Consider the following 90,106-nt stretch of genomic DNA (forward strand, 5'->3'; position numbering starts at 1 on the left):
GCGCCAGACCACGGCATCGTAGATCGCCCGCACCACCGCGTCGGTGAGTCGGCTCAGCCGTTGTGCACAGGCAAGTCCGTCCCGCTCCTTCATCAGGAGTCGTTCGGCATCCCGGTGCCCGGTCTCGATCACCTTGCGCAACTCGGGCACAAGCAGCCCACGCAGCTTGGTGGGTTCGCGCGCGTCGCGGTCGAGAGAGGCGACGATCTTTTCGAGGACGGGAACGGGGTCGAACATGGCCGTCCCGTTAGCATGTAAAGCCGGTGGCGGCATCGGGCGGTTGTTCGCAACCCAGCCGTTCTGTTCGGCGAATTTTTTGTTTGACGAAAAGAACGTGACTGTTTTAGCCATCGTGTCGATCCAGGCGACAAGCCGGGCCGACGAGGGAGACAGCCATATGATCCGACGCCGCTATGTCCTGTCCGCATTCGCCGGCTTGTTCGGCCTTCTCGCGGCCGGATCGGAGTTGCGGGCCGACGAGGTCTCGGAAATCCGGCTCGATTGGGCGACCTACAATCCGGTCAGCCTCGTCCTGAAGGAGAAGGGCTTTCTCGAAGAGGCGCTGAAGCCCCGCGGCATCAAGGTGCGGTGGGTCCAGTCGCTCGGCTCCAACAAGGCGCTGGAATTCCTCAACGGCAGCGCCATCGATTTCGGTTCGTCGGCCGGCGCGGCGGCACTGCTGGCGCGGATCAACGGCAACCCGGTCAAGGTCGTCTACGCCTATTCCCGGCCGGAATGGACCGCCCTCGTCACTCGCAAGGAGACGGGAATCGCGAAGCCCACCGACCTCAAGGGCAAGCGCATCGCCGTCACCCGCGGCACCGATCCACACATCTTCCTCATCCGCGCGCTGCAGAGCGCCGGGCTTACCGAGAAGGACGCCAAGCTCGTCCTGCTGCAGCACGCCGACGGCCGCACCGCGCTCGATCGCGGCGACGTCGATGCCTGGGCCGGGCTCGACCCGATGATGGCCGCAGCCGAGATCGAGAGCGGCGCCGTGCTGTTCCACCGCGATCCGAGCGCCAACACCTGGGGCGTGCTCGACGTGCGCGAGGATTTCGCCAAGGCCCATCCCGACCTCGTGCGGGTCGTGATTGGCGCCTACGAGCAGGCCCGCGCCTACGCGATCGCCAACCCCGATGCCCTGAAGAGCGCGCTCGTTTCCGCCACCAAGCTGCCCGAGGCGGTCATCGCCAAGCAGATCGAGCGCACGGATCTGAGCCAACCCGCCGTCGGCCCGGCCCAGGCCGAGAGCATTCGCGCCGCCGGCCTCGCCCTGCAGCAGGCGGGCGTGATCCCGGCTTCCACCGACGTGGGGGCGGCGGTGGACGGGTTGATCGACCCGCAATTCAACCCGGCCCCGGCTCGCTGAGCCTGCCCGTGCCGGACGCCGCGCACCTCGTCGCTTTCGCCCAGGTATGCCTCGGCATGGTGCCAGTGGGGCTTGCGCTGCGTGGCGCTGAACGCCCGATCCGGTAGGACGGGGCGAGACCACGATGCAGACACGGCGCGGCCCCTTCGCATGAGCCTCACCACCGTTCTCTCCGAAGAGCCCGCGGCGACGGCCGCTCCCGCGCGTCGAGCCGCCCTTCTCGGCGGCGGCGCGCGGCTTGCGCTCGGCCTGCTGCTGCCCCTCGCCCTCGCGTTCGGCTGGGAGATCGCGGTTGCGGCCGGCTTCTCCTCCGGGCGCCTGCTGCCGCCGCCGAGCCGGGTCGGTGCCGCGCTCTGGACGCTCGCCGCGTCCGGCGAACTCTGGACCCATGTCGAGGCGACCCTGATCCGCGTCGGCCTCGGCTTCGCCTTCGGGGCAGGCGCCGGCATCCTCGCGGGTGCGCTCACCGCGACGCTGCCCCCCTTACGCTGGCTGGTCGATCCGAGCCTCCAGGCCCTGCGTGCGGTGCCCTCGCTCGCCTGGGTGCCACTGTTCATCCTGTGGTTCGGCATCCTGGAGACGCCGAAGGTGGCCCTGATCGCAGTCGGCGTGTTCTTCCCCGTCTATATCGGCGTGGCGGGTGCCATCGCCTCGGTCGATCGCAAGCTGGTGGAGGTCGGCCGCATCTTCCGCCTCTCCAAGGCCGCGCTCGCCCGTCGCATCCTCCTGCCGGCGGTGCTGCCGGCAACGCTGACGGCTTTGCGCACCGGGCTCGGCCTCGGCTTCCTCTTCGTTGTGGCCGCCGAGCTGATGGGCGCCTCCGAGGGCCTCGGCTACCTGCTCCTCGACGGCCAGCAATTCAGCAAGCCGGATCAGATCCTGGCCGCGATCATCAGCTTCGCCGTCGTCGGCAAGGCGGCCGACGCCGTGCTCGTCGCGCTCACCAGCCCGCTGGTACGCTGGCAGGACACCGCGCGGGAGACGCTGTGAGCCTGCCATGCTGAGCATCCAGACTCTCTCCAAGACCTATGCCGACGGCACCCGCGCGCTGGAGGGCATCGACCTCGCCGTGCCGAATGCCGAGATCGTCGCGCTGATCGGCGGCTCCGGCTGCGGCAAGACGACGTTGCTGCGCCTCATCGCCGGGCTCGACCGGCCGAGCGCCGGCCGGATCGCGCTCGACGGCGAGCCGATCACCGGGCCGCATCCCGGCGTCGGCCTGGTGTTCCAGGAGCCGCGCCTGCTGCCCTGGCTGACAGTGGCCGACAATGTCGGCTTCGGCATCGAACACCTGCCCAAGCGCGAGCAGCGGGAGCGCGTCGCCCACGCCCTGGAGCGGGTCGGTCTCGCCGAGCATGCCGGGCGCTGGCCCCGCGAATTGTCCGGCGGACAGCAGCAGCGCGTCTCGATCGCCCGCGCCTTCGTCGCCAGCCCACGGGTGCTGCTTCTCGACGAGCCGTTCTCGGCGCTCGACGCCTTCACCCGCAAGGACCTCCACCGCCATCTCCTCGCTCTTTGGGAAGAGGTGCGGCCGACGGTGCTGATCGTCACCCATGATGTCGCCGAGGCGGTGGCGCTCGCCGACCGCGCCATCGTCATGCGCCCGCGCCCCGGTCGCCTCGACGAGACGGTGGCCCTGCCGTTGCGCCGGCCGCGCGACCCGGCGGCACCGACGAGCGAGGCGGCGACGCGCGCGATCCTCTCTGCCCTCGATCATTCGCTGCGCCCGCGCGACGCCTCCCGTACACCGGAACTGACTGGCGGAAGCTCGTTCTGAGATGACGCGGGGACGTGAAAGCCGCTAAGCCCGGCCCGTCAGAAGAAACCGGAGGAACTCCATGGACGCCAACGCCCTGCGCGCTCTCCAGGCCCCGCTCAAGAACAAGTACCGTGAGACGCCGGATTCCGCCGTCATCACCCTGAAGGCAAAGGGCGCGCTCGACGACACCAGCATCGCCTGCAAGGTCGAGACCGGCCGCGCCCTGGCGGTCGCCGGCCTGCACCCCGCCACCGGCGGCTCGGGTGCCGAACTCTGCTCGGGCGACATGCTGCTCGAAGCCCTCGTCGCTTGCGCGGGCGTGACCGTGAAAGCGGTGGCGACCGCGCTGGAGATCCCGCTGAAGGCCGGTACGGTCAGCGCCGAGGGCGATCTCGACTTCCGCGGCACGCTCGGCGTCGACAAGGAGGCGCCGGTGGGCTTCCGCGCCATCCGCTTGAAGTTCGACCTCGACACCGACGCGCCCCAGGAGAAGCTCGACCAGCTCCTGAAGCTCACCGAGCGCTACTGCGTCGTGTTCCAGACCCTCAACCACAAGCCGGAATTGTCGGTGAACGCCTCGCGCTCCTGAGCGGCGAGGCGTATCTGACGGGCGTCATGCGCCTGCTCATCATCGAGGACGACCGCGAGGCCGCCGCCTATCTGGTCAAAGCGTTCCGGGAAGCCGGGCACGCCGTGGACCATGCCGGCGACGGTCTCGACGGCTACGCGCTCGCCCGCGAGGGCGATTACGACGTGCTGATCGTCGATCGCATGCTGCCGAAGCTAGACGGACTCTCGCTCGTGCGCTCGCTGCGCGAGCAGGCGATTACGACGCCGGTCCTCATCCTCTCGGCGCTCGGTCAGGTGGACGACCGGGTGAAGGGCCTGCGGGCCGGCGGCGACGACTATCTCCCCAAACCTTACGCCTTCTCCGAGCTTCTCGCCCGCACCGAGGTGCTGGCTCGCCGCCGCACGGCCCCGACCGGCCACAGTGAGGCCACCGCCTACCGCGTCGGCGACCTCGAACTCGATCGGCTCTCGCATCGGGTGACGCGGGCGGGCCGCGAGATCGTGCTGCAGCCGCGCGAGTTCCGGCTGCTCGAATACCTCATGCGCCATGCCGGGCAGGTCGTGACCCGGACGATGCTGCTGGAGCATGTCTGGGACTACCACTTCGATCCGCAGACCAACGTCATCGACGTTCACGTCTCGCGGCTGCGCGCGAAGATCGATCGCGGCTTCGAGCATCCGATGATCCATACGGTCCGCGGCGCCGGCTACGTGATCCGGCCGGACGAGCCGCAGGCCCCGTGAGCCCGGCCGCATCACCGCCGGACGGGCTCCTCGCGCGTCTAGGGAAGATCTTCCGCACGACGGCGTTCAAGCTGTCGCTCGCCTACCTTGTGCTGTTCGCGGTGCTGGCCTCGCTCGGCCTCGGCTACGTCGCCTGGAACGCGCGCCGCGTGCTCGACGATCAGATCGTCTCGACCATCGATGCCGAGATCAACGGCCTGTCGGAGCAGTACACGGCGGGCGGTCTGCGCCGGCTCATCGCGGTGGTGGAACGGCGCGCCAAGGAACCCGGCGCCTCGCTCTATCTCGTCACCACGCCGGCCGGCGAGCACATCGTCGGCAATGTCAGCCGCGTCTCGCCCGATATCCTCGCCCGGCCGGGCCAGTACGAGGGCTACTACGGCCGCGGCTCAGAGGCGGACCAGGGCGAGCATCGCGCGATCATGCGCGTCTTCAACCTCGCCGGGGGCTTTCGCCTCCTCGTCGGCCGCGATACCGAGGAGCGCGACCGCCTGCGCGCGGCGATCGGCAACACCTTCGGCTCCTCGCTCGCGCTGGTGGTGGTGCTCGGTGTGCTCGGCGGCTGGTTCGTAGCCAGCCGCGTGCTGAAACGCGTGGACGACATGACCGAGACGACCCGCACGATCATGGCGGGCGATCTCGACGGACGCCTACGGGTGGCCGGCACCGGGGACGAGCTGGACCGACTCGCGCAGAATCTCAACCTGATGCTGGAACGCATCGGCGAGCTGATGCGCGGCATGAAGGAGGTCTCCGACAATATCGCCCACGACCTCAAGACGCCGCTCACGCGCCTGCGCAACCGCGCCGACGAGGCCCTGCGCACGGCCGAGACGCCGCAGGCGCTGCGCGCGGCGATGGAAGGTGTGATCGAGGACAGCGACGGGCTGATCCGGGTGTTCAACGCGCTGCTAACCATCGCCCGCCTGGAGGCCGGCAACGCGCCCGAGAGCGTGCGCCGGTTCGACGCCGGGGAGGTGGCGCAAGAGGTGGCGGAACTCTACGAGCCTCTGGCTGAAGACAGGGGCCTGAGCCTGACCGTCCGCACGGAGCCCGACCTGATCCTCGACGGCAACCGCGAGCTGGTGGGCCAAGCCATCGCCAACCTCCTCGACAACGCCATCAAGTACGGCGCGCAGTCACCTGAGGCCGGGCCGCAGGCGATCTCGATGAGCGCTGTACGGGCCGACGGCGCCGTGCGGATCACCGTCGTGGATCGCGGCCCCGGCATTCCGGAAGAGGAGCGCGGACGGGTGCTCGACCGCTTCGTGCGGCTCGACGCGGCCCGTTCTCGCCCCGGCTTCGGCCTGGGGCTGAGCCTCGTCAACGCCGTCGCACGGCTTCACGGCGGAAGCCTTGAGCTTGCCGACAATGCGCCGGGACTCGCCGTGACGCTGAGCCTGCCGGCGAGCACGACGTAGCGGTTTCGGTCAGTTCAGGAAGTTGCGCACGCCATCGGGATCGGCGAGCGTCATTTGCGGACTGCCGGGCAGAGCGAACACCACCAGCAGGACCGCGAGCGTGACCGTGGTCAAACCCAGCACCGCCCCGAGCCGCTGCGGATCGAATCGGCGGCTCGCGATCAGCGCGCAACCGAGCGTGAAGATCGCGGCCTCGGCGAAGGGAACCAGGGTGCTGCTGCTCATCGATCCACTTTCGTCCTTGGTGGCCGCATCGTCCGTTGGAGGAAGCTCGGCAGTCTGCCGCCTTCGCAGGCCGGGGTTCAACCGATAAGCGGCCGGACCGCTCCACGGCTTCTCATGACGGCACGGTGGGCAGGTCTCGAAAATGGCTTGCCGGCGGCCCTGCGCCGGATCAGCCGTCGGAACAACCTGTTTTCATGCAGCCGCTGCCGGGTCTGATGCGCGTCGTGGCTCGCCGACGACTCGACAGCCCGCGAGGCTCGAGACTTTGGGGCCTGTCGCCGGCCGCCTCGCCCCCGATGCTCCGATTGCCGTTTCCGGCGAAAGTCCCTTGGCAGGAACTGATTTGCGCGTTTGATGGGCAGAACCGGCGATCCCGTGACAACGCGAGCGCTTCGAAGCGAAGAAGGGACGGCATGGTCAGGCGAAACGACGGGCTGGCTGCCGGTGATGACGGCACGGCGCCTCTGATCGCGCGGCTGAAGCAGGCGCCGCCGCTGTCCGATGCCGAGGCGGCGCGGGCGCGGTTCGAGGAGATTGCCGACGCACTTCCCCCCGCCCTGCGGGAGGGGACGGCGCGGGACCTTCTCACGGCGCTCGCCGACCATTCGACCTTCCTCTGGTCCCTGGCCTCGCGCGATCCCGCGCGGCTCGTCCGCCTCTTCGATGAATCCCCGGAGGCTGCGGACGCCCGCATCATCACCGGCCAGCGCGCCGCCGGACGGACGGGGGAGGGGGCGGCGCCCGATCTCGAAGCGGTCGGCAAGACCCTGCGCCGGAACCGCGCCGAGCACGCGCTCCTCGTGGCGCTCGCTGATATCGGCGGGGTCTGGCCGCTGGAGCGCGTGACCGCCGCGCTCTCCGATTTCGCCGACGCCTCGGTCTCGGCGGCCATCGATGCCATGCTGCTCCAGGCCGCCACCTCCGGCCGCTTCCTACCGAAGGACCGGCACGAGCCGCAGGCGGGTTCGGGGCTGGTCGTGCTGGGCCTCGGCAAGCTCGGCGGGCGCGAGCTGAACTATTCGAGCGACATCGACCTGATCGTCTTCTTCGATCCCGAGGCCGTGCCCCTGAAGGAGGGGCTGGAGCCGACGCCGTTCTTCACGAAGCTGGCGCAGGGCGCGGCCAAGCTGCTGCAGGAGCGCACGCGCGACGGTTATGTTCACCGGGTCGATTACCGCCTGCGCCCCGATCCCGGCTCGACGCCGACGGCGATGAGCCTCGCCTCGGCCTACGTCTATTACGAGACCACGGGGCAGAACTGGGAGCGGGCGGCCTTCATCAAGGCCCGCGCCATCGCCGGGGACATCCAAGCGGGCCAGGGCTTCCTGGCCGACCTCACGCCGTTCGTCTGGCGCAAGTATTTCGACTTCGCCGCGATCGCCGACGTGCACGCCATGAAGCGGCAGATCCACGCCGTGCGCGGGCACGAGGCGCTGGCGGTCGCCGGCCACGACATCAAGCTCGGCCGCGGCGGCATCCGCGAGATCGAGTTCTTCGTCCAAACCCAGCAACTCGTCTTCGGCGGCCGCCGCCCGATGCTGCGCGGGCGCTCGACCGTGCCGATGCTGGCCAGCCTGCACGAGGACGGCTGGATCTCGGCGCAGGCGCGGGACGAGCTGGCCGAGGCCTACGCCTTCCTGCGCACGATCGAGCACCGCCTTCAGATGGTGCGCGACGAGCAGACCCAGCGCCTGCCGACCGACCGGGCCGAGCTTGAGAATTTTGCGCGTTTTGCCGGATATCCGGATCTCGCCGGCTTCGAGGCGGCCCTGCTCGCCCATGCCCGCCGGGTGCAGGCGCATTACGCTCTGCTGTTCGAGGCCGGGCCCGATCTCTCCTCGGAGGTGGGCGACCTCGTCTTCAGCGGATCCGCCGACGATCCGGCCACGCTGGCGACACTGCGAAGCCTCGGCTTCCGCGATCCGGAGCGCGTGACCGACACCGTGCGCGGCTGGCATTTCGGCCGCCGCGCTGCGGTGCGCAGCCCCCGCGCCCGCGAGGTGCTGACGGAACTGGTCCCCGCCCTCATCAAGGCGCTCGCCGGCACGCCCGATCCGGACGCGGCTCTGGCCAATCTCGACCGTGCCTTCGGCCGCATGCCGGCGGCGGTGGAGCTTCTGACCATCCTGCGCGAGCACGAGCGCCTGCGGCTGCTCTTCGCCGATTTGCTCGGCAGCGCCCCGCGGCTGGCGGCCACGGTCGCGTTCTCCCCGCACGTGCTCGACGCGGTGATCGACCCGGACTTCGTCGATCCGACCGTCGATGCGGCGGCGGTCGCCGCGCATTACCAGGCGCTGCTCGGCCGGCCCGACAGCCACGAGGTGTTCCTCGACCGCAGCCGCGACGCGGCGCGCCAGCTCCGCTTCCTCACCGGCGCCCGGATGCTCTCGGGCATCCTGACCCCGCAGGCGGCGGGCTGCGCCTTCTCGGCCATCGCGGATACCGCCGTCGCGACCGCCCTGGAGGCCGTCTCCGAAACCTTCTTCGCCGATCACGGGGAGATTCCGGGAGGTCGCATGGTCGTGCTCGGCTACGGCCGGCTCGGCTCGCGTCAGCTTACGGCTGAATCCGACCTCGACCTCGTCGTGCTGTACGATTTCGACCCGGAGAACCGGACCAGCACCGGCAAAAAGCCGCTCGACGCGGCGATGGCCTATAACCGCTTGACCCAGCGCCTCGTGGCCGCGCTCACTGCCCCGACCCGACGCGGCCTGCTCTACGAGGTGGACCTCCGTCTGCGCCCCGGCGGCGGCCAGGGCGCGACGGCGGCGCAGTTCCGCAGCTTCCGCGCCTACCAGCGCGAAGAGGCCGAGCTGTGGGAGCACATGGCGCTGACCCGCGCCCGCGTCATCGCGGGCGACGAGAGCCTCGCTGCCGACGCCCAATCCGTGATCCGCGAGGCGCTGATGCAGCCCCGCGATCCCGTCGCGGTGAACCGCTCGGTGCGGAACATGCGCGCCACGGTCGAGGATGAGAAGGGCGATCAGGGGCCTCTCGACCTCAAGCTCAGCCTCGGCGGTCTGCTCGATCTCGATTTCCTGGCGCAGGCTCTCGTCCTTGGCCATGCCCACGCGCATCCCGAGCTGATCGGTCACGATGCCCCGGACGTCATCGTGCGGGCGGCGCAAGCCGGTCTCATCGCCGCCGACGAGGCGGAACAGCTCGACGGCGCCTACCGGCTCCTCGACGACGTGCACCACTGGCAGCGCCTAATGGTCGAGGGCGACCCGACCCAAGCCTCCGACGTGGCCCTCGCCCGTCTTGCCCGCGCCGCCAACCTGCCCGATGCGCGGGCGCTCACCGCCCGGCTCGACGAGGAGCGGCAGACGGTGCGGACGATCTTCGACCGCCATCTCGGCCAGCCGGATGCGGGGTGAGCCGATCCGCGCCTTGCGAGATCGGTTCCCAGCCCCTTAATCTGAGGGGCATGAGCGTCGTCGCGATCGATTTCGAGACCGCCAACGAGCGGCGTGACAGCGCCTGCGCGGTCGGGCTCGCCTGGATCGAGGGCGGCCGGGTGGTACGGCGGGAGACGCGGCTGATCCGCCCTCCGCAGATGCGGTTCTCCCCCGGCAATATCCGCGTCCACGGCATCCTGCCGGCGGATGTGCGCGATGCGCCGACATTCCCCGAAATCTTCGCCGAGTTCCTGCCCGATCTCTCGGGCCGGCTGATGCTGGCGCACAATGCCGGTTTCGACATGGGCGTTCTCGCCGCCTCGCTCGCGGCCTGGGGCGAGACGGTGCCGGACATGGCCGGGCATTGCACCCTGCAGATCGCCCGGCGCATCTTCCCCGATCCCGGCGGCCATGGGCTGGCCAAGGTGGCGGGGCGCCTCGGCATCCGCTTCGAGCATCACGATGCCGGCGAGGATGCCTATGCCTGCGCCGAGATCGCGCTGGCGGCCCTGCGCGAGACCGGTGCCTCAGACATCGCTGACCTTGCCCGCGGCCTCGGGCTGACGCCGATCCGGGCGGTGGCCGGGCCGCGGCGCGATTTCAGCCGCTCCACCTCCGCCCATGCCCTGCGGGCCTCCGGCATCGTCGATCTGCGGCCTAAAGGCGACCTGCGCTTCGCCATGCGCGGCAGCACCGGCAGCCGCTACGTGCTGGAGTTCGAGGAGCGGACGGACGGGCCCTATTTGCGCTGCTCCTGCCCGGCCGGCACGCATCGCCGCCGCTGCCGCCACGTCGATGCGCTGGTCGAGGGCGACGTCACCGATCTCACCTCGAACAATTTCGAGGATGTCGAGCGCCTGCGACAGTTGCTGGACGGCAAGAGCGTCGGACCGGTGCGGACGAAGGGCGTGGCAGCCGCCTGACACGGTCTCCGGCTGATCACTTCGGTCCCGCCTCTCCGTCAGGCCGGGGCCGCGCACCGAAACTCGGGATCGCCCCGTAATGCGACGCTGGGCATGACGTCGAGGCCCGGCGTAAATTGCACGCCCTCGGCTCGCTCCGTCGGGTCCGCCGATCAGCCCTCGGATTAACGAAGAGAGGCGGGCAGAAACCATCGACCAGGCGACGCATCCGGTCCTGAAGCGGTACAACCTTTTTGTGTCGCGGACTTGTGACACCGATCATTGTGAGCGCGACGTGGGCGTGGAATGCATCGCCTGATGCGTCACGGCGGGTGCCGACGCAGTCGACTTGCTGTCGCGGTGCGCCGAATACGCTGACAATACGAACGCCCGACGCGCGCCCCGCGGCCTCCGTTGCAAGAGGTATCGCCATGGATCACGATACGATGCGTCGGACGACCGCCGAATTCTTCGGCACCTTCTGGCTAACCTTCGGCGGGTGCGGCGCGGCCGTTCTCTCGGCGGCCTATCCCGAACTCGGGATCGGCTTCCTGGGCGTTGCCTTCGCCTTCGGCTTCACGGTGCTGACGATGGCCTACGCTGTCGGCCATATCTCCGGTGGTCACTTCAACCCAGCCGTTACGATCGGACTCTGGGCGGCGCGCCGCTGCGCCAGCCGGCACGTCCTGCCTTACATCCTCGCCCAGGTGATCGGTGCCATGGTCGCGGCTTTCACCCTCTACACCATCGCCTCCGGAAAGGCGGGTTGGGTGCCGAACGGATTCGCCTCGAACGGTTACGGTGCACTCAGTCCAGGCAAATACGGCCTTGCCGCCTGCCTGATCACCGAGATCCTGACGACGTTCATCTTCATCTTCATCATTGCCGGCACGACATCGAAGGGTGCCGCCGCGGGCTTTGCCGGCATTCCCATCGGCTTTGCCCTCGTGCTCATCCACCTGATCTCGATTCCGGTGACGAACACGTCGGTCAATCCGGCCCGGAGCACGGGTCCGGCCCTGTTCGCGGGCGCGGAGTACGTCGCGCAGCTCTGGATGTTCTGGTTGGCGCCGATTGCCGGAGCGATCGCCGCCGGGATCGTGGCGCGATGGCTCTACGAACCGGCCGACATGGTGGACACGGCAATCGTCGAGCGAGGCGCCGAGATCTGAAGCCGATGCACAAGCGACGACGAGGTCTGTCGAGACCTCGTCGTCGGCGCCATGCGAGGCTTTTGCCCCTCTACAAACGCTCTTCCTCGAAAGCCCGCACCCATTCCGCGCAGATGCCGGAACGGACGATGTCGTCGAGGGTAAACTCGACGATCGGGATCGCCATCATCCGGCTCTTCACGAGGTGGATCACGGTGCGAAGCCCGGACGTCTCGCGCAGATCGGTCTGCGAGACGTCGCCGTTGATAATGACCTGGCAATCGTCGCCGATGCGGGTCAGGAACATCTTGATTTCGGCCGTGGTGGTGTTCTGCGCCTCATCGAGGATCACGAGGCAGTTCTTGAAGGTGCGCCCGCGCATCACCTCGAACGGCACCACCTCGATGTCGCCGGCCTTCACCGCGATATCGAAGGCGGCCGCGCCCATCCGCTCCTTCATGGTCTCGGTCAGGGGGGCGACCCAGGGGGCGATCTTCTCTTCCAGCGTGCCGGGAAAGAAGCCGAGCGAACGGCCGGAGGGGACGTTGGGGCGGGTAATCACGACTTTTGCGATCCGGCGCTGCCGAAGCAGATCGGCAGCGCGGGTACCGGCGATGAAAGTCTTGCCCGTGCCGGCCGGGCCGAGAACAATGACTTGTGAAGATGACGCGAGGGCGTCGAGATACTGACCTTGTTTATCCGTCAGGGGTTGGATCGGTGCGGGGTTACGTTCCTCGTCGAAGCGTGTCCGATGCATCCGGATCGGTCGGTCCTCAACCAGTTCAAGCCGTGCGCGTCGTCTCTTCATGGATCAACACTCCACCTTGACTCGTGCGTGACTCTCGCGAACTCGACTTTCTCAACCAATCTCGACTATTCGCTTCCCTCTTCGATTCGGCGAAGACAATCACGATCTTCGTTCATCTTGACGCAAGAGCAAAGCCAAACCCCATGAGTCGGTTCCACGGCGCGACGCGAAGGCTGTGGAACGCGGCTTTACGGCAACGCTTCGCTCGCCCTGCGAGGGTTGCAAGCGCGCGCGACGGGGGCGTGACGATTTTCAGAAGAAGCGATGACCCAGGCGCCTCTTGGCGCTGCCGGCGGATCCTGACAGGGTCCATCGCGGGCGTCGCCCTCCCGGGGCGGCGGCGCAGCCGGCGGAGGCCGCCGGCGGGACGCTTCAACCGGGCTGGAGGAAGCTGTCGAGCACCATCTTCCGGCCGGCCTTGTCGAAGTCAACGGTGAGCTTGTTGCCGTCGATGCCAGCGACCGTGCCGGGGCCGAACTTGGTGTGGAAGACCCGTTGACCATGCTCGAAAGAAGACGGGGCGCCCGTCGATTTGGCAATCAGCTCGCCTTCGATCTCTCGTGGCCCGCCCGATCGGCCACCGCGTCCCTGCCCGAGTCCCCCGCCGAATCCGCCGGAGGTGTTGGCCTGCGCCCGCTGCCAGCCCGGCGTGCCGTAGGAAGAGCCGAATGGGGCCGGGTTGCGATCGAAGCGGGAGGCGCCGGCCGAGAAATGCGCGGGCGCCTCCACCACATCCACGGCCTGGGGCGGCAGCTCGTCGATGAAGCGCGAGGGGATGGTCGAAGACCAGAGGCCGTGGATGCGCCGGTTGACGGCAAAGGACAGCTTGGCGCGCTTGCGGGCGCGGGTGAGCCCGACATGGGCGAGCCGCCGCTCCTCCTCCAGGCCGGCCCGCCCGCTCTCGTCGATGGCGCGCTGGTTCGGAAACAGGCCGTCCTCCCAGCCGGGCAGGAACACCGTGTCAAACTCCAGCCCCTTGGCGGCGTGCAGCGTCATCAGTGAGACACGGTCGGCGCCTTCCGCCTCGGAGGCTTCCATCACCAGTGAGACGTGTTCGAGGAAGGCGGCCATGTCGGGAAATTCCTCCATCGAACGGACGAATTCCTTGAGGTTTTCGAGCCGCCCGGCGGCGTCGGCCGAGCGGTCCTTCTGCCACATCTCGGTGTAGCCGGATTCCTCCAGAATCGTCTGCGCGACCTCCGGATGAGGCTTGGCCTCGACCAGCCGCACCCAGCGCGAAAAGCTTTCGACGAGACCGCGCAGCATCGAGCGGGCACGGGGCTTCAACTCGTCGGTCTCGATCAGCTTTCGCGCGGCGGCAAGCAGAGGAATGCGGTCGGCGCGGGCATAGGCGTGCAGGGTCTGGAGCGTGGCATCGCCCAGGCCGCGCTTGGGCGTGTTGAAGATGCGCTCGAAGGCGAGGTCGTCGGCGCCGTTCATGGTGACGCGCAGGTAGGCCAGCGCGTCGCGGATCTCGGCCCGCTCGTAGAAGCGCGGGCCGCCGATGACGCGATAGGGCAGGCCGACCTGAACGAAGCGATCCTCGATCTCGCGCATCTGCGCCGAGATCCGCACCAGCACCGCGATCTCGGACAGCGCATGCCCTTTGCGTTGGAGCGACTCGATCGATTCGGCGACCTGTCGCGCCTCTTCCTCCGAATCCCATGCGCCGGTCACGGTGACCGGCTCGCCCTTCTCGTCCTCCGTCCGCAGCGTCTTGCCGAGTCGCCCCTCGTTCTTGGCGATCAGCCCAGAAGCGGCGGCGAGGATGTGGCCGGTCGAGCGGTAGTTGCGCTCCAGCCGCACCACCGTCGCGCCGGGAAAATCGTGTTCGAAGCGCAGGATGTTGTCGACCTCGGCGCCGCGCCAACCGTAGATCGACTGATCGTCGTCGCCGACGCAGGCGACGTTTTTCCGAAGTTGCGCCAGCAGGCGCAGCCAGAGATACTGCGCGACGTTGGTATCCTGGTACTCGTCGACCAAGATATATTTAAAACGATCCTGATAATTTCTCAGGATGTCGGGGTTCTCGCGCCACAGCTTGAGGCACAGTAGCAGAAGATCACCGAAATCGACCGCGTTGAGGGTGGCAAGCCGGGCCTGGTAGGCAGCGTAGAGCTGCCCGCCCTTGCCGAAGGCGAAGGCCTGCGCCTCGCCCGGCGGCACCTGCTCCGGCCCGAGACCGCGGTTCTTCCAGCCGTCGATGGTGTGGGCCAGTGAGCGGGCGGGCCAGCGCTTCTCGTCGATGTTCTGGTCAGCGATGACCTGCTTCATCAGGCGAAGCTGGTCGTCGGTGCCCAGAATCGTGAAGTCGGATTTGAGGCCGACCAGTTCGGCGTGGCGGCGCAGGATCTTGGTGCCGATGGCGTGGAAGGTGCCGAGCCAGGGCATGCCTTCGCCCGCCGGGCCGATCAACCCGCCGATGCGGTGCTTCATCTCGCGGGCGGCCTTGTTGGTGAAGGTCACCGAGAGGATGTCGTAGGGCCGCGCCTTGCCCGTGGCGATCAGGTGGGCGATCCGCGTCGTCAGCACCCGCGTCTTGCCGGTCCCCGCGCCCGCGAGCACGAGCACCGGGCCTTCAGTGGCCTCCACGGCGCGGCGCTGCTCCGGGTTCAGGCCGGAGAGGTAGGACGCGCTCTCGGGCCGAAGGGCGGCCATGGCGCGGGCGGCGATGGAGGTCGGGGCCGACGGCGCATCGTCGTCGGACGGGCGCGGCCGGATCGCGTCTGGCTCTTGCATCATGCGCGCATCCCTGGACCAAAAGGCGAACGCCGTCGAGACCTGATCCGGAACCGGCGGGTCCCCTCATGCGTCACTTCGGAAGCCTGAAGCCGCCACCGATGAAGGATACGAGGCCATGCGCGCCCCGTCGCTCGCCCTCCTGACCCTGCTCGCCGCTCTGACCCCCGCCTTCGCGCAGAGCCCCGGAAATCGCGGCGCCACCAGCCGGCAGAACGAGGGATTCGAGTACCGCAACCAGAACCGCAACTTCGAACAGCGTCAGACCCTGGAGAACAGCGCGATCCGCAATCAGATCCAGCGGGCGCCGCTCAACGTCCCGCCCCCGGCCGGCCCCGCCTACGGCATCCGGCGCTGACGGAAAACGCAAGCTTAAGCGTGAGGTGCGGGCGGGCCGTGCCCTGTGCTATGGCCGCAGGAGCTTGGTTTCGCGCGCTTCGACCGGCTTGTGCCCATCGAACGCACGTGAACCGCGAACGAAGCCCTGCGGCCCGCAGGCCAGGCGGAAGCGATAACGGTGCGTGATTTCCTGACCGCGCTCGCGGGCGCCGTCGTGCTGGTTCTCGTCGCGGCCCTGGCCGTGCCGCCCTTCATCGACTGGTCGGGCCATCGCGCGCTGATCGACCGCACGCTGAGCGAGTCCCTCGGCGCCGGTGCCCGCAGCGAGGGCACGATCGACCTGCGCCTGCTGCCGTCGCCGCATCTGCGGCTCGCCCGGCTGCGGCTCGGTACGGAGGATGGGCCGGCGCTCGACGCGCAGAGCGTCGATGCTGAGATCGCCCTGGCGCCGCTGCTCAAGGGCGAGGTGCGCTTCGTCCAGACCACGATCGAGCGGGCACGGGTCACCCTGCCGGTCTCCGACGAGGCGCTGCTGCTGCCGCGCGAGCCGCAGACCCTGCGCCGCGACATCGCGATCGACGACCTGCGCATCCGTCGCCTCAGCCTCGCCACGGCGCGCAGGGGCGAGGCGGCACAGGAGCAGTTCGCGGCCGAGAACCTGCGCCTGCGGGCTCCGGCGCTGGCCGGCCCCTGGCTGGCCGAGGGGACGGCGAAGGGCAGCCCGTTCCATCTCGCGACCAGCACCGCCGGCCGCGACGGCAGCGTCTCGCTGAAGCTCACGGGCGGCGGCGACACCATGCCCCGCCTCGAACTCGACGCCCGCATCGCCTTCGTCGCCGAGGACGCGCCGGGCGGCGACCCCACCCATCGCGGCCTCGTGCCGGAGGCAGAGGGTGCGGCGCGGCTGACCGTCGGGCCGCCGGTCCAGCCGGCCGGCGCGATGGTGCCGTTGACGCTGGCGGCCAAGTTCGAGTCGCGCGGCCCCGTGGCGCAGGCCAAGACGGTGGAGATCGAACTCGATCCCGGCGGCAGGGCGGCGCGGCTTTCGGGCAGCGGCCGCCTCGACCTACGCGAGGCCCGGCTCGGCCTGACGCTGCGGACCCGCCGCCTCGATCTCGACGGGCTGATGCTCTCCGGCGGCGGTCGCGGACTCATCGCGCAGGGGCTGTCCTCGGGTGCCCTGACCCCGCCGATGCTCCTCGATCTCGACATCGCCGCCGAGAGCGTCGCGCTCGGCCTCGACGACTGGGCCAACGTCGCCTTTCGCGGCACCTTCGACCGCACGGGCGGACTCGTATTGCGGCGCTTCGAGGGCACCGCGCCGGGAGCGGCGAGCGTTGCGGCCACGGGCGAGGCCGAACTGTCCGGGTCGCCCCGCTTCACCGGCCATGTGGATGTGGCCGCGCGCAACTCGGAGGGGCTTGGGCGCTTTCTCGGCCGCATCGGCGCTGAGCAGAGCGTCGCGGCAATCCTCGACGGACGCGCGTTCGAGCTCGGCACCGACCTCTCGGCGGCCGGCGGCGACCTCTCGCTGCGCAACCTGCGGCTGGCCCTGGGCGAGGCCCGCGTCACCGGCAATGCCCGCTACGTCCGGGCCGATGCGAACGGGCGCGGACGCTTCGACGCGCAGCTCTCCGCCAGCGGCATCGACATCGCCGAACTGCCGCCGCTGGGCGACCTGATGTCCGGCCTGCACCGGCACGATCTCGGCCTGACCCTGCAGGCGCGGGACGTGCGCTACGGACCCTCCGGCGCCCATTCCGGCAACGGCACCATCGCGGTGAGTCTGCAATCGGACGGCGCCAGCCTCGTCGTCGACACCCTCGACATCGCCGACCTCGCAGGCGCGAGCGCTCAGCTCGCCGGGCGGATCGCGCCGGACGGCTCGGGCCGGATCGAGGGCCGGGTCACGGCGGGCAAGGCCGCGCCGCTGCTCGCCCTGCTGGAGCGCGGCGTCCTGCCCGAGGCCCGCTTCGTGCCGGCGAGCGTCCGCCAGAGCGGGCTGGCCCTCGAACTGACCCTGGAGCGGGAATCGGGCGAGGCGGACGCGCTGCGGGCGCGCGCCAAGGGTAAGGCCGGCGAGGGCGATCTCGACCTCGCGCTCTTGACGCGCTCCGGCCGGATCGACCGGCTCGACGCGACGCTGACGACGCCGAAGACCGGCCGCTGGTTCGGCCGTGACGACATCGCCGCCTTGCGCCGGCCCGGCCACCTGCGGCTGAGCGGAGCCCGCCCGGCCGCCGGAACTGGGCCGGACGGTGCGCCGCTCGCGCTCGAGGTCGAGGGCGATCTCGCCGGCCTCGTCCTCTCGACCGCGCGCCCGATTCTGCTCGCCGGCCTCGATCGCCCCCCGACGGGCGGCGCGGTGCGGCTGCATTCGCCCGACCTCGCGCCCTTCCTCGCCCTCGCCGGAGCCGCCGCGCCGGCGGAAGGAGCGCTTCCCGCCTCCCTCAGCCTCGACCTGTCGCGCCGGCAGACGGCGCTGCATGTCGATATCACGGGGCAGGTGGCGGGAAGCGATCTGACCGCCGCCCTCGACCGCGCCCCGGACGGCGCGCTCACCGGCACCGCGACCCTCACCCGGTTGTCCCTGTCGGTACTGGCTGCGGCGACGGTGCTTCCCACCGAGGCCGGTGGTCGCTTCGCTCCGGTGCCCGCCCAGCCGCGGGTCGATCTCAGCCTCAGGATCGCCCAGCTCGATCTTGGCCGGGGCCTGATCGCCGACGGAGCGAACCTGATTCTGATGCGCGAGGGCGATGCGCTGAGCCTGCGCGACCTCTCGGCCGGGCTCGCCGGCGGGCGGCTGAGCGGCAGCATCACGCTGGCTCGGCCGACGGGTGCCGCGGTGGTGTCGGGCGAGGGCAGCCTCGACGGCGCCGATCTCAGCCGTTTGATCGGGGCCGGGCCGATCGGCGGCCGGCTCTCGGCGGCCCTGCGCTTCGGCGCCACGGGCGTGAGTTTCTCCGCCCTGGGCAACGACCTCTCGGGCAATGGCGAGATCCGGCTTGCCGACCTCGTGCTCCCCGGTGCGGATGCGGGCGCCCTCGATCGGGCGCTCGGTAAGGCCCTGGCCGAGGACGATCCGCTGCGCGAGGGCCGGCTCCAGACGCTCGTGTCGGACGAGCTTGCGGCCGCCCCCCTCAAGGCGAAAGGTCCGGTCACCGCCGCCTTCACCCTGTCGGGCGGCGCCCTGCGCACGGGTCCGTTCACGATCGATCTCGGCCCGGCACGCTGGAACGGCACGCTCCAGGTCGATCTGCGCAACCGCAGCCTCGACGCCCGCGGCGCCCTCACGGCGGCGGCCGGGCCGAAAGGATGGTCCGGCGCCGCGCCCGCGATCCAACTCGGATTTGGCGGCTCGCTCGCGGCGCCCGAGCGGCGGCTCGACGTGGCGCCGCTGACCACGGGTCTGGCCGCCCTCGTGCTTCAGCGCGAGCTGGAGAAGATCGAGCTGTTCGACGCCGACCAGAGCGAGCGCCAGCGCCGCCGCGCCCGCATCGAGATGGACCGTGCCCGCGCCGCCGCCGAGGAGGCGGCGCGCCTAGCCCGGATCAAGGCGCAGCAGGCGGCGGAGGAGGCGGCGCGCCAAGCCCGTCAGCGGGCCGAGGAGGAGGCCGCCCGCCGCGCCCGCATGGAAGCCGAGCCGGCATCGCCCGCGCCGGACGCGCAGCCGCTCGATATCAGCCCGCCCACTGCCCGGCCCTAACGGACGGCCAGGGCAGGAGGGACCATCTCCGCCCGCATCGAAAAGCGGTCACGTTCCACGGGCGTCGCAGGGCACGAAATCGGCCTATCGGACGACAGAGAGAGTGCTACTCTCTCCAACCGATCCCACGGCTTCCATGTCCGCTCCTCGTTTTGACGCCCCCTACGCTCCGGACGACGCGGCGCTCGCCGAAATCCTGCTGCGCGAAGCGGCGCTGCCGGCCGGCACGGAGGCGGCGGTCGATCGGCTCGCCTCGGACCTGATCGAAGCGATCCGCGCGGATGCCGGCCACGGCGCCGTCGAGGCGCTGCTGCGGGAATACGCCCTGACGACCCGCGAAGGGCTGGCGCTGATGAGCCTCGCCGAGGCTCTGCTGCGGGTACCCGACGCGGCCACCGCCGACCGGCTGATCGCCGACAAGCTGCGCGAGGGCGATTTCGCCCATCACGCCGTGCGCTCGGATAGCGGGCTCGCCCACGCCGCCTCCTGGGCGCTCGGCCTCGGTGCCCGCCTCGTCGGCCCGCAGGACACGCCCGAGGCGACCCTCGGGAGCATGGTCCGCCGCCTCGGCCGCCCGGCCGTGCGCGCGGCGGCCCACCGGGCGATGCGGGTGATGGGCGGGCAGTTCGTGCTGGCCGAAGAGATCGACGCCGCGCTCAAGCGCGCCGGCTCCGGTAGCGCCCGGCGCTCGCGCTACTCCTTCGACATGTTGGGCGAGGGCGCCCGCACCGCCGAGGACGCGGAGAGCTACCGCCAAGCCTATGCCCGTGCCATCGCGCGGATCGGCCGGGAGGCCGGCAACGCGCCCCTTCCGGCCCGGCCGGGCATCTCGGTCAAGCTGTCGGCGCTGCATCCGCGCTACGCGCCCACGCAGGCGGCGCGGGTGATGGCCGAGCTGGTGCCGGTGGTGCGCGATCTCGCCCGCGCGGCCCGCGCCCACGACCTCAACCTCACCCTCGACGCCGAGGAGGCGGAGCGGCTCGAACTCTCCCTCGACGTCTTCGCCGCGGTGCTGGCTGATCCGGCGCTCGCGGGTTGGGATGGGTTCGGGCTGGCGATCCAAGCCTATTCGAAGCGCTGCCTTCCGCTGATCGACCACGTCGCCGCGCTCGCCGAGCGGCACGACCGCCGGCTGATGGTGCGACTCGTCAAGGGCGCCTACTGGGACACCGAGGTGAAGCTCGCCCAAACGCAAGGGGCGGCCGATTATCCCGTCTTCACCCGCAAGGCGATGACGGACCTGAACTATCTGGCCGCCGCCCGGCGGCTGCTGGCTCACCGCCCGCAGCTCTACCCGCAATTCGCGACCCACAACGCGCTGACGGTGGCGAGTGTGCTCGGCCTTGCCGGGCTGGCCGACGCTCCAGCCAGGGAGGAGGCCGGTTTCGAGTTCCAGCGCCTGCACGGCATGGGCGAGGCGCTCTACCAGCGGCTCGCCGAGCGGGTCCCCGGCATCGGCCAGCGCGTCTACGCGCCGGTCGGCGGCCATCGCGAGCTGCTCGCCTATCTCGTTCGCCGGCTTCTCGAGAACGGGGCGAATTCCTCCTTCGTTGCCCGCGCCGCCGACCCGGCCGTGCCGCTTACCGAACTGCTCGCCCGGCCGCAGAACCTGGTGGCGAGGCCCTCCCAGGCCCGGCATCCCAGCATCCCGCTGCCAGGCGACCTGTTCGGGTCCGAGCGGCGCAATTCGCCGGGGCTCGCCTTCGGTGACGGCGCCGCGCTGAGGCGGCTGACCAATACCGTTGCCGGGGCCGCCGGCCCCGCCGAGGCCGCGCCGATCATCGACGGCGCCCCCCGAACCGGTCGCGCCCGGCCGGTGGTCACTCCGATCGACGCGAGCGTGATCGGCAGCGTCATCGAGGCGGATTCCGCTACCGCGTCGCTCGCCATGGAGGCGGCGACGCGCGGATTTCCCGGCTGGATGCGGACGTGTGCTGCCGAGCGCGCGGGCTGCCTGGAGCGGGCGGCGGAGGCCTTCCGGCGGGAGAAGGGTCGGTTGCTGCACCTGCTGCAAGTCGAGGCCGGCAAGACCCTCGATGATGCCCTGGCCGAGTGGCGCGAGGCGATCGACTTCCTACGGTATTACGCGGCGCAGGGGCGCCATCTCTTCGCTGAGCCGCAGAGTCTGCCCGGCCCCGCGGGCGAGGTCAACAGCCTGCGCCTCGTCGGGCGGGGCGTGTTCGTTGCGGTCTCACCCTGGAATTTTCCGCTCGCCATCTTCACGGGGCAGGTCGCCGCCGCGCTGATGGCCGGCAACGCCGTGGTCGCCAAGCCCGCGCCGCAGACGCCGCTGGTGGCCGACCTCGCCGTGCGTCTGCTGCACGGGGCCGGCATTCCGAGCGGTGCCCTGCACCTCGTGCCCGGCGGCCCCGAGATCGGCGCCGCGTTGATCGGACATCCGGCCCTCTCCGGCGTCGTCTTCACCGGCTCGACCGCCACCGCGCAGCGGATCAACCGGGCGCTCGCCGCCCGCGACGGCGCGATCCTGCCGCTGATCGCCGAGACCGGCGGCATCAATGCGATGATCGTCGATGCCACGGCGCTTCCCGAGCAGGTGGCCGACGACGTCGTCACCTCGGCCTTCCGGTCCGCCGGCCAGCGCTGCTCGGCCCTGCGCCTGCTCGTCGTGCAGGAGGACGTTGCCGACCGGATGATCGCGGCGGTGGCGGGCGCCGCGCGAGAACTCGCGATCGGCGATCCACGCGACCTCGCCACCGATCTCGGGCTGGTGATCGATGCCGAGGCGAAAAAGCGGCTCGACGCACATATTGCGGCGATGAAGGCCACGGCGCGTACGCATTTCGCCGGGGTGGCGCCGGGCGGATTGTACGTGGCGCCGCACATCTTCGAGATCGGCGCCGTCGCCGATCTGCGGCAGGAGATGTTCGGGCCGATCCTGCACGTGGTCCGCTACCCGGCAAACAGCCTCACCCGCGTCATTGAGGAGATCCGGGCCGGCGGCTACGGACTCACGCTCGGAATCCACTCGCGCATCGAGGAGGCGGCGGAGCGGATCGCCGAGGCCCTGCCGCACGGCAACGTCTACGTGAATCGCAACATGATCGGCGCCGTGGTGGGGAGCCAGCCCTTCGGCGGCACGGGCCTGTCGGGCACCGGCCCGAAGGCCGGCGGCCCGCATTATCTCTTCCGCTTCACCACCGAACGGACGCTGACCGTCAACACCGCGGCGGCGGGCGGCAGCGTCGGGCTCATCACCCTCGACGGGTGAGGCTTCAGTCTTCCACGACCCGCGCCACCGGACGGTCGTTGCCCTGCGCGGTCTCGTCGTGCCACTGCCCACGGCCGTCCTGATAGCGTATTCCCTCGGTCGAGCCCGGCACCTGCTGCTCGGCCGCCGCCGCCTGCGCGGCCTGAAGCGCCTCCTCCCGGCTCGGGAAGGGCTCGGAGAAGACGTCGCCGACCTTGTAGGCGAAGCCGCCATCGTGCTCGACGATGTGGTAGGTCACTTCGGTCATCGCGAAAGATCCCGTTCGTTTCCGGCGCGCATTCCCCGCGCGATCTGGAGCCCGAACCGATTGAGATGCCGGAGGTTCCGCCTCGCGGCCTCAATGCCGTGTCGGCGCCCGGCGCGGAATCCGCGCGACCGCAGCCTCGCAGCCGGCGATCAGCGAGCCGCGCACATCGTCCGGATCGAAGCCGACGCCGTCGGGGAAGGCGACGACATGCGCCTGCGCGCTGTCTACCGGCCGGATGCGGGCGACCCACCCGTCCGGCGTTCGCTCGAAGCTCACCTCGTAGACGATGCCGTCCTGTTCGAAGCTGTGCGGTTCCATCGCTCGATCCCTGGCCCGGCTCTCCGGCCGCAATGATGACGCGGCTCGGTGGCATGTGGGGACGCGCCCCGTTCAGGCGCGAGTCGCCACCGATCGGAATCTCACCGCCGATGCGTCTGAGCACCGTCTTCGCTGTTGTTGGCCTCTGCCTCGCGGCTTCGCCCGCCCCGGCCCAGGGCGTGCCGCCAAACCCGTTTGCGTCGAACTACCCGTCTGCGCCGCCGCGCGCCGTGGAGCGGGACGGGCGCCTTCCGGCGCCGCGTGCCCGGCGCCCGCTGCCGTCGGAACGGGTCGGGCGAGGCCTGCTGCCGCCGGCCGACAATCCGGGGCGTTGAGCGCGAGAGACGGTGAAGGGATTCGGCATCAAGCCTGCCCCAGCTCCGCGACGATCGCGCTGACGATGCGCGGGTCGCTGGGATCGACCTGGGTCGCGAAGGCGGCGCGCAGGGTGCCGTCGCGGCCGATCAGATATTTATGGAAGTTCCATTGCGGGCTCTGCCCCGGCTTCTGCTCGGCCGCCCAGCGGTAGAAGGGATGCGCGGCAGGCCCCCGGACATGGGTCTTGTCGGTGACGGGGAAGGTGACGCCATGGTTCTTTCGCGCGGCGTCCGCGATCGCCGTTCCGTCGAGGGGCTCCTGGTTGCCGAAATCGGGGGAGGGCACTGCGATCACCGTCAGGCCGCGCTCGCCAAACCGGGTCCAGAGGCCCTGAAGGCCGGCAAATTGCGGGGCGTAGCCGCAGGCGGTGGCGGTGTTGACGACGAGCACCGGCTTGCCGGCATAGGCCGCGAGCGGAAGGCTCCCACCCTCCGGCTTGTCAAAGGCGAAGGCGGCGGCCGGCCCAGCCTCGGTGGCATGGGCGTCGGTCGTTGCGCGGCCCGCCGCGAGAACGGCGAGCAAGGCGAGGCAGTCGCGGCGGCGAATCGTCATGGCGTTGAATCCTCCGCCCCGGAGGCTGCCACAAGCGGCCGTCCACGGGGTACGAGCCCGATCGTCGCGGATTTGAAGCGGCGAAGCGCGTCTCAGATGGCGCGGGCGGCCAGCGCCTCGCGCACCGAGGAGGCCACCGCCTCCTCGTTCGGGCTGGACACTAGCAGCGCGTCCGCCGGCACGAGGTCGGCGCAATCGCGGACGGCCGAGTCGCAGGCGACGACGATGCCGAGGTTCGGGCGCAAGGCCCGCGCCTCCGCGGCGAGTTCGCTGAGCCCGAGAGAGCCGTGCAACTCGGCATCGGTCACGAGAACGTCGACCGGAAGTCCGAGCACGAGCACGGTGAGGGCATCGACGGCCGAATCGACCGTAATCGCGCTGTAGCCCGCGCGGCGGATCTGCCCGTTGATTTCGTCGCGCCACTGCTTGCGGCGCCCCGCGATCAGCACTTGGACGCCGTAGCAACTGCGCGGCGCGCCGCTTGCCCCGATCGGGCCCTCCGCACGGACGGAAGCCTGGGTGATGGTCGCGTCCTCACGATCTTGGGTGCGCTGCATCATTCTAGGTTACGCAGATCGCACAATGCATACAAGCGCCGGTCAGCGATCAGCCCCCCGATGCGCCGCCCGGGACGCACCTCCAAGACTCGTTGAGACCGGTCGTCATCCTGTAAATTGCAAGTTGTGCGGCGAGTGCCCCGCGTCTTGAACTTGCCGGAAGCATGCCTGCCCTTGGTGGATGCCGGTCCGCGGAGGAGCGCATCAGGAAGGATTCCTGCGGTCGCCTGGGCGAGCGGCAGGGCTGTGGCGGCTTTCACCCGCGCGGGCCATGCTCCGCGAGTTGACGTGGCGCTTTACGGGCGCAAGACAGCGGCCCGCGACCTTGAGCTTCATGCCCGTGTCGCCTCCGCGTGCGAGGCCGCGCTTCCCGACGCGGCCGAATGGGCGAGAACGGGTACAAGACGGAGCCGACGACCAATGTCATCCACCGAAATCTCCCCCCTGGCCCCGGCCGTGTCGCCCTCGCTGCCAGACATCGCGGGCGTGCGCCTCGCCACGGCGCAGGCCGGCATCCGCTACAAGAACCGCACCGACGTGCTCTACGTGGCTCTGGCCGAGGGGACGCAGGTTGCGGGCGTGTTCACCCGCTCGCGCTGCCCTTCGGCGCCGGTGGATTGGTGCCGCGACGCGCTGAAGGCCGGCAAGGGCGCGCGGGCGCTCGTGGTCAATTCGGGCAACGCCAATGCGTTCACCGGCTTGAAGGGCCGCGAGGCGGTGGCGCTGACCGCCGAGATCGCCGGCCGGGCCGCCTCCTGCGCCCCCGAGGCTGTGATGATCGCCTCCACCGGCGTGATCGGCGAGCCGCTCGATGCTCGCAAGTTCGAGGGCGTGCTGGCCGATTGCGCCGCCCGCGCCGAGAGCGGCGCCGAGGCCTGGGCGCAGGCAGCCCATGCGATCATGACCACCGACACCTTTCCGAAGCTCGCCACCCGCCGGGTCGAGATCGACGGCGTGCCGGTGACGATCAACGGCATCGCCAAGGGCGCCGGCATGATCGCGCCCGACATGGCGACGATGCTCTCCTTCGCCTTCACCGACGCGGCGCTGCCGCAGGACGTGCTTCAGGCGCTTCTGAGCGAGGGCACCAAGACCTCGTTCAACTGCGTGACGGTGGACGGCGACACCTCCACCTCCGACACGCTGCTGCTCTTCGCCACCGGTGCTGCGGGCAACGCGGCCGTCACCCGCGCCGACGATCCCCGGCTCGCCGGCTTTCGCGCCGCCCTCGACGACCTCCTGATCGAGCTGGCGCAGCTCGTCGCCCGCGACGGCGAGGGGGCCAACAAGCTCGTGACCGTCGAGGTCGAGGGTGCAGAGAGCGACGCATCCGCCCACCGCATCGCCATGTCGATCGCCAACTCACCGCTGGTGAAGACGGCGGTGGCCGGCGAGGATGCGAACTGGGGCCGCGTGGTGATGGCCGTGGGCAAGGCCGGCGAGCCCGCCGACCGCGACCGCCTGGCGATCTGGTTCGGCGACGTGCGTGTCGCGGTGCAGGGCGCCCGCGATCCCGATTACAGCGAGGAAGCGGCTAGCGCCGTGATGCGGCGGCCCGAGATCACCGTGCGCGTCGATCTCGGCCTCGGCCAGGGCCGCGCCCGCGTCTGGACCTGCGATCTCACCAAGGCCTACGTCGCCATCAACGGAGACTACCGCTCGTGAAGTCCTTCGCGCGCGCAAGCGCCCTCCTGCTTCTCGTCGTCGCGACTGTACCCGCCGCCGCCGATGACGAGCTGGGCCGCATCCGGGTGATCGGCCGCGCCTCGCAGGAGGTTGCGCCGGATTTCGCCTCCGTCGAGATCGGCGTGGAGAGCCGCGGCGCGACGCCGGCCGCCGCCCTCGATGCCGCGAGTCAGGCAGCGAAGGGCATCGTCGCGACGGCCAAGGAGATGGGTGTGGCGGAGGCCGATATCGGCACCTCCGCGATCACCCTGCAGCCGCGCATCAAGAACGTCCGCCAGTCCGACGGCACGACCGCCGAGCGCGAGGACGGCTACCTTGCGAGCAACCGCGTGCGCGTGCGGCTGGCCGAGATGGGCAAGCTTGGCGAACTGATGCGGCGCACCCTCGATTCCGGCGCCAACCGGATCCAGGGGATCAGCTTCGGCCTGCGCGACCCGGCGGCGGCGGAAGCCGCCGTACAGGTTGCCGCCGTGAAGGACGCGAAGGCACAGGCCGAGCGCATCGCCGAGGCGACCGGCGTCAAGCTCGGCACGGTGATCTCGATCGACGCGCCCCCGCGGACCGAGTCGGCCCGGCCCATGCCCTACGCCATGGCGATGAAGGCGCCGGCCCCGCGCGGCCGCACCGCCGTGCCGGTGGAAGCCGGCTCGATCGAGACCTCGGCCGAAGTCGACGCCGTCTTCGCGATCGGCCGATGAGCTTGCCCGTCAAGCTCGTCCTCGTCGTCGCCGCGGCTCTCGTCGACACGGATGGCCGGGTGCTGATGGCGCAGCGCCCGGAGGGCAAGGCGCTGGCCGGCCTCTGGGAGTTTCCCGGCGGAAAGATCGAGCCCGGCGAACGACCGGAGGAGACGCTGATCCGCGAACTCGCCGAGGAGCTCGGCATCGCCGTGAAGGAGCCCTGCCTCGCGCCGCTCACCTTCGCCAGCCACGCCTACCCGTATTTCCACCTGCTGATGCCGCTCTACATCTGCCGGCGCTGGGAAGGGGTTCCGCAATCACGCGAGGCGCAGGCGCTCCGCTGGGTGCGTCCGGGGGCCTTGCGCGACCTCCCGATGCCGCCGGCCGACCTGCCGCTGATCCCCTTCCTGATCGATCTGCTCGGACCCTGACCGGGCCCGAGGGCGGAGGGGGGACGGACGCGATGGCGCGACGGGCGAAGGCGGCGGTCGAGAGTGCGGCGTCTGCGAAGACGCCCGCGGAATCGAAGCCGCCCAAGAAATCCCGCAGCACCACGCCGACGGCGGAGAGTCTCGCGGCGCTCAGCCCGGAGCGGCTCATCGCCCTGATCCTCGAAGAGGTCGGCCAGAGCGCCGCCTTCAAGAAGCGGGTGAGCGCCGCACTCGCCGCGCTTCAGGGGCCGGACCGCGTTGCCGCCCTGATCGACCGCCGCCTTTCGGCGCTGGAAAAGGCGCGCGGCTACATCGACTGGCAGAAGCGCAGGTCCTTTGCCGCCGATCTCGACGCCACGCTGGCGACCGTCCTCTCCGACCTGAAGCCGCTCGATTCCGAGATGGCCCTCGACCGGCTGCTGCGCTTCCTCCGCAGCGCCGATGTGACCCTGGAGCGCGTCGACGATTCCAGCGGGCAGGTACACGGCATCTACGAAGCCGCGGCGGAAGCCGCCGCCGGTCTCGCGGCGGAACTCCCGGCGCAAGCCGCGCTCGGCTTCGCGACCCGCGCCGTTGAGGGGCTCGACCGCGACGGTTTCGGCCTCGTCGGTGCGCTCCTGATCGATCTCCTGCCGAAGCTGCCGAAGGCGGCGCTCGAACCGCTCGATGCGCGGCTGGTCGAAGCCCTCGCCGCGCTGCCCGCCCACCCCAAGAAGAAGTCCGGCCCGGCCGCCTTCGAGATGGCCGGACAGGAATGGGAGCGCCGCTATCACCGCCTCAGCTTGAACCGTCTGCGTCAGGTCATTGCCGATGCCCGCGGTGACGCTGACGCCTTCATCGCCCTCGAACTCGAGATGTCGCCCGAGCGGCCCGACCGCGTCGCCGTGGCGGAGCGGCTGCTCGCTTCGGGCCGCGCCGCGGAAGCCCTCGACTGGATCCGCCGCGAGCAGAAGCGCGGCGTGGTGGTGATGACCCGCGAGGATCTGCTCGCCGGCGGCCACGATTCGCAGGGCCCGGAGCGCGAGCGCGAAGCCGTGGAGATCCGCATCCTCGACGCGCTGGGCCGCAAGGACGAGGCGCAGGGACTGCGTTGGACGCGCTTCGAGAAGAGCCTCGATCCGCAGGCCCTGCGCGACTACCTCGCCCGCCTGCCGGATTTCGAGGACGAGGAGGCGCTGGAGCGCGCCTTCGCCCATGCCGCGAGCCTCAAGGATCCGCATGGCGGCCTCTACTTCCTGGTGCGCTGGCCGAACCTGGACCGCGCCGCGCGGCTGGTGCTCGACCGGCGCAGCGAGTGGTCGGGCCGGATCTGGGAATTGCTCGCGCCGGCCGCCGAGGCGCTGGAGCCGGACCATCCGCTGGCGGCGAGCGTGCTCTACCGCGCACTCATCGACGACATCCTCGATCGCGGCCGCTCGCCCGCCTACGGCCACGGCGCCCGTCACCTGACACGCCTCGGCGAATTGGCGCGGGAACTGGCGCCGGGCGACCTCGCGCCGAGCCACGCGGATTACGTGGCGCAGCTTCGCAAGGCGCACGGGCGCAAGAGCGGGTTCTGGTCCCAACTGGCGGGGTGAGACCCAATCCGGTTGATCGCTTCGGTTTCTGCCCGGCGGCGTCCTCGCGAGGCGAAGCCGAAGCGATCCAGATCTCGACATCTTCGGAAAGTGCGGAGCCCTGGATTGCCACGGCTTCGCCTCGCAATGACGAAGAGACACCGAAGCGATCAAGCGGAAACCGTATCAGACCGAAGCCGATTGAGGGCCTCGGTGTCGCCTCCGCCATGGCGAGGAGATCGAGCCGAGCCCTACGACTCGATCGCTTCGACCCGGTCCGGATAGAATGCGACATGGCCGCGGATGCGAGCGACTGCCGGAAACGGATTCTCGTAGGACCACGCTGCCGCCGCGCTGGACGGTCCGCCGGCCGAGAGATCGAAATAGAAGGCCTCGCCCTTGTAGGGACAGAAGCTCCGCCGCGGATTGGGGACGAGCACGCCCGCGGCGAGATCTTCGCGGGGAATGTACAGAACGGGCGCGTAACCGGCTTCCCGCAGTTCCAGCGCCCGCCGTGTCTCGGCAATCACGCGCCCTTCGCGCCGAACCCGGACGGGACCGGGATGGGGCGTGATGGTGATCGGATGGGCGGGGCCGGGCTCCTTCATGACGTCTCCCCATCGACTGGCAGCCGGTGCTCGGCAGCGCCGAGGGCGTCGGCAAGCCGCGTCTTCGCGCTGCCGGGCCGCAGCGGCTTCTGCTGGCTCTCGTGCGGCGCCCAGCCGGACAGCCACAGGATCTCGAAGGTCGCCCGCAGCCGTCCATCGGGATCGGAGAAGCGCTCGGCGTAGATCGCGGCGGCCCGCATCAGCGTCGCCCGCCGCAGCGGCGTGCGGCGGCGATCGTGCAGGGCGTTGGCTAGGCCCATGGCGCGCAGGTCGCGCATCAGCGAGAAGGGGTCGCCGTAGCGGACGGTGACCGTGTCGGCATCCACCACTGGCAAGGCGAACCCCGCCCTCTGGAGTAGGCCGCCGAGGTCGCGCAATTCGGCGAAGGGGGCCACGCGTGGACTCACGCCGCCCTCCGTCTCGCTCTCAGCCTGGAGGAAGGCTTGGCGCAGCTCGGTGAGTGTCGCGCCGCCAAGGAGCCCGGCGAGCAGAAGGCCGTCGGGCTTGAGCGCCCGACGCAGTTGCAGCAGAGCGCCGGGCAGATCGTTGACGTGCTGAAGCGAGAGCGCCGACACGGCGAGATCGAACCCGGCGCCTGCGCCGAACGGCAGCAATTCGGGATCACCGACCACCGATCCGCCCGGTTCGGCGGTGGGGCTGAGGCGGATCATCCGCCCGACCCGGCCGCTCGCCCGCAGCCGTTCCGTCAGCGCTGGCACAGGCGTGCCGAGATCGAGGCCGAGGGTGAAGGAGCGCGTCACCGCCGCGAGACGATCCTCCAGATCTTCTGCGACCCGTTCCACGAGGAAGCCGGCATAACCCGCCTCCCGCGCACGCGCGATGCGACTGCGGATCAGAGCGGGATCAAACAGGGGAGGTGACTCGTTCATCGGATAGGCAGATGGGGCTTCGAGCGCGCTGCGGCCAGGGCACATTCCCGGTCCGGACCGCGCGCCGAGATGGCTCCGTCACACGGGAATGGAGCGGTTTCGTCAACCGGTCGGACGCGCGATCCTTCGGCGGCGAAATGACCCGGAACGGAATCGAGGCCTTTCCGTTTTTGCTCGTCGATCGAGGAGGTTGAAGATGACACGGATCCTGATCCGCGCCGCGCTGATCCTTGCCGCCGTCGCCATGGCCGGCGCGGCGGAAGCGAAGGGCTGCCTGAAGGGCGCCGCGGTGGGCGGAATTGCGGGGCACATGGCCGGACATGGCGTCGTCGGTGCCGCTGCGGGATGCGCCATCGGACGCCACGAGGCGAACAAGAAAGACAAGGCGGCGCGGCAGAGCGACCAAGTCACCCCGGTGCGCTGACGGCGCCCTCTCGAACCGCTCGACCGCGGATGGTGGGATCCGCCCTCGATTCAGGCCTGCGTCGCCTCGCCGCGACTGCCATCGGCCTGATCTATCCACCGACCTGCATCGCCTGCGGGGCGGCCACCGGACAGCCCCACGCTCTCTGCGCCGCCTGCTGGAGCGGACTGCGCCTGATCGAGCGCCCTTATTGCGAACGGCTCGGCACACCCTTCGCTCTCGACCTTGGCGTAGGCAGCCTGATCTCCCCCGGCGCCCTCGCCGAACCCCCGGTCTTCGGACGCGCCCGAGCGGTCGCCGTCTATGACGGCACGGCGCGCGATCTCGTTCACCGCCTCAAGTTCAGCGACCGTCTCGATCTCGGCCGGACCATGGCGCGCATGATGGCTGCGGCCGGCAGCGAATTGCTCGACGAGGCCGACCTCATCGTGCCGGTCCCCCTGCACGGCCTGCGCCTCTGGCGACGGCGCTTCAATCAATCGGCTCTGCTGGCGCGCGAGATCGGGCGGCAGAGCGGCAAGTCCTGCGACTTGCGGGCGCTGGCCCGCGTGAAGGCGACCCGGCCTCAGGTCGGACTGACGCGCCGCCAGCGCGCCGAGAATCTTCAGGGCGCCTTTCGCGTCACGGACGCGGGGCGCGCGCGTATCATCGGCCGGCGCCTCGTTCTCATCGATGACGTGGCGACCACGGGCGCGACCGGCAACGCCGCTGCCCGCGCGCTGTTGCGCGCGGGCGCGGCGAGCGTCGATCTGCTGACCTTCGCCACGGTGACGCGGGACGGGCTCTGAGCCCGTCCAGCTGCGACCGTCCGAAACGGGAACGGGGGCCGCGAGGGCCCCCGTCCGACGACATTTCGGTGCGGCGCCTCTCAGGCGTTTGCCGGTTCCATCCGGCCGGTGGCTCGAACCTGCGCCTCGGTCGGCTGGTCGAGCACCTTTCCGCGGGGCCCGACCCAGGCTCCGACCCACTTGCGCTGCCACAGGAACAGGCAGCCCAGCACGAGGGCCGTGAACAGGGCATAGATCACGAAGCCCGAGGCGAAGCCGCCGGTATATTGCTTCGAGAAGCCCATCACGTTCGGCAGGATGGCGCCGCCGAGCGCCCCGACCTCGCCGATCATCGAGCCGGCGACGGCGGTGTTGGTGGGCCAGCGCAAGGGCACGAGCTGGAACAGCGCGCCGTTGCCGGCGCCGAGCGCGGCGAAGCACAGCATGAACAGCAGCGTCGTCACGGCCAGCGAGGGCGTGGCGGTCAGCGCCAGGAAGGAGCCGATCGCGGCCAGCAGCACCAGGGAGAGGACGAGGATGCCGCCCATCCGGTCGGCGTAGTAGCCGCCGACGATGCGGATGCCCGACCCCATCAGGGCGGCGAGCATCGTCAGGCGCCCGGCCTCGACCTTGGTGACCGAGAACTGCTCGTAGAAGAAGGTCGGCAGGAAGTTCGAGAGGCCGATGAAGCCGCCGAAGGTGATGACGTAGATCAGCGAGAAGGCCCAGCCGTCCTTGGTGAACAGGCAGGAGACGTGCTCCTTGAAGGTCTGGCCGTGGCAGTCCGGCGGCTCCTTGGCGAGAAAGATCATCACCAGGATCGGCACGATCATAACGAGGCCGGCGAAGCCGTAGACCGCCTGCCAGCCGAAGGCCTGGGCCAGCGGCGGGGCGAACAGCACGGCGAGCACGGTGCCGGAATTGCCGGCACCGGCGATGCCCATGGCGAGTCCCTTGTGCTCCGGCGGAAACCAGCCCGAGCCTAGCGAAAGCGCCACGCCGAAGGAGGCGCCGGCGATGCCGAGCAGCACGCCCATGGCGAGCACGTCGTTGTAGGAGGAGACGAAGAAGAAGCCGTAGGCCATCGCGAGCACGATGACGCCCATCTCAGTCAGCGCCGCGTTCTTGCGGCCGATATACTGGGCCAGGATGCCGAGCGGGAAGCGCATGATCGCGCCGGCCAGGATCGGCAGCGAGATCATGAAGCCGGTCTGGGCCGGGCTGAGCCCGTAGGTCTCGGTGATGAACGGACCCATGGCGCCGTTGAGCACCCAGATCGCGAAGCAGAAGTCGAAATAGAGGAACGCGGCGAACAGGGTCGGGGGGTGGCCCGACTTCATCACGGTCTTGAAGGAAGCCATCGGCGTTCTCGTTGGGCTCGAAGACCTGCCGTCCGGCGAAGCGCCGTGCGGGGCCGTTCATGCGGGAGAGTGTGTCCGGACACGCGCCGTCCGAGCGCGAGGCGCCGTTGCCCCGCCCGCCGCCCAGGGGCAGCGCTCGAAGCTATGCAGGGGGCGTGCCAGTTTCGAGGTCACCGCGAACTGGGCCGGACGGCTGCCCGACAGAGGCTTCCGGAGCCGACCGCCTTTCCCGCCCCGACGAAGTGGAGTCCCGCATGTCCGAAGGATATCGGCGGATACGGCAGGATCGATGCCGTGCCACTGCACCGTGCCGTCGAGGGATGCAGTGCTGCCTATGAACGAAGCAGCGGCTGCATGGCCTCAATCGACGGTAGCGCCGCGGTCCACGACGCGGACCACGCTACGCCCGGAGCCGCGCTTTTCCACGCGGATCTGCACGGCGATGCGCTCCATCATCCCCGCGACATGGGTGATGACGCCGACCTTGCGGCCGCGGCCCTGCAGCATCTCCAGCGCGTCCACCGCGAGATCCAGGGTTTCGGCGTCGAGCGAGCCGAACCCTTCGTCGATGAACAGCGTGTCGACGAAGGATTGCCGCCCCTCCAACCCCGAGAGGGCGAGCGCGAGAGCCAGCGAGACGAGGAACCGCTCGCCGCCGGACAGGCTGCGTGTCGCCCGGCGCTCGTCGCCCATGTCGCGATCCACGACGTGGAGGGCGAGGTCGGCGCCCGCGCTCCGGGCGAGGCGGTAGCGGGGGCTGAGCGCCCTGAGCTGATCGTTTGCGAGGTGGACGAGGTGATCGAGCGTCACCCCTTGCGCGAAGCGGCGGAAGCGGTCGCCGCCGGCCGAGCCGATCGCCTCCTCGACCCGGTGCCAAGTGGCGAATTCGGCCTTCGCTGCTTCGATCGCGCGGGCGAGGTCGGCCGCCTTGGCGCGCGCAGCCTCGTCGCGGAGCAGTTCCGCGTCCAGGGCACCGAGGCGCTGCTGGGCCTGCGCCGTCGCCTCGGCGAGCCGTGCCGCCTCGGCCTGCGCGGCGGCGACGTCGATCTCGACTTCGGTGCTCACGGTCGCGACATCGGCGCGGCGTGTGGCAAGCGCCGTCAACGCCTCGGCCTCGTCGCGGGCGAGCCGGTCGAGGTGCCCGCGCAAGGCCTCGCGCGGTTCAACCGGGACGGCGAGCAGGGCCGCCACCGTCTCGCGGCCCCGCTCGCCGCAGGCCTGCACGAAGGCGGCCTCGGCCGCGTCGTGGCGGGCAGCGGCCCGCTCCAGGGCGGCGGCCGTCGCAGAGGCCTCGGTGAGGACGCCCGTGAGCGCGCGGGCGGCCTCGGCGCCAGCGGCCTGCGCCAGTTGAAGCGCGTCGCGTGCCGCGCGGCGCTCGTTGTTGAGCCGCGTGCGGTGCGGGCCGGTCGCCTCCCCTCCGAGCAGGCCGGCGCGGGCTGTGCGCGTCTCGGCGAGGCGGGCTTGCCGCTCCGTCGCCTCGGCGCGGGCTTCGGCGGCGGCGCGCGTCTCGGTGTCGCTCAAAGAAGCGGCGGCTGCCCGTTCCGGCGCCAGGGCAGCGAGTTGTGCTTCGTAACTGGCCTGCTGCGTCCGTAGGGCCGCGTAAGCCTGCCCGAGGGCGAGGATCCGGTCGGCGCCGGCCTCTGCCGCGCGGTCGAGATCAGGCAGGCCGAGATCGGCGGCACTGAGGGCCGGAGCGATTTCCCCCGCAAGGTCCGTCATCCGCTGAAGGAAGGCGGCGTGACCGTTCTCCGCCCGTTCGGCCGCAAGGCCCGCCGCGCCGCGGCGGCGCGTGAGCGCATCGAGGGAGCGGGCTTGCGCCTCGATCCGCGCCTCGACCGCGTCACGATCCCGGATCAGGCCGTCGATCTCGCTGCGCAGAGACCGCGCCGCGGCGAGCGTCCGCTGGGTGGCGTCGCGCTCGGCCCGCGCGGCGGCGCCGGCGGCGGCAAGGCCGGACAGATCCGGTTCCTGCGGTAGAGGTACGGCAAGCCCGGACGCTTCGAGCGCGGCGGCGAGATCGGGCAGGCCCGCGCGGTAGCGGGCGGCGGTCGAGGCAGCCGCCTCGGCGGCCGCGGCACCGCGCTCTTGCGCATCGTCATGCCGGCCTTCGGCCGCGGCGGCATCGCCCCTAGCCCGGTCGTGGGCCGCCTGATGGGCGGTGATTTCGGCGTCGAGTGCTGCGCGGCGGGCGCGCATCTCCTCGGCGAGACGCCCGAGCGCATCATCGGATCCATGGGCATGCGGATGGTCGCGACCGCCGCAGACGGGGCAGGGCGCACCCGCGACCAGAAGGCTGCGTAGCCGCGCCGCCTCGCGCGACGCGCTTTCCTGGGCGAGTTCGGCGAGCGGCGCGATCTCCGAGCGGCGGATGCCGGCTTCGTGCAGCACGCGCTCCTCCGCCGCGAAACGGGCGGCGGCCTCGGCGAAGGCCGCGCCGGCTTCGGCCTCCGCTTCCGCCGCCGCCGCCCGGTCGGCCAGCGCCGTGCCGTGTCGCTGCGCCAGGGCGTAGGCGTCGCGAAGCGCATCGAGCAGACCTTCGAGAGCGGTGGCGCGGGTCTGCGCGGCAGGCTCGGCGAGCGCGTCGAACGCTGCCTCCCGCTCGGCGCGGGCGGCGGTCAGCGCCTCGCGGCGGGCACGAAGCTCGGCGAGGCGAGTGGTGCCTTCGCTGGCCTCTGCGTCGCAGGCTGCGATCTCGGCTCGGCGTGCGGCGGCCTCCTGCGCCGCCGTCTCCGCTTGCCCGCGCAGCCGCGCCCGTTCGCGGATGCGGCGGGCGAACTCCTCGCCGCGCTCGGCCAGGAGGGCGTGAGCGCGGTCGGCGTCGAGGCGGCGGGCCGCGGTGTCGCGCGCCTCCCGTGTCTCTGCGAGACGCTGGTCGAGCGCGGCAAGTCTGGCGAGCGCCGCTTCGGCGGCCTCGGCGGCCCGGACTGCCTTATGCCCGGCGCCTTCGGATTCGAGCTCCGCGTGAGCGATGGCGGCGTCGAGTTCCGCTGCCCGGTCCCAGAGCGGGCCGAAACGCTTGAACACGACTTCCGCGGCCTCGTCCGCCGCGCCGGCCTCCACCCGCTTCGCCTCGGCGGCTTCTGCGGCCATGCGCGCCGCCGCGACACGGATCGCCACCGCTTCGGCCTCAGCCTGCGCCGCCTTCCGCTCGCGGGCGGCCTCGCCGAGGGCTTCCGCGCACCCGCGCAGCGGCTCGACCGCGTCGAGTTCGGCCCAACGCGCTCGCTCCGGTTCCGCCGCTTCCGATGCCGCGCGGGCCGCCGCAACGCGCTGCTCGGCCTGCACCAGCGCGAGCCGGGCGGCCTCGATCCGGCGCGCGGTCTCGAGGATGCGACTCACCGCCTCCTGCTCGGCATGCCACGCCGCCACCTCGGCGAGGCGCTCCGCGCGCTCCGACCGGCGCGCCTGCAACCCGGCTTCGTCGAGCAGGCCGATCTCGCCCTGCCGCAGTTCCAAGGCTTCGACCGCGCGGCGATGCTCCTCGTAGCCGAGATGCACCCGCTTCGAGATCTCCGAATAGATCGCGGTGCCGGTGATCTTCTCCAGAAGCTCGGCCCGTTCGCCCTCGGCCGCGAGGAGGAAAGCGTCGAATTCGCCCTGGGCCAGTAGCACCGTGCGGCGGAACTGGTCGAAGGTCAGGTCGGTGAGCGCGACGACCTTGTCGAGCACCTGCGTCTTGCCCGCCGCCACCGCGCTGCCGTCATCGAGCCGGTGCAGGCGCCGCCGCTCCGCCTGGAGCTTGCCCGTCGCCCGGTTGCGGGCGCGATAGGCCTCCCAGCCGACGCGGTAGGCCACGCCGTCCTGGCCGATGAAATCAACCTCGGCGTAGCCGGACCCGGCACCCCGGCGCAGTATCGCCCGCCCGTCGCTGGCGCTCAGCGCCTCGCCGCCGGGATCGGGCACGTCTTCGCGGCGGCTGACCGCGACGCGGGGATAGCGGCCGTAGAGGGCGAGGCAGAGTGCGTCGAGGATCGTGGACTTGCCCGCGCCGGTCTCTCCGGTGATGGCGAACAGGCCGGTGGCGCCGAGCGGCTCGGCAGCGAGATCGACCGCGAAGGGCGCGGCGAGGCTTGCGAGGTTCTCGCCGCGGATCGCGAGGATGCGCATGGCTTGAAGCTCAGGCCTCCGCTCGCGCGCGGTGGAACACGTCGAGATGAGCGGGCTCGGGCTCTTCGTCCCATTTCGCGCGGTAGGCGAGGCGGAACAGCTCCTCCGGGTCGCGCTCCGACAGGCGCGGCGGCGGGGCTTCCGGTTCCACGATCTCGATCGCGGCCCGCGGCGGCACGCTCACCCGCACATCGACCACGCGCACGGGGAAACTCTCGGCGATGCGGTCCACCTCGGCCCGATAGCCCGGAAGCAGACCCTCGCGGGCGAGCCGAACCTGGATGTAGGGCCGTGCCTCCAGCGGCAGGTCTGGGGCGAGCGCGAGGGCCGCGAGATGGTCGCCGAGATCGGCCAGCGGCATGTCGCCGGAAGCGGGCAGGCGCAGGAAGGGGACGGGGCGCGGGATCTCGATATGCTCGATCTCCGCCGCGCCGGTGCCGAGCGTCACCAGGGTGACGCCGTGGCGGTAGGGCTGCTCGGCGGCCGAGAGTGGGATCAGCGAGCCGCAATAGCGCACTTGCCCGCCGCCCAGCCCCTGGGCGCGATGAAGGTGGCCCAGAGCCACGTAGCGCGCCTCCTCGGGAAACACGTCGGCCGGTACCGCGTGCTCGCCGCCAACGAGAATGCGCCGCTCGGCGCCTTCCGATTCGAGGCCGCCCGCGACGTGGAGATGGCCGGTGACGAGGAGCGGCAGGCCAGCGAGCCGCGGCCGGGCCGCCTCGAAGAGCTGGCCGTAGAGGTCGCGCACCGCCCGCACGATCGGCGAGGTCTCGCCGATGCGCCGCTCGGCTCCCAGCGACGAGAGCGGCGGCAGGCAGGCGGCGGTGGGATAGGAGACGGCGAGCACTTGCGCCGCCACCTCGCCGCCGGCCGAGCGGACCGGCACGAGATGGCGTTCGAGATCGATCGCGCCGTCGCGACGCCGGACATTGCCGACGACGTGGACGCCGATGGCCTCCAGCAGTGGGCGCGGCGCTTCGAGGCGTCCGGCGGCATCGTGGTTGCCGGCGGTGATGACGATGGTCATCGCCGGCCGCGCCGCGTGCAGGCGCGCCATCAGCGCGTAGAAGCGCGCCTGGGACTCACCGGACGGGTTCTGGCTGTCGAACACGTCGCCCGCCACCACGAGAGCATCGACCTCGCGCTCGACCACGATGGTCTCGAGACGGGCGAACACGGCCTCGTGCTCGCTCTCGCGGGAGAAGCCGCGCAGGGTCTGGCCGATATGCCAATCGCCCGTATGGAGAACGCGGATCACTGAGGACGCCACTCACCGAGACCGGGGCCGCGACCGTCGCCGCCTCGAGGCGGCTTGTAGCGGGTTGCGTCGCCGGCTTCGAGTGTATCCCGGCGGCAGGCCGGGATCTCCTGTGGCTTGCGGCCCCTGGCCTCAATGGCAGACGGTGACCGTCTTCACGATCCAGCCTTCCTCGGCCTGCCACAGCTTGCGACGTACCCTGCCGCAATTGGCGGGTTCGGCCGCGGTCCACGCCGTCTGCGGTGCCGAGGGCGGCAGCTTCGCGTCCGGCTGCGCCACCTTCGGCTTGACCATTGTTTTGGCCGGGCGAGGGGGAGCCGCCTTGCGGGCAGCCATGGCTTCGCTGGGGAGAACCAGGCCGAGGCAGAGCAATCCGAGCGAGAGGCGGAGGAGCGAGGCGCGCAAGGGAGGAGGTCCGTGGTCGGGGCCGAACGGCTACGCTTGATCTAGGGATGGGTCCCGCCAAAGCAATCGCCGTCCGCCACGATTCGCCTCGCAATCCGCACATTTTTTGCGAAATCGTTAAAGCCGCCTGCGGCGCGCATGGCGGCTCCGCGTGTAACCTTTCGGACACAATGTTCGCACAGTTCGCGGTGCAGGAGCCATGACGGTCGCGACCGGCCCTGACGCCCGTGCGCTTCCTTGCTAGGGAACAAGCGGGGCAGTTCAGCCGGCCCGGACGATCGTGACCGTTCTTCCGTATTCCGGAGACGTTTTCGGCCCGGCCCATTCGATCGAGCGATCCATGTCACTTCAGAACCGCCGTACGCTTCTTTTCGGAGCCGCGACGAGCCTCGGGCTCGCCATCCTGCCGGCGCACGTCCTCGCCCAGACCTTCGATGGGTTCGACGATGACCGCCTCTACCAGGACAGCAACGGCAATCTCTTCCGTCGCCGCGGCGGTCAGTACGTCCCCTATAACGGCCGCGTCAGCAACGGGCGCCCGGTGCCCGACGCGCAGACGGATCTCGACGCGGAAGGCTATGCCCGCCGCCGGGCCGAGCGCTACGGCGAGCCGCCCCCCGCCGCCGAGGCCCCGAACCAGACGCCGCGCCAGCAGCAGGCCGGCTATCCGGTGCCGCCGCAGGAGCCCGATAACGGCCCGATCGACTACGCGAAGGCCTACGCGGCCATCGCCAATGAGCCGTTCCCGGTCCAGGCGATCGCCTACAAGAAGTTCAACCCGATCTACCTGCGGCAGGAAGTCGATTTCCGCACCAACGAGCCGCCGGGCACGATCGTGGTCGATCCGAAGGCGCGCTTCCTCTACCTCGTCTTGCCGAACGGCCGGGCGCGCCGTTACGGCGTCGGTGTGGGCAAGCAGGGCTTCTCGTGGTCGGGAACTGCGACCGTCAATTCGAAGCAGGCTTGGCCGGACTGGTATCCGCCCAAGGAGATGATTGCCCGCCGGCCCGATCTCGCCCGTGAGGTCGACAAGCTGCAGAGCGGCCTCGGCGTCCCCGGCGGCAGCCGCAACCCGCTCGGCGCGCGGGCCATGTATCTCTGGCAGAACAACAAGGACACGCTGTTCCGCATCCACGGCACGCTGGAGCCGCATTCCATCGGCCAGAGCGTGTCCTCGGGCTGCATCCGCATGATCAATCAGGACGCCATCGACCTGTTCAACCGCGTCGAGGTCGGCGCCAAGGTGGTGGTGCTCGGCTGATCCCGCGATAGTTTCCTGGAGACCCGAGCGCGTCGCCTGTTCGCGGCGCCGCCGGATCTCGAGGAGACACCATGGTCGATCTGATCCCGCGCGAGCACCTGTTCGGCAACCCGACGCGCTACGGCCATCAGATCAGCCCGGACGGGCGCCGCCTCGGCTGGGTGGCGCCCCACGAGGGTGTGCTCAATATCTGGTCTGCGCCGATCGACGACCTCGACGCGGCCACGCCCGTCACCAATGATCGGCGACGCGGCATCGACGCCTACGCCTTCGCCTATGACGGGCGGCACCTGCTCTACGTGCAGGACGCGGACGGCGACGAGAATCACCACCTCTACGCCGTCGATCTCACCACAGGCGAGCGGCGCGAACTGACGCCGATTCCCGGCATTGCCGCAGCAATCGTCGGCCTCAGCCGCATCGTGCGCGACCGGGTGCTGGTGGCGATCAACGACCGCGACCCGCGCTTCCACGACTTGCACAGCATCGATCTCGCCACCGGCGAGCGAAGCTTGGTCGCCGAGAATCCCGGTTTCGCCGGCTTCCTGATCGATGAGCGCTACGCGGTGCGCTTCGCCTTCCGCAACCTTCCAGATGGTTCGAGCCAGTTGCTTGCCCCGGACGGCGCCAACTGGAAGCCGTGGCTCACCTTCCCACCCGAGGATGCTCGTGTTTCCGGCGCGGAGAACCTCGACGCCGCCGGTACGGCTCTGTTCTGCCGCGACAGCCGCGGCCGCAACACCGCTGCGCTAACCCGGATCGATCTCGCCACCGGCGAGACACGCGTGCTGGCGGCGCACGAAGAGGCGGATATCGGCGCCGTGCTGCAGGATGCCGAGACGCACGAGCCCGTGGCCTACGCGGTCACGCATGCCCGCAAATCCTGGCACGTGCTCGATCCGCGCTTCACCGACGATTTCGCCTTCCTCGAAACCCAAGGGCTCGGCGACTGGTATCCGGCAAGCCGCACCGAGGACGATTCGCTCTGGATCGTCGTCGCGCGAGCCGACACCCGCGTCAGCGAGGCGGCGATCTACGACCGGCGGGCGAAGACGCTGCGCTCACTTGGCAGCGCCCGGCCGGAACTGGAGGGGGCGCCGCTCGCCGCCATGAGCCCGGCGATCATCCGCTCCCGCGACGGGCTCGATCTCGTCTCCTACCTCACCCGTCCGCTTGGCGCCGAGGGCCCAGGCCCGCTGGTGCTTCTCGTCCATGGCGGTCCGTGGGCGCGCGACAGCTTCGGCTTCGACGGCATTCATCAGTGGCTGGCCAACCGCGGCTATTCCGCGCTCAGCGTCAACTTCCGTTCCTCGACCGGCTTCGGAAAGGCGTTCCTCAACGCGGGCGACCGCGAATGGGGCCGGCGGATGGACGACGACCTCAGCGACGCCGTCGCCTGGGCGTTGGGAGAGGGCGTGGCCGACCCGGCCCGCGTCGCGATCATGGGCGGCAGCTACGGCGGATACGCCACGCTGATGGCGCTGACCCGCAACCCGGAATCCTACGCCTGCGGGATCGACCTCGTCGGCCCGGCCAACCTCGAAACCCTCGTGCGAACCATCCCGCCCTACTGGGAGGCGATGCGGGCGCAACTCCACCGCGCCATCGGCGATCCGGACACCGAGGAGGGCATGGCGCTGATCCGCGAGCGCTCGCCGGTCTACTTCGCCGACCGGATCAAGGCGCCGCTGCTGATCGTGCAGGGGGCGAACGATCCGCGGGTCAAGCAGGCTGAGTCCGATCAGATGGTCGCCGCGATGGAGCGAGGCGGCATCCCGGTGACCTACCTGCTGTTTCCCGACGAAGGCCACGGACTCGTGCGCCCGGCGAACCGCCTGGCTTTCTTCGCCCGCGCCGAAGATTTTCTCGCACGCCATCTCGGCGGGCGTTGCGAATCGATCCGCGAGGCGGAGTCGGCCGGAACGTCGATGCAGGTGGTGCGGGAGGGATGATTTGCTGCGGCGCTCGAAGCGGCGAGCGTTGCGCTCTGGATTGCTTCGGCTTCGCCTCGCAATGACGCGACAATAGTCTTCCAGGTCACTGCGAGCGGAGCGAAGCAATCCAGCCGCGCTCCGCTTCCTGATAGAAAACGACCGTGCCGATCGCTTCCGCAGGCACGGCCTTTATCTCGTCGTGGATACCGCGTTACGCGTCGAGCGGCTGATCCTCGTCCTCGTCGTCGATGTCGACCAGGAAGACGATGTCGGCCTCCTCCTCGTCTTCCGAGCCGTCGCCCTCGGCAGCGTGCTGCGCGTCGGGCTCGAACTCGCCTTCGCCGTCATCGGCCGCAAGCGCGTCCTCGAACTCCTCGATCTCGTCCTCGGTGGACTTGCGCACGGTGAGCGCCGACGTGCCGTTCCAGATCGGACGGCCGGCGGTGGTCATCGAGCGGATGTCCTCCTTGAAGCCGTCGCAAGTGAACAGGTCGCGGGCGGTCGCCTCGTCGCCGTTGATGACCGCGATCGCCGTGCCGTCGATCTCAAGCGTGAACATCGGGAACGTCCTCGAAGGAGGGAAAAGAGCCGCAGGCCGACGGTCGGCGCTGCGCGAAGAACCCGGGCCGGCCGGGTCCGGCGGCGCTTGTAGGACGTCGGGACGGGATTCGTCGATGGGTCTTACGAGATTACGCCCCGCTGCCGCGAGCGATGGCCCGTTTCACGACAGCCTGCACCTCGCGGTTGGACAGGAACAGGTCGTGATTGAAGAGGCCGCCGCCGTAATCGGAGGCATCGGCCACGCGCACGCCGAGCGCTTCCAGGCGTTCCCGGTCGGCCGCCCCCGCGCGGACGACACCGCCGGCGATGGCGCCCGACAATTCGAGCGCTCGGTCGTTGGTGGCCGAGATCACGGTGATGCGCTTGGCGTCCGGCCCCAGGCGTTCCACGCCGTTGGCGAAGAGGTCGATGTCGATGTCGGGGGCGGCAAGCACCACCGCGCCGATGCGGGCGACCGCCGCCTCGCCGGCCTCGACCCGCAGCATGCGCAAGGTCTCCAGCGTGAGGAGCGTCCCCATCGAGTGGGCGACGATGTGGATGCGCCCACCGCTCGGCGTCGTCGCGACCGTCTTCAGCAGATCCTCGAACGCGTCGCGGGACCACAGCGCGCTCTCGCGGTCGTAGCCGTAATCGAAGGTCGCCGCCGCCGAGGGCCATGTGAACAGGGCCGAGGCGCCGTTGAAGCGGATCCCGTCGGACAGGCGCGCGGCGCTGATCGCGGCGGATTCGAAGCTCTCGCGATAGCCGTGGACGTAGATCAGCACGTCGCGGCCGAACGCGGATTGCGCGAAGGCGGCGGCCGCTCCGGGTCCCGTCGTGACTTCGCCGACGGAGCGGACACCCCAATCCCCGCCCACCACCGCCGAGACCTTGCCGATCAGCGAGCGGTCCGGCGCCGACATGCGCGCCTCGGCAAAGCTGAGGCCCCGTCCGCGCTCGGAGCCGAAGAACGGAGCCTTCGGCGGGCTGCCGGAGGCCGGACGGCGGGTGGTGGCGACGAGGAGCACCGGGCTCACGTCGAGTGCGGACTGCGTCTCGCCGACAGTGCCGGTGGCGAGCCCGTCCATGACGCAGGCCGACAGGGCAGGGGAGAAGCCAGCCACGCCGGCCAGGCCCAGCAGGCGCAGGAGGGAGCGGCGTGTCGCGTCGGAGGGCTGCATGACCGGTCTTAGGTCCCCGAAAAATCCCGTTCCGGTAGCAGGCCGGTGCGGGGACTCTTCCTTCGCGCACGATCTTGACCGTGGCGGGGCACGATTGGGATTTTGGGCACTCGACGCCCGCCGGCCGCCCCGGCATGAAGGAACCATGAGCGCGACCCTTCCCGATATGGACACAATCCGCGAGCGGCTCCTGGCCGGTGACCGGGCGGCGCTCGCCCGCGCCATCACGCTGGCCGAGTCCCGCCGGGCCGATCACCGGGCGGCGGCGCGCGACCTCATCGACGCGGTGCTGCCGCAGACCGGCCGCGCGATCCGTGTCGGCATCACCGGCGTGCCGGGCGTCGGCAAATCGACCACGATCGACGCCCTCGGCGCGCTGCTGACGGGCGCCGGGCACAAGGTGGCGGTGCTGGCGGTCGATCCCTCTTCGACCCGCACCGGCGGCTCGATCCTCGGCGACAAGACGCGGATGGCCCGGCTCGCCATCGACCGCAACGCCTTCATCCGGCCCTCGCCCTCCTCGGGCACGCTGGGCGGCGTCGCCGCCAAGACCCGCGAAACCATGCTGCTGTGCGAGGCGGCGGGCTTCGACGTCATCCTCGTCGAGACCGTCGGCGTCGGCCAATCCGAGACGGCGGTGGCCGACCTCACCGACTTCTTCCTCGTGCTGATGCTGCCGGGCGCTGGTGACGAGTTGCAGGGCATCAAGAAGGGGATCCTCGAACTCGCGGACATGATCGCGGTCAACAAGGCCGACGACGGCGAGGGCGAGCGCCGGGCCAATGCCGCGGCCTCCGAGTACCGCGCCGCGCTCCACATCCTGACGCCGCCCTCGGCCACTTGGACGCCGCCGGTGGTCACGATCTCCGGCCTTCACGGCAAGGGGCTCGACGGCCTGTGGTCCCGGATCGAGGATCACCGCGCCAAGCTCACTGCGACCGGCGAGATCGCCAAGAAGCGGCGCGAGCAGGACGTGAAATGGATGTGGGCCCTCGTGCATGAACGCCTGCACCAGCGCCTCGTCGGCAGCGCCGAGGTGCGCCAGGCCACTGCCGAGGCCGAGCGGGCGGTGGCGGGTGGCGAGCACTCGCCCGCTGCCGGTGCCGACGCGATCGCGGCGCTGATCGGGTTGTGAGCCGCCTGCTCATCACCGGCTTCGGCCCGTTCCCGACCGTGCCCAATAACCCGAGCGCCCGCCTCGCGCGGCGACTGGCGGCCTCGCCGCATCTGCGCCGCATCCTCGGGACGACGCCGGACTGCCTCGTGCTCGATACCCGCTACGGCGCCCTCGAGACGCAACTCGCCCCCGCTCTGGCGAGGAGGCCGAAGGGGATCCTGATGCTCGGTGTTGCCGCCCGTCGCTCTCGCGTCTGCGTCGAGACGCGGGCCGTCAACCGGGTCAGCAGGCTGTTTCCGGATGCAAGCGGTTCGGTGGGGCGGACGCTCGCTTTCGATCCAGACGGTCCGGCGCAGAGGCGGAGCCCTGCGGCGGCGCAGGTGCAGGTGGCGCTGCGGCGGGTTGGGCTCGCAGCCGCGGTCTCACGCGATGCCGGGCGCTACCTCTGCAATGCTTCGTACTACCGGGGGCTGGAGCAGGGCTGCCCGGCGGTCTTCCTGCACATTCCGATGCCGCCTCGCACGCGGCGGCCGAAAGCCGGGGGAGGGCGCCGCCGGCCCGCGCTCGACCGTTGGGCCGCGGCGTTCGCCGAGGCCGCGCGGGTGCTCGCCCTGCGGGGCAGGGCGCGCCCGTCAGCACTGGATCAGGCCCATTCGCGCTGGGCGAGCTTCGCCTCGTAGGCGTCGATCGCCGGAGCCTTCTGGTCCAGCGTCAGGCCGATCTCGTCGAGGCCGTTGAGCAGGTTGTGCTTGCGGCCCTCGTCGATGTCGAAATGCAGGGTGCCGCCGTCGGGACCCTTGATGGTCTGCGCCGCGAGATCGATCGTCAGCGTCGCGTTGGAGCCCCGCTCGGCATCCTCGAACAGCTTCTCCAGATCCTCCGGCGGGACGACGATGGCCAGGATGCCGTTCTTGGCGCAGTTGTTGAAGAAGATGTCGGCGAAGCTCGTGGAGATCACGCAGCGGATGCCGAAATCGGCCAGCGCCCAGGGCGCGTGCTCGCGCGACGAGCCGCAGCCGAAATTGTCGCCGACCACAAGAATCTTGGCGTTGCGGTAGGCCGGCTGGTTGAGGACGAAATCGGGATTTTCCGAGCCGTCGTCGTTGTAACGCATCTCGGAGAACAGCCCCTGGCCGAGCCCGGTGCGCTTGATCGTCTTGAGATACTGCTTGGGGATGATGCGGTCGGTGTCGATGTTGATGATCCGCATGGGCGCGGCGACGCCCTCCAGGGTCGTGAACTTTTCCATCGTGCTTCTCGAAATCGTCGTCGGGTGCCGGGTACAGATCTCCCGGCCTCGGTCCGCCGGTATCTAGCAGTCGAATCGCCGGGCCGGTAGACGGTCACTTTACGGCCGGCACCGGACTTGCCTTATGATAGGAACGGTCGAGGGGAGCACGCGGACGATGGCCGACACGTCAGACACCTTCAAGAAGGCACCCAAGCGCAAACCCTCCAAGGGCAAGAGCGTGTCCGTCTCGCCCGAGATGCGCCAGGCCTATGCCGACCTGATCAAGGAGCGCGAGGATAAGGAGCAGGCCTACGGCCGCCACCTGCGCAAGGACGAGCCGCGCCGGTGACGGCGCGATTCCTCACACCGCCCTGAGCGCCGGCCCGCGCCGGACGAAGCCGACGATGTCCTTGACCGCATCGAGGGTCGGAGCGGCGATCGCCTCCGCCCGACCGGCGCCGTCGGCGAGCACGGAATCGATATAGGCCGGGTCGGCCACCAGCCGCTTCATCTCGGCACCGATCGGCGCCAGCGTCTCGACGGCGAGATCGACCAGCGCCGGCTTGAAGCTGGAGAATTGCGCGCCGCCGAAATCCTTCAGCACCTCGTCGCGGGTGATGCCGCGAAGCGCGGCGAAGATGCCGACGAGGTTGTCGGCCTCCGGACGTCCGGCAAGGCCCGCGGTCTCCGAGGGGAGGGGCTCCGGATCGGTCTTGGCCTTGCGCACCTTCTGCGCGATGGCATCGGCATCGTCGGTGAGGGCGATGCGCGAATACTCGGACGGGTCCGATTTCGACATCTTCTTGGTGCCGTCGCGGAGCGACATCACCCGCGCCGCCGGTCCGCCGATCAGCGGCTCGGTCTGCGGGAAGAACTGCTCGCCGTGCCCGTGCGCCAGGATCGACTGCGCGAAGTCGTTGTTGAACTTCTGGGCGATGTCGCGGGTCAGTTCGAGGTGCTGCTTCTGGTCCTCGCCCACGGGCACGTGGGTCGCCCGGTAGGCCAGGATGTCGGCGGCCATCAGAACGGGATAGTCGTAGAGACCGATCGAGGCGTTCTCCCGGTCCTTGCCCGCCTTGTCCTTGAACTGCGTCATGCGGTTGAGCCAGCCGAGGCGCGCGACGCAGTTGAAGATCCAGGCGAGTTCCGCGTGCTGCGGCACCTGGGACTGGTTGAAGACGATGGAGCGCTTCGGGTCGATGCCGGCGGCGAGGAAGGCGGCCGTGACTTCGCGGATCTGGCCTTTAAGCGCCTGCGGATCCTGCCACATCGTGATCGCGTGGAGATCGACCACGCAGTAGAGGCATTGCGCGTCGCGCTGCTGCATCTCGACGAAGCGCTTGATGGCGCCGAGATAGTTGCCGAGGTGCAGGTTGCCGGTCGGCTGGACGCCGGAAAACACGAGTTCGGTGAACGCGGCCATCGGCGCGGGTCCCTGGAAAGAAGGTCCGGGCCGAGGCGATCTCGCATCCCGCTTGAAGCGGCGGTTACTGGCACCGCCGACGGCGGCGGGTCAAGCAGGATGAACCGCACCGTCCCACCGTGTCCGAACCCGAATTCCCAGCATCAGGGCCGCGCGGCGAGGGTGAGAGACATCCGCATCGGGCTCGCGGTCCGAGCCTCATCCCATCTCGGGTCGAGGGGCTGCCTCATCCTGCTGGTCCTCGCAGGCCGTTCGCGCCGCGTAGGCGTTCATGATTGCCGATAGCAGACCGGGAAAGCGCGCTTCCACCTCGGCACAGCGCGAGTGGTTGCGCATCTCGATGCCGTGCCGCTCGCAACGGATCAAGCCGGCTTCGCGCAGAACCTTGAAGTGGCTGGAGAGCGACGATTTCGGGATGACCTGATCACCCACCGACGACACGGCCGAGCAAGCCTCGACACAGCCCGCCTTCGTGATCCGGGCGAAGATCGCCGCCCGGCGCGGATCGGACAGGGCGTGAAGGATCGCCTCCGGTCGGACGTCCTCAATCGCAGGATGAAACAGGGGCCTCATGATTCATCCATATGGGGGCTTGAACCCTGCTTCCATAGTTCCGAATTTCCGAACTATGGGACTGAGGCCTCCGTGTCGGAGCCGTCCCATGTCGAAGGGATAGCACAGATGTCGAAGCTTGAGGGCAAGGTCGCGGTAGTGACCGGCGCATCGAAGGGAATCGGTGCGGCGATCGCCAAGGCGCTGGCGAAGGACGGTGCGGCCGTCGTCGTCAACTACGCGTCGAGCAAGGCCGGTGCGGATGCCGTGGTCGCGGCCATCATCGAGGCCGGAGGCAGGGCCGTTGCGGTTCAGGCCGACGTTTCCAAGGCTGAGCAGGCAAAGGGCCTGATCGACGCCGCCGCGCAGCAATTCGGCCGGCTCGACGTGCTGGTGAACAATTCCGGCGTCTACGAATTCGCGGCGATCGAGGAGGTGACGGAGGAGCATTACCGCCGCCTGTTCGACATCAACGTGCTCGGCGCCCTGCTCGCGACGCGGGCGGCCGCGAGGCATCTCGGAGAGGGCGGCAGCATCATCAACATCTCGTCGGTGGTCACCGACGTGAACATGCCCACGAGCTCCGTCTATACAGGCACCAAGGCGGCGCTGAACGGCATCTCGGGCGTCCTCGCCAACGAACTCGCTCCGCGCAAGATACGGGTCAACACGGTCAGTCCCGGCTACGTCGTGACCGAGGGCACACACACGGCCGGCATCGCCGGCTCCGAGATGGAGGCCGGCCTCGTCGCTCAGACGCCGCTCGGCCGCGCCGGGCAGCCGGATGACATCGCCCGGGTCGTCGCCTTCCTCGCCTCCGACGACGCCCGTTGGGTGACCGGAGAGGTCATCAACGCCAGCGGCGGCGTCCGTTGAGGGGGCTCTCTCTTCGCCGCCTGCCACAGCACAACCGCCGCTGACACGGTGGACCGGACTGCACGCCCCTCTCTCCCCGTCCGCGAGGCGCAAGGAGAAGGGGGCGTACCTCTCACCCGCAGCGTTGCGAAAGCCTTCAGAAGACTTGAGCCGCGCCCTCGCTCCGCTTCGGCGCCCCCGGCACGCCGGCTTCCGTGTCCGCCCGGTCGGCGGCGCGCTTGTCGAGCGCCCGCTCCACGACCTTGGCGAGTCCGACCATGATCTTGTCGAGCTCGTAGTCCTTCGGCGTGTAGACCGCAGTGACTCCCATGTTCTTGAGCACCAGCTCGTCCTCGGTGGAGATGATACCGCCGACGACGACCGGGACGTGGTCGAGCCCGGCCTCGCGCAGCTTGGCTTTCACCTCGCGCACCAGTGGGACATGGCTGCCGGACAGCACGGAGAGGCCGATGACATGGGCGCCGCGCTCCTTCGCCTTGGCGACGATCTCGGTCGGCGTCTGGCGGATCCCGTCATAGGTCACGTCGAAGCCGACGTCGCGGGCGCGGAGCGCGATCTGCTCGGCGCCGTTGGAGTGGCCGTCGAGGCCCGGCTTGCCGACGACGAGCTTCGGCGTCTCGCCGAGGCGCTCGCCGAGATCGGCGATGAGCAGGCGCGCCTCCTCCGCCGCGCCCGAGGTGACGGTCTCCATCGTCACGCCGGTCGGCGCGCGGTACTCGCCGAAGACCTCGCGCAGGCGCTGTCCCCACTCGCCGGTGGTGACGCCGGCCTTCGCCGCAGCGATGGAGGGCGGCATGATGTTGGCGCCCGAGCGGGCGGCCTGCTCCAGCGCGTCGAGCGCCTGACCGACCGCGCGGTCGTCGCGCTTGGAGCGCCACTCGCGGATCCGCGACTCGGCTTCCATCTCCACCGTCTCGGAGACGGTGAAGATCGCGCCATCGCCGGCGGTGAGCGGCGAGGGCTCGCCCTGCTGCCATTTGTTGACGCCGACGACGATCTGCTCGCCCTTCTCGATCGCGGCGATGCGCTTGGCGTTCGATTCCACCAGCGCCCGCTTCAGCTCGCCCGCCTCGACCGCCGTGACCGCGCCGCCGAGTTCGGCGATCCGTTTCAGCTCGGCGCGGGTCTGCTCCTTCAGTGCCTCGACGCGGGATTCGATCACCGTCGAGCCGTCGAAGATGTCGTCGTATTCCAGCAGGTCGGTTTCAAAAGCGAGGATCTGCTGCATCCGCATCGACCATTGCTGGTCCCAGGGCCGCGGCAGGCCGAGCGCCTCGTTCCAGGCCGGCAGCTGCACCGCCCGGGCGCGGGCGCGCTTGGACAGCGTCACCGCCAGCATCTCGATGAGGATGCGGTGGACGTTGTTCTCGGGCTGCTGTTCCGTCAGCCCGAGAGAGTTGACCTGCACACCGTAGCGGAAAATCCGCTTCTTAGAGTCGGTGATTCCGTAGCGCTGTTGCGCGATCTCGTCCCACAACTCGGCGAACGCCCGCATCTTGCAGATCTCGGTGACGAACCGCATCCCGGCATTCACGAAGAACGAGATGCGGCTGAACACGTCCGAGAAGCTGGCCTCGTCGAAGTCTGGGTCGTCGCGCACGGTGTCGAGCACAGCGATGGCGATGGCGAGCGCGTAGGAGAGTTCCTGAACCGGCGTCGCCCCCGCCTCCTGCAGGTGGTAGGAGCAGACATTCATCGGGTTCCACTTCGGCACGTTCTTGGTCGTGAACAGGATCACGTCCTTGGTGAGCCGGAGCGAGGGCGCGGGCGGGAACACGTAGGTGCCGCGCGAGAGGTATTCCTTGATGATGTCGTTCTGCGTCGTGCCCTGGAGCGCAGCGATCGGTGCGCCCTGCTCCTCGGCCACCGCGAGATAGAGCGACAGCAGCCACGGCGCCGTGGCGTTGATCGTCATCGAGGTGTTCATCTGCGCCAGCGGGATCTGGTCGAACAGGGCCCGCATGTCGCCCAGATGCGCGATCGAGACGCCGACCTTGCCGACCTCGCCGCGGGCGAGCTCGTGGTCGGGGTCGTAGCCGGTCTGGGTCGGCAGATCGAAGGCGACCGAGAGGCCGGTCTGGCCCTTGGCGAGGTTGCCGCGATAGAGCTTGTTCGACTCCGCCGCCGTGGAGTGACCCGCATAGGTGCGGATGATCCACGGCTTGTCGCGCTTGACCTCGGCGACGCTCGCTTGCGCGCTCATCCCACTCGACTCCCTGATCCGATGCGATTGCGCGCATTGAGGCGCGGCTGTTGGCCGGCACCGTAGCGAAGCCGCCGCGGCTCGTCATCTCGGAGAAAGGTCGGGGGTGCCCGCCTCAAGCCCTGGAAAAACTTGATCCGGCAGTGAAGCGGATTTGTCTTCGCTCCGTCGGACCGGGCAAGACCGATCCGGCCCGGCTTCCGTCAAATCCACGCGACTTGTTTGACAGCAAAGCGACAGATGCATCGCTCCGTTGCAGATCCGAACGGCTCCAAGCTCGGCCTTGCGCGTTGTGCCGGCAACGCTCGCACGGCCGACCGCTGGTTGCGACGCTCGCCCGCAGAGGCATCGGCAAGGAGAAGCACGCGATGACAGACCAGAGCCCGCGCCTCACGACGGCGTTCGGAAACCCGGTTTCCGACAACCAGAACTCGCTCACCGCCGGCCCGCGTGGGCCGGTGCTGATGCAGGACTATCACCTCATCGAGAAGATGGCCCATTTCAACCGGGAGCGGATCCCGGAGCGGGTCGTCCACGCCAAGGGCTACGGCGCCTACGGTACGTTCCGCCTCACGAAGTCGCTTTCGGAGTTCACCCGCGCCAAGGTGCTGACCGAGGTCGGTCGGGAGGTGCCGATGGTCGCGCGTTTCTCCACCGTTGGCGGTGAATCCGGCTCGGCCGACACCGCCCGCGACCCGCGCGGCTTCGCCCTCAAGTTCTACACCGAGGAGGGCAACTGGGACCTCGTCGGCAACAACACGCCGATCTTCTTCGTGCGGGATGCGATCAAGTTCTCCGACTTCATCCGCACGCAGAAGCGCGACCCGCGCACGCACCTGAAGCCGCACTGGCGCCGCTGGGATTTCTGGAGCCTGTCGCCGGAGGCGATCCATCAGGTGATGTTCCTGTACTCGGATCGCGGCACGCCGAAATCGGCCCGCTTCATGAACGGCTACGGCTCGCACACCTTCTCGCTCTGGAACGACCGCGGCGAGCGTTACTGGGTGAAGTTCCACTTCCACACCAAGCAGGGCATCCAGAATTTTTCGGCCGACGAGGCCGACGAGGTTGCGGGCAAGGACCCGGACTACTCATCCGCCGACCTGTCCAATGCCATCGAGCAGGGCGACTTCCCGAAATGGAAGGTCTCGGTGCAGATCATGCCGGAACTGGAGGCCGACACCTACCGCATCAATCCGTTCGACCTCACCAAGGTCTGGCCGCACGGCGACTATCCGCTGATCGAGATCGGCGAGATGGAGTTGAACCGCAATCCCGACAATTACTTCGCTGAGATCGAGCAATCCGCTTTCGAGCCCTCGAACGTGGTGCCCGGCATCGGCTTCTCGCCGGACAAGATGCTGCAGAACCGGGTGCTCTCCTACGCCGACGCCCACCGCTACCGGCTCGGCGTGAACTACCAGCAGATCCCGGTGAACCAACCCAAGAACGCCTCCGTCCAGACCTACCACCGTGACGGCGCCATGCGCACCGACGGCAACCACGGCGCCCAGGTCGATTACGAGCCGAACTCCTTCGGCGGACCGAAGCAGGATCCGTCGTTCACCGAGCCGCCCCTGCGCATCCGCGGCGATGCCAGCCGCTACGGCTGGCCGGGCGACGACGAGGACCTCTATGGCCAGCCGCGTCTGTTCTGGACCAAGGTTCTCGACGAGGGCGGTCGCAAGCGGCTGGTCGAGAACATCGTCACCTCCATGGGTGACAGCCCGCGCAACATCCAGGATCGGATGATCGCGCACTGGTTCAAGGTGCACGAGGATTTCGGTCGCGGCGTCGCTCAGGGACTCGGGATCGACACCACGCGCGTTGCCGCCGAGTAGCGAACTCAAGTTTATTTTGAATACAGGGGCATCGACTTCGGGCGGTGCCTCTTTTTTGTGCGGATGCCAGGAAGCCTTGTCTTTTAGGCCACTTGGAAGGCCGGAAACATCGTGCTTATAGCGTCGGCCAAGGTCGCGCCGTTCGTCACGCGCGCACCAGGATAAACAGGGAGTGTCACGATGGCTGCAAGCGCAGCGCCGGCCTGGACTGGGCAGACGGCGGAAGCCAAGGACCTTTACGAGCTCGGCGAGATTCCCCCGCTCGGACACGTGCCTGCCAAGATGTACGCTTGGGCGATCCGCCGCGAGCGCCACGGGCCTCCGGAAGAGTCGCACCAGCTCGAAGTGCTTCCCGTGTGGGACATCGGCGACGACGAGGTGCTCGTCTACGTCATGGCCGCGGGCGTGAACTACAACGGCGTCTGGGCCGGCCTCGGTGAGCCGATCTCACCCTTCGACGTGCACAAGGGCGAGTACCACATCGCCGGTTCGGACGCGTCGGGCATCGTCTGGAAGGTCGGCGCCAAGGTGAAGCGCTGGAAGGTCGGCGACGAGGTCATCGTCCACTGCAATCAGGATGACGGCGACGACGAGGAGTGCAACGGCGGCGATCCGATGTTCTCGCCGACCCAGCGCATCTGGGGTTACGAGACCGGCGACGGATCCTTCGCCCAGTTCTGCCGGGTGCAGTCGCGCCAGCTGATGCAGCGTCCTAAGCACCTGACCTGGGAGGAGGCGGCCTGCTACACGCTGACGCTCGCCACCGCCTACCGCATGCTGTTCGGCCACGCGCCGCACATCGTGCGTCCGGGCCAGAACGTGCTGATCTGGGGCGCCTCGGGCGGTCTCGGCGTGTTCGGCGTGCAGCTCTGCGCGGCCTCGGGCGCCAACGCCATCGCCGTGATCTCGGACGAATCGAAGCGCGACTACGTCATGAGCCTCGGGGCCAAGGGCGTCATTAACCGCAAGGACTTCGATTGCTGGGGCCAGCTCCCGAAGGTGAACAGCCCTGAGTACAACACCTGGCTCAAGGAAGCCCGGCGGTTCGGCAAGGCGATCTGGGACATCACCGGCAAGGGCAACGACGTCGACATCGTGTTCGAGCATCCGGGCGAGGCGACCTTCCCGGTCTCGTCGCTGGTGGTGAAGCGCGGCGGCATGGTGGTCTTCTGCGCCGGCACGACCGGCTTCAACATCACCTTCGATGCCCGCTACGTCTGGATGCGCCAGAAGCGTATTCAAGGCTCGCACTTCGCCCACCTCAAGCAGGCCTCGGCCGCCAACCAGTTCGTCATGGACCGGCGAGTCGATCCGTGCATGAGCGAGGTGTTCCCCTGGGACAAGATCCCGGCCGCCCACACCAAGATGTGGAAGAACCAGCACCCGCCGGGCAACATGGCGGTGCTCGTGAACTCCACCCGCGCCGGCCTGCGCACGGTCGAGGACGTGATCGAGGCCGGCCCGCTCAAGGCGATGTGAGCCCGCCCGATTTGAAGTGAGAGAGCCCGCGCATTCCTCGGAATGCGCGGGCTTCTTTTGTTGAAAGACTCCGTCGGTCAACGCGGTCAATCGGCCAAGGCTGACCTGAAGAACGTCGTGCCGAAAGGAGCCCCTTCGCGGAGCGCGAGGTCGCGTGTGAAATGCACGACCCGACGTGCTGAGCCGACAGGCCGCGCGACCGGCAAACCTTTCCGAACGGCCTCAGGCCTCGCCGCGAGCGACGAGCGCCTCGTACTCGGACACTTCGAGGCGGCCTTCCTTGGCCACCCGCGCCTTGTCCTCGTCGCTGATCACGTCGCCGGCGAGGTCGAGTCGCTTCCAGGCGGCCAGCGGCGTCTCGCGGTTCGGGCGGGGGACGTACTTGTTCTGCTCGAGCTTCTTGTACTTGTGAATGTAGCGCGGGCAGTTGACCCAGATCTTGGTCACATCGACCTTCACGAGGTACTTCGCCTCCGTGTACTCGGCCATCAGCGGGTCGTCGCGCAGAAGCGAGGCGTGGCCCTGCACCCGGATGCGGTGCGGCGTCTCGAAGTCGATGAACAGAAGGCCGACTTTGGCCTGCCCCGCGATGTTGCCCACCGAGTAGAACATTCCATTGCCGTCGAAGCCGGGAAACACCAGCGTCGAGCCGTCGACCACTCTCACGAACCCGGTCGGGCCGCCCTTGTAGGAGACGGTCGGCATACCGTCGGGATCGACGGTAGACAGGAAGAACATATCGCGCGAGCCGATGAAGGCGGCTTCCTCCGGCTGGACCGTCTCGTGCACCCAGTCCTCGTCGAGGCGGACCGCGAGCTTGGTCGTGCCGAATTCCTCTTGGAGGGCGCGGTGCGCCTCCGAGTAGAGCGATGCCATAAGCGTCTCCTCCGGGGCCCGTTGCCTCGGGCCTCCTCGGGGAGCGTTTAAGGCAAAGATGAAAGGCCGCAAACGGCCGACGAAAAAAGGCCGGTCACGCTCGCGCGAACCGACCCTTCTTCACCACAGCGGAGGCCGAGCAAAGCACGGCCTCCCGATTTTCAAATTAGTTCTTGGACTTGTCGACCAGGGCCTTCTCGGAGATCCACGGCATCATGCCGCGCAGCTTGGCGCCGACTTCCTCGATCGGGTGAGCGGCGAGCTTGGCGCGGGTGGCCTTGAACGAGGTCTGGCCGACCTTGTTCTCCAGCATCCAGTTGCGGGTGAAGATGCCCGACTGGATGTCGTTGAGGACGCGCTTCATCTCGGCCTTGGTCTCCGGCGTCACGATGCGCGGGCCGGTGACGTACTCGCCGTACTCGGCGGTGTTCGAGATCGAGTAGTTCATGTTGGCGATGCCGCCCTCGTAGATGAGGTCGACGATCAGCTTCACCTCGTGCAGGCACTCGAAATAGGCCATCTCGGGGGCGTAGCCCGCCTCGACCAGGGTCTCGAAGCCGGCTTTGATCAGCTCGACGAGGCCGCCGCAGAGCACGGCCTGCTCACCGAACAGGTCAGTCTCGCACTCTTCCTTGAAGGTCGTCTCGATGATGCCGGCGCGGCCGCCGCCATTGGCCGAGGCGTAGGAGAGGCCGAGGTCGTGGGCGTTGCCCGAAGCGTCCTGGGCGATGGCGATCAGGGTCGGCACGCCGCCGCCCTTGAGGTACTCGCCGCGCACGGTGTGGCCGGGACCCTTCGGGGCGACCATCAGCACGTCGAGGTCCTTGCGCGGCTCGATCAGGTTGAAGTGCACGTTGAGGCCGTGGGCGAAGAGGAGGGCGGCGCCCTGCTTCATGTTGCCCTCGAGCGACTCCTTGTAGATGTCGCCCTGCAGCTCGTCGGGGGTGAGCATCATCACCACGTCGCCCCACTTGGCGGCATCGGCGACGTTCATCACCTTGAAGCCCTCGTGCTCCGCCTTCTTGGCGGTGGCCGAGCCCTCGCGGAGCGCGATGACGATGTCCTTCACGCCCGAATCGCGCAGGTTGAGCGCGTGGGCATGGCCCTGGGAGCCGTAGCCGACGATGACGACCTTCTTGCCCTTGATCAGGTTCAGGTCGGCGTCGCGATCGTAATAGACGCGCATGGTGGTGTCCTCTCTCGTGTCAGTCGTTTCGGTTCAGGGTTTCGCCTGGCCGTAGAGGGCCAGGAACTGCTCGACGGCTCGGGCCGCGTCGCTCCGGATCCCGGCAGCGTCGAGATCGAGCGCGTCGCCGAGGAGAAGTCTGATCTGGATATCGCGGCCGACCAGCCCGAAGAAGGTCCGGAACGCCGCCTCTCCGTCATCGAAGGCGAGAAGGCCCGCCGCGCGGCCGGCTTCCAGCACCGGCTTCACCCGCTCGCCGATGGCGAAGCGCCCGTTCGCCAGCACGATGCCGCCGAGATTGCTCTTGGCCGAACCGGCCTCGGCGATGGCGATGCGGTTGAGCGCCACCGAGGTGCGGCTGCTGATCACCGCGAGCCAGCTCTCGGCGAAGTCGAGGAGGTTGTCCCGCAAAGTGTCGGCGTCGAGGCCGCTCACCTCGTAGCGGCCGGCATGGACCCGTGAGGCCTGCCAGCGCACCGTTGCCGTGAGCAGGCCGTCGCGGTCGCCGAACCACTTGTAGAGCGTCTCCTTAGAGCAGCTTGCCCGGCGTGCCACCGCGTCCATGGTGAGCGGATCGCGGCCGTCCACCATCAGCGCCAGCGCGGCGTCGAGCACGGCCTGCTGACGCGGGGAGGGCCGCTCGATCGGAGGCTCTTCTATGGTGAGGGTGCTCGCCTGCATGTCCCGGCTGATAAGCAGTACCGTACGGTACGGTACGCTCTCCTAGCCGAGTCGGTTCGGTGCGGCAAGCCGACAGGACGCGATCGGCTGTGGTCGTTTTTGCCGTCATGATTCTGTCGTGGCGGTGCGGAAGCCGCTTGCCGAGCGCCGAGCCTCGGCGTATACGGCCCTCCGTCGCCACGGCGACGCCCGTGCCGTCCTCCGCAGGCGGCATCGTGGGGCTCGGGTGCGTAGCTCAGCGGGAGAGCATTCGCTTCACACGCGAAGGGTCACAGGTTCGATCCCTGTCGCGCCCACCACGCCCACTTCAACGAATTCCGGCTTCTCGTCTTCAATCACATTCTCGGACGCCAACCGCATTTGACGTTGGCACGTCTGCATGTTCGGCTAGCGGCGATTCGCATCATTTGTGCGTTCGCGGAGGCTGCCTTTTGCCGATTCTCATTATCTTTGCCGCCGTCATTGCAAGCGTTCTGATCTGGCTGCTGCGAGCCCACTACACGGTCAAGCAGCTCAAGGAGATCGATCAGGACACCAAGGGGCTCCAGCGCAAGGCGAAGTCCGCGTTCGAGAACATCATCGGGACGCCGCTGCAGCGGGTGAACGACGTGCGCCTCGCGGCCGTGATCCTGATGATCCAGATCGTGCGCACCGGCAGCCCGATCACGGCCTCCGAGAAGACCCGCATCCTCGAGCTGATGGAGAACCCGCTGGAGATTCAGACGATCTCCGCGACCTTCGAGCGGGCATGGCGCTATACGCAGGAGCGCCGACCCTTCTCTCTGGTCGCCGACCCGCTGCTGCCGCTGTTTCGCGAGAAGCTGACCGGCGAGGAGCGGGTGCAACTCGTGGAGATGCTGACCAAGGTCGCCTCTGCCCACTCGGCACCGAGCGAGTTGCAGCGTGAGGCGCTGGTGCGGCTGAAGCGGCGGCTAACCGCCGGCAAGCCGGAACTGGCAACGAGCCGGACCGGAAGTTTCGGGTAAGACGTCACCCGCCGTAACAGAGCGAAAAAGGCCGCCCTCTGGGCGGCCTTCTCGCAGGCCCGCCTCAGAGCGGGATGTTGTCGTGCTTCTTCCAGGGCTGCTCCATCTCCTTGGTGCGCAGCATCCCGAGCGCGCGGGCGATGCGCTTGCGGGTGGAGTGGGGCATGATGACTTCGTCGATGTAACCGCGCTCGGCCGCGACGAAGGGCGAGAGGAAGCGGTCCTCGTACTCCTTGGTCCGCTCGGCGATCTTGGCTTCGTCGCCGATCTCGGCACGGAAGATGATCTCGACCGCGCCCTTGGCGCCCATCACCGCGATCTGCGCCGTCGGCCAGGCGTAGTTCAAGTCGGCGCCGACATGCTTGGAGGCCATAACGTCGTAGGCGCCACCAAACGCCTTGCGGGTGATGATGGTGACGAGCGGCACCGTCGCCTGAGAATAGGCGAAGAGCAGCTTGGCGCCGTGCTTGATCAGGCCGCCATATTCCTGCGCCGTTCCGGGCAGGAAGCCCGGCACATCGACGAAGGTGACGATCGGGATCGAGAAGGCGTTGCAGAAGCGCACGAAGCGGGCCGCCTTGCGCGAGGCATCCGAGTCGAGCACGCCGGCGAGCACCAGCGGCTGGTTGGCGACGAACCCGACGGTGCGGCCCTCGACCCGGCCGAAGCCGGTGATGATGTTGCGGGCATAAGCCGCCTGGATCTCGAAGAAGTCGCCCTCGTCCACGACTCGGCGGATGAGCTCGCCCATGTCGTAGGGCTTGTTCGGGTTGTCCGGGATCAGCGTATCGAGCGACTTGTCGAGGCGGTTGACGTCGTCGAAGCTCTCGATCTCCGGCACACCCTCGATGTTGTTGGCGGGCAGGAAGTCGAGCAGGCGGCGGATCTGGAGGATCGCCTCGACATCGTTCTCGAACGAGCCGTCGGCGATCGAGGACTTCGAAGTGTGGACCTTGGCGCCGCCGAGTTCTTCCGCCGTGACCACCTCGTTGGTGACGGTCTTCACCACGTCGGGGCCGGTCACAAACATGTAGCTCGTGTCGCGCACCATGAAGATGAAGTCGGTCATGGCCGGCGAGTAGACGTCACCGCCCGCGCAGGGGCCCATGATGACCGAGATCTGCGGGATCACGCCGGAGGCGGCGACGTTGCGGCGGAACACCTCGCCATAGCCGCCGAGCGCCGCAACGCCCTCCTGGATGCGCGCGCCGCCGGCATCGAAAATGCCGATGATCGGCGCGCGCATCTTCAGCGCCATGTCCTGAACCTTGACGATCTTGGCCGCGTGCGCCTCGGAGAGCGAACCACCGAACACCGTGAAGTCCTTCGAGAACAGGAAGACGGTGCGCCCGTTCACGGTGCCCCAGCCGGTCACGACGCCGTCGCCGGAGATCTTCTGCTTCTCCATGCCGAAATCGGTGGAGCGGTGCTGGACGAACATGTCGAATTCCTCGAACGACCCGTGGTCGAGCAGGAGTTCGATGCGCTCGCGTGCCGTGAGCTTGCCGCGCTTGTGCTGCGCCTCGAGCCGCTTTTCCCCGCCGCCGAGACGGGCCTGCGCGCGGCGCTCCTCAAGCTTCTCGAGAATATCCTTCATGGTCCGGCGAGACTCCCTGACGATCGAAATCGTTTATTGAATGCAGATCACAGCGTAAGAGCTTGACCTTGCATCGATCAATCGCCCTTAGCACGCGTTCCCGCACTCGGAAACGGCTCGGCAGGCGTCCATTGGGCCAATGCTCGGCGATGGCATGCACGCCTGTGGACCCGGCTCGTAGGCTGGACCCATTGTTCAGGCCTTTTCGCCGTTGGCAGACGCGGACTCAGCCCTTCTTGACGAGCGGCATCGGCTCGTCCGGCACGGGCGGGGGCTTGGTGGCGCAGGCGGCAGTGCTCAGGGCGAGCAAGGCGGCGACGGCGGCAAGGGTGACTTACCGTGCGTTGAATCGATGGGCCGGCAGGTTCGTCTCCAAAATCAGATGAGACCGAGAGTAAAGCCAGAGCGCACCAATCCGATCGTGCAAACAGGCGACTTCTCAATTCAAGCAGGCAGTTGCTTTCTCATCGCTCTAAGAAAAATCATGATGCTCATCAAGTAAGCGCATCTGTCAAAGGTTGGTGCAACGCCTCTCAGGTGCTGCGCTGAGCGACGACGGCCGCCGCGTCGAATTCGGTTCGGCGAAAGGCGAGACGGGCCTCGGCCTCCGCGTCGCGCCCCCAGATGGCGGCCTGATAGCTTTCATCGATATGGGCAGCCGCCCAGGCTTCGTCCGCGCTCAGGCGCCGGTGCAACACTGCCAGCGCGATCACGAGGGAGCCGGTCAGCGTCGTCATAGCGTGAAGCGCTGCCAGTCGGAACGGATCGTCGACCGCGTCGATTGCCGCGCGAAGCGCCGCCACCGAACCCTCCGGCTGCTCCACATGCATCACCCCCTCGGCGAGGAACAGCCGCGCACCCAGCGCGTCGGCAGCCCAATCCACCAGCGGATCCCAGGCTGCGGCCTGCTCGGCGACGAGGCGGTCCGGCGTTCCGGCGCGGTAGGCGACGAGGTCGGTGCCGGCAAAGGCGCCGAGATCCTCGGCCACCGCGGCGCGGCGCTCGACGACGCCGTCGATTGTGGTGTTGACGATGCGGGTCAGCGGCATCGTGCGCGGATCGATCACCGTCTCCTGCGCCGCCCATTCCGCCGCGAGCGCTTCACCGAGCCCGCGATCGGGGACGACAAGCGGCCGGCGGCCGGGCGTGTTGGCGCCGCGCCCATCGAGGACGAGGCGGAAGCCGCCCTCGGCCTCCGCGACGCCGGCCTGCGCGTAGAAGCGCTTGGGTAGGGTCGGTGCCGTGCTCGCGCGGGCGGCCCGGATGGGATCGTGCTGTCCATCGCCGCCGGGCTCGCCCAGCCAATCGCGGGTCACGTCGTCGCCTGAGATGCTCATGGTTCGCAGATAGGATTTCTCGCAGCCTCGCGCGAGTCTCCGGTGCGGCGAAGATCAATCCTCTATGAGGCGGCAAGGCGCGGCGTGACCGGGCCGGCTTGCGCGTCGTCGAGAGGGCCGGAGAACAGGTCGCTCAAGGAGATCGCGGAATCGACCACCGTCACCGCGCCGGCGCCGAACAGCGCGCCGGGCGTGTGGTAGCCCCAGCCGACGCCGATGGCCGCCACGCCCGCGCTCCTGGCCATCATCATGTCGTAGGTGGTGTCGCCGATCATCACCGTCATCGACGGTTCGGCGCCGGATTCGCCCATCGCCTGAAGCAGCATCGCTGGATCGGGCTTGGACGGCGCGTCGTCGGCGGTCTGGATCGTGGCGAACCAGCGCTCCCAGCCGTGCTTGTCCACGAGATGATCGACGCCGCGGCGCGACTTGCCCGTGGCGATGCCGAGCTGGATGTCATCGCGGCGATGCAGCCGCTCGACCAGTTCGGCCATCCCCGGAAACAGCGGCTCCTCGTAATCCGGATCGACGCGCAAAGCCTGGAACGCCTTGCGATAGCTGTGCGAAAGCGACTCGATCGGCCCGGCTTCGCCGACGAGACGGCGGAACGCCTCGGGCAGGGACAGCCCGACGACGGAGAGGGCTTCCTTGCGCGCGGGCGCTTCCAGCCCGTGCTCCGAGAAGGCTCGCCGCTGAGCTTCCACGATCAGGTGCTGGCTGTCGACGAGGGTGCCGTCGACATCGAAGACGATCAGCTTGAGCACGAACGCGTCGCCTCGAAGGCTCAAGGCCGACGGACGGGCGCCGGCTGCGAGGCCGGGCGTCGCTCGTAACCGAGGCGGCAGCGGACGAGGAACCGGCGGCGTGCCCCGCCGGACAGCTTGCGGCGATGCGATTCGCGGTTGCAGGCGGCGTAGGAGATCCGCCGACGGCGCTCGGCGGCACGCATCCCCTGGCCCTGCGGCCGCGACGCCTGTGAGGGCGGGGCGGCAGATGGCGGTTGTCCCTGGGGCGGTGTCGGCGGCTGGCCTTGGGGTTGCCCTTGAGGCTGCCCTTGGGCATGCCCCTGCGTCGGACCCTGCGCCTTGTCGCCGGGCGGTGCCGCGCCGACCGGCGTGACGGCGCAGACGAGGCCGGCAAACGCGACGGAGAACAGCGTGACGGGCCTCATGCGATCCTAAAACCTCGTAGCAGCGGCCAGCAGCGGGACGAAGGCGTCCGAGAGGCGGGACGGCGACCTGCCGCCACGTCCCATCGGTTCGCGCCGATAGAAGCACCTCGCCGTGTTCCCGTCCACGCGGAAGGCTTACGATGCGAAACCTATGGCAAGAGCCCCGACTTCCAAGGCGCTCCGCGCGTTCGTGAAGGGCCGGCGGGCGGATCAGGCCTCCGGCGCCTCGACGATCGGGTCGTAGCGCGCGGCATCGAAGCCGAGCAGGTTCCAGCTCTGGGCCATGTGCGGGGGCAGCGGCGCGCTGACATCGACCGGCTGGCCCGTGCGCGGATGCGGGATCACGATGCGGCGGGCCAGAAGATGCAGGCGGTTCTGGATGCCGCCGGGCAGCTCCCAATTTTCGACGTCGAAATATTTCGGGTCGCCGACGATCGGGTGGCCGATATGCGCGGCGTGGGCGCGCAACTGGTGCGTCCGGCCCGTCACCGGCTTCAGCGAGAGCCAAGCGAGCTTCTGCGCCGCCTGATCGACGGTGGCGTAGTAGGTCAGTGCGTGGCTCGCGCCGTCGTCGCCGTGCTTGGCCACCCGCATACGCGCGTCGGCATCGGTCGGCTCGTCCTTCACGAGATAGGTCGAGACCCGGCCCTGGCGGGTTCGAGGCACGCCGGCCACCAGCGCCCAGTAGATCTTTCGCGCGGCGCGGGAGCGGAAGCTCTTGGCCAGCGTCGCGGCAGCAAGCCGCGTCTTGGCGACGATCAGGCAGCCGGCGGTGTCCTTGTCGAGGCGGTGAACGAGGCGTGGGCGCTGCCCGTCCGGCCCGGTCAGCGCCTCCAAGAGGCCGTCGACATGGCGCACGGTGCCCGAGCCACCCTGCACCGCCAGCCCGAACGGCTTGTTGAGGATCATCATGTCCGCGTCCTCGTAGAGGATCAGCAAGCGCAGGAACTCGGCATCCCCGTCGATCTTGGCGGCGCTGCGCGGCCGGTCGGCCGGCTGCTCCAGCTTGAGCGGCGGCACCCGCACGCTCGATCCCGGCTCGAGCCGGTCGTTCGGCTTGGCGCGCTTGCCGTCCACCCGCAACTCGCCCTTGCGGACGATGCTCTGCACGCGGGTGAAGGGAAGCTGCGGAAAGCGCGCGCCGAGGAAGCGGTCGATGCGCATCCCGGCTTCGTCGGGGGCAACGGTCAGGGTCTGCACGCCGCTCGCCAGCGTCGCCGAGGCGGCGGCGCGCTGCTCACGCCGGGTCGGGCCGGCAGGCGGGGCAGGGGACTCGGCCCGCGGAGCTTCGACCCGTGGGGGTTTGGCCCGCGAGGAATCGGCTCGTGTGGACTTGGCAGTGGGGGCTCGAGCAGCCGGCGGCCCGGCGCGCTCCCAGGAAGCATCCGCCTTCGGGGCGGCCGTCCTCGGCTTACGCGGTGGGCGCGGCGCGCTCTCCGGCACGGCGTCGTCGCCCCAGGGCGAGCGGTCGCTGACATCGTCGCCGCGGTTGCGCGCGGCGCGCTGCGCGGCGTCCTTGGCGGAGGTGCGCGGTCCCGTGCCGGGGCGCGGCGTGTAGCCGCCGGGCCCGCGTTTCGCGCCGGACCCGCGATGTGGAGGACGTCCCTTCATGCGCCGCTGCTATCATCCTGAGATGACGGCGCAAAGCGTCGCCGCTGATGGGATCATCGATTCGCTGTCCGTGACCGCGTGCAGCGCATGGCGTCGCGCGTCAAGCCGCCAGACGCGCCGCTTCCAGGGTGAGGCCGAGCCCGACCGAGCCGAAGGTGTCGCCATCGACCACTCGCGCCGTCGGCACGCAGGCGGTGAGCGCCGCGCGAACATGCGGCAGACCGGTCGATCCCCCGGTCAGAAATAGCGCGTCGATCCGGTCTGCCGACAGCCCTGCCTGAGCGAGGCAGCGGTCGATCCGCTGCGCCATGCGGCGCGCAAGGTCCTCGGTATGCCCCGCCAGCCGTCCGCGATCGACAGCGGCCGCGAGGCCCGACTCGACCCATTCGAGATCGACCGTGCCGGTTCCCGCATCGGAGGCGGCGATCTTGGCGCCTTCCACCGCCATGGCGAGCGAGTGCCCGCGCTCCGCCTCCACGACCGTGCGCAGACGGGTCACGAGCTCCGGCCGTGCGGCGTCGCGCACCACCTCGTCGATCTCGCGCAGCGTCTTGGAATTGTAGAGGCGGTTGATGCTCGACCACGTTGCGAGGTCGTGGAAATAGGCGTTCGGCACGGAAAGATCCGCCCGCTTCATCGGGCTCCCAAGGCCGAGGAGCGGCATCACCGCGCCAAGACTCAGATTTCGATCGAAGTCGGTGCCGCCGATGCGGATGCCGTCATTGGCCAGGATGTCGTCGGCCCGCTCGTCACGCCGGTGCCGCTCGGGCGAGAGCCGGACGATGGAGAAGTCCGAGGTGCCGCCGCCGATATCGGCGATCAGCGCGATTTCCTCGCTCGTCACCATGCGCTCGTATTCGAGCGCGGCGGCGATCGGCTCGTACTGGAAGCGGACATGGCGGAAGCCGATGCTCTCGGCGATCTGCCGCAGCGTGTCCTCCGCCTTGCGGTCGCCCGCCGGATCGTTGTCGACGAAATGCACCGGGCGGCCATGCACCACGGTGTCGAGGTCGACGCCGGCCTCCGCCTCGCCGCGCGCCTTCACCAGGGTGAGGTAGCGGGCGATGACATCGCGGAAGCGGATGCGCTCGCGGCCGACGGGCGTGGTCTCCTCGATCAAAGCGGAGCCGAGCACCGATTTGAGCGCCCGCATTAAGCGGCCCGGTGTGCCCTCGACATAGGCCTCGATCGCCGCCCGGCCGATCTGCGCCTCGCGGCCGGGCGCGAAGAAGATTGCGCTCGGAAGGGTGCGGTGCGTGCCCTCCAGCGGCACCAGGACCGGGCGGTCTCCCGCGCCGATCCCGAGTGTGGTGTTGGACGTGCCGAAATCGAGGCCGCAGGCCGCCATGGGACCGGATCGCTTGAATTCTCAAGGGGAGGGCGGCCCCGTTACGGTCCTCCGCCGCCGAGCGCAATCCCCGATCGGTCACACCGGGGCCCGACCCTCACACCGCCGCGCCGAGATAGCGGCGGCGCAGATGCGCCAGGAAATCCTCCGCGCCGAGCGGCTTGCCGGTTGCTGCGAGCAGCAATTCGTCGGTCTCCATCAGGCTCGCGCGGGCATGGACGTTCTCGAGCAGCCAGCCGCGCAATTGCGCAAAGTCACCCTCGGCCAGAGCCGGTCGGATGCTGGGATGCGCGGCGCAGGCCGCCCTGAAGAGCTGTGCGGCCGCGAGTGCGCCGAGGGTGTAGGTCGGAAAGTAGCCGAAGCTGCCGCCGGGCCAGTGGATGTCCTGCAGGCAGCCGTGCCGATCGTCCGGCACGGTCAGTCCCAGCAATTCCATCATGCCGTCGTTGAAGGCGCCCGGCAGGTCGGCCACCGTGAGGTCACCCGCGATCATCGCCGTCTCCAGGCGGTAGCGCAGCAGGATATGGGCCGGGTAGGTCACTTCGTCGGCATCCACCCGGATGAAGCCCGGCTCGACGCGGGTGTAGAGGCGGTGCAGGTTGTCCGCCTCCCAGGCCGGGCCGTCGCCGCCGAACGCCGCGCGCAGGGTTGGGGCGAGGTAGGCGCAGAATTCGGCCGAGCGGCAGGCCTGCATCTCGACCAGCAGTGACTGGCTCTCGTGCAGGCTCATGCCGCGGGCCTGACCCACGGGCTGATGGCGCCATGCGGCCGGCCGGCCCTGCTCGTAGATCGCGTGGCCGGTCTCGTGCAGCACACCCATCAGGGCGCCGGTGGCGCTGGCCTCGTCGTAGCGAGTGGTGATGCGGACATCATCGGTGGCGCCGCCGCAGAAGGGATGCAGGCTGACATCGAGGCGCCCGCGGGAAAAATCGAACCCGACGGCCCGCATCAGCCCCAGGCCGATCTCCCGCTGGATCGCCACCGGAAACGGGCCGGGCAGCGGCAGGGCAGGGGCCTGCGCCGCCTGCCGCTCGCGCACCGCGACGACGAGGTCCGGCAGGACGGTCCGCAACTGCGCAAAGATCGGATCGATGCGCGCGCGCCGCATACCGGGATCGTAGCCGTCCAGCAGCGCGTCGTAGGGATCGAGCCCGAGCGTCGCGCCCTTGGCCTCGCCGACGAGCCGACGCAGCCGCAGCACCTCCTCCAGATGGGGGCGCAGCCGAGCAAAGTCCGACTCGCGCCGCGCCTCGCGCCAGATCATCTCGCAGCGCGTCGTCGCCTTCGATGCGGCGGCGACGAGATCGCCCGGCACCGCCGCCGCATGGGCATAGGCCCGACGCATCTCGCGCAGATTCGCCCGCTCCCACTCGCCGAGACCCGCCTCGGACTCCGCCGCCTCGAAGCGCTCGGCATTGCGCGGGTCCGTGAGGATTTCGTGGGCGAGTACGCTCAGCACGGCCAACTGCTCTCCGCGGGTGTCGGAGGCGCCGTCCGGCATCTGGGTCTGCGTATCCCAGCCGAGGATGCCGCTCGCATCCTCGAGGGCGCCGAGACGGGCGAAGGTGGCGGTGAGCGTCGCGTAAGCCTGCATGATCGGTCGAGATCCCTCGATATCGCCTAGGACGGTCAGTCCTCGCCGCGGCGCTCCTGCCGCAGTCGTTCCCAATAGGCGAGCCGCTCCCGGTACCGGGTCTCCATGCCCCGATCCGTCGGCTCGTAGAAGTGCTGGCGTCCGAGCGCCTCCGGCCAGTAATCCTGGCCGGAGAAGGCGTCGGGCTCGTCGTGGTCGTAGCGGTAGCCCTCGCCGTAGCCGATGCGCTTCATCAGCCCCGTCGGCGCGTTGAGGATGGTGCGCGGCGGCGCCAGCGAGCCGGCGGCCTTCGCCACCCGCGTCGCCGCCTTGTAGGCGGTGTAGACCGCGTTCGATTTCGGCGCGCAGGCGAGATAGACGGTGACCTGCGCCAGCGCCAGCTCGCCTTCTGGCGAGCCGAGGAAATCGAATGCGTCCTTGGCGGCATTGGCCACGACGAGAGCCTGCGGGTCGGCGAGCCCGATATCCTCCACCGCCATCCGCACGAGCCGCCGGGCGATGAAGAGCCGATCCTCGCCCGCATCGAGCATCCGGCACAGATAATACAGAGCCGCGTCTGGGTCCGAGCCGCGCACCGTCTTATGAAGGGCGGAAATGAGGTTGTAATGCCCCTCCTGCGCCTTGTCGTAAATCGGCGCCCGCCGCTGGACGAGGGTCTGCAGCGTCTCCGCATCGAGGGTCTCGCCGGGGCGTGCCGAGCGCCATACCTCCTCCGCCAGCGTCAGCGCGGCGCGCCCGTCTCCGTCGGCCATGCGGATCAGCGCCGCGCGCGCCTCCTCATCGAGCGGGAGGAGCTGGCCGTCCATCTCCTCGGCGCGCGCCAGCAGCCGGGCGAGCGCGGTCGCGTCGAGCGCGCGGAACAGCAGCACCCGGGCGCGCGAGAGCAGGGCCGCATTCAGTTCGAAGGAGGGATTCTCCGTCGTCGCGCCGACGAGGGTGACGGTGCCGTCCTCCATGACCGGCAGGAAGGCATCGAGCTGTGCACGGTTGAACCGGTGGATCTCATCAACGAAGAGCAGCGTGCCCTGGCCCGTCGCGCGGCGCTTGCGCGCCGCCTCGAACACCTTTCGCAGATCGGCGATACCGGAAAAAATCGCCGAGATCTGCTCGAAATGGAGCGCGGTCTCATGGGCGAGAAGCCGCGCCACAGTGGTCTTCCCCGTGCCGGGCGGCCCCCAGAACACCAGCGAGCCGAGCGAGCGCGAGGCGAGCAACCGTGTCAGGGCCCCGTCCGGCCCGGTCAGATGCTCCTGTCCCACGACCTCGGAGAGCCGGCGCGGGCGCAGACGATCCGCGAGCGGCCGGGGCGCGCCTGTTTCGAGGCCGGCGGAAACGAACAGGTCGGACATGCGTGGCATGAACACCGCAGCCCCGCCCTCCGCAAGAGCCTTCCGGACGCGATGCGCACTTCCCACGTCAAGCCGGCTTGTAGGGCCGCCCGCCGCATGCTAGGGCGCATCCCGTCGATAAGACACCTCTGCGGAGAGGTGGCAGAGCGGTTGAATGCACCGCACTCGAAATGCGGCATGGGTGCAAGCCCATCGGGGGTTCGAATCCCCCCCTCTCCGCCAGTCTTGCTAAAAGCCCAATCGTCACGGTAAGTTGCTGATATGCAACGTGTTCGTACGGCCCGACTGGTACATTCGGGTGGTACATATGCCCTTACCGATGGCACGTCCCTGGAAGCATCCCGATAGCGGCATCTACTACGTCCGCAAGGCCGTCCCGACTCAACTTCAGCCGCTCGTCGGCCGAGCCATTGAGAAGCTGAGCCTGCGCACGAAGGATCCCGAGGTAGCCCGCGCCCGCTTCGTCGATGCAGTCCGCGAGATCGAGTTGCGCTGGGCGACGCTCGCGGCCGGCCCTACCGTATTGAGCGAGCGCGAAGCGCACGAAATGGCTGCGCCGGCCCATGACCGCTGGATCGCCCTGCACCGCGACAACCCGAGTCAGAACTTTTGGCGTACGGACCTTTTCGCGCGCCTGTGGCAGCCCCGCCGGGTTGGGCTGTGGGGGCGTCCCGACGTCGTTCACCAAGTTCTGCACAGCGCCTACGCCGACCACGGCGAGGACGACATGGAGGCATGGTGCCTCAAGCAGGCCGACTCCCTGATCGCAAAGAAGGGCCTGCAGCTCGACGCAGACGGGCGCCGCACGCTAGCCAGGGCGGTAGCTGCGGCCATCCAACGTGCGAGTATAAAGCTCGAACGACACGCGCTCGGCGACGTGGCGGAAACCCTGCCTGAGCGTTCACCGTCCGCGGGTAGAGCGCCCGCGCCACGCCCGGCGCCGATGGCAAAGGTCCTATTCGACGACCTGGTGAAGGGGTGGGCCGCCGAGCGCAAGCCGGTCGAGAAGACGGTCTACGACTGGACGCGGGTCATGCAGCAGCTCGCCGCGTTCCTCGGCGACAACGATGCCACACGGGTCACAGCCGACAAACTCGTCGCCTGGAAGGACAGCCTCGTGGCATCGGGACTGTCCGCAAAGACCATCCGTGAAAGCCGCTTGGCGCCGGTTCGGGCAGTGCTGCGCTGGGGTGTCGACAACCGACGGCTCCCCGACAACCCAGCCGAGCGCATCACCATCACCGTCAAGCAGAAGCCAGGCCAGGGCAAGCGCGGCTTCAAGGACTCCGAGGCGGCTCAGATCCTCGCGGCGGCGGCAGGCGAGCGCGATCCAATTAAGCGGTGGGTGCCGCTCGTGTGCGCGTATTCGGGTGCTCGGCTGTCGGAGGTTTGCCAGTTGCGCGTGGAGGATTTCAGCGAAATCGACTGCGTCGTGGTGAAGCGCTTCGATGCCGAGGCCGGCTCGCTCAAGAACATCGGTTCGGAGCGCACCGTGCCCCTGCACTCGGCGCTCATCGCCGCAGGCCTCCTCGACTATGTGCGCGGGCGCGGAGTCGGTCCGCTGTTTCCCGACCTGCCACCGGACAAGTTCGGCAAGCGCGGCGGCAACGGCGCGAAAATCCTTGGGCGATGGGTGCGCAGCCTAGGGCTAACCGACACACGGCTTGCACCGAATCATTCCTGGCGGCACAGGTTCAAGACGCTCGCGCGCAACTACGGCCTCGCCGGAGATGTAACCGACGCTATCACCGGTCACGCGCATCGGTCCGTCGGTGATCAGTACGGCGAGTACGACGTCAGGGCGATGAAGCGAGAGCTTGAGAAAATTCCATCAGGGCCATTGGTCATGAACAGACCTAACGTTGTGACGTGATCGCCGAGCTCTGGCGCTCATGGGTGTGCCCTTGGGGTTAGCTTCCGTGGCGCTGCCGCCGAGCCCCACGCTCGTTCGAGGACAAAGGCCGATTCGGCGGCGTATGGGTGCTCCGGATCACCCATGAGGCAGGGACAGTGGAGACAAAGCTGGCGTGCGACGTGTCCTTGTCTCTTCAACTAGTCGAGCTTGACTCTTCGGCGTTCGTCGAGGGCGTGCGAGATGAGCGTCCGTTCATCGTGCTGCACGCAAAGGGCGACGTAGCCAGTTCACTGCAGGGGGGATGAAAATATCTGAGCGAGTTTGCTCGTCAGCACGTTAGTGATCCAGGGGCGAGCCATAATTAAGGCTGGCGGCACCGCTTCCGAATTCTCGCGGCGGAGGCGGGTATCTGACAACGTGGTCGACGCATTGTGCGGCTGGTCGGCCAAGAGCTTAGGGGAACACTACGGCGGCGGTTCACTAAACGCACGCGCAGATGCCATCTCGCGCGTGCCATGGATCTTAGTACAGCTTCTTGGGTCGTTATGACTGTGGCTTTTGCTCAACTGTGAGCCAAACGCGCAGAGAAATCACTGCGGGTCTAACGGTAACTTCAAGGATTTGACCGCATGTCGACTGGGGCACCAGAGCCCACTTCACCCGTGTTTGGGCGAGGAACTGAGATTGTTACAGCCGAGTTCGCGCGATTGCGCCAGCAATTGGTCCCGCTTTTGGAGCCCAGCCACGTTGGGCGATTCGATCACGTCGAGCTAACCGAGATCACGGCTACGCCGCGCGGCGCCCAACCTCTGAATGTCTTGTCACTGACCGTCCTCTCAGAAGGGCGCGCGGACGTGGGTGAGGCCGAACCGCCACAGTTTCCAATACCGCGCATCCGCATCGACGGCTTCCGCGATTGGGCCTTCGGTGTGGCGCGCACGTTCCGTCGCCTACCGGCCCTCGAGCGCACCCTGGAGGATTATCCCTCGACCGCGACGTGGTCGCTCAGTGGGCACGCCCTTCAGGTTGGTAACCTTCGTCCAGAGCCCCTCATGTTCGCGCCGCCCGACGGCACAGTGACCGTTCCGCTCAACAAGGTCTTGAAAAACAACTTCTGGGCTGGATCCTACGTGTTCCGCCTACTCAATCGGGAGAAGCTGCATTTCGCCCCATTCTTTGCCGACCGGCGGCGCCTTCAGCAACTGTCCGACGCGGTTTCCGCCGCCGTTCCGATGGCCTTCGCTGGTTTGGCAGACTTGTTGGGTGACGTCCTCATCCAGGTGCCGGTTACCGTTGTCGTGCCCAGCGTCGACGTACCCCGCGATGCCGTCGACCTGAGCCTGAACGCGACCTGGAGCCCGGGATCGACCCCGCGCCCCCTTTCGGCGGCGGCCCGTGCCAAATGGGACGAGCTTTTGACCGGTGCCGCGCTCAGTGGACGATTTCAAGAAGCCGCCTGCATCTCGGTCGACGGTCGCCGGCAACCCGTTGAGTCTGAGATGTGGGATGCCGAGACCGGTACGATCCTAAGCGCAACCGCTCCGACAGCCATCTTGAGACGGGTATCGGTCAACGGGCACGTCCAGCAGCACGAACCCAGGTTGTTCGCAGCGGTGGATCCCGATACTGAGCGCCGCGAGGTGCGAATACGGCTCGCCCACACGACGACGACGACCGTCGGCGAAGACGATGGCCAGGACGCCAACTACTGGCTTGCTCGGCGTCACGATCTTGAGGAGCGCAGGCGTCTCGAAGAAACGCGTGATTTCGTTCAGTACCGACCCGCTTCCGGCTCGTCGCGGGAGCGGGCGCGGGCTCTGGCCGACATCCGCTTTCTCATCGACCGTCATGGCGAGCGGGGGGTGGATCTGTGGGACCCCTACCTCACAGGCAACGACATCCTCCAGACGCTGTTCTGGTGCCCGCACAGCGCAGTGCCGCTCAGGGGACTGACCGACGGGCGCGACCCGCCGCGTGCGGTACCATCCGGACCGGCAGGAGAGCCTGAACCGGAAGCGCCGGAGGCGCCGCGGGCATCGTTTGCGGATCGACAGCGGGGTATCCTCACCCGCGACGGTGGCAATCTGGAGGGGTTGAGGTTGGAGTACCGGAATAGCCGAGGCCCCGGAGGATGGGCGTTCCATGACCGGTTCTTAATCTTCCCGAACGGCCGGGACGGTCCCCGGGCGTAATCTCTGGGAACGTCCGTCAACAGCCTGGGCAATGCGCATCACATCCTGCAGCGCGTCTCGAACCCCGCGCTGATCGCCGGGGCCTTCGAGGACCTCTGGTCCGCGGTGACCGGCCCGCAGCACGTCGTGTGGAGATCGTGGTGACCGCGCGGGTGCGGGCGCTCGTCCGCCTGTTGGAGGCTTGGGACGGGCAGGTCGAACCACCCGCAAGCGTCGAGGCCGTGATCCGCGAGCGCGAGCCGAGGTTGACTGACGCCACTCTCGGAGAGCTGGTGAGGGCGGCGCGGGAAGATCTCGGCGATGTGCTGCCTGCGCTGGCTGCTCTGCCGACGCTCCCCCCGGAGGAGGTGCGCTGCTTGTCCGCACGCCTCGGGTGGACCGTGCGCACCTTGTGCGATCTCGGCCCGGACACCGACAAGCCCGAGCTTCGGCTTGAGGCAGCCCTGATCTCCGCGGCGCTCTGGGACGAGGCTGGAGGCTTCTGGGAGGCTGCGCGACCGCAGCTCGGTGGTCGGCGCATCGTCGCGATGGTGCTTCCGATGGTCGTTCGAAGTCGGAGGCCTCAAGCTCAGATCCCACCGGATGCGCCGGTTTGGGAACGCGAGCACTTGGGTGCCCTTCAGGAGGTCGAACAGGCTCATGACTGGGCGCGGCTCGGCGAACTAGCCCTCGCCTTCCCGCACATGCCCCGTCTGGACGTTGCCGCAGCCCAGGCTCTCTATGGCTTGGCCGCGCTTGATCGCCCCAGACTGATCTACCTCATCGACGAGGTCGCGAGCTGGATGCACGGCGACATGCTCCTTGGACCGCTACCCCTTGGGGAGGCCATCCGGACCTCGGTTGCCAGCATAAGCCCGCTCGCCCGGTTCGCGGTGATGGAGCGCGTCGTGCGGCGGGAGAAGCGTACCCTTACATCCGAGGAGGAGACGGCTCTCAGGGATCTGCTGCTCGTCCTGGCAAGAGACCGTGTCGAATGGCCGGGCTGGCTCGCGGTGTGCAACCGATACCCGGTCCGCAATCCCCATATGCAGGCAGCCCTCGGCCGTGCACTCGCGCGCTCCGACGAGGCCGCGCTCCAAGCCTACGTCGATAGCATCGAACTCAGCACCCTGGGTGGCGACGGCCGCGTCGCGGTTACGCGCTGCCTCACGGTGTTCAGGAGCCTAGCAAACGCTCGGCGGCGGCGCGCACTCTGGCAGCGCGCGTTCGAGCGGTGGCGCATGTGGGACTTCGATGTCGCTGGCAGGGACCGCAATCTGAACGCGATCTCAACGACCGAGCTCGATTACGGTGTTGTGGGATGGCTGGTCGAGGGACAGCCCTCCGAGGCTGCGCCGGACCCCGATGCGGAGTTCGCTCACGGCTTGTGCGAGCTGGATCGGGGATGGCATCCTTCCATCACCGCGGCAACCTCGATGTTCTTTCGACTTCTTTCTCGTTACCAAATTACCGCCCACGCCGGGACAAAGTCGGCGGACGACAGAGATTGGCTTCCTGGCTCCACAGTTTACGTGCCACCTGCCGCATCCGGCATATTCGTACAGCGTCGCTATCACTGGAACGGCCAATGAGGTGCAGCAGTGTTCAGAGTAGTGTGCCTTCATGCGCTGCGACTTTAATGGGCAATGCTACGAGACCCGCTGCGTGCGCGACGCCACCATGCACGGCCTAAACGTGTACGGCGCCGGGGTGCTGTAACTTTCCCGCGTGAAGCCTCAGGCATGGAACTCGACGACTCGGAGGTAGCCAAAGGGATAAAGTTCGAGGTAACTTCTATCGGCCAGAGCCTTTTCCGCAATTTCGATCCGCATCCGTCGCCTCCGATTGGTAGCATTGTTCGGATCGCAGGTTGTTACTTATAATCTGTTGCTATCGGACTTCTTCGTACCAGTTCAGTGTGTTGATATTCTGCCAAAATCATTCAAAAATTTCAACTGCCGACGACCATCGCAGCAAAATATAATATATCTAAATCAAAATTTTTGTGCATTGCGTGCGGCTAAATTCGCACACAAGGTGCCGTATCTGCCAATGGACAATTTTTCATCGTTTTGCAGCAAGACGTCCCGCTGAGCGCAATCCAGAACTCCTTTAACTTCACGCTGCGGCGCCGTTCCGCGCCTAGCAGTTGCTCGACCATGTTCCGACGTGGACAGTTCCGCCGCAGGACGGCTTACCCCGTCGGCGCAGGCCGCAGGGGCACGGAGCCCGACCGTTCAGAAGCTTCTTTCCATCGCGCGCGAGCCGGCCGTAGAGGGCCGACACGACGGTAGCGTCGCCCACGACATGGCGCTCGTACTCTTCGAGGAGGCCGACCTCGGCGGCCAAGGCAAGGGCGTCCCGATGATGCCGCCCGGCCTCTCCGTGAGACAAGGCGTTATGGTCCGGCCACAGCCCGGTGGGGGGAGCAACGCGCTGGAGGCGGAGGAAGTCCCCCAGGGTCGACCACCAATCGCAGGCCGTCTGCGCGTCCTCAACCATCCATCCCGACGAGAGGCCGAGGCAGAACCAGCCGCCATCCTTGATGTGCCGTTCGTAGCACCGTGCCGGGAACTCGTTCGGCGGCGGCATTCGAAGTTGCATCGGCGAGAGGACGATTGACGTTTGCCTTAGCTCTATAGGATTATAATCTTGACAACGGTCGGTGATTCGGTCATGCTGACGATGTTGGCTTGTGAGCCGGCGCAACCGCGCCGCTCGCCCCGCCTGCAATCAGGAGAGGCAGATGATCCGACGACACGAAACGAGCACTCCACGACAGGCAGCACAGCCCTCGCATCGGACGCGATCCGGCTACTCCTTCCGCATCTCGCAAGGCCCCCTCCCGGGGGCCTTCGTCGTTTCAGCGGGCCTGCGATGAGCGCCCGCTCCAAGCCTGCCCGCGCCGGCCTGCCGACCCGCGTCGCCGAGACCCCGCTCGCCCCACAACCGCCCGCGCTCGTGTTGCTCGGCCGAGACGGCGGCGGCCGACCCCGCGCCGCATGGTTCGACGCCGCCGATACCGAGGCGGCCACCGCCGCGGCCACGACGATGCGGTTGCGCGCCCTGCCGATTACCGAGGCCGCCGGCCGCGAACTCGCCGGGCAACTCGCCCGGGGGCGGGTCCTGCCCAGCGGCCGCGCCCTCGTGCCGTTCGCCAAGCGCGACCTCTACGCCCAACTGATCGCGTTCGCCGGCGAGGAAGCCGGGCTCGCTGTCGCCGCGGGCGGTCGGATCGATCCGCACGGCGATGGCGACGCCCCATCCGTGGACCCGCCGGCGGGAGCCGCCTCCCCCGCAACGGAGGAAGTTGGCCCAGCGGCCTCGTCAGGCAGGGAACGCACATCGGACGAGGGGGAGGCCCCGTCGCCCTGCGCCGACGAGCCGGTGGGCGAACCGCCAGCGCCGCGGCCGGGCACTCATCTGTTCGTCGGCCGGCCCCGCCCGGAGGACCGCAGCGAGATCGGCCTGGGCAGCATCGTGCTCGCCCACGAAGGACCCGACGAAGGCTGGTGGGAGGCGGAAATCATCGGCGCTAACGGCCGAATCTTCTCCCTACGGTGGAGAGACTACGATCCCGCCGCTTTCCCGACCATTCTGCGCACCGCCGACGAGCTGGCTCTCCTGCCCCCTAAGGCAACCTAGCCGTCCGCGAACCGCGCCCGGGCCGCTTGCCGCTGCCCGAGCGCGCCATCAGCGCCGCGCCGGGCACGACCGCTGCCCATACCACTGCCCCACAGCCCCGAGGTTCCCATGACCGCCGTCCTCGACGCGGAGCGTCTCCGTGCCCTTAACGATATCCTCCGCCGCACGCTCAGTGGCGGCACCCTCGTGCTCACCGCCGGGATCATCGCGCTCGGCCGCGAGCGCCAGCAGATCGTGCTCGACGCCATAGCCGCCTTCGACCGCTTCGACGCCGACAACGACCCATACGGCGAGCACGACTTCGGTGCGGTCGAGGACGCGGGCGAGCGGGTATTTTGGAAGATCGACTACTTCGACCGCGCTGGACGCAACACCTCACCGGATCCGGCCGACAGTAGCGTTACACTCCGCGTGATGACGGTCATGCTCGCTTGTGAATACTGATTTGAGGATTTCCAGCGGCCGCCGAGCCACCGCTCAGCATGTCGTCAGCCGGAGGCGACTGGTGCCCGCTAGACGAAGGGATAGATGATGAAGTGCTTTGTTGCTGCGATCATGATCGTTTCGGCTATTCCAGTTCGGGCCGATGTCTACAGATACACATGCCGGGTCGATGGAAAATCGCTCGCCGTGCGTATCGATGACGCGCGGAAAACCTTGCGGTGGCGGAACAAGACCTACGCGATCACCGTCCAGGAGGCCTGCGCCAAGTTCGGCTGGCGAGCGACGCGGCCGGGCGAAGCCTTCGATTTCTGCACCGCCACGCAAGGCTACGCGGACTTCCAACAAGGCGACCGGCTGATCCAGTGCGATCAGGACCGCTGAAGGGTGGCGACCATGAGCCTCCCCTGCACACGCCGCAGCCGGATATCGGCGCGGAACAGCCGTGAGGCGGACGCATCGTCCCGACCCAAGCACCACCTTGACCAGAAGCATTCGAAGCAGGGGCGCCGCATAGCGAGACGCTGGACGAGGCTCGTCATCGCAGTGATGCCGTTCTTGACGGTCGGGGGAGCCGTCTGGGGGGCCGACTCGGCCGCGACCGCGCCAGCACGTCCTTCGGTACCGTCCATTGCAGGCACCGCTGCCTCGCCGCCGACACGGGCCGTGTGGGGACCGACCGGCCGGGGGCAAACGTACGCTATGGCGAGCCCGGCGACGAGCCGGACGTCGAGCTGCTGTGCCTGCCCGACCGCAAGATCGAGCTGCGGGTGTTCGACCCGACCGGCAAGAGTGAGCGCAACCGGGTCAAGCAGGTGCAACTCGTCGGACTCGGCGCCGTGCAGGCGGAGGAGATCGACCTCGCTCCCATCGACCGGCTGGTGATCACGATGTTCCTTGATGCCGGCAGCCTCGCGCTCACCGCACTGCTGCTCGACCGGGACTTCGAGGTGTCGTTCCCCGGGGCGCGTCTGCCGGTGCGCGGCGCAGTTGCCTCTGCGTGGGTGCGCAACCTCCTGCAAACCTGCCTTGCCGACCCACCGGCGGGTGCCCCGGCAGAGAGTCCACCATCGCGCCCTCCGCCCGCCGCGCCGCAAACGAGCGCGGCGGTGCCTCCGGACGCATCGTCCCAGGCCCCCTCGGGAGCCCCGGTCACCGCAGAGACCGCTGCGGCGGAATCGACCGTCCGCGAGATCCTGGCGCGGACGCTGAGCCGGGTGTTGACGGTGCGGGAGAGAGCCGGGGACGACGAGCGTTTCCTGACGTCCTCGCTCCGCGCATTGTTCGCGGCGAACGCGCGCGACTTCGACGCCGACCCGTACACGGGCAGTCAGGAGCCCCAGGGCTACCGATTGACTGGGCTGTCGTCCAAAACCGAGGGGGGCGGGCCGGTCGTGGTCACCGCGGGCTTCGACCTCGAGGGCGCGCCCGACGTCCACCCGCGAATCGCCTACGTCCTGGTGCGCAGCGCCGACCACTGGCGCATCGACGACGTTCGCTACCTCGACGACGGCCACACGCTGCGGCAGCTGTTGCGGGGCGGCCCGGCCGCGGCGACGCCGGCCCCACCACGGGCGAGCGCGCCGCTGCCGGCACCCGCACCGGCCGAGGCGGGGCCGAAGCCGCTGCGGCTCGATACGCCCGCGCGCTTCGCCGCATACCCGGCCGGCCCGGTGTACCGCGGCCCGGCCGCACCCGTCATCTTGGACACCGCGGACAAGCGGGCGTTCCGCACGCGGCTGCGGGCGATGGCGGCGGACCCGGTCAGCTTCGCCGGGGAATACGCGCTCAGCCTGTGGGGCTGCGGCGGGGGCTGCGTACAGGGTGCGGTCGTCAGCAAGCGGACCGGGGCGGTCACCGCGCTGCCGGGCTCGGCGTCCGGCTGGGACCGCGTGCCCGCGTCGTTCCGGCCGTTCGTGTACCGAGCCGACAGCAACCTGCTCGTCGTGTTCGGCCAGGTGAACGAGGAGGGCCCGGTCGCGGCGACGTTCTACCGTTTCGTCGGGGGGACGTTCATCAAGTTCAAGGTCGTCCCGATCTCCTCGGACATGCCGGGTTACGAGGCCTACGTGGCTCGCCTCTGACACAAATCTCGGAGAATGGCTCAATCTCTGGCTACGTGTGACGCCTCGATGCGGCGGGGTCGGAGGCGGCGCTGCAGAGCGCCGCACGCGACCAGTATAGGCTTGATTGGAGCCGCACCAGGAATGGCCGGCGGTTCGAACCGGTGGTGCGCGATCACTCCCGTGGATTTTCGTCCGGGGCATCGAAATCCAGGACGGTCAGTGCTTGCCGCAGTCGTTCCCGGGCTTCCTCCACGCGAGCGAATGCGAGGTGGTCCCTGCGACCGATTGAGGTTAGGAACGCGTCCAGCATCTCCGGGCAGTTCCGGACGAGACCGCGGAAATGGTGGCCCCGCGGGGCGGAGGTCCCGGAGAACCAGTTCTTGACCGTCCGTTCACCCGCACCCGTCCAGCGTGCGACCTGCTTGATCGACGCCGGCCGGTCGCCCAGCGTCCCCCTCAGTACCACGGACACCATCGCTGCGAACGAAACCTCATCGCCGTCTTGAAGGAACTTGCCCGTCTTCGGAAAGGACATTCCACGCTCCCACGCATAGCTACGATGGGACGCGGACCCTAGCCGGCGTCCCGGCAGGATGGTTGCGACGGAGCATGACGTGGGGAGGGGCAGGACGAACAAGTCCACCGAACAAAGCACAGTCCGCGCGGTCGCCTACGTGCGCATGTCGACCGACCTTCAGAGGTACTCGACCGAGAACCAGTTGGATCGTATTCGCCGCTTCGCGGATGGGCGGAATTTCGAGATCGTCCGGATCTACGAGGACGCTGGCCGCAGCGGTCTGACCATCGACGGGCGCGAGGCGCTCCAGCGCCTCATGGCGGACGTCACGTCGGGCATCCCGGACTTCGAGGCCATCCTCGTCTACGACGTGAGCCGCTGGGGGCGCTTCCAGGACGCCGACGAGGGGGCCTACCACGAGCACGTCTGCCGTCGCGCCGGCATCACCGTGCACTACTGTGCCGAGCAGTTCGACAACGACGGCAGCATCGGCTCCACGTTGCTGAAGGCCGTGAAGCGGGTGATGGCCGGCGAGTACAGCCGGGAACTGTCGGTCAAGGTGTTCGCCGGGCAGTGCCGGCTTGTCCAGCGCGGTTACCGACAGGGCGGCATGGCCGACTACGGCCTGCGTCGGCTCCTCGTCGACGAGCACGGGGCCGTCAAGGTGGAACTCGCCCGGGGCGAGCGGAAGAGCCTGCAGACCGACCGCGTTGTCCTCGTCCCCGGCCCCGACCGGGAAGTCGAGACGGTGCGGCGCATGTACCGCCTGTTCACGTCCGGCGTCGGCGAGCGCGAGATCGCCGAGGGACTTAATCGCGACGGGATCAAGACAGACCTCGGCCGTGCCTGGACGAGAGGTACGGTTCACCAGGTGCTGACGAACGGCAAGTACGTCGGCGACAACGTCTACAACCGGGTGTCGTGCAAGCTGCGGCAGCGCCGGACCATCAACGACCCCGCGCTGTGGGTCGTGGCGAAGGGCGCCTTCACGCCCCTGGTGGATGCCTCCGTGTTCGAACGTGCCAGGGCCATCGTGGAGGAACGAACCCGTCGCCTCGACGACGAGGAACTGCTGGCCTTGCTGAACGAATTGCTGCGAGCCACTGGGGCCCTGTCGAGCCTTGTCATCGACGAGCGCGACGACATGCCGTCGAGCAGCGTCTACCGGCGCCGCTTCGGCAGCCTCCTGCGGGCCTACCGGCTCGTCGGCTATGCGCCCGACCGCAACTACCGCTACCTGGAAATCAACCGCCGCCTGCGCGACCTCCACCCTGAGGTCGTCGCTACGGTCGTGGCGGGCCTGGAGGACGCAGGCGGTTCGGTCGTCCGCGACTCGGCGACCGATCTGCTCACGTGCAATGGCGAGTTCACTGCTTCCGTCGTGATCGCACGGCACCGGGAGACCGCCGCCGGCTCGGCGCGGTGGCAGATTCGTCTCGATGCTGGCTTGGCCCCCGACGTCACCGTCGCCGTTCGCATGGGTCCGGGGAACACCGAGCCACTCGACTACTACGTCCTGCCGCGCATCGACATGACGGGACCGCACCTGCGCCTCGCGGAGTGCAACGGCCTCTCGCTCGACGGCTACCGGTTCGACGACCTCGGGTTCTTCTTCTCGCTGGCCGCGCGGGCCACGCTCACGGAGGCCGCATGATGGAGGAGACGGTCAGCAGGCGGGTCGCCATGATCCCGGTCGACAGGATCACGGTGCTCAACCCACGCGCCCGCGAGAAACGGCGGTTCAGGGAAATCGTCGAGAACATCGGCGCGGTGGGCCTAAAGCGCCCGATCACCGTCACGCGCATCCCGTCGGGCGATGGATTCCCGGCCTACGGTGTCGTGTGCGGCGAGGGGCGCCTTCGGGCGTGCATGGCGCTGGGACAGGCGGAGGTCGCCGCCGTAGTCGTCGAGGCCTGCGAGCAGGACTGCCTTGTGATGAGCCTCGTGGAGAACTGCGCCCGGCGGCAGCACCGCCCCGCCGACCTCCTCCATGACGTGGGAACCCTGCGCAAGCGCGGCTACACCGACGCCGCCATCGCGGCCAAGATCGGGTGCACGCCGCAGTGGGTCAACATGGTCGGCGGCCTGATCGAGCGGGGCGAGGAGCGCCTCCTGGCGGCGGTCGAGACAGGTGTCCTCCCGCTAAGCGTCGCGGTGGAGATCGCGCGAGCCGATGAGGAGGGCGTGCAAGGCCTCCTTACGCAGGCGTACGCCGAGGGAAAGTTGTCCGGCGGAAAGCTGGTCAAGGTGCGTCGCCTCCTGGAGGCCCGAACCAGACGGGGGCGGAGAGCCGACGACAACCCCTTTGGAAAGAAGCAAACCAGGCGCCCGACCTCGACCGCCGCGTTGCTGCGCGTCTTCCAGCAGGAGGCCGACCGCCAGCGTGTCTTCGTCAAGAAGGCGGAGGTCACGCAGTCCCGCCTGATGTTCGTGGTCGAAGCCCTGCGCCAGCTCAAGAAGGACGGCAGCTTCGTGACTCTGCTTCGAACCGAACGGCTCGACGATATGCCGGCCGATCTCGACGCCCGTGTCTCCGGTAGGCTGGCATGAACACGGTCGCAAGGCGAAGCTTCACCCTGGGGTTCGAGCCCGAGTTACTCGTCGTACCGCTCGCTGCGCTGATGCCGGTTAAAACGCTGCGGCCCACGGTAAAGGCGAGTCATAAGTACGCGCAGATCGCGCAGTCCATCCGGGAGATCGGCTTGGTGGAGCCCCCGGTTGTCGCCCGCGACCTCGCGGCGCCGGGCCGCTACCTGCTTCTGGACGGCCATCTGCGCGTCGAGATCCTCAAGGATGAGGGACGGACCGAGGTCGAGTGCCTCGTGTCCACGGACGACGAGGCGTTCACCTACAATCGGAGCGTCAACCGGATCTCGCCGGTAATGGAGCGGGCCATGATCCTGCGCGCCCTGGAGCGGGGTGTGCCTGAAGCGAAGATCGCGGCCGCCATGTCTTTGGAAGCGGTCAGCGTGAAGCGGCGCATGAAGATGCTCGTCGGGATATGCGACGAGGCGACAAGCCAACTCAACGACAAGCATTGCCCGCTCGCCGTCTTCGATATCCTTCGAAAGATGAAGCCGTTGCGCCAGATGGCCGCCGCCGAGCTCATGGTCCAGCACAACAACTTCAGCGTCGCTTACGCGTCCGCCATCCTCGCTGGCACCCCCTCGGGTGACCTCGTCGCCGGAGCAAAGCCGGCACCCAAAGGCGTCACCCCGGCCGCGATGGCACGGCTGGAACGGGAACTCGACAACCTGCAAGCTGCCGTCGGCGCAGTGCAGGACTCGTTCAGCCGCGACAACCTGCACCTGACGGTGGCCAAGGGCTATCTGAGGAAGCTCCTGACCAATCGCTCGGTGCTACTGTTCCTGGGTGACCGCTACCCTGAACTCTTGGAGCAGTTCCAGGCGATTGCCGACGTGGCGGCGACCGAGCCCGCGGACGCGGCCGCATAGATGAGGCCCGCCGCGAGATCGGCGCGCACGTCGTTGGACCGCTCCTGGAGCAGTTCCCAGCAGCCTGCGCTCGAGCGGTGGTGTTCGAGGCGGCCGAACCCATAGGCTCAGGCCAAACCCGGTTCGGCGGCGTGCCCAACCTGCCGTTTGGTGCCGCCTGGCCACCCGCTTGCTCTGCAGCAGGCAGCCAGCCCGCGACCGTCGATCCCAGCGACATCGGCATCGCCCGCCGCGTCGCGGGCAGGTGCGCAAGGCCGGCGACCTTTCCCTACTGCTGCCCGGCAAAGCCTGGCCCCAGCCTACGCCCGACACGCGCTCGCAGCCCGGGTCGCTGCCCGGCTGCATCGCGCCAAAGTGGCTGCCCCCCACTAATGCGCGGGCACTCAATACGAGTGGAGGGGACACCATGGGGTCGTGCATATACCCGAGGCAGTGGTCCTAGGGCGAGCGAGCGAGGGCTGGTGACGATCATGGCGCGCAAAAACTCGCGGGGCGTCGACCTGATCAAGATCCGGTCATGACGGGGTGGCAGGGGGCGGGTTGCACGGGCGGACGCTCAAACTCCCGAGGGCCGTCCCACTCAAGCCGGCCTCGGAAGGTTAATCGACGAAGGTTCTGACTGGAGATGCCGCGGGGGCGCGCGATGGACTGGTTCGAGCATCTGACGGGGTTCCGGGAGACGGGCTACGGGGAGACGCAGGCCCGGCTGCGCGTGGTCGACGGCCGCCTCGTCCACGAGGGCTCGGACGAGAGCTTCGCGGTCGGGGCGCTGACCCTGCCGTCCCTGGCGGAGCTTCGCACCGCGGCGTTGGGCGTGCAGCGCCCGGGCCGATTGCGGCTCTCCATCGCCGAGGGCGACGTGCGCGCGATGCACGGGCTGCCCGAGAACCGCGGCGCGCTGTTCCAGGTCGCCTCGCAGTTCAACATGCTGGAGATGGTGGGTCCGGACGTAACTCCAGAGCATGGCGTGGCCGGCTACGCGCACGACCGCACGCAGGGGCCGGCCTGCGCGATGGCGGCGGGTGCGGCCACGATCTACCGCAACTACCTCGTGCCGGTGACGGAGGAGATCGGTCAGACGGCGGAGCGCCAGCTCGACGGCCTCTCCGACTTCGGGGATGCACTGGCGCAGCGGCTCAGCACCGACCGCGGCAGTCTCTGGGTGATGCGCAACGGCTACGCGCTGCCGACGCGGGACGGGCTGATGGCCATCGCCGAGCACCTCGGCGCAGCCAACGAGAACGCCCTCAACGATCTGCGCGGCCGGCTGCGGCTCGGCCTGCACCAGGATGTCGAAGTCACCGACGGGCCGGCGCCGGGCCCGCTCGTCAGCCAGATCTTCTGTTCGGCGCTGCCAGTGGCCTACACGCGCCTGCCGGCATCGGCCTGGGCGTCGTTCGCGCTCCTTGTGCTGGAGGCTGCCTACGAGGGTACGCTGCTGGCAGGGGTGCTGAACGCGGCACGCGGCGCCTCGAACCGCGTGCTGCTGACGCGGCTCGGCGGAGGCGCCTTCGGCAACGCGGACGCTTGGATCGACGTGGCGATGCTGCGGGCGCTGCGGTTAGCACGAGGGCAAGACCTCGACGTGGCCATCGTCAGCTACGGACCGCCTTCATTGGGCTTGAGGCACCTCGTCCGGTCGTATGACGAGACAGGCCGCACCTCGGATTCAGACGGATAGACCCCATTCATTGCTCTGCCACGTAGAGGTCGACCATCGCCTGGATCGGTCGGAACCCCAGCTCGTTCCTGTTGAGATAGCCGGGGTGGTAGGTGCGAAAGGTCGCCTTCGGTAGGATGGGATGGATGTAGCGAGCGGCCTGCCGGATCGAGAACGGCGCCAGCGCGATACTTTCGCAACCCGGAAGCTCATCGCTCACGAAGGCGTCGTAGTGCGGGCCGCTCACGAAGATCGTCAGGGTCGGACGCAGGATCTCGATCTCGGCGGTCAGCAATCCGCGTTGCCTGATCAGAAAGTCGGACCGGATCGCTTCGGGGACCGCCCAGGGCGTGTACCCCTGCCCGGAGTTGGCCGAACACCGCACGACGTTCGTCCAGACCATGCTGGTTGAGCCATACGCCTGCACCGCCTCGCGCACCCAGCGGAAATATCGCCAGAACGGCCCCCGGCTGGCGGGGTGATCGGCGGCGAAGTCGAACTCGCCGTAGCCGTAGGTCAACGCCTCAACCGCTTCCTTATGCTGCGCGAAGTCACCCAACGATGCGATATCGGGGTAATCCCAACCTAGACCGTCCGCGCGCAGTCGTTCACCCTCCCAGCTCCAGCCCGCCGTCTCCTGCCCGATCCACAGAATCCGGTGTTCAGCCGTCTGCCACGCTGCCGGGATCTTGATCAACAACGGAGGTGAGAACGCCTCCAGCAGTTCGGGGGCGGCATCCCCCAGGGCCGCCTGGAATTCTAGGTAGCGGGCGTCGAGATGCGACTGGGACAAAGCAGTTCCTCCACGGAGGCCTATCATTGACGATGAGAACTCAGTCGCCGCAGTCAACTCCCACGGCGGTTTTCGCGCCCTGTTCGGCCTCGTACCGCCGCGCCTCTGCTTCCAAATAGCACGCCTCTTCCCCTAGGCGGCGCGCGTAGTCCTCCGAGATGCGCTCGAAGGTGCCGTCCTCGACGAACGCCTCCAACACGGCGCGAGCCGAACCGGTTGCTGCGAGCCTGTGCTTCGCACCAGCTGCGATTTCGGGATGATTTTCGACGAGGGAGGATAGGTACGCGACCGCCTCGCCTTGATCGGAGTGGATGTAGATGCACTCGACGATTGGCAGGAACATCATATCGCCCCAGCAAGACCGACGGACTATGGACGGCAAGCCGTTGACGAGCAAAGATTTTATTCTTCGACCAAGCTGCTGAACTATCCCTGCTGGAAGGATCCTGCGGTTTGCCGACCCTGTTGCAGCTGCCAAGAGGCGAGCAGGCGGGTCACCTTGCGCCTACCGATAGTGCGAATCGCCGCGCACGACGACGTCGACCGAGTTCGAGGCCATGGGCAGGGCGGCGAGCGTCGCGGGCTGCTGCAGCCATCGGTCGGCATAGAGCACGAGCCGGGCGCTCGGCACCTCGTCGACCACCCGCTCGCGTAGCCAGTCATCGACGGTAACGCGGATGGCATCGGGGTGACCCTTCTCACGTACCCGATCAGGTGAGACGGCGCTCGGCGTTGCGTTGCGAGATCAGGGTCCAACTGCCTCATCCCCCGGCAGGATGGCGACCTTGAAGAGTTCGACGTCGCCATGCCCGATATCGTCGGCACGGTAGCGCCAACCAGTAAACCAGTAAAACTAATTTCGTGCTTGCACACTGCCGGCTTGCTTTGGAAGCTGCCACAAGACGGCGCGCGGTACTCGGCGCTAAACTGTACGTCTTCGGGCGTGCAAATGTTTAGGTGTGTCAGGAGAGCTGATTGAGCACACCAGCTCGGTAGAGCACTGCCTCACTGAGCATAGCTCATGACACAGCCCCCTCATCCCCCATCCCAATAGGCAGCCTCCCCATAGGAGACCCAGGTATGCCCCAGCCCCCTTTCACGGATGGCCTCTCTCGCAGTGACCAGATCAACCAACTGACCGGCGGCTACGGCCAGATCGCCGCCGAGCTGGTGGCCGAGGGCTGGTCCCCCTACTGACTACGCGAGGCGCCGACCGCAGGCGGATCGTCGCGATCGACCTCGCCGAGGCGGACCCGTCCCTCGAAGAGGTGGTCGGCGAGGATGCGGCCATCGTGAACGACGCCAAGCTGCTGGGCGTGCGCCTGCTCGTCGCCTACCTCGTCGATGCCAGGGCCGAGCTGCGCCGCTTTCGGCCCGACGGCTCGCCGGACGGCGTGGTCGAACTGCCGGGCCTCGGCACCGCCGGCGGCTTCCGGGGCGACCCCGAAGATCCGGAGGCTTTTTTCGCCTTCACCAGCTTCGACGCCCCAACGACGGTCTACCGGTACGACGTGGCGACCGGCGCCCGGACGGTATGGGCCGAGCCGAAGGCGGCGGGTGACCTCGGCCGGATCGCCGTCGAGCAGCGCTTCTGCAGGTCGAAGGACGGCACGCGCGTCCCGATCTTCGTCGTCCGACGCAGGGATACGGCTCAGCCCGCGCCGACCCTGCTTTACGCCTACGACGGCTTCGGCATCAGCATGGCCCCGTTCTACTCGCCCGCCTGGACGGCCTGGGTCGAGCAGGGCGGCGTCGTCGCGGTCGCGAACGTGCGCGGTGGCGGCGAGTACGGCCGCGCCTGGCACGAGGCTGGGCGGCGTGAGAGGAAGCAAACTGTCTTCGACGACGTCATCGCCACCGCCGAGCACCTGATCGCCGAGGGGGTCACGCCGGCGGACGGGCTGACGATCCAGGGCGAGTCGCACGGTGGCCTGCTCGTCGGGGCCGTGGTGAACCAACGCCCCGAGCTGTTCGCGGCGGCGCTGCCCGGCGTTGGCGTGATGGACATGCTGCGCTTCGACCGCTTCACCGGCGGGCAGCTGTGGGTCGGGGAATTTGGCAGCCCACGGGACGAGGCGGGGTTCCTAACGCTCCGCGCCTACTCGCCCTACCACACCATCGCCGAGGGCAAGCGTTATCCCGCGATCCTCGCGACGACGGCTGATACGGACGACCGCGTTGTGCCGCTCCACACCTTCAAGTATGTCGCGGCGCTCCAGGCTGCCGAGATCGGTCCCCGGCCCCGCCTCGTGCGCGTGGAGACACGGGCAGGCCATGGAATGGGCAAGCCGATCGATAAGACCATCGAAGAGGTCGCGGACCTCTGGGCCTTCGCCGCTCGCTGGACGGGATTGGGGGCGGGGCTAATGACCGGTGAAGTGTGAGCACCGCCCGCGGAATGTCGCGGACTGTCGCCGACACAGCTGCTGCGTCCCCGTCGCTCAGAACATCCCGTTCTGGTTGGCGGAGGTCTCGGGCAGGACCTGCAGCACGTCCCAGTGCTCGACGATCCTGCCGATGGCGTCGAGCCGGAAGATGTCGCTAGCCGCGTAATCGTGGTTGCCCGGCCAGTGCTGGAGACAGTGCAGCACGACCAGATCCCCCTCGGCAATGGCCCGCTTCACCTCGACCCGCTTGCCCGGCCACTCACGGGCCATCCGCTCGAAATAGGTGATGAAGCCGTCTTTGCCGGTTGCTACATGCGGGTTGTGCTGGATGTAGTCGGCGCCGGAATATCGCTCGATCGCCTCACGCGGCTGGCAGTCATTGAACATGAGCTCATAGAAGGCGATCACGTTCACCTTGTTCTGCGCGAAATCGGTCATGCCATCCCTCTCAGCTTGGGCTTGGACGCCGCATGACACTGCCGTAGGCCAGACCGCGGTCGCCTGCATCAGCAAAGCATACCACCCAATGCTGCCCGACTTTTGCCAAGGTGGACCGGACGACGAGCACGTGTCCGGCCGCGATGGTCCGACGTAGGCGCGACCGAGCAGGTCGTGGCATCCTACGACCATGGTGGCAACGAGGTCCTCCCCTTCGTCCGGGCGCCGGCTCAGGAGGAGGGTGAGGTGGAAGTGTAGTCATCGTCCTCGACCAACAGGGCCTTGCGACCTGTCAGGTCAGGAGGCTCGGCAGAGACCCGATGGCGTCACGATTTGACCCGAAGCACGATCTTGCCTTTGAGCCGGCCTTCCTCATAGCGCGCGTGAGCGCGCGCGACGTCGTCAAGGGAAAACTCCAGGCCGACTTGCGGGACCACCAAGCCTTGTTCGAGGAGGCGCGTGAGGGCGCCGAGCTTGCCGGCACTCTGGCGAGAGAAGACGAAGTGGTAGGTCGCGTTCCGGCCCCAGGCGTCGATGAGGTTCTGGGGCGTCGCGGTGTCGACCAGGGTGACGACGCGCCCGTCCTCGCGGAGGATGCGCGGGGCACGCGAAAGCGTGTCGCGCCCGATCGTATCCAGAACGACGTCGACGCCCTTGCCTTCGGTCAGGCGATCGACGGCGTCCACGTAGTCCTCGCGCTCGAAGTCGATGACGGCCGAGGCGCCGAGCCGTTCGACGAGCGCCGCGTCGCTGCCTCGAGCCGTCGCCAGGACCCGCGCGCCGATGGCCTTCGCGACCTGCACGGCGATGGCCCCAACGCCCCCGGCACCACCGTGGATCAGGACGGTCTCGGTCACCTGCAATCGGGCCCGCTCGACTAGCCCTTCCCAGACGGTCACGCCGACGAGGCTGACGCTCGCAGCCTCGGAATGGGTCAGGTTGACCGGTTTCCGCGCCACGATGTCGGCGTCCGCCACGTGGTATTCCGCGTACGATCCCGGCCCGCCGAAGATTCGCGGCGTGTAATAGACTTCGTCCCCGATGCGGAACTCGGTCACGTCGGATCCGATCTGGTCGACGACCCCGGAGACGTCGTGCCCGATGATGGCCGGCAGTTCGATTTGGTCGGCGTAGTCACCGCGGCGGATCTGGCCGTCGAGCGGGTTGACCGACGTCGCATGCACAGCCACGCGGACCTGTCGGGGTCCCGGCCGTGGGTCGGGCAGCTCCCGGAGCTCGAAGCTGTGCGGCCCGCCGAACCTCGTCAACACCATCGCTTTCAAGTGAGTCTCCTGTCCTTACCAGCCACCTTTGTGTCATCCGCCATCCGGGATGACGAACGCGTACTCCTCACGGGACAGATGGGCGGTATTCAGCCATGACGACGCGCAGATCGCTTCCACCGCTCGCGACGCTGCGGGCCTTCGAGGCGGCAGGGCGCCGCCTGAGCTTCCGCGGTGCCGCCGACGAGTTGGGCGTCACGCCGACCGCGATCAGCCATCAGATCCGGCTTCTCGAACAGACCTTGGGGCTGCGCCTCTTCCACCGCGAGACGCGCCGGGTCCGGCTCACCCCCGAGGGAACCGTGCTGCTGCCCGTGCTACGTGACGGTTTCGACGCCTTCGCGGACGCCATCGACCGGATCCGTGGCCGGCGCGCGGCTGGTATCCTCACGCTTTCGGCGCCGACCGCCTTCGTTGCGAAGTGGCTCGTACCGCGACTTGCCGGCTTCCGAGCCGCGCATCCCGGTTGCGACCTGCGCCTGCACGCATCCGACAGCCTGATCGACTTCGCTCGCGACGGAGTGGACGTCGCCGTCCGATACGGGCCCGGTCCCTATCCCGGCCTCGACGCGCGCAGGCTGGCGGTCGACCGGGTCGCACCCGCTCGCAGCCCTCGCCTCGCGGTTCGGTCCCGGAGCGATCTGGCAAGGCACCCGCTGCTGCACTTCGAATGGCCCCACCTCGACGACGCGACGCCGACATGGCCCGCCTGGCTGCGGACGGCCGGGATCGCCGACGTGGATGGCGGCGCGGGCATTCGCTTCAGCGACGAGGGGCACGTCATCCAGGCCGCGATCGCGGGTCAGGGGATCGCGCTCCTGTCGGTCGTGCTGGCCGCCGACGACCTGGCGAGCGGCGCGCTGGTACAACCCTTCGGGCCGGTCCTCGACGCCCACCCTTACTGGGTCGTCCACCCGCACCATCCGGCCCGGGAGGGGGATGTCGGGAAGCTAGTCGACTGGCTGAGCTCCGCAGCCTTGTGATCGAGCGACCCTCGCACGCATCCCCAACCTTGGACTGTTAGGCGCTGAACCGCCGTTTTCGACCCCATCCGAACCCGCGGCAGCAACATCTCGAATGTCCGCTCGGGTCATTCGGCGCATACAACAAAAAAAGCCCCGCCGTTTCCGGCGGAGCTCTTGCTGTGGTCTCGCGGACTGCGCCGCGAGAGCTGGGGTCAGGCGTGGGCGAGGGCCGCGTTCGGCACCGCCGCGTTGTTGGCGGCGTGGTGCTGCTTCAGCATCGGCCGCAGGACGGCGACAGCGAGGAAGGCGGCGATCAGGTCCATGGTGGCGACGGTGTAGAGCACCGACGACCAGGTGCCCGTGGCCTGCATCAGCAGGTTGCCGACCGGCACGAACAGAGCGGCAAAGCCCTTGGCGCAGTAGAGGACGCCGTAGATCTTGCCGATGTGCTTCGAGCCGAAGGTGTCG

80 protein-coding genes, 2 tRNA genes and 1 pseudogene (1 of these 83 cut by a window edge) are annotated in these 90,106 nt (G+C 68.7%); 44 read left to right on the forward strand and 39 right to left on the reverse strand.

The genetic code is table 11. The features are described from left to right. Window positions 1–237: the 5' end (the start) of a [protein-PII] uridylyltransferase gene (locus MFF24_RS07480; RefSeq protein ID WP_238223625.1), read on the reverse strand. Its footprint begins 2,550 nt before the window's first position; the window shows 237 of its 2,787 coding nt (coding positions 1–237); its start codon is at window positions 235–237; its stop codon lies beyond the left edge, outside the window. A gap of 160 nt (window positions 238–397) precedes the next feature. Here MFF24_RS07480 and MFF24_RS07485 point away from each other — a divergent pair, with 160 nt between their 5' ends. The 6 genes from MFF24_RS07485 to MFF24_RS07510 all read left to right on the forward strand — a co-directional run bounded on the left by MFF24_RS07485 (window position 398) and on the right by MFF24_RS07510 (window position 5,866). Then, window positions 398–1,372, forward strand: coding sequence for an aliphatic sulfonate ABC transporter substrate-binding protein (locus MFF24_RS07485; RefSeq protein ID WP_238223631.1), 975 nt, complete (start codon window positions 398–400; stop codon window positions 1,370–1,372). A gap of 150 nt (window positions 1,373–1,522) precedes the next feature. Further along, window positions 1,523–2,362 (forward strand): ABC transporter permease, encoded by an 840-nt coding sequence (locus MFF24_RS07490; protein WP_108938489.1) that lies wholly within the window; start codon window positions 1,523–1,525, stop codon window positions 2,360–2,362. Between the two features lie 7 nt (window positions 2,363–2,369). Next, window positions 2,370–3,149, forward strand: a complete 780-nt coding sequence (locus MFF24_RS07495; RefSeq protein WP_238223632.1) for an ABC transporter ATP-binding protein — start codon at window positions 2,370–2,372, stop codon at window positions 3,147–3,149. A gap of 61 nt (window positions 3,150–3,210) precedes the next feature. Next, entirely contained in the window at window positions 3,211–3,720 is a 510-nt protein-coding gene (locus tag MFF24_RS07500) for an OsmC family protein (RefSeq protein WP_108938487.1), read from the forward strand. A 26-nt stretch (window positions 3,721–3,746) separates the two neighbouring features. Next, a complete protein-coding gene (locus MFF24_RS07505) occupies window positions 3,747–4,445 on the forward strand; it encodes a response regulator transcription factor (RefSeq protein ID WP_166058259.1) in 699 nt (232 codons plus the stop codon). Next, a complete protein-coding gene (locus tag MFF24_RS07510) occupies window positions 4,442–5,866 on the forward strand; it encodes a HAMP domain-containing sensor histidine kinase (protein WP_238223633.1) in 1,425 nt (474 codons plus the stop codon). Before MFF24_RS07505 ends, MFF24_RS07510 begins: the two co-directional genes overlap by 4 nt. Before the next feature lie 9 nt (window positions 5,867–5,875). On the opposite strand, the gene MFF24_RS07515 is transcribed toward MFF24_RS07510, so the two are convergent. After that, complete coding sequence (locus MFF24_RS07515; RefSeq protein ID WP_238223635.1) at window positions 5,876–6,091, reverse strand: hypothetical protein; 216 nt, start codon at window positions 6,089–6,091, stop codon at window positions 5,876–5,878. A 413-nt stretch (window positions 6,092–6,504) separates the two neighbouring features. Here MFF24_RS07515 and MFF24_RS07520 point away from each other — a divergent pair, with 413 nt between their 5' ends. From MFF24_RS07520 to aqpZ, 3 genes are all read left to right on the forward strand, one after another. Next, window positions 6,505–9,468 (forward strand): bifunctional [glutamine synthetase] adenylyltransferase/[glutamine synthetase]-adenylyl-L-tyrosine phosphorylase, encoded by a 2,964-nt coding sequence (locus tag MFF24_RS07520; RefSeq protein ID WP_238223637.1) that lies wholly within the window; start codon window positions 6,505–6,507, stop codon window positions 9,466–9,468. A 50-nt stretch (window positions 9,469–9,518) separates the two neighbouring features. Next, window positions 9,519–10,412 (forward strand): 3'-5' exonuclease, encoded by an 894-nt coding sequence (locus MFF24_RS07525; RefSeq protein WP_238223639.1) that lies wholly within the window; start codon window positions 9,519–9,521, stop codon window positions 10,410–10,412. A 410-nt stretch (window positions 10,413–10,822) separates the two neighbouring features. Next, on the forward strand, window positions 10,823–11,563 hold the full coding sequence (gene aqpZ, locus MFF24_RS07530; protein WP_108938481.1) for an aquaporin Z: 741 nt from the start codon (window positions 10,823–10,825) through the stop codon (window positions 11,561–11,563). A gap of 70 nt (window positions 11,564–11,633) precedes the next feature. Here aqpZ and MFF24_RS07535 read toward each other — a convergent pair whose 3' ends face one another. Both MFF24_RS07535 and MFF24_RS07540 read right to left on the reverse strand, forming a co-directional pair. Further along, window positions 11,634–12,350 carry a PhoH family protein gene (locus tag MFF24_RS07535; protein WP_108938480.1) on the reverse strand — a complete coding sequence of 239 codons (717 nt, stop codon included), beginning with the start codon at window positions 12,348–12,350 and terminating at the stop codon, window positions 11,634–11,636. Between the two features lie 372 nt (window positions 12,351–12,722). Continuing rightward, window positions 12,723–15,092 carry an ATP-dependent helicase gene (locus MFF24_RS07540; protein WP_133089750.1) on the reverse strand — a complete coding sequence of 790 codons (2,370 nt, stop codon included), beginning with the start codon at window positions 15,090–15,092 and terminating at the stop codon, window positions 12,723–12,725. Window positions 15,093–15,207: 115 nt separating this feature from the next. On the opposite strand from MFF24_RS07540, the gene MFF24_RS07545 reads away from it, so the two are divergent. The 3 genes from MFF24_RS07545 (at window position 15,208) to putA (ending at window position 22,363) form a co-directional block, all read left to right on the forward strand. Continuing rightward, complete coding sequence (locus MFF24_RS07545; protein WP_238223640.1) at window positions 15,208–15,447, forward strand: hypothetical protein; 240 nt, start codon at window positions 15,208–15,210, stop codon at window positions 15,445–15,447. Between the two features lie 159 nt (window positions 15,448–15,606). Continuing rightward, a complete protein-coding gene (locus MFF24_RS07550) occupies window positions 15,607–19,134 on the forward strand; it encodes an AsmA family protein (protein ID WP_238223642.1) in 3,528 nt (1,175 codons plus the stop codon). Window positions 19,135–19,270: 136 nt separating this feature from the next. Beyond that, complete coding sequence (gene putA, locus MFF24_RS07555) at window positions 19,271–22,363, forward strand: bifunctional proline dehydrogenase/L-glutamate gamma-semialdehyde dehydrogenase PutA (protein WP_238223643.1); 3,093 nt, start codon at window positions 19,271–19,273, stop codon at window positions 22,361–22,363. Window positions 22,364–22,367: 4 nt separating this feature from the next. Here putA and MFF24_RS07560 read toward each other — a convergent pair whose 3' ends face one another. Then, on the reverse strand, window positions 22,368–22,610 hold the full coding sequence (locus MFF24_RS07560) for a DUF2188 domain-containing protein (RefSeq protein WP_238223644.1): 243 nt from the start codon (window positions 22,608–22,610) through the stop codon (window positions 22,368–22,370). Between the two features lie 90 nt (window positions 22,611–22,700). Beyond that, a complete protein-coding gene (locus MFF24_RS07565) occupies window positions 22,701–22,928 on the reverse strand; it encodes a hypothetical protein (RefSeq protein WP_238223645.1) in 228 nt (75 codons plus the stop codon). Between the two features lie 110 nt (window positions 22,929–23,038). On the opposite strand from MFF24_RS07565, the gene MFF24_RS07570 reads away from it, so the two are divergent. After that, on the forward strand, window positions 23,039–23,263 hold the full coding sequence (locus MFF24_RS07570) for a hypothetical protein (protein WP_238223646.1): 225 nt from the start codon (window positions 23,039–23,041) through the stop codon (window positions 23,261–23,263). A gap of 28 nt (window positions 23,264–23,291) precedes the next feature. On the opposite strand, the gene MFF24_RS07575 is transcribed toward MFF24_RS07570, so the two are convergent. Both MFF24_RS07575 and MFF24_RS07580 read right to left on the reverse strand, forming a co-directional pair. Next, on the reverse strand, window positions 23,292–23,858 hold the full coding sequence (locus tag MFF24_RS07575; protein ID WP_238223647.1) for a glutathione peroxidase: 567 nt from the start codon (window positions 23,856–23,858) through the stop codon (window positions 23,292–23,294). Window positions 23,859–23,950: 92 nt separating this feature from the next. After that, entirely contained in the window at window positions 23,951–24,418 is a 468-nt protein-coding gene (locus MFF24_RS07580) for a response regulator (RefSeq protein WP_238223648.1), read from the reverse strand. A 417-nt stretch (window positions 24,419–24,835) separates the two neighbouring features. Between MFF24_RS07580 and argJ the strand changes: the two genes are divergently transcribed. From argJ to MFF24_RS07600, 4 genes are read left to right on the forward strand one after another with little or no spacing between them, the layout of a single operon-like run. Beyond that, complete coding sequence (argJ, locus tag MFF24_RS07585; RefSeq protein WP_238223650.1) at window positions 24,836–26,080, forward strand: bifunctional glutamate N-acetyltransferase/amino-acid acetyltransferase ArgJ; 1,245 nt, start codon at window positions 24,836–24,838, stop codon at window positions 26,078–26,080. Continuing rightward, on the forward strand, window positions 26,077–26,799 hold the full coding sequence (locus MFF24_RS07590; RefSeq protein WP_238223652.1) for an SIMPL domain-containing protein: 723 nt from the start codon (window positions 26,077–26,079) through the stop codon (window positions 26,797–26,799). The genes argJ and MFF24_RS07590 overlap by 4 nt, the downstream gene beginning before the upstream one ends. Further along, window positions 26,796–27,212 carry a (deoxy)nucleoside triphosphate pyrophosphohydrolase gene (locus MFF24_RS07595; RefSeq protein WP_238223653.1) on the forward strand — a complete coding sequence of 139 codons (417 nt, stop codon included), beginning with the start codon at window positions 26,796–26,798 and terminating at the stop codon, window positions 27,210–27,212. Before MFF24_RS07590 ends, MFF24_RS07595 begins: the two co-directional genes overlap by 4 nt. 32 nt (window positions 27,213–27,244) lie before the next feature. Next, window positions 27,245–28,789 carry a DUF6880 family protein gene (locus MFF24_RS07600; protein ID WP_238223662.1) on the forward strand — a complete coding sequence of 515 codons (1,545 nt, stop codon included), beginning with the start codon at window positions 27,245–27,247 and terminating at the stop codon, window positions 28,787–28,789. Between the two features lie 230 nt (window positions 28,790–29,019). Here the strand turns inward: MFF24_RS07600 and MFF24_RS07605 are convergent, their stop codons facing one another. Both MFF24_RS07605 and MFF24_RS07610 read right to left on the reverse strand, forming a co-directional pair. Further along, a complete protein-coding gene (locus MFF24_RS07605; RefSeq protein ID WP_238223664.1) occupies window positions 29,020–29,376 on the reverse strand; it encodes a DUF427 domain-containing protein in 357 nt (118 codons plus the stop codon). Then, a complete protein-coding gene (locus tag MFF24_RS07610; protein ID WP_238223666.1) occupies window positions 29,373–30,266 on the reverse strand; it encodes a methyltransferase domain-containing protein in 894 nt (297 codons plus the stop codon). Before MFF24_RS07610 ends, MFF24_RS07605 begins: the two co-directional genes overlap by 4 nt. Window positions 30,267–30,462: 196 nt before the next feature. Between MFF24_RS07610 and MFF24_RS07615 the strand changes: the two genes are divergently transcribed. Further along, the gene (locus MFF24_RS07615) at window positions 30,463–30,690 is read left to right on the forward strand and encodes a hypothetical protein (RefSeq protein WP_108942737.1); all 228 of its coding nucleotides are present in this window, start codon (window positions 30,463–30,465) and stop codon (window positions 30,688–30,690) included. A gap of 29 nt (window positions 30,691–30,719) precedes the next feature. After that, the gene (locus MFF24_RS07620; RefSeq protein WP_238223668.1) at window positions 30,720–31,478 is read left to right on the forward strand and encodes a ComF family protein; all 759 of its coding nucleotides are present in this window, start codon (window positions 30,720–30,722) and stop codon (window positions 31,476–31,478) included. Window positions 31,479–31,558: 80 nt separating this feature from the next. Here MFF24_RS07620 and MFF24_RS07625 read toward each other — a convergent pair whose 3' ends face one another. The 4 genes from MFF24_RS07625 to MFF24_RS07640 all read right to left on the reverse strand — a co-directional run bounded on the left by MFF24_RS07625 (window position 31,559) and on the right by MFF24_RS07640 (window position 38,588). Beyond that, window positions 31,559–32,818: an MFS transporter gene (locus MFF24_RS07625; RefSeq protein WP_238223669.1), complete on the reverse strand. Its 1,260-nt coding sequence runs from the start codon at window positions 32,816–32,818 to the stop codon at window positions 31,559–31,561. Between the two features lie 360 nt (window positions 32,819–33,178). Further along, complete coding sequence (locus MFF24_RS07630) at window positions 33,179–36,925, reverse strand: AAA family ATPase (RefSeq protein ID WP_238223670.1); 3,747 nt, start codon at window positions 36,923–36,925, stop codon at window positions 33,179–33,181. Window positions 36,926–36,935: 10 nt separating this feature from the next. Continuing rightward, window positions 36,936–38,183, reverse strand: a complete 1,248-nt coding sequence (locus MFF24_RS07635; RefSeq protein ID WP_238223671.1) for a metallophosphoesterase family protein — start codon at window positions 38,181–38,183, stop codon at window positions 36,936–36,938. A gap of 132 nt (window positions 38,184–38,315) precedes the next feature. Further along, window positions 38,316–38,588 carry a hypothetical protein gene (locus tag MFF24_RS07640; protein ID WP_108938461.1) on the reverse strand — a complete coding sequence of 91 codons (273 nt, stop codon included), beginning with the start codon at window positions 38,586–38,588 and terminating at the stop codon, window positions 38,316–38,318. 340 nt (window positions 38,589–38,928) lie between these two features. Here MFF24_RS07640 and MFF24_RS07645 point away from each other — a divergent pair, with 340 nt between their 5' ends. After that, window positions 38,929–39,849: a L,D-transpeptidase gene (locus MFF24_RS07645; protein WP_166058232.1), complete on the forward strand. Its 921-nt coding sequence runs from the start codon at window positions 38,929–38,931 to the stop codon at window positions 39,847–39,849. A 71-nt stretch (window positions 39,850–39,920) separates the two neighbouring features. Beyond that, window positions 39,921–41,801 (forward strand): S9 family peptidase, encoded by a 1,881-nt coding sequence (locus MFF24_RS07650; protein WP_238223672.1) that lies wholly within the window; start codon window positions 39,921–39,923, stop codon window positions 41,799–41,801. A gap of 193 nt (window positions 41,802–41,994) precedes the next feature. Here MFF24_RS07650 and MFF24_RS07655 read toward each other — a convergent pair whose 3' ends face one another. Then, window positions 41,995–42,342, reverse strand: coding sequence for a hypothetical protein (locus MFF24_RS07655; RefSeq protein ID WP_238223673.1), 348 nt, complete (start codon window positions 42,340–42,342; stop codon window positions 41,995–41,997). A gap of 130 nt (window positions 42,343–42,472) precedes the next feature. Further along, the gene (locus MFF24_RS07660) at window positions 42,473–43,504 is read right to left on the reverse strand and encodes an alpha/beta hydrolase (protein ID WP_238223674.1); all 1,032 of its coding nucleotides are present in this window, start codon (window positions 43,502–43,504) and stop codon (window positions 42,473–42,475) included. A 145-nt stretch (window positions 43,505–43,649) separates the two neighbouring features. On the opposite strand from MFF24_RS07660, the gene meaB reads away from it, so the two are divergent. Beyond that, complete coding sequence (gene meaB / locus MFF24_RS07665; RefSeq protein ID WP_108938456.1) at window positions 43,650–44,639, forward strand: methylmalonyl Co-A mutase-associated GTPase MeaB; 990 nt, start codon at window positions 43,650–43,652, stop codon at window positions 44,637–44,639. Then, window positions 44,636–45,301 (forward strand): pyroglutamyl-peptidase I, encoded by a 666-nt coding sequence (locus MFF24_RS07670; protein ID WP_238223675.1) that lies wholly within the window; start codon window positions 44,636–44,638, stop codon window positions 45,299–45,301. The genes meaB and MFF24_RS07670 overlap by 4 nt, the downstream gene beginning before the upstream one ends. Here MFF24_RS07670 and leuD read toward each other — a convergent pair. Beyond that, window positions 45,265–45,870: a 3-isopropylmalate dehydratase small subunit gene (gene leuD, locus MFF24_RS07675; protein ID WP_108938454.1), complete on the reverse strand. Its 606-nt coding sequence runs from the start codon at window positions 45,868–45,870 to the stop codon at window positions 45,265–45,267. The two genes, MFF24_RS07670 and leuD, sit on opposite strands and share 37 nt — an antisense overlap. A gap of 157 nt (window positions 45,871–46,027) precedes the next feature. On the opposite strand from leuD, the gene MFF24_RS07680 reads away from it, so the two are divergent. Further along, window positions 46,028–46,201, forward strand: coding sequence for a hypothetical protein (locus MFF24_RS07680; protein WP_162940415.1), 174 nt, complete (start codon window positions 46,028–46,030; stop codon window positions 46,199–46,201). A 12-nt stretch (window positions 46,202–46,213) separates the two neighbouring features. Here the strand turns inward: MFF24_RS07680 and trpS are convergent, their stop codons facing one another. Together trpS and MFF24_RS07690 are read right to left on the reverse strand one after the other, a co-directional pair. Further along, window positions 46,214–47,275 carry a tryptophan--tRNA ligase gene (trpS, locus tag MFF24_RS07685; RefSeq protein WP_166058226.1) on the reverse strand — a complete coding sequence of 354 codons (1,062 nt, stop codon included), beginning with the start codon at window positions 47,273–47,275 and terminating at the stop codon, window positions 46,214–46,216. A 198-nt stretch (window positions 47,276–47,473) separates the two neighbouring features. Beyond that, complete coding sequence (locus MFF24_RS07690; RefSeq protein WP_238223678.1) at window positions 47,474–47,848, reverse strand: ArsR/SmtB family transcription factor; 375 nt, start codon at window positions 47,846–47,848, stop codon at window positions 47,474–47,476. A 108-nt stretch (window positions 47,849–47,956) separates the two neighbouring features. On the opposite strand from MFF24_RS07690, the gene MFF24_RS07695 reads away from it, so the two are divergent. Continuing rightward, a complete protein-coding gene (locus MFF24_RS07695) occupies window positions 47,957–48,703 on the forward strand; it encodes a glucose 1-dehydrogenase (RefSeq protein WP_238223680.1) in 747 nt (248 codons plus the stop codon). A 136-nt stretch (window positions 48,704–48,839) separates the two neighbouring features. Here the strand turns inward: MFF24_RS07695 and MFF24_RS07700 are convergent, their stop codons facing one another. Beyond that, on the reverse strand, window positions 48,840–50,906 hold the full coding sequence (locus MFF24_RS07700; RefSeq protein WP_238223682.1) for an ethylmalonyl-CoA mutase: 2,067 nt from the start codon (window positions 50,904–50,906) through the stop codon (window positions 48,840–48,842). Window positions 50,907–51,274: 368 nt separating this feature from the next. Between MFF24_RS07700 and MFF24_RS07705 the strand changes: the two genes are divergently transcribed. After that, window positions 51,275–52,747: a catalase gene (locus MFF24_RS07705; protein ID WP_238223684.1), complete on the forward strand. Its 1,473-nt coding sequence runs from the start codon at window positions 51,275–51,277 to the stop codon at window positions 52,745–52,747. 180 nt (window positions 52,748–52,927) lie between these two features. Then, window positions 52,928–54,226, forward strand: a complete 1,299-nt coding sequence (gene ccrA / locus MFF24_RS07710) for a crotonyl-CoA carboxylase/reductase (protein ID WP_238223687.1) — start codon at window positions 52,928–52,930, stop codon at window positions 54,224–54,226. Between the two features lie 222 nt (window positions 54,227–54,448). On the opposite strand, the gene MFF24_RS07715 is transcribed toward ccrA, so the two are convergent. The 3 genes from MFF24_RS07715 to MFF24_RS07725 all read right to left on the reverse strand — a co-directional run bounded on the left by MFF24_RS07715 (window position 54,449) and on the right by MFF24_RS07725 (window position 56,969). Continuing rightward, window positions 54,449–55,102: a pyridoxamine 5'-phosphate oxidase family protein gene (locus tag MFF24_RS07715; protein ID WP_238223688.1), complete on the reverse strand. Its 654-nt coding sequence runs from the start codon at window positions 55,100–55,102 to the stop codon at window positions 54,449–54,451. Between the two features lie 166 nt (window positions 55,103–55,268). After that, window positions 55,269–56,288 carry a ketol-acid reductoisomerase gene (gene ilvC / locus MFF24_RS07720; protein WP_133089719.1) on the reverse strand — a complete coding sequence of 340 codons (1,020 nt, stop codon included), beginning with the start codon at window positions 56,286–56,288 and terminating at the stop codon, window positions 55,269–55,271. A 33-nt stretch (window positions 56,289–56,321) separates the two neighbouring features. After that, on the reverse strand, window positions 56,322–56,969 hold the full coding sequence (locus tag MFF24_RS07725; protein ID WP_238223690.1) for a TetR/AcrR family transcriptional regulator: 648 nt from the start codon (window positions 56,967–56,969) through the stop codon (window positions 56,322–56,324). 224 nt (window positions 56,970–57,193) lie between these two features. Between MFF24_RS07725 and MFF24_RS07730 the strand changes: the two genes are divergently transcribed. Beyond that, window positions 57,194–57,268: transfer RNA gene (locus tag MFF24_RS07730), tRNA-Val, on the forward strand. A 132-nt stretch (window positions 57,269–57,400) separates the two neighbouring features. Next, the gene (locus tag MFF24_RS07735; protein WP_108938445.1) at window positions 57,401–57,955 is read left to right on the forward strand and encodes a tellurite resistance TerB family protein; all 555 of its coding nucleotides are present in this window, start codon (window positions 57,401–57,403) and stop codon (window positions 57,953–57,955) included. Between the two features lie 64 nt (window positions 57,956–58,019). Here MFF24_RS07735 and MFF24_RS07740 read toward each other — a convergent pair whose 3' ends face one another. The 8 genes from MFF24_RS07740 to MFF24_RS07775 form a co-directional block, all read right to left on the reverse strand. Next, the gene (locus tag MFF24_RS07740) at window positions 58,020–59,552 is read right to left on the reverse strand and encodes an acyl-CoA carboxylase subunit beta (protein ID WP_166058218.1); all 1,533 of its coding nucleotides are present in this window, start codon (window positions 59,550–59,552) and stop codon (window positions 58,020–58,022) included. Window positions 59,553–60,085: 533 nt separating this feature from the next. After that, entirely contained in the window at window positions 60,086–60,889 is an 804-nt protein-coding gene (locus MFF24_RS07745) for an ATP12 family chaperone protein (RefSeq protein ID WP_238223692.1), read from the reverse strand. 62 nt (window positions 60,890–60,951) lie between these two features. Further along, window positions 60,952–61,653, reverse strand: coding sequence for an HAD-IA family hydrolase (locus MFF24_RS07750; protein WP_238223694.1), 702 nt, complete (start codon window positions 61,651–61,653; stop codon window positions 60,952–60,954). 20 nt (window positions 61,654–61,673) lie between these two features. Next, window positions 61,674–62,060 carry a serine/threonine protein kinase gene (locus MFF24_RS07755; RefSeq protein WP_238223696.1) on the reverse strand — a complete coding sequence of 129 codons (387 nt, stop codon included), beginning with the start codon at window positions 62,058–62,060 and terminating at the stop codon, window positions 61,674–61,676. 210 nt (window positions 62,061–62,270) lie between these two features. After that, window positions 62,271–63,671, reverse strand: a complete 1,401-nt coding sequence (locus tag MFF24_RS07760; RefSeq protein ID WP_238223698.1) for an RluA family pseudouridine synthase — start codon at window positions 63,669–63,671, stop codon at window positions 62,271–62,273. Between the two features lie 100 nt (window positions 63,672–63,771). Then, entirely contained in the window at window positions 63,772–65,019 is a 1,248-nt protein-coding gene (locus tag MFF24_RS07765) for an Hsp70 family protein (RefSeq protein WP_238223700.1), read from the reverse strand. Window positions 65,020–65,116: 97 nt separating this feature from the next. After that, complete coding sequence (locus tag MFF24_RS07770; RefSeq protein WP_238223702.1) at window positions 65,117–66,613, reverse strand: carboxypeptidase M32; 1,497 nt, start codon at window positions 66,611–66,613, stop codon at window positions 65,117–65,119. A gap of 35 nt (window positions 66,614–66,648) precedes the next feature. Next, window positions 66,649–67,962 (reverse strand): replication-associated recombination protein A, encoded by a 1,314-nt coding sequence (locus MFF24_RS07775; RefSeq protein WP_238223743.1) that lies wholly within the window; start codon window positions 67,960–67,962, stop codon window positions 66,649–66,651. Between the two features lie 132 nt (window positions 67,963–68,094). Between MFF24_RS07775 and MFF24_RS07780 the strand changes: the two genes are divergently transcribed. The 4 genes from MFF24_RS07780 to MFF24_RS07795 all read left to right on the forward strand — a co-directional run bounded on the left by MFF24_RS07780 (window position 68,095) and on the right by MFF24_RS07795 (window position 73,580). Beyond that, window positions 68,095–68,184 (forward strand) — tRNA-Ser (locus tag MFF24_RS07780). A 46-nt stretch (window positions 68,185–68,230) separates the two neighbouring features. Further along, the gene (locus MFF24_RS07785; RefSeq protein WP_238223704.1) at window positions 68,231–69,835 is read left to right on the forward strand and encodes a site-specific integrase; all 1,605 of its coding nucleotides are present in this window, start codon (window positions 68,231–68,233) and stop codon (window positions 69,833–69,835) included. Between the two features lie 836 nt (window positions 69,836–70,671). Next, the gene (locus MFF24_RS07790; RefSeq protein ID WP_238223706.1) at window positions 70,672–72,009 is read left to right on the forward strand and encodes a VPA1262 family N-terminal domain-containing protein; all 1,338 of its coding nucleotides are present in this window, start codon (window positions 70,672–70,674) and stop codon (window positions 72,007–72,009) included. Between the two features lie 140 nt (window positions 72,010–72,149). Then, the gene (locus tag MFF24_RS07795) at window positions 72,150–73,580 is read left to right on the forward strand and encodes a hypothetical protein (protein WP_238223708.1); all 1,431 of its coding nucleotides are present in this window, start codon (window positions 72,150–72,152) and stop codon (window positions 73,578–73,580) included. A gap of 428 nt (window positions 73,581–74,008) precedes the next feature. Here MFF24_RS07795 and MFF24_RS28960 read toward each other — a convergent pair whose 3' ends face one another. Both MFF24_RS28960 and MFF24_RS07800 read right to left on the reverse strand, forming a co-directional pair. After that, complete coding sequence (locus MFF24_RS28960) at window positions 74,009–74,149, reverse strand: E2 domain-associated cysteine-rich protein (protein WP_308445593.1); 141 nt, start codon at window positions 74,147–74,149, stop codon at window positions 74,009–74,011. After that, a complete protein-coding gene (locus MFF24_RS07800) occupies window positions 74,131–74,580 on the reverse strand; it encodes an E2 domain-containing protein (protein ID WP_238223710.1) in 450 nt (149 codons plus the stop codon). The genes MFF24_RS28960 and MFF24_RS07800 overlap by 19 nt, the downstream gene beginning before the upstream one ends. A gap of 285 nt (window positions 74,581–74,865) precedes the next feature. Here MFF24_RS07800 and MFF24_RS07805 point away from each other — a divergent pair, with 285 nt between their 5' ends. The 9 genes from MFF24_RS07805 to MFF24_RS07845 all read left to right on the forward strand — a co-directional run bounded on the left by MFF24_RS07805 (window position 74,866) and on the right by MFF24_RS07845 (window position 83,793). After that, window positions 74,866–75,633, forward strand: coding sequence for a hypothetical protein (locus MFF24_RS07805; protein WP_238223712.1), 768 nt, complete (start codon window positions 74,866–74,868; stop codon window positions 75,631–75,633). Window positions 75,634–75,741: 108 nt separating this feature from the next. Further along, complete coding sequence (locus tag MFF24_RS07810) at window positions 75,742–76,077, forward strand: DUF3768 domain-containing protein (RefSeq protein ID WP_238223714.1); 336 nt, start codon at window positions 75,742–75,744, stop codon at window positions 76,075–76,077. An 84-nt stretch (window positions 76,078–76,161) separates the two neighbouring features. After that, window positions 76,162–76,458 (forward strand): hypothetical protein, encoded by a 297-nt coding sequence (locus tag MFF24_RS07815; RefSeq protein WP_238223716.1) that lies wholly within the window; start codon window positions 76,162–76,164, stop codon window positions 76,456–76,458. Window positions 76,459–76,742: 284 nt separating this feature from the next. Further along, window positions 76,743–78,158 carry a hypothetical protein gene (locus MFF24_RS07820; protein ID WP_238223717.1) on the forward strand — a complete coding sequence of 472 codons (1,416 nt, stop codon included), beginning with the start codon at window positions 76,743–76,745 and terminating at the stop codon, window positions 78,156–78,158. A gap of 146 nt (window positions 78,159–78,304) precedes the next feature. Then, window positions 78,305–78,646, forward strand: coding sequence for a methane monooxygenase/ammonia monooxygenase subunit B (locus tag MFF24_RS29040; protein ID WP_373322671.1), 342 nt, complete (start codon window positions 78,305–78,307; stop codon window positions 78,644–78,646). Between the two features lie 108 nt (window positions 78,647–78,754). Beyond that, window positions 78,755–80,311 (forward strand): recombinase family protein, encoded by a 1,557-nt coding sequence (locus tag MFF24_RS07830; protein WP_283214482.1) that lies wholly within the window; start codon window positions 78,755–78,757, stop codon window positions 80,309–80,311. Next, on the forward strand, window positions 80,308–81,207 hold the full coding sequence (locus MFF24_RS07835) for a ParB/RepB/Spo0J family partition protein (RefSeq protein WP_308445594.1): 900 nt from the start codon (window positions 80,308–80,310) through the stop codon (window positions 81,205–81,207). Before MFF24_RS07830 ends, MFF24_RS07835 begins: the two co-directional genes overlap by 4 nt. Continuing rightward, on the forward strand, window positions 81,204–82,112 hold the full coding sequence (locus MFF24_RS07840; RefSeq protein ID WP_238223720.1) for a plasmid partitioning protein RepB C-terminal domain-containing protein: 909 nt from the start codon (window positions 81,204–81,206) through the stop codon (window positions 82,110–82,112). The genes MFF24_RS07835 and MFF24_RS07840 overlap by 4 nt, the downstream gene beginning before the upstream one ends. Before the next feature lie 625 nt (window positions 82,113–82,737). Beyond that, window positions 82,738–83,793 carry a hypothetical protein gene (locus tag MFF24_RS07845; RefSeq protein ID WP_238223723.1) on the forward strand — a complete coding sequence of 352 codons (1,056 nt, stop codon included), beginning with the start codon at window positions 82,738–82,740 and terminating at the stop codon, window positions 83,791–83,793. 7 nt (window positions 83,794–83,800) lie between these two features. On the opposite strand, the gene MFF24_RS07850 is transcribed toward MFF24_RS07845, so the two are convergent. The 3 genes from MFF24_RS07850 to MFF24_RS07860 form a co-directional block, all read right to left on the reverse strand. Next, window positions 83,801–84,565: a hypothetical protein gene (locus MFF24_RS07850; protein WP_238223725.1), complete on the reverse strand. Its 765-nt coding sequence runs from the start codon at window positions 84,563–84,565 to the stop codon at window positions 83,801–83,803. A 40-nt stretch (window positions 84,566–84,605) separates the two neighbouring features. Further along, on the reverse strand, window positions 84,606–84,908 hold the full coding sequence (locus MFF24_RS07855) for a hypothetical protein (RefSeq protein WP_238223727.1): 303 nt from the start codon (window positions 84,906–84,908) through the stop codon (window positions 84,606–84,608). A 162-nt stretch (window positions 84,909–85,070) separates the two neighbouring features. Beyond that, window positions 85,071–85,208, reverse strand: coding sequence for a hypothetical protein (locus MFF24_RS07860; RefSeq protein WP_238223729.1), 138 nt, complete (start codon window positions 85,206–85,208; stop codon window positions 85,071–85,073). Window positions 85,209–85,797: 589 nt separating this feature from the next. Here MFF24_RS07860 and MFF24_RS07865 point away from each other — a divergent pair. Beyond that, complete coding sequence (locus MFF24_RS07865) at window positions 85,798–86,949, forward strand: prolyl oligopeptidase family serine peptidase (RefSeq protein WP_238223758.1); 1,152 nt, start codon at window positions 85,798–85,800, stop codon at window positions 86,947–86,949. Between the two features lie 57 nt (window positions 86,950–87,006). On the opposite strand, the gene MFF24_RS07870 is transcribed toward MFF24_RS07865, so the two are convergent. Both MFF24_RS07870 and MFF24_RS07875 read right to left on the reverse strand, forming a co-directional pair. After that, entirely contained in the window at window positions 87,007–87,390 is a 384-nt protein-coding gene (locus MFF24_RS07870; RefSeq protein WP_238223731.1) for a nuclear transport factor 2 family protein, read from the reverse strand. Between the two features lie 326 nt (window positions 87,391–87,716). Further along, the gene (locus MFF24_RS07875) at window positions 87,717–88,673 is read right to left on the reverse strand and encodes a zinc-dependent alcohol dehydrogenase family protein (RefSeq protein ID WP_238223733.1); all 957 of its coding nucleotides are present in this window, start codon (window positions 88,671–88,673) and stop codon (window positions 87,717–87,719) included. Window positions 88,674–88,768: 95 nt separating this feature from the next. Here MFF24_RS07875 and gcvA point away from each other — a divergent pair, with 95 nt between their 5' ends. After that, complete coding sequence (gene gcvA, locus MFF24_RS07880) at window positions 88,769–89,656, forward strand: transcriptional regulator GcvA (RefSeq protein WP_238223735.1); 888 nt, start codon at window positions 88,769–88,771, stop codon at window positions 89,654–89,656. Window positions 89,657–89,850: 194 nt separating this feature from the next. On the opposite strand, the pseudogene MFF24_RS07885 reads toward gcvA, so the two are convergent. Next, a pseudogene (locus tag MFF24_RS07885) lies at window positions 89,851–90,106 on the reverse strand (oxalate/formate MFS antiporter); the annotation flags it as partial.

Origin of the sequence: Methylorubrum aminovorans (assembly GCF_022179725.1) — a bacterium.
Classification (GTDB): Bacteria; Pseudomonadota; Alphaproteobacteria; order Rhizobiales; family Beijerinckiaceae; genus Methylobacterium; species Methylobacterium aminovorans.

Excerpts from the sequence above, each read along its gene's own strand:
- MFF24_RS07680 (WP_162940415.1), top strand. The coding sequence starts at position 46,028 with ATGGCCGACACGTCAGACACCTTCAAGAAGGCACCCAAGCGCAAACCC.
- MFF24_RS07805 (WP_238223712.1), top strand. The coding sequence starts at position 74,866 with ATGAGCGCCCGCTCCAAGCCTGCCCGCGCCGGCCTGCCGACCCGCGTC.
- MFF24_RS07810 (WP_238223714.1), top strand. The coding sequence starts at position 75,742 with ATGACCGCCGTCCTCGACGCGGAGCGTCTCCGTGCCCTTAACGATATC.
- MFF24_RS07570 (WP_238223646.1), top strand. The coding sequence starts at position 23,039 with ATGCGTCTGAGCACCGTCTTCGCTGTTGTTGGCCTCTGCCTCGCGGCT.
- MFF24_RS07835 (WP_308445594.1), top strand. The coding sequence starts at position 80,308 with ATGATGGAGGAGACGGTCAGCAGGCGGGTCGCCATGATCCCGGTCGAC.
- MFF24_RS07800 (WP_238223710.1), bottom strand. The coding sequence starts at position 74,580 with ATGCCGCCGCCGAACGAGTTCCCGGCACGGTGCTACGAACGGCACATC.
- MFF24_RS07490 (WP_108938489.1), top strand. The coding sequence starts at position 1,523 with ATGAGCCTCACCACCGTTCTCTCCGAAGAGCCCGCGGCGACGGCCGCT.
- MFF24_RS07660 (WP_238223674.1), bottom strand. The coding sequence starts at position 43,504 with ATGCAGCCCTCCGACGCGACACGCCGCTCCCTCCTGCGCCTGCTGGGC.
- MFF24_RS07535 (WP_108938480.1), bottom strand. The coding sequence starts at position 12,350 with ATGAAGAGACGACGCGCACGGCTTGAACTGGTTGAGGACCGACCGATC.
- MFF24_RS07855 (WP_238223727.1), bottom strand. The coding sequence starts at position 84,908 with ATGTTCCTGCCAATCGTCGAGTGCATCTACATCCACTCCGATCAAGGC.
- MFF24_RS28960 (WP_308445593.1), bottom strand. The coding sequence starts at position 74,149 with ATGGTCGAGCAACTGCTAGGCGCGGAACGGCGCCGCAGCGTGAAGTTA.
- MFF24_RS07775 (WP_238223743.1), bottom strand. The coding sequence starts at position 67,962 with ATGTCCGACCTGTTCGTTTCCGCCGGCCTCGAAACAGGCGCGCCCCGG.
- gcvA (WP_238223735.1), top strand. The coding sequence starts at position 88,769 with ATGACGACGCGCAGATCGCTTCCACCGCTCGCGACGCTGCGGGCCTTC.
- MFF24_RS07610 (WP_238223666.1), bottom strand. The coding sequence starts at position 30,266 with ATGAACGAGTCACCTCCCCTGTTTGATCCCGCTCTGATCCGCAGTCGC.
- MFF24_RS07620 (WP_238223668.1), top strand. The coding sequence starts at position 30,720 with ATGGTGGGATCCGCCCTCGATTCAGGCCTGCGTCGCCTCGCCGCGACT.
- aqpZ (WP_108938481.1), top strand. The coding sequence starts at position 10,823 with ATGGATCACGATACGATGCGTCGGACGACCGCCGAATTCTTCGGCACC.
- MFF24_RS07655 (WP_238223673.1), bottom strand. The coding sequence starts at position 42,342 with ATGTTCACGCTTGAGATCGACGGCACGGCGATCGCGGTCATCAACGGC.
- MFF24_RS07645 (WP_166058232.1), top strand. The coding sequence starts at position 38,929 with ATGTCACTTCAGAACCGCCGTACGCTTCTTTTCGGAGCCGCGACGAGC.
- ccrA (WP_238223687.1), top strand. The coding sequence starts at position 52,928 with ATGGCTGCAAGCGCAGCGCCGGCCTGGACTGGGCAGACGGCGGAAGCC.
- MFF24_RS07715 (WP_238223688.1), bottom strand. The coding sequence starts at position 55,102 with ATGGCATCGCTCTACTCGGAGGCGCACCGCGCCCTCCAAGAGGAATTC.
- trpS (WP_166058226.1), bottom strand. The coding sequence starts at position 47,275 with ATGGCCGCGTTCACCGAACTCGTGTTTTCCGGCGTCCAGCCGACCGGC.
- MFF24_RS07600 (WP_238223662.1), top strand. The coding sequence starts at position 27,245 with ATGGCGCGACGGGCGAAGGCGGCGGTCGAGAGTGCGGCGTCTGCGAAG.
- MFF24_RS07545 (WP_238223640.1), top strand. The coding sequence starts at position 15,208 with ATGCGCGCCCCGTCGCTCGCCCTCCTGACCCTGCTCGCCGCTCTGACC.
- MFF24_RS07725 (WP_238223690.1), bottom strand. The coding sequence starts at position 56,969 with ATGCAGGCGAGCACCCTCACCATAGAAGAGCCTCCGATCGAGCGGCCC.
- MFF24_RS07745 (WP_238223692.1), bottom strand. The coding sequence starts at position 60,889 with ATGAGCATCTCAGGCGACGACGTGACCCGCGATTGGCTGGGCGAGCCC.
- MFF24_RS07495 (WP_238223632.1), top strand. The coding sequence starts at position 2,370 with ATGCTGAGCATCCAGACTCTCTCCAAGACCTATGCCGACGGCACCCGC.
- MFF24_RS07845 (WP_238223723.1), top strand. The coding sequence starts at position 82,738 with ATGCCGCGGGGGCGCGCGATGGACTGGTTCGAGCATCTGACGGGGTTC.
- MFF24_RS07615 (WP_108942737.1), top strand. The coding sequence starts at position 30,463 with ATGACACGGATCCTGATCCGCGCCGCGCTGATCCTTGCCGCCGTCGCC.
- MFF24_RS07740 (WP_166058218.1), bottom strand. The coding sequence starts at position 59,552 with ATGAAGGATATTCTCGAGAAGCTTGAGGAGCGCCGCGCGCAGGCCCGT.
- MFF24_RS07760 (WP_238223698.1), bottom strand. The coding sequence starts at position 63,671 with ATGAAGGGACGTCCTCCACATCGCGGGTCCGGCGCGAAACGCGGGCCC.
- MFF24_RS07595 (WP_238223653.1), top strand. The coding sequence starts at position 26,796 with ATGAGCTTGCCCGTCAAGCTCGTCCTCGTCGTCGCCGCGGCTCTCGTC.
- MFF24_RS07540 (WP_133089750.1), bottom strand. The coding sequence starts at position 15,092 with ATGATGCAAGAGCCAGACGCGATCCGGCCGCGCCCGTCCGACGACGAT.
- ilvC (WP_133089719.1), bottom strand. The coding sequence starts at position 56,288 with ATGCGCGTCTATTACGATCGCGACGCCGACCTGAACCTGATCAAGGGC.
- MFF24_RS07565 (WP_238223645.1), bottom strand. The coding sequence starts at position 22,928 with ATGGAACCGCACAGCTTCGAACAGGACGGCATCGTCTACGAGGTGAGC.
- MFF24_RS07705 (WP_238223684.1), top strand. The coding sequence starts at position 51,275 with ATGACAGACCAGAGCCCGCGCCTCACGACGGCGTTCGGAAACCCGGTT.
- MFF24_RS07525 (WP_238223639.1), top strand. The coding sequence starts at position 9,519 with ATGAGCGTCGTCGCGATCGATTTCGAGACCGCCAACGAGCGGCGTGAC.
- MFF24_RS07770 (WP_238223702.1), bottom strand. The coding sequence starts at position 66,613 with ATGCAGGCTTACGCGACGCTCACCGCCACCTTCGCCCGTCTCGGCGCC.
- MFF24_RS07765 (WP_238223700.1), bottom strand. The coding sequence starts at position 65,019 with ATGGCGGCCTGCGGCCTCGATTTCGGCACGTCCAACACCACACTCGGG.
- MFF24_RS07690 (WP_238223678.1), bottom strand. The coding sequence starts at position 47,848 with ATGAGGCCCCTGTTTCATCCTGCGATTGAGGACGTCCGACCGGAGGCG.
- MFF24_RS07700 (WP_238223682.1), bottom strand. The coding sequence starts at position 50,906 with ATGAGCGCGCAAGCGAGCGTCGCCGAGGTCAAGCGCGACAAGCCGTGG.
- argJ (WP_238223650.1), top strand. The coding sequence starts at position 24,836 with ATGTCATCCACCGAAATCTCCCCCCTGGCCCCGGCCGTGTCGCCCTCG.
- MFF24_RS07505 (WP_166058259.1), top strand. The coding sequence starts at position 3,747 with ATGCGCCTGCTCATCATCGAGGACGACCGCGAGGCCGCCGCCTATCTG.
- MFF24_RS07625 (WP_238223669.1), bottom strand. The coding sequence starts at position 32,818 with ATGGCTTCCTTCAAGACCGTGATGAAGTCGGGCCACCCCCCGACCCTG.
- MFF24_RS07815 (WP_238223716.1), top strand. The coding sequence starts at position 76,162 with ATGATGAAGTGCTTTGTTGCTGCGATCATGATCGTTTCGGCTATTCCA.
- putA (WP_238223643.1), top strand. The coding sequence starts at position 19,271 with ATGTCCGCTCCTCGTTTTGACGCCCCCTACGCTCCGGACGACGCGGCG.
- MFF24_RS07580 (WP_238223648.1), bottom strand. The coding sequence starts at position 24,418 with ATGATGCAGCGCACCCAAGATCGTGAGGACGCGACCATCACCCAGGCT.
- MFF24_RS07840 (WP_238223720.1), top strand. The coding sequence starts at position 81,204 with ATGAACACGGTCGCAAGGCGAAGCTTCACCCTGGGGTTCGAGCCCGAG.
- MFF24_RS07575 (WP_238223647.1), bottom strand. The coding sequence starts at position 23,858 with ATGACGATTCGCCGCCGCGACTGCCTCGCCTTGCTCGCCGTTCTCGCG.
- MFF24_RS07485 (WP_238223631.1), top strand. The coding sequence starts at position 398 with ATGATCCGACGCCGCTATGTCCTGTCCGCATTCGCCGGCTTGTTCGGC.
- leuD (WP_108938454.1), bottom strand. The coding sequence starts at position 45,870 with ATGGAAAAGTTCACGACCCTGGAGGGCGTCGCCGCGCCCATGCGGATC.
- MFF24_RS07695 (WP_238223680.1), top strand. The coding sequence starts at position 47,957 with ATGTCGAAGCTTGAGGGCAAGGTCGCGGTAGTGACCGGCGCATCGAAG.
- MFF24_RS07560 (WP_238223644.1), bottom strand. The coding sequence starts at position 22,610 with ATGACCGAAGTGACCTACCACATCGTCGAGCACGATGGCGGCTTCGCC.
- meaB (WP_108938456.1), top strand. The coding sequence starts at position 43,650 with ATGAGCGCGACCCTTCCCGATATGGACACAATCCGCGAGCGGCTCCTG.
- MFF24_RS07630 (WP_238223670.1), bottom strand. The coding sequence starts at position 36,925 with ATGCGCATCCTCGCGATCCGCGGCGAGAACCTCGCAAGCCTCGCCGCG.
- MFF24_RS07755 (WP_238223696.1), bottom strand. The coding sequence starts at position 62,060 with ATGAGGCCCGTCACGCTGTTCTCCGTCGCGTTTGCCGGCCTCGTCTGC.
- MFF24_RS07520 (WP_238223637.1), top strand. The coding sequence starts at position 6,505 with ATGGTCAGGCGAAACGACGGGCTGGCTGCCGGTGATGACGGCACGGCG.
- MFF24_RS07650 (WP_238223672.1), top strand. The coding sequence starts at position 39,921 with ATGGTCGATCTGATCCCGCGCGAGCACCTGTTCGGCAACCCGACGCGC.
- MFF24_RS07515 (WP_238223635.1), bottom strand. The coding sequence starts at position 6,091 with ATGAGCAGCAGCACCCTGGTTCCCTTCGCCGAGGCCGCGATCTTCACG.
- MFF24_RS07500 (WP_108938487.1), top strand. The coding sequence starts at position 3,211 with ATGGACGCCAACGCCCTGCGCGCTCTCCAGGCCCCGCTCAAGAACAAG.
- MFF24_RS07605 (WP_238223664.1), bottom strand. The coding sequence starts at position 29,376 with ATGAAGGAGCCCGGCCCCGCCCATCCGATCACCATCACGCCCCATCCC.
- MFF24_RS07870 (WP_238223731.1), bottom strand. The coding sequence starts at position 87,390 with ATGACCGATTTCGCGCAGAACAAGGTGAACGTGATCGCCTTCTATGAG.